The 115343-nt window shown below is 30.3% G+C and carries 74 protein-coding genes and 1 pseudogene; 45 read left to right on the top strand and 30 right to left on the bottom strand.

From position 1 onward, the window contains the following. Positions 1–28 precede the first annotated feature (28 nt). The 6 genes from DAD81_RS00380 (at position 29) to DAD81_RS00355 (ending at position 4539) form a co-directional block, all read left to right on the top strand. A complete protein-coding gene (locus tag DAD81_RS00380; RefSeq protein WP_111706244.1) occupies positions 29–598 on the top strand; it encodes a porin family protein in 570 nt (189 codons plus the stop codon). Between the two features lie 159 nt (positions 599–757). Further along, the gene (locus DAD81_RS00375) at positions 758–1102 is read left to right on the top strand and encodes a hypothetical protein (protein WP_111706243.1); all 345 of its coding nucleotides are present in this window, start codon (positions 758–760) and stop codon (positions 1100–1102) included. A 60-nt stretch (positions 1103–1162) separates the two neighbouring features. Then, complete coding sequence (locus DAD81_RS00370; protein ID WP_111706242.1) at positions 1163–1675, top strand: hypothetical protein; 513 nt, start codon at positions 1163–1165, stop codon at positions 1673–1675. A 180-nt stretch (positions 1676–1855) separates the two neighbouring features. Further along, complete coding sequence (locus DAD81_RS00365) at positions 1856–2482, top strand: hypothetical protein (RefSeq protein ID WP_111706241.1); 627 nt, start codon at positions 1856–1858, stop codon at positions 2480–2482. 157 nt (positions 2483–2639) lie between these two features. After that, the gene (locus DAD81_RS00360) at positions 2640–3827 is read left to right on the top strand and encodes a TIGR03862 family flavoprotein (protein WP_111706240.1); all 1188 of its coding nucleotides are present in this window, start codon (positions 2640–2642) and stop codon (positions 3825–3827) included. A gap of 79 nt (positions 3828–3906) precedes the next feature. Beyond that, a complete protein-coding gene (locus DAD81_RS00355; protein ID WP_111706239.1) occupies positions 3907–4539 on the top strand; it encodes a LysE family translocator in 633 nt (210 codons plus the stop codon). Positions 4540–4877: 338 nt separating this feature from the next. Here DAD81_RS00355 and DAD81_RS00350 read toward each other — a convergent pair whose 3' ends face one another. Continuing rightward, positions 4878–5873 (bottom strand): aldo/keto reductase, encoded by a 996-nt coding sequence (locus DAD81_RS00350; RefSeq protein ID WP_111706238.1) that lies wholly within the window; start codon positions 5871–5873, stop codon positions 4878–4880. A gap of 297 nt (positions 5874–6170) precedes the next feature. Further along, entirely contained in the window at positions 6171–6695 is a 525-nt protein-coding gene (locus DAD81_RS00345; RefSeq protein WP_157961043.1) for a hypothetical protein, read from the bottom strand. Positions 6696–7196: 501 nt separating this feature from the next. Between DAD81_RS00345 and DAD81_RS00340 the strand changes: the two genes are divergently transcribed. From DAD81_RS00340 to DAD81_RS00315, 5 genes are all read left to right on the top strand, one after another. Continuing rightward, positions 7197–8612, top strand: coding sequence for an alkaline phosphatase (locus tag DAD81_RS00340; RefSeq protein WP_111706236.1), 1416 nt, complete (start codon positions 7197–7199; stop codon positions 8610–8612). 358 nt (positions 8613–8970) lie between these two features. Continuing rightward, a complete protein-coding gene (gene eno / locus DAD81_RS00335; protein ID WP_111706235.1) occupies positions 8971–10263 on the top strand; it encodes a phosphopyruvate hydratase in 1293 nt (430 codons plus the stop codon). 222 nt (positions 10264–10485) lie between these two features. Further along, a complete protein-coding gene (ilvD, locus tag DAD81_RS00330) occupies positions 10486–12177 on the top strand; it encodes a dihydroxy-acid dehydratase (protein ID WP_111706234.1) in 1692 nt (563 codons plus the stop codon). Positions 12178–13218: 1041 nt separating this feature from the next. After that, positions 13219–14868: a SulP family inorganic anion transporter gene (locus tag DAD81_RS00320; RefSeq protein ID WP_111706232.1), complete on the top strand. Its 1650-nt coding sequence runs from the start codon at positions 13219–13221 to the stop codon at positions 14866–14868. 158 nt (positions 14869–15026) lie between these two features. Then, positions 15027–15443, top strand: a complete 417-nt coding sequence (locus DAD81_RS00315; RefSeq protein WP_111706231.1) for a hypothetical protein — start codon at positions 15027–15029, stop codon at positions 15441–15443. 435 nt (positions 15444–15878) lie between these two features. Here DAD81_RS00315 and DAD81_RS00310 read toward each other — a convergent pair whose 3' ends face one another. From DAD81_RS00310 to DAD81_RS00300, 3 genes are all read right to left on the bottom strand, one after another. Continuing rightward, positions 15879–16235, bottom strand: coding sequence for a hypothetical protein (locus DAD81_RS00310; RefSeq protein ID WP_111706230.1), 357 nt, complete (start codon positions 16233–16235; stop codon positions 15879–15881). A 602-nt stretch (positions 16236–16837) separates the two neighbouring features. Continuing rightward, the gene (locus DAD81_RS00305) at positions 16838–18574 is read right to left on the bottom strand and encodes an ABC transporter ATP-binding protein (protein ID WP_111706229.1); all 1737 of its coding nucleotides are present in this window, start codon (positions 18572–18574) and stop codon (positions 16838–16840) included. A gap of 206 nt (positions 18575–18780) precedes the next feature. Next, a complete protein-coding gene (locus DAD81_RS00300) occupies positions 18781–19860 on the bottom strand; it encodes a substrate-binding domain-containing protein (protein WP_111706228.1) in 1080 nt (359 codons plus the stop codon). Between the two features lie 219 nt (positions 19861–20079). On the opposite strand from DAD81_RS00300, the gene DAD81_RS00295 reads away from it, so the two are divergent. From DAD81_RS00295 to DAD81_RS00250, 10 genes are all read left to right on the top strand, one after another. Further along, on the top strand, positions 20080–21435 hold the full coding sequence (locus DAD81_RS00295; protein ID WP_111706227.1) for a 3-keto-disaccharide hydrolase: 1356 nt from the start codon (positions 20080–20082) through the stop codon (positions 21433–21435). Positions 21436–21445: 10 nt separating this feature from the next. Continuing rightward, a complete protein-coding gene (locus tag DAD81_RS00290; protein ID WP_111706226.1) occupies positions 21446–22774 on the top strand; it encodes a Gfo/Idh/MocA family protein in 1329 nt (442 codons plus the stop codon). Positions 22775–22791: 17 nt separating this feature from the next. Then, positions 22792–23979, top strand: coding sequence for a Gfo/Idh/MocA family protein (locus tag DAD81_RS00285; RefSeq protein ID WP_111706225.1), 1188 nt, complete (start codon positions 22792–22794; stop codon positions 23977–23979). 22 nt (positions 23980–24001) lie between these two features. After that, positions 24002–24814, top strand: coding sequence for an SDR family oxidoreductase (locus tag DAD81_RS00280; protein ID WP_111706224.1), 813 nt, complete (start codon positions 24002–24004; stop codon positions 24812–24814). 13 nt (positions 24815–24827) lie between these two features. After that, the gene (uxuA, locus tag DAD81_RS00275) at positions 24828–25994 is read left to right on the top strand and encodes a mannonate dehydratase (protein ID WP_111706223.1); all 1167 of its coding nucleotides are present in this window, start codon (positions 24828–24830) and stop codon (positions 25992–25994) included. Continuing rightward, positions 25991–27400 carry a glucuronate isomerase gene (gene uxaC, locus DAD81_RS00270; RefSeq protein ID WP_111706222.1) on the top strand — a complete coding sequence of 470 codons (1410 nt, stop codon included), beginning with the start codon at positions 25991–25993 and terminating at the stop codon, positions 27398–27400. The genes uxuA and uxaC overlap by 4 nt, the downstream gene beginning before the upstream one ends. A 77-nt stretch (positions 27401–27477) precedes the next feature. Beyond that, on the top strand, positions 27478–28449 hold the full coding sequence (locus DAD81_RS00265; protein WP_179950001.1) for a TRAP transporter substrate-binding protein: 972 nt from the start codon (positions 27478–27480) through the stop codon (positions 28447–28449). 2 nt (positions 28450–28451) lie between these two features. Next, positions 28452–28943, top strand: a complete 492-nt coding sequence (locus tag DAD81_RS00260) for a TRAP transporter small permease (RefSeq protein ID WP_111706221.1) — start codon at positions 28452–28454, stop codon at positions 28941–28943. A gap of 2 nt (positions 28944–28945) precedes the next feature. Further along, positions 28946–30250 carry a TRAP transporter large permease gene (locus tag DAD81_RS00255; RefSeq protein ID WP_179950000.1) on the top strand — a complete coding sequence of 435 codons (1305 nt, stop codon included), beginning with the start codon at positions 28946–28948 and terminating at the stop codon, positions 30248–30250. Positions 30251–30709: 459 nt separating this feature from the next. Continuing rightward, the gene (locus tag DAD81_RS00250; protein WP_111706220.1) at positions 30710–33454 is read left to right on the top strand and encodes an outer membrane beta-barrel protein; all 2745 of its coding nucleotides are present in this window, start codon (positions 30710–30712) and stop codon (positions 33452–33454) included. A 287-nt stretch (positions 33455–33741) separates the two neighbouring features. Here DAD81_RS00250 and DAD81_RS00245 read toward each other — a convergent pair whose 3' ends face one another. The 11 genes from DAD81_RS00245 to DAD81_RS00195 all read right to left on the bottom strand — a co-directional run bounded on the left by DAD81_RS00245 (position 33742) and on the right by DAD81_RS00195 (position 50258). After that, entirely contained in the window at positions 33742–34950 is a 1209-nt protein-coding gene (locus DAD81_RS00245; protein WP_111706219.1) for a glycoside hydrolase family 117 protein, read from the bottom strand. 6 nt (positions 34951–34956) lie between these two features. Further along, the gene (locus DAD81_RS00240; protein ID WP_111706218.1) at positions 34957–37467 is read right to left on the bottom strand and encodes a glycoside hydrolase family 2 protein; all 2511 of its coding nucleotides are present in this window, start codon (positions 37465–37467) and stop codon (positions 34957–34959) included. 4 nt (positions 37468–37471) lie between these two features. Beyond that, positions 37472–38485, bottom strand: coding sequence for an L-rhamnose/proton symporter RhaT (locus tag DAD81_RS00235; RefSeq protein WP_111706217.1), 1014 nt, complete (start codon positions 38483–38485; stop codon positions 37472–37474). A 35-nt stretch (positions 38486–38520) separates the two neighbouring features. Beyond that, the gene (locus DAD81_RS00230; RefSeq protein ID WP_111706216.1) at positions 38521–39567 is read right to left on the bottom strand and encodes an aldose epimerase family protein; all 1047 of its coding nucleotides are present in this window, start codon (positions 39565–39567) and stop codon (positions 38521–38523) included. A gap of 29 nt (positions 39568–39596) precedes the next feature. Further along, a complete protein-coding gene (locus tag DAD81_RS00225) occupies positions 39597–40691 on the bottom strand; it encodes a mandelate racemase/muconate lactonizing enzyme family protein (protein ID WP_111706215.1) in 1095 nt (364 codons plus the stop codon). A gap of 71 nt (positions 40692–40762) precedes the next feature. Then, a complete protein-coding gene (gene aldA / locus DAD81_RS00220; protein WP_111706214.1) occupies positions 40763–42217 on the bottom strand; it encodes an aldehyde dehydrogenase in 1455 nt (484 codons plus the stop codon). A 276-nt stretch (positions 42218–42493) separates the two neighbouring features. Continuing rightward, positions 42494–43258 (bottom strand): SDR family NAD(P)-dependent oxidoreductase, encoded by a 765-nt coding sequence (locus tag DAD81_RS00215; RefSeq protein ID WP_179950014.1) that lies wholly within the window; start codon positions 43256–43258, stop codon positions 42494–42496. 81 nt (positions 43259–43339) lie between these two features. Continuing rightward, positions 43340–44356, bottom strand: coding sequence for a zinc-dependent alcohol dehydrogenase (locus tag DAD81_RS00210; protein WP_111706212.1), 1017 nt, complete (start codon positions 44354–44356; stop codon positions 43340–43342). 272 nt (positions 44357–44628) lie between these two features. Then, entirely contained in the window at positions 44629–45420 is a 792-nt protein-coding gene (locus tag DAD81_RS00205) for an IclR family transcriptional regulator (RefSeq protein WP_111706211.1), read from the bottom strand. 160 nt (positions 45421–45580) lie between these two features. Next, positions 45581–48103, bottom strand: coding sequence for a sugar-binding domain-containing protein (locus tag DAD81_RS00200; RefSeq protein ID WP_245949157.1), 2523 nt, complete (start codon positions 48101–48103; stop codon positions 45581–45583). 211 nt (positions 48104–48314) lie between these two features. After that, a complete protein-coding gene (locus tag DAD81_RS00195) occupies positions 48315–50258 on the bottom strand; it encodes a beta-agarase (RefSeq protein WP_111706209.1) in 1944 nt (647 codons plus the stop codon). A 291-nt stretch (positions 50259–50549) separates the two neighbouring features. Between DAD81_RS00195 and DAD81_RS00190 the strand changes: the two genes are divergently transcribed. The 17 genes from DAD81_RS00190 (at position 50550) to DAD81_RS00110 (ending at position 81611) form a co-directional block, all read left to right on the top strand. Beyond that, positions 50550–52154 carry a tetratricopeptide repeat protein gene (locus DAD81_RS00190; RefSeq protein ID WP_111706208.1) on the top strand — a complete coding sequence of 535 codons (1605 nt, stop codon included), beginning with the start codon at positions 50550–50552 and terminating at the stop codon, positions 52152–52154. A 178-nt stretch (positions 52155–52332) separates the two neighbouring features. Continuing rightward, on the top strand, positions 52333–53004 hold the full coding sequence (locus DAD81_RS00185; RefSeq protein ID WP_218939661.1) for a bifunctional 4-hydroxy-2-oxoglutarate aldolase/2-dehydro-3-deoxy-phosphogluconate aldolase: 672 nt from the start codon (positions 52333–52335) through the stop codon (positions 53002–53004). Positions 53005–53027: 23 nt separating this feature from the next. Further along, complete coding sequence (locus DAD81_RS00180; RefSeq protein ID WP_111706207.1) at positions 53028–54116, top strand: sugar kinase; 1089 nt, start codon at positions 53028–53030, stop codon at positions 54114–54116. Between the two features lie 79 nt (positions 54117–54195). Beyond that, positions 54196–56289, top strand: coding sequence for a DUF5696 domain-containing protein (locus DAD81_RS00175; RefSeq protein ID WP_245949156.1), 2094 nt, complete (start codon positions 54196–54198; stop codon positions 56287–56289). A 195-nt stretch (positions 56290–56484) separates the two neighbouring features. Further along, positions 56485–59724: a glycoside hydrolase family 2 TIM barrel-domain containing protein gene (locus DAD81_RS00170; protein ID WP_111706205.1), complete on the top strand. Its 3240-nt coding sequence runs from the start codon at positions 56485–56487 to the stop codon at positions 59722–59724. Positions 59725–60038: 314 nt separating this feature from the next. Continuing rightward, on the top strand, positions 60039–61676 hold the full coding sequence (locus DAD81_RS00165; protein ID WP_111706204.1) for a tetratricopeptide repeat protein: 1638 nt from the start codon (positions 60039–60041) through the stop codon (positions 61674–61676). A 43-nt stretch (positions 61677–61719) separates the two neighbouring features. Then, on the top strand, positions 61720–62577 hold the full coding sequence (locus DAD81_RS00160; RefSeq protein WP_111706203.1) for an AraC family transcriptional regulator: 858 nt from the start codon (positions 61720–61722) through the stop codon (positions 62575–62577). Positions 62578–62712: 135 nt separating this feature from the next. Beyond that, positions 62713–64803, top strand: a complete 2091-nt coding sequence (locus DAD81_RS00155) for a glycoside hydrolase family 127 protein (RefSeq protein ID WP_111706202.1) — start codon at positions 62713–62715, stop codon at positions 64801–64803. A gap of 46 nt (positions 64804–64849) precedes the next feature. Continuing rightward, positions 64850–66415 (top strand): sugar porter family MFS transporter, encoded by a 1566-nt coding sequence (locus DAD81_RS00150; RefSeq protein ID WP_111706201.1) that lies wholly within the window; start codon positions 64850–64852, stop codon positions 66413–66415. Positions 66416–66425: 10 nt separating this feature from the next. Then, a complete protein-coding gene (locus DAD81_RS00145) occupies positions 66426–67919 on the top strand; it encodes a family 16 glycosylhydrolase (protein ID WP_111706200.1) in 1494 nt (497 codons plus the stop codon). 43 nt (positions 67920–67962) lie between these two features. Beyond that, positions 67963–69951 (top strand): glycoside hydrolase family 127 protein, encoded by a 1989-nt coding sequence (locus DAD81_RS00140; protein WP_111706199.1) that lies wholly within the window; start codon positions 67963–67965, stop codon positions 69949–69951. Positions 69952–70138: 187 nt separating this feature from the next. After that, entirely contained in the window at positions 70139–72151 is a 2013-nt protein-coding gene (locus DAD81_RS00135; protein WP_111706198.1) for a glycoside hydrolase family 127 protein, read from the top strand. 224 nt (positions 72152–72375) lie between these two features. Beyond that, positions 72376–74910 (top strand): glycoside hydrolase family 2 TIM barrel-domain containing protein, encoded by a 2535-nt coding sequence (locus DAD81_RS00130; RefSeq protein ID WP_111706197.1) that lies wholly within the window; start codon positions 72376–72378, stop codon positions 74908–74910. Positions 74911–75151: 241 nt separating this feature from the next. After that, positions 75152–76630: a sulfatase-like hydrolase/transferase gene (locus DAD81_RS00125; RefSeq protein ID WP_111706196.1), complete on the top strand. Its 1479-nt coding sequence runs from the start codon at positions 75152–75154 to the stop codon at positions 76628–76630. 177 nt (positions 76631–76807) lie between these two features. Beyond that, positions 76808–78814, top strand: coding sequence for an alpha-L-fucosidase (locus DAD81_RS00120; RefSeq protein ID WP_111706195.1), 2007 nt, complete (start codon positions 76808–76810; stop codon positions 78812–78814). 126 nt (positions 78815–78940) lie between these two features. Continuing rightward, positions 78941–80605, top strand: coding sequence for a sulfatase (locus tag DAD81_RS00115; protein ID WP_111706194.1), 1665 nt, complete (start codon positions 78941–78943; stop codon positions 80603–80605). A 4-nt stretch (positions 80606–80609) separates the two neighbouring features. Continuing rightward, positions 80610–81611 (top strand): family 16 glycosylhydrolase, encoded by a 1002-nt coding sequence (locus DAD81_RS00110; protein ID WP_111706193.1) that lies wholly within the window; start codon positions 80610–80612, stop codon positions 81609–81611. 8 nt (positions 81612–81619) lie between these two features. On the opposite strand, the gene DAD81_RS00105 is transcribed toward DAD81_RS00110, so the two are convergent. After that, positions 81620–83236 (bottom strand): helix-turn-helix transcriptional regulator, encoded by a 1617-nt coding sequence (locus tag DAD81_RS00105; protein WP_157961042.1) that lies wholly within the window; start codon positions 83234–83236, stop codon positions 81620–81622. Positions 83237–83399: 163 nt separating this feature from the next. Between DAD81_RS00105 and DAD81_RS00100 the strand changes: the two genes are divergently transcribed. Genes DAD81_RS00100 through DAD81_RS00090 form a run of 3 tightly spaced genes read left to right on the top strand, consistent with a single transcriptional unit; the run spans position 83400 to position 88533 of the window. Next, positions 83400–84992, top strand: a complete 1593-nt coding sequence (locus tag DAD81_RS00100) for a sulfatase (protein ID WP_111706191.1) — start codon at positions 83400–83402, stop codon at positions 84990–84992. 12 nt (positions 84993–85004) lie between these two features. Next, positions 85005–86579: a sulfatase gene (locus DAD81_RS00095; RefSeq protein WP_111706190.1), complete on the top strand. Its 1575-nt coding sequence runs from the start codon at positions 85005–85007 to the stop codon at positions 86577–86579. Between the two features lie 25 nt (positions 86580–86604). Then, positions 86605–88533, top strand: coding sequence for an FAD-dependent oxidoreductase (locus DAD81_RS00090; RefSeq protein ID WP_111706189.1), 1929 nt, complete (start codon positions 86605–86607; stop codon positions 88531–88533). Between the two features lie 384 nt (positions 88534–88917). On the opposite strand, the gene DAD81_RS00085 is transcribed toward DAD81_RS00090, so the two are convergent. The 8 genes from DAD81_RS00085 to DAD81_RS00050 all read right to left on the bottom strand — a co-directional run bounded on the left by DAD81_RS00085 (position 88918) and on the right by DAD81_RS00050 (position 102038). Continuing rightward, positions 88918–89820 carry a GDSL-type esterase/lipase family protein gene (locus DAD81_RS00085; protein ID WP_111706188.1) on the bottom strand — a complete coding sequence of 301 codons (903 nt, stop codon included), beginning with the start codon at positions 89818–89820 and terminating at the stop codon, positions 88918–88920. A gap of 13 nt (positions 89821–89833) precedes the next feature. Next, a complete protein-coding gene (locus DAD81_RS00080; protein ID WP_111706187.1) occupies positions 89834–91216 on the bottom strand; it encodes a sulfatase in 1383 nt (460 codons plus the stop codon). A gap of 124 nt (positions 91217–91340) precedes the next feature. Continuing rightward, the gene (locus DAD81_RS00075) at positions 91341–92354 is read right to left on the bottom strand and encodes an L-rhamnose/proton symporter RhaT (RefSeq protein ID WP_111706186.1); all 1014 of its coding nucleotides are present in this window, start codon (positions 92352–92354) and stop codon (positions 91341–91343) included. A 129-nt stretch (positions 92355–92483) separates the two neighbouring features. After that, a complete protein-coding gene (locus DAD81_RS00070) occupies positions 92484–93938 on the bottom strand; it encodes an NAD-dependent succinate-semialdehyde dehydrogenase (RefSeq protein WP_111706185.1) in 1455 nt (484 codons plus the stop codon). Positions 93939–93954: 16 nt separating this feature from the next. Further along, positions 93955–95112, bottom strand: coding sequence for a mandelate racemase/muconate lactonizing enzyme family protein (locus tag DAD81_RS00065; protein WP_111706184.1), 1158 nt, complete (start codon positions 95110–95112; stop codon positions 93955–93957). A 376-nt stretch (positions 95113–95488) separates the two neighbouring features. Continuing rightward, the gene (locus tag DAD81_RS00060; RefSeq protein ID WP_157961041.1) at positions 95489–97183 is read right to left on the bottom strand and encodes a hypothetical protein; all 1695 of its coding nucleotides are present in this window, start codon (positions 97181–97183) and stop codon (positions 95489–95491) included. Positions 97184–97196: 13 nt separating this feature from the next. Continuing rightward, positions 97197–98942, bottom strand: a complete 1746-nt coding sequence (locus DAD81_RS00055; RefSeq protein WP_111706182.1) for a RagB/SusD family nutrient uptake outer membrane protein — start codon at positions 98940–98942, stop codon at positions 97197–97199. 12 nt (positions 98943–98954) lie between these two features. Continuing rightward, a complete protein-coding gene (locus DAD81_RS00050; protein WP_111706181.1) occupies positions 98955–102038 on the bottom strand; it encodes a SusC/RagA family TonB-linked outer membrane protein in 3084 nt (1027 codons plus the stop codon). 762 nt (positions 102039–102800) lie between these two features. On the opposite strand from DAD81_RS00050, the gene DAD81_RS00045 reads away from it, so the two are divergent. The 4 genes from DAD81_RS00045 to DAD81_RS00030 all read left to right on the top strand — a co-directional run bounded on the left by DAD81_RS00045 (position 102801) and on the right by DAD81_RS00030 (position 106095). Beyond that, positions 102801–103124 (top strand): hypothetical protein, encoded by a 324-nt coding sequence (locus tag DAD81_RS00045; RefSeq protein WP_111706180.1) that lies wholly within the window; start codon positions 102801–102803, stop codon positions 103122–103124. A 1-nt stretch (position 103125) separates the two neighbouring features. Then, positions 103126–104151 carry a family 16 glycosylhydrolase gene (locus DAD81_RS00040; RefSeq protein WP_111706179.1) on the top strand — a complete coding sequence of 342 codons (1026 nt, stop codon included), beginning with the start codon at positions 103126–103128 and terminating at the stop codon, positions 104149–104151. A 13-nt stretch (positions 104152–104164) separates the two neighbouring features. Next, entirely contained in the window at positions 104165–104521 is a 357-nt protein-coding gene (locus tag DAD81_RS00035; RefSeq protein WP_111706178.1) for a hypothetical protein, read from the top strand. A 98-nt stretch (positions 104522–104619) separates the two neighbouring features. Next, a complete protein-coding gene (locus tag DAD81_RS00030; RefSeq protein WP_111706177.1) occupies positions 104620–106095 on the top strand; it encodes a sulfatase-like hydrolase/transferase in 1476 nt (491 codons plus the stop codon). Between the two features lie 101 nt (positions 106096–106196). On the opposite strand, the gene DAD81_RS00025 is transcribed toward DAD81_RS00030, so the two are convergent. The 5 genes and pseudogenes from DAD81_RS00025 to DAD81_RS00005 form a co-directional block, all read right to left on the bottom strand. After that, positions 106197–108866 carry a CHASE domain-containing protein gene (locus DAD81_RS00025; RefSeq protein WP_111706176.1) on the bottom strand — a complete coding sequence of 890 codons (2670 nt, stop codon included), beginning with the start codon at positions 108864–108866 and terminating at the stop codon, positions 106197–106199. A 330-nt stretch (positions 108867–109196) separates the two neighbouring features. Further along, positions 109197–111413, bottom strand: a complete 2217-nt coding sequence (locus DAD81_RS00020; RefSeq protein ID WP_111706175.1) for a heparinase II/III family protein — start codon at positions 111411–111413, stop codon at positions 109197–109199. A 217-nt stretch (positions 111414–111630) separates the two neighbouring features. Then, positions 111631–112512: an NAD(P)-dependent oxidoreductase gene (locus tag DAD81_RS00015; RefSeq protein ID WP_111706174.1), complete on the bottom strand. Its 882-nt coding sequence runs from the start codon at positions 112510–112512 to the stop codon at positions 111631–111633. Between the two features lie 188 nt (positions 112513–112700). After that, positions 112701–115013 (bottom strand): chondroitinase-B domain-containing protein, encoded by a 2313-nt coding sequence (locus DAD81_RS00010; RefSeq protein WP_111706745.1) that lies wholly within the window; start codon positions 115011–115013, stop codon positions 112701–112703. Between the two features lie 31 nt (positions 115014–115044). Next, positions 115045–115343 (bottom strand): annotated as a pseudogene (locus tag DAD81_RS00005) (bifunctional 4-hydroxy-2-oxoglutarate aldolase/2-dehydro-3-deoxy-phosphogluconate aldolase); the annotation flags it as partial.

The raw sequence follows: 115343 nt of genomic DNA, 5'->3' as shown, positions 1-115343 counted from the left end.
TTGCTCATATTAATTTAAACTCATATTTATGAAAAAAGTATTACTCATAGCTGTAATTACAATTTTAGGATTAACCAATGTTAATGCACAAGACATTAATTTTGGTATTAAAGGAGGGCTTAACTTTGCATCAATAAGCGGTGATAACACCGAAAATATTGATCCTGTAACTGCTTTTAATTTGGGAATTATGTCTGAAATTCAAATTTCTAACAAATTTTCTTTTCAACCCGAACTAATGTTTTCCGGTGTTGGGTATAGTATTGAAGATGATACGGTTGCCTTAAATTATTTAAATATCCCTTTAATGGCGAAATATTATTTAACAAAAGGATTTAGTGTTGAAGCCGGTCCACAAATTGGATATTTACTTTCTGCTAAAAATGAAAGCGTAGATATTAAAGACTCTTTCAATTCAGTAGATTTTGGTTTGAATGTAGGAATCGGTTATAAACTAGACAACGGACTTAATTTTGGAGCAAGATATAATTTTGGACTGTCTGATATTAATAAATCTGATGTTGAAAACATAAACGGTTTCACTGGTAATAACAAAAATAGTGCATTACAAATATCTATTGGTTATTTCTTTTTTTAAGAAACAATAACTTCCCTTTTTTGAATACCTAAATAAATTAAATTATTTAGGTATTTTTATTTACAGCTTGGTTTTTAACATATATAAAATCCAACAAAAAATTATTCATCTTGCATTTGCTACCTCGGGTATTAAAAAACAATTACATAATAAGAAATCATGAAAAATATTGCAATTTTAATAATATTAACAATTTTAATTTCATGTAAATCAGAACCAAAAAAGGAATTAAAAACAGAGACAATAATAACAGATAATTTTGAAATAATTAATCCCATTGAAAATTCTAAAGCTACATTAATTTTGTTTGGTGGTTTTGGTGAAAAACCAGCTGATATAAAAAGAGAATTTAAAATTTTAGATAGTGCTAAAAAAAATAAAATATGTTTGGTTCTTATGAATTATAGCGATAAGATATGGCTTCTGGATAACGAAAAAAAGGATCTCGCAAAACTTTTACAAAACACCTTAAAAAAATACAATTTAAACCGAGAAGAAATATAAATTGGAGGATTTTCAAGTGGAGCAATTGTAAGCTTACACCTCAGCAATTATATTAAAGGAATGAAACAATTTAATATTAATCCTAAAGGAGTATTTATAATTGATTCTCCCATTGATCTTTTAGAATTACATAGAGCTGCTAAAAAAAATATTGATAAAAATTTTTCAGAAGTTGCAGTTAAAGAAAGTAACTGGATTATTAATACGCTTAATAAAAAATTAGGAAATCCTAAAAAAGGAATTTCTAATTATGAAAAATATTCCGTTTATACATTAGAATCTAATTACACTAAAAACCTAAGTAAACTTAAAAATACAAAAATCAGATTATACACTGAACCAGATAAAAAATGGTGGAAAGAGAATAGAATGGCAGATTATGAACAAACAAATGCCTATCAAATTAAAAAACTTTCGGAATCTTTAAAAGCATTAAATTTTAAAAGTGTAGAATACATTCCAACTAAAAATAAAGGATATAGAGCTAATGGTAAAAGACACCCACATAGCTGGTCTATTATAGATAAAGATGATTTAATAAATTGGATTTTAAATAAAAATAAATGTATCTAAAACGCTAAAAAAATTATTTAAGTATAATATTGGGTGCGTTTATAAACCTGCTACTTCCCTTACTCTAAATCTTTTCAAATAACCTAAAGTAACAAACCTCTACTCTATTCGTCTTCATAAAACAGAAACATATTAGATTTAAAAATCTATATTTTCATAATTCTTCAACTTTTGTAACTTATGAATAGCATTAAGGAAAAAATATTACCTCAAATTTTTATTATTTATACCCGATATTTAATTGGAGGAGCCTTTGTTTTTGCTAGTCTAATAAAAATCAAAGGAAAGCGATTTACATCTCAAAGTGGTGAATTGAATCCTATAAATAGTGCTTGGCATTTTTTTGAAACAATGTACCAATCTGGATTATATTGGAAATTCATTGGAGTTTGCCAATTAATAGCTGGTTTTTTATTAATGACGCAAAGATTCTCTAAACTTGGAGCGTTAATTAATCTACCCATTATATTAAATATTTTCATAATTACTTTATCGTATTATTTTGCCTATACACCAGTAATTACTAGATTTATGCTTATAGCAAATCTATTACTCATTTTTTGGGAATGGAACGATTTTAAAATCATATTCAATTTAACTCCAAATATTGATAAAAGTGTTCGATTAGAAAAAGATTATTTATGGCAAATAATTGGATTAATTTTATTTCTTTTTACATTTACCTATAGATTATTTATTGATAACTATAATATTATATTTTGGATTATTACTTGTTTTTTAATTGGGCTCACTGGGTTAGTAATAGGATTATATAGAGAAAGAAAAAACAAGCTATCACAAGCTTAATCCTTTTTAAGATTTATTTTATTTTCATAAAATTGGTCTACTTTATAAACAAAAATTTCACCGTTTAACAAACTCCGTAACTTTTAAAAGAAAGTTACATTATATACTATAATAAAAATGTTTTTAACCTCACTTTAATAATAACTATTTTTGTGTTATGAAAAAACAAATTACCATTATAGGAGGTGGACCATCAGCTTTATTATTGGCCGCTTTTTTAGATGCTGAAAAATTTTCTATTACCATCTATGAAAAAAACAAAACCACGGGTCGTAAATTTTTAGTTGCTGGTAAAGGTGGTTTCAACTTAACACATTCAGAACCAATTAATCAACTTATTAAACGTTATTCACCTACTAACTTCTTAGACAAAGCGTTACTTAATTTTACCAATACTAATTTTAGAAATTGGCTCGATCAAATTGGAATTCCAACATACATAGGAAGCAGTAAAAGAGTATATCCAATAGAGGGAATTAAGCCAATAGCAGTACTGAATGCAATTCTCAATACACTCAAAGAAAAAGGAGTTAATTTTAAGTATGAACATACTTTTTCTGGTTGGAATAATGATAATAATCCTATTATTAATAACAAAATAACACCAACAGATTATACCGTATTTTCTTTAGGAGGAGGAAGCTGGAAAGTTACTGGATCTGATGGGAAATGGCTGGATACCTTTTCTAAAAAAGGAATTAAAACAAAACCATTTCAAGCATCAAACTGCGGCTATCAAATTAATTGGAAATTAAACTTTATTGAAAAACATGAGGGAACTCCTTTAAAAAACATTGCTATTTCTTGCAATACTAGTATTCAAAAGGGAGAAGCAGTTATTACAACGTTTGGATTGGAAGGAAATGCAATTTACGGACTAAGTCCACAAATTAGAGAACAGTTAAATACAAATTCAAAAGCAACTATTTTTATAGATTTTAAACCAACGTTAACCTTAGAAAATGTTCATTCTAAATTAAAAACATCTATCTATAAAAATACAACTCAAATATTAAAAAAAGAGCTTAAACTAAGTGCTCCTCAAATAGATTTACTAAAGATTTATCTTTCTAAAGAATCTTATTTAAACACAGAATCATTAGCTAAAAACATTAAAAACTTCCCTTTAGAAATACTAAATACGGCATCTATAGATGAAGCAATCTCTACTGTTGGAGGGATTGATTTAAATGGAATTTCTAAAAATTTTGAAATTAAAAATATATCCAATCAATTCTGTATTGGTGAAATGTTAGATTGGGATGCCCCAACTGGCGGATATTTATTACAAGCTTGCGCAAGTACAGGCGTATATTTAGCTAATTATTTAAATAAAAATGGCTAAAGCCCAATTAAAAGAGATTCCTAAAGTACTCGTTTTTTTTATTTAAATTTGAACTACCTCTAAAAACACACACCTTAAAATGAGCGGAATAGAAAATTATTTAGGTTTTATTATTGCTGGAATCATTATGAATCTAACACCTGGAGCAGATACTATTTACATAATCACACGCAGTATTGCTCAAGGAAAAAAAGCTGGAATCTATTCTGTACTAGGAATTGGAAGTGGAGCAATAATTCACATTACATTGGCTGGGTTTGGCCTTTCTGTACTTTTAGCGAAATCAATATTACTCTTCAACATTATAAAATTAATTGGAGCATTGTATCTGATTTATTTAGGTGTAAAGATGCTTTTAGATAATTCTAAATTGTTTACTGATGAAAAAATAGAATTTAATAAAACTGACTTATGGAAAATATACCGACAAGGATTTATAACAAATTTAATGAATCCAAAAGTTGCAATTTTCTTTCTGTCTTTATTACCTCAATTTATTAAACCTGAATATGTAAATAGTCCAATTCCTTTTTTAATTCTAGGCTTAACTTTTCTAACTACAGGAACAATTTGGTGTTTATTTTTGGCTTATTCAGCATCATTTATGACTAACACCTTAAGAGAAAATGACCGGATTGGAAAAATCTTAAAAAAAGTAAGCGGATTTGTTTTCATAAGTTTGGGATTACAACTATTATTAAAACGCAATTGATAAATTAGCACTTAAATACAAATTATACCCAACACTACACTAATGATAATAAGAAAATAACCTTTAAAGATTATTTTAAAAAATTACTTTCTCAGATTATTAAGACTCCTAAAAACACTTTTGTAGATAAAATTAATTTTGAATCCCAGAAAAAAATCTATAATTCTATTGAAAAATCAACTTTTAATAAAATTTGAAGATTTGGAATATCTACTTGCTTAAATAATAAACTAAAAAGGATGTATTAGTTTAATACATCCTTTTTGTTATTAGACCGAAAAACCTAGAGACATTAATCTTTAAATCTTCAATTGCTTATAGCCTTTTCAAATTATCGCTTATGAAATCAAAACTAATTGATTCAAATGACGATTGATTATATCAATTTCTTCCGCAGTTAAACTTGCATCCGTAGCTTTTGCATTCTGAATTGCTTGTTGTGCATTTCTTGCTCCAACTAAAGTAATGCTAATACCTGGTTGCTCAAGTGTCCATAAAATAACAAGCTGTCCTAATGTTAATCCTTTTGCATCAGCTATAGGTTTAATTTTTTGCAGAAATTCATTGGTACGTCTAAGATTCTCATCTTTAAAAAAATACATAGATGCACGTTGATCTCCTTCTCCAAATTTATATCCTGGTTTCATCTTCCCCGTTAATAAACCTCTTTCAAGTGGACTGTAAGCCAGAATCCCTTTTCCATTTTCAATGCAATAGGGAACAACTTTTTCTTCAATATCTCGCAATACCATACTGTATGGAACCTGGTTAGATACCAGATTAGTGTATTTCTCTGCCTCGGCTAACTGTTCTATATTATAATTACAAACACCTGCATAACGAATTTTCCCTTGCTTAATCAACAGGTTAACCGCCTCCATTGTTTCTTCAATTGGAGTAGTAATGTCTGGCCAGTGAAGTTGGTAAAGGTCAATATAATCAGTTCCTAATCTTTTTAAGCTATCTTCACACTCTTTAATAATACTTTCTTTACCTGCATATTTGTAAATATCAACGTCTTTTCCACTATTATCTTTACTTTTAAATACCAAGCTACCTTTTGCTAAGTCCCATCGCATACCAAACTTAGAGAGAATTTGTACTTTATCCCTTGGAATGTCTTTTATTGCTTCTCCAACAATTTTCTCACTAATTCCCATACCATATACTGGAGCAGTATCTATGGATGTAACTCCTAAATCATAAGAGGCTTTTATCGCTTCTACAGCAGTATTATGTTCTGTACCTCCCCATAACCAACCTCCAATGGCAAATGAACCAAATGTTACGGCAGATAGTTTAAGGTCCGTGTTTCCTAATTTTCTATATTTCATGAGTGTAAATATTTATTTATTATTAATATTTAATTTGCAGGTTCTGCCACAACGTTTAAAAATAAATAACGTAAAGACTGAGTTTTGCAAATTAAATAGGTAATCTTTCTTTATGATTGATACAATTTTAATTGTAATTAGTTTTATAATTTTTAAGTTAACCTATTATAGAAGTTTTAGGTTTCAAACTTGTTTGCAAGTAATTCTTTAAGATCCTAAAATGCAACTAGAAGCTTAATAGAAAACTTGTGTCTATTTATATAAATAAACATACAAAAGTAATTTATTTATATAAATTTAGTGACTATTTCTATTAAGTTCTACATATTTTTTTACTTTCGGAATCCTTAAATAATATTCTTCATCTAAATAAGCACATATTTGAGAAGAATTAATTTCTGTTAATCTTTCTAATAGTTCTATTTCCTCTTGTTTAGTTAATTTTTCTGAACAAATAAATTCAAAAAGGCCTTCAACCAATATTTTTTCAATATTTACATTTTTTTCAATTTCTATTTGTTCTATTATTTTTTCAATTCCAAGTTTCAAAATATTTAAGTCAAATTCTAAAATTTCAAATTCTACAAAATCACATAAAATTTTGGAAGCAAATTTTCTTGTCTTATCATTTGGTGATTGAATGTCTCTAATTAAACGGTTAAAAAAATCTATATCTGAAACCTTATCTCCAAAAGAAATATACTCTTCTGCAATTCTCTCTATACTACTTTCACTATCAAAACTAACAGTGTATTTTTCAACCATATTTTCAGAACACCATCCATTTAATTCTAGAATGATTCCTGTTTTTTTTGAATTCATTAATTGAAATTTGTGACCTATAAATGTTTTCTTCATTTTATTGTCAAATTACTGTTAGTGATTTAAAGTTATGATTTTATTGCTACAAATCAATAAGAATTTTGATTCAAGAAATCTAATTTACAAAAAGAATATTGTGTAATTACCGAACCTATTAATGAATTATACGTTTTATTAACTGTAATAATTAGTTTTAATAATCATATTAAATGATGTATAAAACTGATTTATACAAATCGTTTTCCAAAATAACAAAAGACATTCGTTTAATTTTCTTTATCATTCTTTCCTCTCCTATTCCTTATATTAATCTCTTTTCAAATTCATTAAATTCAGTACTTAAATAAAGTAAGACAACTTTAAAAATTAATGTTAATGAAAACTCACATCAAAATTCATAATAACAACATTAAGCCACTCCTTTTTAAGTAACCTAAAACACACAAAATAATTCTGATTTTGTTATATTTAGGGCTATTTTTTTACACAAAATTATAATTTATGAATAGAAGAAAATTTTTTAGAAACGGGTCACTTTTTGCCCTTGGCTCAACATTATTAAACCCCTTTGATTTAGGTGCAACAACTCTAGATCTTGATGTAATAAATAAAAATAAAATAGCAAAAAATATAATTATTCTAGTAAGTGACGGTATGAGTACTGGAACTTTAAACATGGCCGATTTATACCTTTCAAGAAAAACAGGAAAGGGAACTAATTGGCTTCAATTATATAAAGATAACAAAGCTAGCAGAGCCCTAATGGATATGGCTTCGGCAAGTTCTATTGTTACAGATTCTGCTGCTGCAAGTTCTTCTTGGGGAGGTGGTTTTAGAATAAAAAATGGAGGTTTAAATGTTGGAACTAAAGGCGAAGAATACCTTCCAATTTGGCAAAAATTTAAAATGGCTGGTAAAATGGCCGGATGTGTAACTACCGTTCCAATAACGCATGCTACACCTGCAGGTTTTTGTGTAAATAGTAAAAGTAGAAATGACCAAGAAGGTATTGCTGAAAAATATTTAAAGCTAAAATTTGATATTATGATGGGAGGAGGAAATAATTATTTTTCTCCTGAGTATAGAAAAGATAAGGTGGATATGTATCAAAAATTTGAAGCTGCAGGTTATCAAGTTGTTAAAACTAGAGATGAAATGTTGAAAACAACTAATAGAAAACCAATTTTAGGTGTTTTTAATAATGATGGATTACCTTATACTATTGATAGAAATAATAGTAAAGAGCTTACTCAAAAAATTCCAACTTTGGGGGAAATGACACAAAAGGCAATTGACCGAATGAAAAATAATGAAAAAGGTTTTGTGTTACAAGTAGAAGCAGGAAAAGTAGATTGGGCAGCTCACGGAAATGATATTGCTGGGTTAATATACGACCAAACAGCACATGATGAAGCTGTTAAAGTAGCAATGGATTTTGCCGAAAAAGATGAAAATACACTTGTAATAATTACCACAGATCATGGAAACTCTAACCCTGGTGTAATTTATGGTAAAAAAGCTGACAAACAATTTGATAGCATTCAAAACTATAAACACACCAACGATTGGATTTTAAATGGTTTTGGAAAGGAAACTTCAATTTCTCAAATTAAAGAAAGAATTGAATTCGCTAATAATTTTGCAGTAACAGACGAAGAAGCTAAATTACTTTTAGGCTATTATACTTCTATTAAAGCTGAAGATGGCTTATATAATTATAAACATTTACCATTTAATGAATTAGCCCAAATTCAAAAACAACACAATTCAGTTGGATGGATTAGTATGAATCACTCAGCCGATTATGTTGAATTAGCTATGTTTGGTCCTGGAAGTAATTTATTAAAACCATTTATTAAAAATACTGATTTACATTATTTAATGTTAGAAGCTGCTGAGGTTGAAAACAACTACTAACCCAACTTCAATTAATTAATTTAAGAATAACACAACATTTAAACATCTATTTTTCATGTAGATATTTATTTTTCTAATTTAAAATAGAAGGAACAGAATAAAATATTATTTGGATAGAAATTTATAATTTAAAACAATTTTAACAATCTAGTATATTATAATTTTCTAATTTTGAGTATCAATTAAAAACTGCAAAACTCTTAGTATAATTTCTATTTATACATACCTGTTTTACATATTTATTCAACAATAAAGAACATGATTTTTTATTTTAAAAAAATTATCTGCTAGGTAATAAAATGCCTTATGAAATTATTTTTAATAAAAATGATGAAATTAAATATAGAAAACATACATCATGAAAATCCAAAAAATTGAAGCAATCGAAATACTCGATTCAAGAGGAAACCCTACCGTAGAAGTAAACTTAAAATTAGAAGACGGAGCAAGTGCTAGAGCTATGGTTCCAAGTGGAGCATCAACCGGTGAGCGGGAAGCTACTGAGTTAAGGGATGGAGATATGAGCCGCTATGGTGGTAAAGGTGTTTTAAAGGCTGTTAATAATGTTAACACGGTTATTGCAAAAGCCATTGAAAACAAATGTTTTACAAACCAGCGAGAACTAGATTACTTTTTAATAGAACTAGACGGCACAAATAATAAAGCAAAATTAGGAGCAAACGCAATACTTGGTGTTTCTATGGCTTTTGCTCGAGCAAAGGCATTAAGTTCGCGTATTCCTTTATACCAATATTTAGGTGGTAGCAATGCTCACATAATGCCTGTTCCTTGTATGAACGTTATTAATGGAGGAAGACATGCCGACAATACAATAGATTTTCAAGAATTTATGATTGCACCTCATAATGCACCATCTTTTAAAGAATCTATTCGTATGGGAGAAGAAGTTTTTCATTCATTAAAAGCAGTATTAAAAGCTAAGGGTTTTAGTACTGGTGTTGGAGATGAAGGAGGATTTGCACCAGATTTAAAATCAAACGAACAAGCAGTTGAAATGATTTTAGAAGGAATAAATAAAGCCGGATATACACCAGGAAAAGATGTAAGTATTTGTATAGACCCTGCAACAAGTGAAATGTGGGAAAATGGTAAATACAAATTTTTTAAAAGTTCTCAAAAATTAGTTTCAAGTGATGATATGATTAAGCTTTGGGAAAGTTGGGTAAGCCAATATCCTATTGTTTTGTTAGAAGATGGTTTAGCTGAAAATGATTGGGAAGGTTGGAAAAATATGACAGATACTATTGGTAATAAAATTGAAGTTGTAGGTGATGATTTATTCTGTACAAATAAAGCGATACTAACTGAAGGAATTAATAAAGGCGTTGCAAATTCAATTTTAATTAAATTGAATCAAATAGGAACTGTAACTGAAACACTAGAAACTATAGAGCTTGCCAATAAAAATTCATACAATTGTTTTGTTTCTCATAGAAGTGGTGAAACGGTAGATAGTTTTATTGCAGATTTAACAGTTGGTGTTAATGCTGGACATTTAAAAACTGGTAGTGGTTGCCGTGGAGAACGTATAGAAAAATTCAATCAACTTATAAGAATTGAAAATGAATTAGGAAAAGCATCCAATTTTGCAGGTTTTAAAGCATTTAAAAATACGGGGTTATTACATTAGGTAAATATTAAACAATATACAGCAAAGAGTTATATTTATAACTGCTTTTGTTATTTTAACAAAGAATACTAAATTTAGGGGTTGATTTCCTTTTCAATAAGTCTTAAGACTAACGGCAACGAAAATCAACCCCTAAATTTTTGTTTGTCATACAATTAGCTATAAGTAAAAGATTAAAAAAAGTAAGAGATATTATAAATTATAAATAGAAATTCAAGTATTATGAGAAGTGATGAAGTGAAAAAAGGACATCAAAGAGCCCCACATAGGTCATTATTTAGAGCAACGGGATTAGTTGATGAAGATTTTGATAAACCGTTTATAGGAGTTGCAAACTCCTTTATTGAAATTATTCCTGGGCACTTTTTTTTAGACAGAGTATCAAGAGTCATAAAAGAAGAAATTAAAGCGAATGGTTGTGTTCCTTTTGAATTTAATACAATAGGTGTTGATGACGGTATTGCAATGGGCCATGATGGTATGTTGTTTTCATTACCTTCTAGAGAGATTATTGCAAACTCTATAGAAACAGTTATGAATGCTCATAAGTTAGATGCTATGATTGCCATTCCAAACTGTGACAAAATTGTTCCAGGTATGATAATGGGAGCTTTAAGAGTAGATGTGCCAACCATATTTGTAAGTGGAGGGCCTATGAAAAAAGGATATACTAAAGATGGTACTCCTATAGATCTTGCTACCGCATTTGAAGCTGTTGGAAAATACGAAGCTGGTGAAATGACTGATGAAGAGTTGAACGACATTGAGTGTAATGCTTGCCCTAGTGGAGGTAGTTGCTCAGGAATGTTTACTGCAAACTCAATGAATACGCTAATGGAAGCAATGGGAATAGCTCTTCCCGGAAATGGAACTATTGTAGCACTAACTAAAGAACGAGAAGAACTTTACAGAAAAGCAGCAAGAAGAATTTGTGAAATAGCAAAGAACAAAGCTTTAACTGAAAAATTTAAACTGAAAAACATATTGAATGAAAATGCTGTAAGAAATGCATTTGCAGTAGATATGGCTATGGGTGGTAGCTCAAACACTGTGCTACATATGTTAGCTATTGCCAAAGAAGCAGAAGTTAATTTTAATCTTGAAGATATTAATCACATCTCTAAAAAAGTATCTCACATTGCTAAAATATCACCTAGTTTATCAACGGTGCATATGGAAGATATTAACACTGCAGGTGGTGTAAATGCTGTAATGAAAGAAATGACCAAAAGAGGTGATAATATCTTAAATGACAACTTAACAATTACAGGAGAAACAGTATTCGAAAAAATAAAAGATGCTTTTATTAAAGATACTTCTATTATTCACACCATAGATAATCCATATTCTAAAGTAGGTGGATTAGCAATTTTATACGGAAACTTGGCAGAACAAGGAGCTGTTATTAAAACCGCTGGAATTATTGGCGCTAGAGCTTTAAAAGGAACGGCAGTATGCTTTAATGGTCAGCAGGAATGCATTGATGGAATTTTAGGAGGCAAAGTGAAAGCTGGTGACGTTGTTGTTATTAGATACGAAGGACCTAAAGGAGGACCTGGTATGCAAGAAATGTTAGCGCCAACTTCATTAATTATGGGAATGGGATTAGGTGATAAAGTTGCATTAATTACAGATGGTAGATTTAGCGGAGCAACTAGAGGAGCTAGTATTGGACACGTAAGTCCTGAAGCTGCTGAAGGTGGTATGATTGGATTGCTAAAAGATGGTGATGAAATACATATTGATGTAGATAAATATATTTTATCAGTAAATTTAACTGATGATGAAATTGAAAAAAGAAGAACTGAATTTACTCCATTAAAAAAAGAACTAAAATCTAGCTGGTTGAAACAATATAGAGCATTAGTAACTAATGCTAGTAGTGGTGCTATTTTAAAGACAGATTTATTCTAAAATAAAAAGTATGTTTAGGTCTAAATTACTATTGTAAAACATTTATTTAAAAAATTCAATTTGTAATTTCAACCTAAACATACTTCCATATTCTATATATATTAACGCAAATAAAAACTAAACTGCCTTTCATAGATTCTCTAATAAATGAAGAGAAATTCATTTTTTTATAACCATTTGAACACGTATTAAAAAAATAACCAAATGAAATTTGAACAATTAAAGAAGAAATACCAATAATATATTAATAACAAAGCAAAAAAATAAGCCTTTTTAGTTTTATCTCTATAGCTACAGTACCCGAAATGGCTGTAAAAAATCCTATAAAATTTCTCCTCTAATATTTACAACTACTCAGGATTATAATTCACTTTTTTTTTCTAAATTTGCCCCACTCCTAAAATATTTTAAAAGTATTAATTTTTATTAACTGTATATCCAACATTAAACGTGGGATAAACGCAGGCGATTTCACTATTTAAAAATTTAGAAGTAATTAAAAGACTAAAAAATTTAAAGATGACTAAACCATAAGAGAATATCTTTTATGCATTTATAGGAATAACTACTTTAATTAGTATGGGTTTTATACTATTTAATACAGATTTCAAAATTTTGATTTTTACCCAATTGATAGTTCTTTAGGGATTATCACTTTTCTTAAAAGGAATAAAAAATTCAGGATTTATTGAAAATGATTTTAAAAAACTTGGATTTATAATCATATCTAAAAGACCTTTAAAATCTTCTGAAAGAGAACTTGATTTTGAGACAAAAATTTTAATTAAAAATAAGTTTTTAAGAGTTTTTACCGTAAAAGACAAAAATAAGAGATTCCTAGAATAGAAAACACAAGTTATTGAAAAGAAAAATGGAACGATTGAAATAATGATTAGACACAAAAAAACTATTACCTACAGCACCTAAAATTTAGGCTCCTATTACACTTATAAATATTCAAAAAAATCGATTTATAACAACTAAAAAATCTTCGATTTTATAGTCGTATAAATTATATAAAAAACCTTTTAAACATAAATAATGAAAAAAGAATTCACCCCTAAATTATTCTCCCTAATAAAACAAGGGATCTCTAAAGAAACCTTCACAAAAGATGTGCTGTCTGGTTTAATTGTAGGGATTGTTGCGCTGCCTTTAGCTATTGCTTTTGCCATTGCTTCTGGAGTTTCTCCCGAAAAAGGGATTATCACTGCAATTATTGCAGGTATTATAATTTCAACTTTTGGTGGTAGTAGAGTACAAATTGGAGGCCCAACAGGTGCATTTATTGTAATTGTATATGGTGTTATTCAATTATACGGAATAGATGGATTAATTATAGCCACATTTATAGCTGGATTTTTAATGATTGGAATGGGACTTTTACGCCTTGGAAATTTACTTAAATTTATTCCCTATTCGTTAATTGTTGGTTTTACAAGTGGAATTGCATTAATTATATTGTCATCACAAATTAATGATCTTTTAGGACTTGACATAGATAAAGTTCCCGCTGATTTTATAGATAAATGGACAGTATATTTTGAGAATTTCAATCATATTAATTGGTATGCTATTTCAATTGCCGCTGCTACAATTCTTATAACTATTTATTTTCAAAAAATAGTAAAAAAAATCCCAGGATCTATTATTGCAATTTTAATAACCACAATTATTGTACAAATTCTTGATATTCCTGTTGATACTATTGAAAGTAACTTTGGCGAAATTCCTAACCATTTTAATTTACCTCATATACCAAAAGTTAACTTTGATACCATTCAAGCACTTATACAACCTGCATTTGCAATCGCTATTTTAGGAAGTATAGAATCTTTACTTTCTGCAGTTGTATCAGATTCAATGATTGGAGGGAAACACCGTTCAAATATGGAATTAATGGCTATGGGTGGCGCCAATATTGTATCAGCTTTATTTGGAGGAATCCCTGCTACAGGAGCTATTGCAAGAACAGCTACCAATGTAAAAAACGGAGGTAGAACTCCAATTGCAGGTATTGTACATGCGCTTATTTTATTAGCAATAATGCTTTTATTTGGACCTTACGCAAAATTAATACCTCTTTCTTGTCTTGCAGGAATATTGGTCGTTATTGCATATCATATGAGTGAATGGCGTCAATTTAAGTCTATACTAAAAGGTAATAGAATGGACATTATTATTTTATTAACTACATTCTTTTTAACAGTTATTTTTGATTTAGTTATTGCCATAGAAATTGGTATGGTTCTTTCAAGTTTTATGTTTATGAAAAGAATGAGTGAATCTGTTCATGTTAAAAATTTAACAGCTGAAACAAGGGATACAGAAAATTTATTTGACGAAGAATTAATAGAAATACCTAAAGATGTATTACTATATGAAATTAATGGCCCTCTATTTTTTGGAGCCGCTCGCCAATTCCAAGAAACCGTAACAAATACAAATTTAGAACCTAAGTATATTATTATAAGAATGCGTTATGTCCCTCTTATTGATGCTACCGGATATCAAAGTATGAAGGAAATTGTAAAAACATTTAAAGAAAGAGGTATAACAATAATTATATCTGGTGTAAATGACAATCTAAGAAAAGACTTTAAAAAGAATGGCATGTTTACAATATTAAAAGAAAAATATGTGGTGAAAAATATTAAAGAAGCCATAGAAAAAGCAACTATGAAAAAATAAATTTCAAATTTAATTTATGAAGCCTTAACTTTTATAGTTCTTATAAAAATAAATTTAATTTACAACATGGCTTCGAATATATAAACAAAATAATTCCCGTAAAACATTATGTTTCTATACTAGAAAACACTTAATTTTATACATCAAAAAAAACAGTATTGGAAAGCAGAACAGATTTTATTTTACGAGAAATTGAACAGTTAGGATTATTTTTAAAAAAATTAATTCAAGAAGTTAATGAAGTTGATTCAAATGAAGCTGAAGATACAATTAACAAAACAAGTGAAGTACTAAAAGCACAATTTCAAATATCTATTAGTGAAATTATTGAGTTAAACAAGAATGAATTGACTCATAAAATAAACAATCTGCATGAATCACATATTGAAAAATTTGCGGAATTAATAAATGAGATTGTTAAAAAGTTGAGTATTATTGGTAAAAGTGAATATAAATTCAACAAAAAAGAACTAGCTAGTAAAGCAATTTTCTTAATTGAATATTTAGATAGTAAATCAGATACTTTTTCAATTTCAAGAATGAATTTAAAAAAAAAATTACAACAAAATTTATAATTTATGCTTAAATTTGAAGTAATAAAAACGATTTAGAGCAACAAACAACCTACAAATTTTAAGTTGCACAAATTATTATAAAAGTCTATTGTAATTAATCGCTGATATTAGACAACAAATCCTCGATTCGAGTTTTAATCAGTTACCCCTGAATTGAATTGTTGGATTAAATAAATGAAAAATAAAATTTAATAAATAATATCATGGCAAAAAGTAAAGACTCAAGAAAAAACGTTAAAAAAGAGGCTGTAAAAACTCCAAAAGAGAAAAAAGCAGAAAAGAAACTTAAGAAATCTAATAAAAGTTAATTGTAACTCAAATGATTCTAAAGTAAAATTGAGATTTAAATAAAATTTCTAAAGATCACGTTTTAATTAAAAAAGCTGTAAGAATAAATCTTACAGCTTTTTAATTAAAATAATAGAAAAATTAATATTATTTCTTTAAGGCTTTTCTACCTTTTGATTTTGCATATGATTGCTCTTTTGTTAAAACTTCACTTTTAAGAACTTTCCCAAATTCTGAATATAATGCTTTAATTTTAGTTTGTTTTTCTGCCTTATCTTTAACTGTTTTTCTTACGTTGTTAATCTTTTTCTGATTTTCAATAAATGCTTCTTTATAAGCTTTTTCTTGTTTTGCATCTAATTTAGCTCCTCCTCCAGCTTCTAATTGTTGATTAACCTCAGCCATTTTTTTAACTGCCAATGCAGACATTTTATCTTGAGAAAACCCAGATAACGTAATTGTAAAAATAAATACTAATGATAAAAGTAATTTTAAATGTTTCATATTAAATTTTGGTTTAATGTTTTAACAAACTTCGCTATTAAATTATTAATGTACCAAAACATATGATTTTTATCTTACTACATATTACTTGTAAACTACTAATTATATAGGAAATTGTTACTATTTTCAATATTCACTTCCTGCTATTACAACACTTTTAAAATAAAATGATATTTTATTTAGTACAAAATTGAAAGAAAAACACAAATTTTAACAGTTTTATCTAAATTAATTTAAGAATAAAAACTTCACTTCAAAATAAACATTTTAATAATCAACTCTAAACTACCAGCTAATTAACTAACCTCAAACATTTTATATAATATTATTTGTTTTATTAATAAAGTTAATTAACTTTATAGCTTGTATAATTATTAACATAATATTTGATTTTTTATAAATGAGAACAACTGAAAAGGATGAATTTAACACATCCACATTTATCGAAAAATTTGCTTTGAAAAATTATAAAACGTATCTCGAACATTACGAATCCAGACAATTAAAACCAATGTCTTTCAATGATTTTATAAAAAATTACAATTCGTAATCGGCTAAATACACTAAGCTTTTCAGTTGAGAAGCTTTTTTAACATCTAATATTAAATTCTACTTTGATAAGTATATAAATCGAAGTAGCGGCCTTTTTTTGCTAATAACTCAGCATGTTTACCTTGCTCAACTATATTACCTTCTTCAATTACTAATATTTGATCTGCTTGCTGTATAGTACTTAACCTATGAGCAATCACAAACGTTGTTCTGTCTTGCATTAAACCATGTAAACTTTTCTGAATAAAAGTTTCACTTTCAGTATCTAAATTTGACGTAGCCTCATCTAAAATAATCACTTTTGGATTTGCTAAAATAGCTCTAGCAATAGAAATACGTTGTCGCTGCCCTCCTGATAACTTCACACCTCGTTCTCCAATTACTGTATTTAACCCCTCATCAAACCTATCTGTAAATTCATCCACATAAGCACCTTTAACAGCCTCTAACAATTCATCTTCATTTGCGTCTGGTCTTGCAAACAAAATATTTTCTTTAATGGTTCCTTCATATAAAAAATCATCTTGCAACACCACTCCTAACCTACTTCTAAAGCTATTTAAATTTACCGTAGATAAATCTACATTATCAATAAGAACTTTTCCTTTTGAAGGATTTAAAAATGTAGCAGCCAATCCTGCAATAGTTGATTTTCCGGACCCCGAAGAACCTACTAAAGCTGTAACACTGCCTTTTGGAGCTTTAAAAGAAATATTATGCAAAACTTCTTTTCCCTTTTCATAACTAAAAGAAACATTTTCAAAACTGATATCTCCAAAAATTTCATTTAGTTTAACCGTTCTTACTTCTGGATCATCTTCTTCCGTCATATTCATTAATTCCTCAGTTCTATCCAATCCTGCCATAGCTTCGGTTAATTGACTACCAATATTACTCATTTGTACAATTGGAGCAATCATAAAACCTAAGAACAAGGTAAAAGAAACAAATTCACCATACGTCATGGTGTTTTTCATAATAAAATAACCTCCAATCCCCATAATTCCTGCAGAAGCTAAACCCAATAAAAAAGTTGAAGAACTTGTCATTAAAGCAGTTGCTGTTAAACTCTTTTTCACATTTAAAAACAGTCTTTCAACTCCCTCTTCAAAAGTTTTATTTTCCTGATCCTCAGCATTAAAACCCTTAATTACTCTTACACCGTTTAAAGTTTCAGTCAATCGTCCAGTAACTTCAGCATTTATTTTCCCACGAGTTCTAAATATTGGTCTAATATATCCAAAAGCTTTCAATGCTATAATGGCAAAAATTAAAACTGGCACCAATACAAAAAAGGTCATTAATGCATTTATTTTAATAAGAATTACCAATGAAATAATCGCGGTAATTGTTCCGCCAACTAATTGCACTAAACCAGTACCTACTAAATTTCGGACTCCTTCAACATCCGTCATAACTCTTGAAACTAATGCTCCAGATTTATTATTATCAAAAAAACTAATTGGTAATGTGAGTAATTTTCGTTGCACCTTAGCCCTTAAAAGCGAAATTAAATGTTGCGCTTCTACACTTAACAACCTTGTTAACAGAAAAGAAGTAATAGCTTGAATTACAATGGCTAAAAAAACAACAACTAGCAATAAAGTTAATGCATCCATATCTTTGGAAGGGATAACTTCATCTATTAAATTTTTACTAGCATAAGGTAATACCAAACTAGACAAACTCTTTGCCATAATTAATATTAAACCAATAAAAATAATTTTCTTTCTTGGCCATATAAACTCTTTAAATGCCCACCAAAATGATACTTTAGATTTACTCATAACTTGTATAAAGACGAAAACTACATTAATTAATTACAAATGACAATTAAAATAATAATTATATAAACTCTCTTTTTGTGTGTAATCCCATTTTCAACTCAATTTAAACATTTAAATTCTTAATAATTAAACCAAAAAGTAATAATAAAGAAAACTCTTGTTTTTTTGAGTTACTATTTATCCAATGAAAATAAAACCTATATAATTTAAGCTTTTGCCAACGAACTAAATTCCTTTTTATTCCTTTGACTGAATTCTAAATTTTCTTTAGTTATTATTTCAATTGGTGAATAAATTTTCCGAGAAGGAATTTCATTCTGAATCAATAAATCAGTTAATATTTTAATAGATTGATAACCTTGATTAAAAGATTTTTGAGAAATTAAAAAAGTAACTTCATCATTTTTTAAACATTCAATATTTTGAGGCGTTGTATCAAACCCTATCAGCTTTAAATTCTTTAATTTATCTGAATCAATACAACTACAAATAGTAGCAATTCTACTGGAAGGAATCCAAACACCACGTATTGTAGAGTCTTTTTCTAACAGTTCATTTAATGTTTTGCTAATCACTTGAAGGTTTTTCATATCCTCAAACTTCACTTCCTTCTTTTTAAATTGTATTTTATTGTCTTTATAATAATCTTGAAAGCCCTTTATTCTATTTTCAATAACAAGATTATTATATTTTTTAGACCCTATATGAGGAATTAAGATAGTGTCATTCTCCTTACAACATAACGACATAAGTTTCCCTACTAAATATCCAGATTTATAAGAATCCTGACCTATAAAAGCACTGTTATTATAACCTTCCACATCAATATTTAAAAATATATATGGAATATCTTTTTTATCTAATTCACTTACAATTTTTGCTGTTTCGGTTGTGAAAAAAGGTGAAAATATTACAGCATCTGGATTTGTATTTATTAAGTTCTCAAATTGATTCAAATAAGAATCACTATCCATTTGATCAAATAAAAAACTTTTAACAGTTATCCCAAAACTTGCAACCTCATCAATTGCCTTTTGAATGCCCATTAATGGTGAATTCCAAAATAAATTATCAACATCTGAATCTGGAATTAACACTGCTATATGCTGGTTCTTTTTTAAAGCCAGTGAGCGAGCAATCATATTTAATTTAAAATTATTCTCTTTTAAAATTTGTTCTATACGCTTTTTTGTTTTTATAGAAACACCTGATCTATTATGAATTACGCGATCTACCGTTCCCACTGAAACGTTTGCTAAAACCGCTATATCTTTTATTGTAACCATAAATTCTCAACTAAACAACAAGCTTTTTCAAATAAAAAAAAACGCTAATTTCTCTACAAATATTAGAAAAATAAATATAAAATAACACTAAAAAACAAAACATTTTGTTAAATTTGTGTCCGCACACGTTATTTTTAAAAGTAATTTAACTCAAAAATATTGTTTTAATCTAAACAAAAACGTGTGCGGACACGTTAATCTTTAACCAACCGAATAATTATGAAATTTATTAAAATTACAGCATTATTAATTTTCACATTAATAATCTCTTGTGCTCCAAAACAAGAAAAATCACCTTGGAAAAATCTAATAAAAGGCAACACCTTAAAAGGATGGAATATTAAAGGAGGAAAAGCCTTGTATGAAGTTAAAGAAGGTGTAATCATTGGAACTACAGTTTCTAATACTCCAAATACATTTTTAACTTCAAATAAAATGTATGGCGATTTTATTCTAGAGGTAGATTTTTTAGTAAATCAACATATGAATTCTGGAATTCAAATTAGAAGTAACAGCTTACCTGACTATAAAAAAGGAAGAGTTCATGGTTATCAAGTTGAAATTGACCCTTCAGAAAGAGCTTGGAGTGGTGGAATTTTTGATGAATCACGTAGAGGCTGGTTAAATGATTTAGAAGATAATATTCCTGCAAAAAAAGCTTTCAAACAAAATGAATGGAACACCTATAGAATTGAAGCAATTGGAGATACTATTAAAACTTGGGTAAATGGAATTCCTGCTGCTCATTTAGTTGATAATATGACTCAATCTGGATTTATTGGTTTACAGGTTCATGCTATTGGTAATGGAAAACCAGGTTCTCAAATAAAATGGAAAAACGTTAAAATCATTGATCAGGATGTAAGAAAATACGCAACCAAATCACCTGTTCCTGTTGTTGCAAAAAGAAATGTTTTAACAGCTAAAGAAAAAGCTGAAGGATGGAAAATGCTTTGGGATGGAAAAACAACTAAAGGTTGGAGAGGTGCTAAATTAACTGAATTCCCTAAAAAAGGTTGGTTACTAAAAAATGGAATTTTAACGGTATTACCTTCAGGTGGAGCAGAATCTGCTGCTGGTGGTGATATTGTAACTACAGAATTATACGGAGATTTTGAATTTAAAGTAGACTTTAAAATAACTGCAGGTGCTAACAGTGGAATTAAATATTATGTAGATACAGAAATTAATAAAGGTCCTGGATCCTCAATAGGGTTAGAATACCAAATATTAGATGATGCTTTACATCCTGATGCAAAGCTTGGAAATCACAAAGGTAGTAGAACTCTTTGTTCATTATACGATTTAATTCAAGCTGACGTTAACAAACCCGTTAATCCAATTGGTGAGTGGAATACAGCATATATCATCTCTAAAAACAACCACGTTGAGCACTGGTTAAATGGTGTAAAAGTTTTAGAATATGAAAGAAAAAGTAAAGACTTTTTAAAACTTGTTTCTGAAAGTAAATATAAAAAATGGCCAGGTTTTGGAATGTTAGATAAAGGCCAATTATTATTACAAGATCACGGAGACAGAGTTTCATTTAGAAATATTAAAGTAAAAACATTATAAAATACTAATTATGACAACAAGAAGAGATTTTATTAAAAAAACAGCTAAAGGAAGTGCTGGTTTAGCCGTTGGAAGTTTACTAATGCCAAACTTAGGTTTTGGAAATATATTAGGAGCCAATGAACGATTAAATGTTGCAATAATTGGTGTTAGAAGTAGAGCCAAATCGTTAATGCAAGCCATCGCTAAATATTCTGATGCTAAAATTATTATTACCTGTGATGTAGATGATAACATTATAGATGAAAATAATGTTTGGATGGTAAAAACTATAGGTTATAAAGCAAAAGTTGAAAAAGATTTTAGAAAAGTTTTAGACAATAAAGATGTAGATGCTGTATTTATCGCAACTCCTGAACATTGGCATGCTCCTATGGCAATTGCTGCTCTTCAAGCGGGTAAACATGTCTATGTTGAAAAACCATGTAGCCATAACCTTTTTGAAAACGAATTGTTAGTTAAAGCTCAAAAGAAATACAATAAAGTAGTTCAAATGGGAAACCAACAACGTTCTGCAATTACTAGTCAGTTAGCAGTTAAAGAAATTAAAGAAGGAATTATAGGTGAAGCTTTTAAAGGTGAAGCATATTATTCTAATAACAGAAAATCTATTGGTATTGGTAAAAAAATAGCTGTACCAAGTACTTTAGATTGGGAATTATGGCAAGGTCCAGCTCCTAGAGAAGCGTATAGAGATAATGTTCACCCTTACAACTGGCACTGGTTTAAAACTTGGGGAACTGGGGAAGTTCACAATAATGGAACACACGAAATTGATGTTTGTCGCTGGGCTTTAGGTTTAGATATTCCTAAAAAAGTAAGTTCTTTTGGAGGAAAATATGCGTATAAAGATGATTGGGAATTTACAGACAACCAAGAAGTTGTTTATGAATATGATGATGATAAATTAATTAAATGGACAGGGCATAGCCGTGGTAAAATAATGCCTAATCAACCAGGTAGAGGCGCTACAATTTATGGAAGTAAAGGTTCTATAATGCTTAGTAGAAACAGCTATCAATTATATGGTTTAGACGGAAAATTAATTAAAAAAGTTGATGAAAAAGAAAAAAGCGCCACATTAAACACAGCTGGTGCTGGAAGTTTAGATGTTAAACATATAGCTAATTTTTTCAACGCAATTCGTATTGGAGAAAAACAAAACTCCCCTATTGCTGATGCTAGTATTAGTACAATGATGTGCCATTTAGCAAATGTTTCTCAAGAAGTTAAAAGAACTATTAATATTGATACTAATACAGGTCATATTTTTAATGATGATGAAGCAATGACACATTGGAAAAGAGAATACGAAACTGGTTGGGAACCTAAATTATAATTTTTTAATTTAAGAAAATGGATAGAAGAGATTTTATAGTTAAAGGAGGAGCTGTTTCGGCAGCGTTACTCGCTTCAACTTCAGTAATTGGAAATATTACAGCAAGTTCAAAAACTAAAAGAGTTGGAGTTATTGGTACTGGAGGAAGAGGTTGCGGATTAATTTCTGTTACCAACGAAATTGAAGGTATGGAAGTTGTTGCTTGTTGTGACACACTACCTTTTAGACTGGATGAAGGATTGGCTAAATGTGCTAAAAAAGCAAAAGGATATGCCGATTACAATGATTTATTAAAAGATAAAAATGTTGATGCCGTAATTATTACAGCTCCTTTTGGTTTGCACCATGAAATTGCAATAGCAGCTATTGATGCAGGAAAACATGTGTACTGTGAAAAAACAACAGTTAAAGGATACGACGCTGTAAAAGACTTGGCTAAAAAAGTAAATAATTCAGACGTTATTTTTCAAACTGGACATCAATACCATAGTTCACGTATGTACACACATCTTGTAGATTTAATACGAGATGGTAAAGTTGGAAAAATAGCAGCCTTTGAATGTCAATGGAATCGTTTTTCAGATTGGAGAAAACCAGTTCCTGACCCTAAATTAGAAAGAGACATTAATTGGAGATTATACAAAAAACTTTCAGGAGGGTTACCTGCTGAATTATGTTCTCATCAAATTGATTTTGTAAACTGGGTGTTAGATGCAACTCCAGACAAAGTTATGGGAATGGGTGGAATTGATTATTGGAAAGATGGTCGTGAAACTTTTGATAACGTACATTTAATGTACAGCTACCCTGAAGGTGTTAAAGCAAAATTCACCTGTATAAATAGCAATAAACGAGATGGTTACCAAATAAAAGTAATTGGAGATAAAGGAACTCTTATCATTAACCAAAAGAAAGCAATATTTTATCCTTCTGTAGTTAAAAAGAGTTTAATCAAAAAAGAAATTGATGGATATTCTGGAGCTACAGTTCAAGGAAAAATGGGTTATGGAGAACCAATTAAAATAGAGCATTTAGAACCTACCAAACAAGCTTTAATTGATTTTAGAGAAAGTTTAATTACTAATAAAAAACCTATTTCTAATGTAATTACTGGTGGAAAAACAGCTATTTGCGTACAAATGGGATTAGATGCAATGTATAATGATGAAATTGTACACTGGAAACCTTCGTATAATATTTCATAATTAAATAAGAAATAAAAACTTAATGAATAAATTTAATATTAAAGATAAAGTTATAATTATAACTGGCGGAACTGGTGTGCTTGGTGGTGCTATTGCTAAAAGCTTGGCAAAATCTGGAGCAAGTATAATTATACTAGGAAGAAGCCAAAAAACAATAGATACTAAAGTTACTGAAATAACTAAAAACGGAGGAAAAGCCGTTGGTTTTGAAGCAAATATTTTAGATGAAGTTTCTTTAAAAAATACCCGTGACACTATTTTAAAACAATATCCAAAAATTGATGTTTTAATAAACGTAGCTGGTGGTAATATGCCTGGCGCTACAATTGGTCCAGATCAAACAATCTTCGATTTAAAAATGGAAGATTTTAAAACGGTAACTGATTTAAATTTAAACGGTACAGTAATTCCTTCAATTGTTTTTGGTGAAGTAATGTCTAAACAAAAAGAAGGTGTAATTATTAATTATTCATCAATGGCAGTTGACCGTGTTATTACACGTGTTGCAGGTTATTCAGCTTCAAAAGCAGCAATGGAAAATTTCACAAAGTGGATGTCTGTTGAAATGGCTACAAAATTTGGAGATAAAATTCGAGTAAATGCAGTGGCTCCAGGTTTCTTTATAGGAAATCAAAATAGAGCATTACTTACAAATGAAGATGGTTCATATACCTATAGAGGAAATACAATTATAAATGGAACTCCAATGAAACGATTTGGTGAAGCTGAAGAATTAGATGGAATTGTTCATTTTTTATGTAGTGATGCTTCAAAATTTATTACAGGAGTTGTAATCCCTGTAGATGGTGGATTTAGTGCTTATAGTGGAGTTTAAAAAAATATAAAAAATGCAAGAGACTTTTAGATGGTTTGGTATAAATGACCAAGTAAAATTATCAGATATAAAACAAGCTGGTGCAACTGGTGTAGTTACCGCTTTGCATCATATTTCAAATGGTGAGGTTTGGGAAGTTGAAGAAATTAAAAAAGTGAAAGACACTATTGAAAATGCAGGTTTAGAATGGTCTTTTATTGAAAGTATTCCAATTCATGAAGATATAAAACTTCGCAAAGGTGATTACTTACAACGTATTGAAAACTACAAAAAAAGCATTCAAAACATTGCAAAATGTGGAGTGAAAAATGTTTGTTATAATTTCATGCCTGTGCTAGATTGGACAAGAACTCAACTTTTCTGGGAATTAAAAGATGGTAGCACTGCTTTAAGATTTGACAAAGTTGAAATGGCTGCTTTTGAAAAATACATTATGAAAAGAGTTGGTGTTGAAAAAGACTATGCTCCTGAAATTTTAGAATTAGCAAAAGATAAATTTTTTAAAATGACTTCTGAAGAGAAACAATCTTTAGAAGATAGTATTTTAAAAGGCTTACCTGGTACAGTAGATGATTTAACAATTCCTGTATTTAAAGAAATGATTGCTCAATACGAGCATATATCACATAAAGACTTAAAAGCTAACTTATCGTATTTTTTAAATGAAGTAATTCCGGTTGCTGAAGAAAACGGAGTGAAAATGGCAATTCATCCAGATGATCCACCTTTTGATATAATGGGTTTACCACGAATTATAAAATCTGAAGCTGATTTAGAAGATTTAGTAAATTTTATTGATAGTCCTTCAAACGGAATAACATTTTGTACAGGTTCATTAGGAGCAAATCCAAATAATGACTTACCTAAAATGATTGAAAAATTTGCAGATAAAATTCATTTTCTTCACTTAAGAAATGTAAAACGTGAAAGTGACGGTAGCTTTTTTGAAGCTAACCATTTAGAAGGTTCCTCTGATATGTTTGAAATTGTAAAATCTATTTTAAAAATTGAAAAAGAACGAGGGATTTCAATTCCTATGCGTCCAGATCACGGACACCAAATGTTAGATGATTTAAAATCAAAAAGCAATTACGCAGGTTACTCCGCAATTGGTAGGTTAAGAGGTTTGGCTGAATTAAGAGGTTTAAAACTGGGAATATCTAAAAGTATGAGTTTATGAATTTTACCAAAACAAAAACTTTTATAGATGCTAATTTTTTGTTAGAAACGGATACAGCTATTAAGTTGTATCATAATTTCGCTTCAAAAATGCCAATTATTGATTATCATAATCATTTATCGGCAAAACAAATTTCCGAGAACAAACCAATTGAAAATATTACTGACGCTTGGTTAAATGGAGATCATTATAAATGGCGTGGAATGCGTGCCAATGGCATTGATGAAAAATATGTAACAGGTAATTCAACAGAGAAAGAAAAGTTTGAAAAATGGGCAGAAACTGTTCCTTATACAGTTGGAAACCCTTTATTTCATTGGACTCATTTAGAGTTGAAACGTTATTTTGAAATCAATCAATTATTACAACCTTCAACAGCTAATGAAATTTACAGTACTGCAAATGAAATTTTAGCAGAAAAAACTCCGGCTAATTTACTGGAAGATATGAACGTGGAAATTGTTTGTACCACTGATGATCCAGCAGATAATTTAGAATACCATCAAAAAATTGCAATAGGTAATTTCAAAATTAAAGTTTTACCAACTTTTAGATCAGATGGACTATTTTTAATAGATTCTGAAAACTTTAAAAGTTATATTGAAAAATTAGGGAAAAGTGCTAATATATCAATTTCAAATTTTGAAGAACTTTTAAAAACTATTGATAGTAGAATTGAATTTTTTCATAACAACGGTTGTCGATTATCTGATTATGGAGTAGAAGGACCACTTTTTGTTGATGATTTTAATGAAAATGAAGTTTCAACTATTTTTAATAAATTTTTGAATGATGAAGTTTTATCAATTTCAGAAATTGGTAAATACAAATCTTATATCCTTCATTATTTAGGAAGAAAATATCACCATAAAGGTTGGATACAACAATACCATTTAGGAGCAATAAGAAATAATAATAAAAGACTTCAAAATTTATTTGGAGCCGATGCTGGTTGTGATTCTATAGGAGATTTTTCTATGGCAAAATCACTTTCTAAATTTTTAAATCAATTAGATACTGAAGAAAAACTAGCCAAAACAATTACTTATAACTTAAACCCAGCTTATAATGAAGTTTTTGCTACTATGATGGGAAATTTCAATACAGGTGAAATTGCAGGAAAAATGCAATATGGAGCAGCTTGGTGGTTTTTAGATCAAAAAGATGGTATTGAAAAACAATTAAATACACTTTCTAATTTAGGTTTACTAAGTAGATCTATAGGAATGCTTACAGATAGCAGAAGCTTCTTATCATTTCCACGCCACGAATATTTTAGAAGAATATTATGTAATACTTTAGGCAATCAAATTGAAAAAGGAGAATTACCAAGTGATATTAACTTCTTTGGAGAAATGGTAGAAAATATTTGCCATAATAATGCAAAAAAATATTTCAACTTTTAATTATAAATTGCAGTAAATACAATCGATTGTATTTTATTTTTATATATTTACGTTTTCCCATTATAAAATAAATTTTAATGAAATATTTACCAATATTATTAGTTCTTTGTTTAGGATTATTGTCTTGTAAAAAAGAAAATAATACAAAGGTTCTTTATTTAGGGCATACTTTACCCCAAACACATCCTGTGCATAAAGGAATTTTAGAATTTCAAAAGGCATTAGAATTAAAATCTAAAGGAACTTTAAAAGTGAAAATATTTCCTGATGGGCAATTAGGTTCTGAAAGAGAAGTGTTGGAGTTATTACAAATTGGTAGTGTTGCAGCCACTAAAGTGAGCGCAGCTACCTTGTCTAATTTTGTGCCTGAATATCATATTTTAGGAATACCATATTTGTTTAGAGATAAAAAACATCAATTTGATGTGTTAGAAGGCCCAATAGGAAAATCAATTTTAGAGAAAGGATCTAAATTTTGGTTACGTGGACTTTGTTATTACGATGCCGGAAGTAGAAGTTTTTATACTAGTAACAAGGCAATTAGAACACCAGACGATTTAAAAGGCCTCAAAATTAGGGTAATGAATAATCAAATGGCTATTAATATGGTAAACTCTATGGGAGGGTCTGCAACACCATTAGCATATGGAGAATTATATACTGCTATTCAGCAAGGAGTTGTTGATGGTGCTGAAAATAATCCACCATCATTTGTATCATCAAACCATTATGAAATTAGTAAATATTATACTTTAGATCAGCATTCTTCTGTACCTGATGTACTTTTAATTGGAACTAAAACGTGGGATAAACTATCCGAAGAGGAAAAAATATGGGTTCAGGAAGCTGCAGATGAATCTGCAAAAGCCGAGAAAGTATTTTGGAATGAATCTGTTGAGGAATCTATGAAAATTGCAAAAGATTGGGGAGTAGAAGTAATTATACCAGAAAAATCATTGTTTGCTGAAAAATCAAAATCTGTAGTTGAAGATTTTGTAAAGGAATATCCTGAAATGGAAACGATTGTAAATCAAATTAAAAATCAATAATTATGAGTAGGTCTGTTTTTATTTTTAATAAAGTAACTAAGTTTCTTGAATGGTTTTTGATTACCATTTTTGCACTGTTGGTGTTGGATGTTTTGTTTCAAGTGTTTTCAAGATACATTTTAGGAACCTCTTTCACTTGGACTGAAGAGTTTGCTCGATTTGCATTGATTTGGATGACCATTTTAGGAGCTTCATATTTAAATGCAAAAAGAGAGCATTTATCTATGGACTTTATATATGATAAATTTTCAGAAAAAAATCAAAGAAAAACTTCAATGCTAATTGAGGTGTTAATTTTTCTTTTTGCCTTAATTGTAATGGTTATAGGTGGTTTAAATTTGGTGTATACAACGTTACATTTAGAGCAACTTTCGGGAACATTAAGAATTCCTCTAGGTTATGTATATGCAATTTTGCCGTTTAGTGGATTTCTAATTATGTGCTTTTCTATTTATCACATTACAAATATTTATACAAACAAAATCAGTAAATAATTATGAGTATAGAAGTTATTAGTATTATCGTTTTGTTTGTAAGTTTCTTTTCGCTGTTGTTATTAAAAGTTCCAGTTGCATACAGTATTGGAATTGCAACAACATTAAGTTTAATATTGAATATTGATAAGATGCCTGGTTTAACTACCATTGCTCAAAGAATGACTACAGGGATTGATAGTTTTGCCTTATTGGCAATTCCGTTTTTTGTATTGGCCGGAGAAATTATGAAGCAAGGAGGTATTGCCAATAGGTTGATAAATTTTGCAAAATCTTTGGTTGCAAGTTTACCCGGAGGTTTGGCTTATGTAAATGTATTAGCCTCAATGCTTTTTGGTGCTATTTCTGGTTCAGCAGTTGCTGCAGCTTCTGCAATTGGGTCAATCATGACAGATAGAATGGAAGAAGAAGGATATCCTAGAACACTAAGCGCTTCAGTAAATATTACATCGTCAACAACAGGGCTCTTAATTCCACCAAGTAACATATTAATTGTATATGCCTTGGCAAGTGGAGGAACTGCCTCGGTGGCGGCTTTATTTATTGCGGGTTATTTACCTGGAATATTATTGGGTTTAGCCATTATGGGATATGTAGCATTTATAGCTATTAGTAAAGGTTATGCTAGAGGAGAACGCGCTACACTATTTGAAATTTGGACCTATTTTAGAAAAGCATTTTTTAGTTTATTATTACTAGTAATTGTTGTTGGAGGAATAGTAGCCGGTGTTTTTACTGCAACAGAAGCTTCCGTAATAGCGGTATTATATGCTGCAGTTTTAGCTTTAATTTATGGCGATATGAAAATGAAGGATTTGCCATCAATACTTTTAATAAGTGGTAAAACAACAGCTGTTGTAATGTTTTTAATATGTACATCTATGGCAATGTCTTGGTTGTTTTCTTTTGAAGGAATTCCTGAAATGATTAGTACATTTTTGTTAGAGTCATTAAAAAATAAGTTTGCCATTTTTTTAGCTATAAATATTATTTTATTAGTTGTTGGAACATTTATGGATATGACTCCAGCTGTTTTAATATTTACACCTATTTTCCTTCCAGTAGTAACATCCTTAGGAATGCACCCTGTCCATTTTGGAATTGTAATTGTATTGAATCTATGTATTGGTATTTGCACACCACCTGTGGGAACTTTATTATTTGTAGGAAGTGGAGTGGCTAAAGTTTCAGTAACAAAAGTTATAAGACCCTTATTACCATTTTTATTAATAATGGTTATTGTTTTAATGTTTATAAGCTTTATACCAGAAATATCAATGTTTTTACCAACGTTATTTGGTTTATAAAAAGTATTAAAAATAGCTAATTTTGTTTATTCAATTTATTTGCTTTTAGATTTACTGAAATTTAATTACCCTTAAATAAATTACAACTATAGCAAACGTATCTGCAGAAGCGAGCAGGAGTTTCATATAAAACTGAATACAAATAAAAAGTTTACTTATAGAATATAACTTTAAAATAAACGCAATTGCAAGAAAATAAGTATTGCATAAAAATACAATGATTAAATATTAATGCCTTATTTTTAGCAATAACATTAGCACCGTTTTTAGTAACATATTTACCTCAATTAAGTTTGTGGCTTCTTGGTTTGTTTAATTTGTAAATTTTAACCAAAAAACATATATATAAAGACTATACAACGCTATATAAAGTACTGATTATGGTTATATTTACTGACTTTTATTAAATAAAATACGCTTAATTGTGTTTTAGAATAACTTTAAATTTATCCTAATTAAATGATTAAATTCACTGAATCGAAACGTCAACCAATTTATATATTTTTTCTTTTTTGTCTTTTTTATCAAGTTACATTTGCTCAGAGTGCAGTTATAAAAGGAATTGTTTTAGATGAATATAAACTTCCATTAGAATTTACTTCTGTTGCTTTGTTACAACCTCAAGATTCAACTATGGTAACTTTTACTGTTACAGATGAGATGGGAAAATTTGAGATTTCAGATAGCCCACAAGGTGAATTCTTATTACAGTTTTATATGAGTGGATTTACTCCTCATTATGAAAAAATAAACTTCAAAAATCAATTAATAGATTTAAATAACATTACTCTAAAATTTAATATAGAACAATTAAATGAAGTAACAATTACTGCCGTGGTACCTGTTCAAATTAAAAAGGATACTGTTTCGTATAACGCTAATTCTTTTAAAATTCATCACGATGATAATATTGAAGATTTATTAAAAAAACTTCCGGGAGTAGAATTAAATAGTGACGGAAGTATTGTTTCACAAGGAAATGAAATCACCAAAATATTTGTTGATGGAAAAGAATTTTTTAGTGGCGACCCCTCTATTGTCCTTAAAAACTTATCTGCAGATGCCATTAGTAAAATAGAAGTAATTGACAAAAAAAGTGATCAAGCTGAATTGACTGGTGTTGAAGATGACGAAAAAAGTTATGTTATTAATTTAACCTTAAAAAAAGGCAAAAAGAAGAGTGGTTTTGGAAAAGCTTCTGCCGGAGTTGGTTTAGATGAAAAATATTTTTCAAACTTAAATTACAATAAATTTTCACCAAAATTACAAGTATCTATTATTGGTAAATACAATAATATTAATGTAACAGGGTCTAATATTAAAGATTTTCTATCCTCAAGTGGTGGCCTGGATGATGATTCAGATGATAATGAAGATCCTTCATCATTTGAAAAAAGTAAAAAGAATTTAAGTGGAAATTTAACAACTGGTGCAGGTGGATTTCATATTGGTTATGAGTTTAAACCTAAAGAGGTTTTTAACGCTGATTACTTTTATAATTATCTAGATAACACCGGAACATCCTTTTCAAAGAGAACGTCTTTCTCAAGAGCTAAAAATTTTCAATCAGAATCTGATGATGAAAATGATAAAACCACTAACAACCAACATTTAAATTTTAATTACGAGAATAAAAGCAGCAAAAAGAGTAGACTTTCTGTAAAAGGAAATTATACTTCAGATAAAACGGATAGTAATTTAGATAGAAAAACCTCCTATTTTGATGATGAAAAAGTGCTAAAAACATCTAATGACATTAAATATTTAAGCAATAGAGATAGAGATAATGGAAGCGTTAGAATGAACTACTATCAATTACTAAGTGAAAACAAAAGAAACTTTTCAACAGGGTTTTCATTCAGTTCATCAAATTCCTCTAGCTTTAGAGATCAGTACAATTTAAACACAAATAATTCAAATAATAATACTACAGAAACTAAAATTTATAAAAATGAATTATTAAAAAATAATACTGTAAATTTTAATTTCTTATTTACAGAACCCCTTGGAAATAACCATTTTTTAAAAATTCAAACTTTAGCCATGGTTAAAGACGGAACGGAAAAAGCTGAACAATTTCGAAATAAAAACGGAGTTGAAGAAAACCCTTTTAAATATGTTATAGATAACAAAGAAGAACGATTCTCATCTAGTTTAATTTATTCTTTTAGCGCTAAAGGATTAAATTTAAATGTAGGCTCAGAACTTCAAAATTTATACCGTGATTTTGGTCAAAAAGGCGCTGAAGAATTTAATAGATATCAGGCCTATTTCAATCCTTCACTCTCATTTAGATACAAACCTAAAAGAGGTCAGAATTATTCTTTAAGATATAGAAGAAGCATTAGATCACCTAGAAATTACAACAGTTCACCTGTTATTAATGATCTAAACCCATATTATATTAGAAAAGGTAATCCTTACTTAAATACTGAAAAAGTTGATGATCTTAATTTTAACCTTTCTTCCCATAATTTTAAATCTGCCCTTAGTATTTATTCAAAAATAAACTTCCAAAGAATAAATGATGCAATTATACCTAGTTTAGAAATCTCAGATGATTATGTACAGGTTAGAAGCTTTTTAAATGAAGGAAAACAGCAAAGAGCAAATGCAGAATTTAATGCAAATAAAAGAGTAAAATCTTTAGGTTTAAGATATAATTTCAAGGCCAAAGGAACTTATAATATGGGGAAATCTATTATTGAAAAAGAATTGAATGATGTAAAATCTAAAGAATTTTTAGTTGGTTTATCTATAGAGAATAACAATAAAAAAGCCATTGATATTTCAACTGGTTTTGAATTTAGCTCTAACAATACTGATTTTTCTGTTGTTGATAATTTAAATAGAGATTATGTTGAACAACATTATTTCTCTAAACTTGATTACGATTTTTCTAAGAAGCTTAATTTTAACACTCAATTTGATTATTATTTATATACAGATAGTAATTTTAATTCGAACCAAAAAATACCATTTTGGAATGCCAGTGTTTCATATGCTGTTACTAAAGGAAACAACGGAATTCTTAAATTAATTTTAATAGATATTCTTGATAAAAACGTTGATATTGTAAGAAGAAGTACAATCAATTACTTTGAAGAAACAACTAATGAAACATTAGGTAGATATTTTATTGTTAGTTTTACAATGCGTTTAAATTCTAACTCAAAGAAAAAAAATAAACGTTTTAAGGCTTAATAAAACAACAGCATTAAAATAATTATAGTTACTGGTAATCTGATTAACTTAAAGAAAAGAAGAATATAACATATAGTAAAGGAGAGAGATTTCCCCTTTTGTTACCAGTTCATTTAGAATTACAGATTACATGTGTTTTTTTATTCAAAGCGAATTTAGTAAAGTTAAAATTTAAAGATATAAAACGTTGTTAATTATTGGTGGAAACCACGAACAATTACAGTGAAATAAAAAAAGCCAGTATCATATGATACTGGCTTTTTTTCATTAATAGATAAAAGTATTAATTATTCTCCATCCTCACCTTTAGCAGTGTGATTTTTCACATTCCAAGTAGTGAATCTTCTAATATATTGCCAATCCCAAGATTTATATTCGTGAGTTAAACCCCATCTTAAAATCTCTGTTGGATTCTTTTCATTATCTGCAGTTCTATTTAAACCAATTGCATGTGGTGCACCTTTTACAGCTCCCATAATTTCAAAATTAATTCCGTCTGGAGACCATTGAACTGTGTTTCTTTCTGGACCATCAGTTGTAATTAAAGATGCAATTCCTCCGTTGTAAGGCCAAACACAAATCTCGTGACCACTATTACTAATAGGATTAAATGGAGACTTTACGTATGGTCCTTTTGGATTGTCTGCAATGGCAACACCATGTCTAATTTGACGACCACCAAAAGTAACTTGTTCACCCATTTGTTCTCCTTTATAGTATAAATAGAATTTTCCTTTAAAAGGAATAATACAAGGATCGTGAACTTTATGGCTATCAAAATCACCTTTTTTCTCAACAAGAAATCTGTTTTGTTCTTCACCTTTCCAAACACCATTATTAGCAGGGCTTAAGATTGGCTCTTTACTTTTTGTCCAAGGTCCGTTTGGTGAATTAGACCAAGCTAAACCAACCTGATTTTTTACACGAACATTATATGGATCTTTCACTGTTTGGTAACATAAATAATAAACACCTTCGTTTACCATAATTTCAACAGTAAAAACAGAACGATCATCATAAGCTCCTTTTTCACCTCTTTCTACAGCTACACCTTCTTCTTTCCAAGTAATACCATCTTTAGAAGTTGCATACCAGATATCACATCTATCCCAAGGAAAAACTTTATCTTCGGCTATATTACCACCAAAACCTTGAGATAAACCAGTACTTCTACTATACCACATATAATACTTACCATCATGCATAATCATAGCACTAGGATCTCTACGTACAACTCCTTCTTCGTATGCTAAATCACCTTTCAAGTCTTCAACTTTATACTCAAAATACCAATCATTTCCTAAATCCATTGGCCATTTTAAGGCTCTTTTTGAAGCAGCACTTAAATGTTCTTTATTTGTAATTCCTAAATAATCTTGTTGCTCGTCTGTTACCACAATTTTTTCTTCCATTGTTTTCTCTTTATTTGTATCACAATTACACGAAATTAAGCTAATTCCAAAAATTGCAATCAATAGATATAATCGTTTTTTCATTTTATTTTATTTAAATCCTCTTGTTTTAATTGTATCTCTTTTACTTTCAAGTGGCTTAGTGCTTTCACCTGTATATTGCTCAAAAAATCGGTAATAGTTACCGTATGAATATACTTCGTTTCTAGCTCTAATTTGTTCACCCATTTTCTTGAATTTTTCTGCAGCCTCTTTTTTATTTCCAATTAAAAACATATACTCGTTTGAAGATAAAATAGCTCCATTTTCATCAGTGAGTTCCATATTTACATAGAAATTTTTCTCTACGTTTTTAAGAACATTTGCTTCTAATTCAAAAAATTGTTTAGAACTATTTTCTTCAATTTTATTAACTTCAAAAGAAGATTTTTTCAACACTTTATTATTATCATCTAAAATTGAATATGATACTTTACAATTTTTATATTTTTTATAAAAATCATTTACAATCCAAAATTGCCCTTTAAAAGTCTCAGAATTTAACCATCTACGTTTTGCAAAGTTTAAATTAACCAAAACTGGTTGATATGCCGTTTTCACATATTCAAAAGAACGTTTTGGCTGTAAATAATTATCAATCATCCCCCATTTCATATCTGGCCAATAGGTAATAAAATGACATAATGCAACTCCACTAGTTCTTGGTTTATTTCTTCTGAAATGTTCTATTGATAATTGAAAAATGATCCCTTGAGCGTCCTGTGTAGCGTTTACAAATTCTTGCAACGATCCCTTTTTCTCATCTCCAAAAGCATCAAAATTTTGAATTCTTAATCTATCTAAATCCGCCCAATGGTGTCCCCAACTTGGTCCTGGTGGCCACAATTCATTTTCAGGAATAAATTTCTTCAAACTTTCAACATTAGGCACAGATGTAATAGCTAATTCTGGCACAATTGGATAATCTAAAGATTTATACCAATCTTCCATTGGCTTTTTACCCATTCCATAAAAATACGCTAAAGCGTGTACTGCTTCTTTTGGTTTATAACCAGCTTCTTGAGAAACGTGACATGTTAATGGAGAATCTGGCACATAAGGTAAATCTACCATACCTTGATATCTTTTACCCAACGTTTTTAAAAAGTTGTTTGCATATTGAGCATCACTTGCTCTCAACAACATTTCTTCACCACCTTCCATCATAATTATAGACGGATTGTTTCTTCTGTTTTTAATTACATTCTCACCTTCTTGATAAATACGTTCTAATAACTCTGGATCTCTAGGAATATTTCCAGTTCCTAAAGGAATAATATCTTGCCAAACCGAAATTCCTTGCTCGTTACATAACTTATAAAAAAGTGGAATTTCAGGTGGATGCCATCCAAAAATACGAATGTTATTCATATTAGCCTCTTTCGCCAATGCAATTAACTTTCTATATTTTTCTTCTGAAGTTCTTCCAACAAAAATATCTGGTGGACCTCCCCAACATGCAGAACGGATAAATATTTTCTTTCCATTAATCATTGTTGTTCTAGGAAAAGAAACTTCATCCTTTGTAAAACCTGGATTCCAAGCCATTTCAACTTTACGCAAACCGTATGTAATCTCTTTAAAATCTTGATTTATTTTACCATCATCCAAAGAAACTTTAGCTTCATATAAGTTTGGTTTTCCTAAATCCCAAGGCCACCAAAGTTGAGGATTATCAACTTCAATCTCTTTCTTTACAACTTGTTTTCCTGGTTGTAATAATTTTTTAAAGCTTACAGTTTGTTGTTTGCCGTTAAAATTCTTCCCTTTAAAGGAAATTGTAATATTCTTTTCTTTAGCTACTTTTTCAGTATTTTCAACTTCAATTTCAAATGTTACTGAAGCCTTTTTTTCACTCACAACATTTGGTTTAGCATAAACATCTAATATTCTAGATTTACCCGTAAAAACCAAATCTATTGAACCTGTAATACCAAAAGGAATTAAATCTCTCCAATAATCACCAAACCAAGGTGTTTTTAAACCTGCTACTTTAGCATTCACTTGTGGTGGTGGAGCTAATCTTATCACTAACATATTAGTTGCTTTTAACCAATGTTTATTAGTTTGAATAGCATCATTTACATCAAATGAAAAAGAAGAAAAAGAACCTTTATGGCTTCCTATAAAATGACCATTTAACCAAATATCACATTCGTGATCTACAGATTCAAAATCCAATCGAGCTACTTTATCGCTCAAATCTTGATTTACTTTAAATTGAACTGAATACCACCATTCATATTGCATAACCCATTGGGCTTTTACACTATTTCTTCCGAAGTAAGGGTCTTCAATAGCTCCTACCTTCCATAAATCTGTATAAACATCTCCAGGTACTTTTGCTGGGTTCCAAACCAAGGTTTCAATATCACCCGGAGGTAATTCATTCAAGCCATGTTTAATACCTTCTCCTGGAAGCATCATCTTCATTTTCCACTTATAACCATCTAAGCTAGTTATTAACTGGCTGTTATTATTATGGTTACTTATTGTACTTGGCTGCGAAATTCCATATAATGAAATTAAGAAAAAACCTAAAATTAAAATTATTTTTCTCATATTTTTAAGCTATTCCGTTTCCTACTGCGATTATTACAATTCCAAAAATCATACAAGCTAAACTTAGATATAAATAATTCTTAGCTTTACTTGATGCGTCTACCCATTCTTTAGTAATAATTCCACTTACTATTGCAGTAGCAACACAAGATGTATTAAAAATAGCATACCCAACAGTATTTCCTATTTCACCTAATTTAAATGCTGCAAAAGCAAATAAAGCAGATGCTGCATAATGGAATACCGCCATAATTAATATTAACCAAAAGTTTTTAGCAAAATTGGGAGTTTTAAAATCTCCCCAAGCTTTTTTAGTTGTTAATTGATATGCAAAATAAGCTGCCATTACAATACCTCCACTTATAAAAATTGGAAACATAACACCTACAGCTGTAATCCATTCAGCATTTCCTGCAGCCTGACAAGCTTCGTGAATATATGGTCTTCCAACGGCATTTGCATAACTAAAACCAGTAGCTAATAAACCCCCAACTACTGCTATAGAAATCCCAGTAACCATTGAACCTTTTTCCTTTTTATTTTTTCCTGCTGCAATCTCATCTAACTCTCTAGTGAAACCTGCTTGCCCATTAAATAAAACACCTAATAAAACAACAAAAATACCTCCTAAGATTGTAAAAAATACGTTGCCTTCAGGTAATCCTTCTACAACAAATGGTAAAACAGAACCTACTAATATTACAGTTCCTATAAAAAGAGAAAAACCAAGTGATAAACCAATATGATTTATTGCTTTACCCCACATCATTACTCCTATTCCCCAAAGAACACTTGCTCCTGCCATTTTAACTAAAATATCAGTTGGCACAGCAGCAAATACACCACTAAAATCTTTTATAAGAAATGTAGATGCTATAATTGGTACTAAAAACATTGTTAACATAAAGAAAAGCCCCCATGTATTTTCAAATTTAAAATCTTTTGTGAATTTTTCAGGCAATGCATAAAGCCCTAGCATTAGTCCGGCACCAATTGCTATAATAATTCCTTCAATCATAATTATAAAGTTTTAAGTATTTGGTTAAATTTTAATTACCATCCGAATTTAAAGATGGTTGTACTTTTAAATTTTTCTCCTGCTTTTGTAATAGTTTTAGGAGAGTTTGCAATATTTGGTCCATTTTGGTAGCGATGTGTTTCACAACAAAAACCTTTATATTTTCCATATTGCTGCCCACTTTCTCTCTTAATAGCATCAGAAGTGTATTTACCCGTATATAATAACATACAAGGCTCAGTACTAGATACAGTTAAAGATCTACCTGATTTTACAGATTTAATTTTTGCAACTTCCTGTAATTTAAAATCGGCATTATCAAACACATAAAAATTTTCAAAACCATCTCCCATTGCTTCTTGCACATCACCAATTCTTTTCCCTTGGGTTAAATCATCTGCTTTACCTATTACATTTAATATTTCACCTGTTCCTGCTCCAGTTTCATCCATTGCTTGTCTTTTTGAAGTATTTACTTGAGCAATGTGATTTTCAACAGTTTCAGAAAAAGCATCTAGGTTAAAATACGAATGATTGGTAATAGCCAATGGAGTATCTTGATCTGGAGTTGCACTATAATCAATTCTTAACTCGTTGTTTTCAGTTAAACTAAACAGTACTGTAACTTCAACATTTCCAGGAAAACCTTCTTCCAAATCTTTACTTGTTAAAGACATTTTTATTGAAGAATAACCTTCACATTCAACTATTTCTGCGTTCCAAATTCTTTTATCAAAACCAACTTTACCACCGTGCAAATTATTATCTCCAGCGTTTTTAGCTAATTGATACTCTTTACCATTCAACGTAAATTTTGCATCTTTTATTTGAGAACAATAACGCCCAACGGTACTTCCAAAATAAGGTGAATTTTCAACATAGTCTTTGCCAAAATACCCTTCAAGAGTATCAAAACCACAAACTATATTTTCTAATTCTCCTTTTGAATTTGGAACAATTAATGAAGTAATAGTAGCACCGTAATTAGTAACTTTCACTTCTACTCCATTATTATTTTTTAATGTATATATATTAATTTTTTCGCCCTTTAAAGCTCCAAAATCTGATTTATTTATATTCATAAGATTGTATATTTGGTTAACTTCTTATTTTATTTCTCTTCGTAAGGACTTAATTTTTCCCAGTCAAATATTACACCTACCCCTGGATAATCTGGTGCAACTGCTCTATAATTTTCAACTACTAATGGTCTAGTAGTATATTCATCAATTGGGAAACTATGTACTTCTAACCAACCTGAATTAGGTTGAGAAGAAACTAAACTTACATGTAATTCTTGCATTCCGTGTGAACAAGCTGGAATATTGTGTTTTGCAGCTAGTTTTGCAGCAGCTAACCATCCTGTAACACCTCCACAATTTGAAGCATCTGGTTGAACAAAAGATAATTTTGCTTGATCCAATGCATATTCAAACTCATGAATTGTATGTAGGTTTTCTCCCATTGCTAAAGGAAATCCTGTTTTCTCAGCAATTTCTCCAAAACCTTTATAGTTATCCGGAATAATTGGCTCTTCAAACCAAGTAATATCGTATTGCTTAAAGCCTTCAATTGCTTTAATTGCTTTTTCAACAGTCATAGAATAATTAGCATCTACCATAAAGGTAACATCTGGCCCAATATATTCTCTCACTGCTTTGATTCGATCTAAATCTTCTTGTAAATTTTCACGACCAATTTTAATTTTAACAGCTTTAAAACCTTTTTCAAGGTATCCTTTCATATTGTTTAACAACTTTTCAATTGGAAACATTAAATCAATACCTCCACAATATGCTTTACAAGTATTGTTTGCTCCTCCGGCAACTTTCCATAAAGGTAAACCTTGTTTTTTACAGCGAATATCCCATAAAGCAATATCTACTGCAGAAATAGCAAATGAAGCAATTCCTCCACGACCTACATAATGTACGTGCCATTCTAAAAAATCATAGATTCCTTCAATATCAGTTCCGTCTTTACCAATTAATACATTTGTAAAATCGTGTTCTACCATTGCTTTAATTGCAAAACCTCCTTTTCCTCCAGTATAAGTATAACCAGTACCTTCACTTCCGTCTTCTAAAGTTATGGTAACAGTTACCAACTCAAAATGGTAATGATCTCCATGCTTTGCATCAGACATTACCTCTGGTAAAGGAACCGTAAATAAACGGGTTTGTATTTTTGAAATTTTTGTAGTCATAATAATTTATTTAAAAACAAGAATGTTGAGCTACAATTTAAAATGTAACCCAACACCTCTACCAAAATTAATTAAGCTTTATGTTTTATATAGAAAGTTTTCTTTTCCATATATTGTTCAAAACCATACTTTCCATCTTCACCACCTGAACCAGATAATTTATATCCATTATGAAATCCTTGGTGTTGTTCACCGTGCCCTCTATTTACATAAATTTCACCGTATTCCAACTCATCATTACATTTCATAATAGTATTCATATTGTTAGTAAATACCATTGCAGCTAAACCATACTCACAGTCATTTGCAAAACCAATTACTTCATCAAAAGAACTAAATTTTAATACTGGTAAAATAGGCCCGAATGATTCTTCATGAACAATTGTCATATCTTGAGTTACATTTGTAAGAACAGTTGGTTCAAACCAATATCCTTTTTCAAATTCAGGTCCTTCTGGTCTTTTACCTCCAGTTGCAACAGTAGCTCCTTCTTCAACACTTACTTTTACTAAGTGCTCCATATGTTCTAATTCGGTTTTATTCACTTTTGGTCCCATATCAGTTTCATCTAACATTGGGTTACCAACTTTAATTGCTTTTGTTTTAGCAATGAATTTTTCCATAAACACATCATACACATCTTCGTGTACATACATACGTTCATTACATGTACAAACCTGACCACAATTATCAAAACGAGAATGCAATGCTGAATCTACAGCTGCATCAATATCTGCATCTTCAAATACAATAAAAGGTGCTTTCCCTCCTAATTCTAATTGAACATGTGTTAAGTTATTTGCCGCGTTACGCGCAATTTGTTGCCCAACTGGAGTAGAACCAGTCATAGTTACCATTTTAGTAATTGGACTTTCAACCAATGCATTACCCATTGCTCTTCCTGGTCCTGTTAAAATATTAATTACACCTGCAGGAATTCCTACTTTGTTTGCTAAGTTCCCTAACTCTAAAGTTGCCAAAGGAGTTTCAGAAGTTGGTTTAATTACAATTGTATTTCCGGCTATTAAAGCTGGTCCTAATTTACGACCTGCTAATGCTAGTGGGAAATTCCAAGCAGTAATTGCCACCACAACACCACGAGGTATTTTTTGAATCCAAATTTGTTCATTTGGATTGTCAGAAGGAATAATATCTCCTTCAATTCTACGAGCACCTTCACAAGCATATTCAATAAAAGAAGCTGTAACTGCAACTTCTCCTTTTGCTACTTTTAATAATTTTCCTTGCTCTTTAACTAATAATTCAGCTAAAAAATCTGAATTAGCTTTAATTTCATTAGCTAACTTATATAATAAATCTGCTCTAGAACGAGCTGGTAATTTTCTCCACTCTTTTTGAGCTTTTTCAGCAGCTTGTAATGCCTCTAATGCTTCTTCTGAAGTACCATTTTGCACACGTGCTACTACTTCTTCTGTTGAAGGACTTATAATATCAATAGTTTCTCCTGAAGTTGAAGTTCTCCATTCTCCATTAATAAATAACTGATAATCTTTAATTTCTGACATGTTATTAATTTTAATTTAGTGGTTTCTTTTTTCTATAATAATCCAATATTATGGCAGTTTTCCTTTTATATAATCTATTTAATATTCAAAAATGAAGTTTCTAAAAGTCAACTTTCATTTAAAATATCTTTTAACAAGAAGTTAAAATCATCTAAATAAACCGTTGCCTAGAAGTATACTTCTTTTATAGGTAAGATTATTTGGAATATTTATTGAGAAAAAAGTTAGAAGGAGATTTCACCTTCTAACTTTTAAATTTAGTTTTTAAACTAGGTATTATCTACCCATCCATCCACCATCAACAAGCACTACTGCTCCGTGCATATAAGCTGCAGCTTCTGATGCTAAAAATACGGTTGGTCCTGCAAAATCTACTGCGTCACCCCAACGTCCTGCTGGAATACGTGATAAAATAGATTCTGATCTTACTGGATCGTTTCTTAATGCTTCTGTGTTATCTGTTGAAATATAACCTGGTGCAATTGCATTTACATTTACTCCTTTTCCTGCCCATTCGTTAGCAAAAGCCATAGTCATTTGACCAATAGCTCCTTTACTTGCTGCGTAACCTGGCACTGTAATTCCTCCTTGGAAAGTTAATAATGAAGCTGTGAAAATTACTTTTCCAGAACCTCTTGCAATCATATCTCTACCAAACTCTCTAGTTAAAATAAACTGAGCGTTTTGATTTACTTCAATTACTTTATCCCACATTTCATCTGGATGTTCAGCAGCTGGAGCTCTTAAAATAGTTCCTGCATTGTTTACCAAAATATCAACTTGTGGATGATCTTTTTTTACTTCAGCAATAAACGCATACAATGCTTTTCTATCTGAAAAATCACATTTGTAAGCGCTAAAGTTTTTACCTACTGCTTTTACAGCTTTTTCAACTTCACTTCCTTCTTTTTCTAAAGAAGCTGACACACCAATAATGTTAGCTCCTGCTTCTGCTAAACCAACAGCCATTGCTAATCCAATACCTCTTTTACAACCTGTTACTAATGCTGTTTTTCCTTCTAAACTGAATTTATCTAAAATACTCATTTTTATACTTTTTATTAATTGAAGTGATTCTTTGCATTAGCTAGGAATCACTTCTATTTATTTTTTATTAAATTATTAAAGGCTACAATCCATTAACACTTTCATTCCATCAGGTTTTTTATCGATGTTTTCAAATACTTGTTGAATATTTGTTAATGGCTGTACATCTGTAATCATTTGTTCAAATGGTAATTCGTTTGCTGTGATTAATTTGATTGATTTTTCATAATCTTGTTTTTCATAAACACGAGCTCCAATTAAACTTAATTCTTTCCAAAAGAATTTAAATAAATCAACTGGTTTTTTCTCACCATGAATAGCTACCATTAATATTCTTCCACGAATACCTGCAACTTCACACATAATATCTAAAGTAGGTTGTACTCCTGCAACTTCAAAAACCACATCTGCTCTACGGTTTTCTGTTTTACTTTTTACATATTCTACTAAATCAACATCCATTGGGTTTACTGCATCAAATCCTAACTCTTTTGCTTTTGCAACACGTTTAGGATTTACTTCAGAAACAATTACTTGAGCTCCTACTTCTTTAGCAACCATAGCTACTAATAGACCTATTGGACCACCACCTAAAACTACAGCTGTTTCTCCTTTTACAAGTCCACTTCTACGCACATCATGCGTTGCTACTGATAAAGGCTCAATTAATGCTGCTAATTTTAAATCTGTTTCTGCTTTTAATTTATGTAAAATAAAATCAGGTACATTCCAGTATTGTTGCATAGCACCTTCACTATCAATACCAACAAACTTCAACTCTTCACAAATATGATTAAATCCTTTATCTGAAGGCTTTACTAAACGATCATCTAATGGACGAACCACTACTTTGTCTCCAACAGCATATTCAGAAACACCTTCTCCAACGGCATCAATTATACCAGACATTTCATGACCAATTGTTTCTGGCATTTTAACACGCTTATCCATCATACCATGGTAAATGTGTACATCCGTACCACAAACTCCAACATATGCTACTTTAATTCTAACCTCTCCTTTTGCTGGAGCTTCAATTTCTTTTTCTAGTACTGTGAAGGTTTTATTCCCTTCGTATTGTGTTGCTTTCATTTTATGTTATTTGTTTCAAATAGTAAACTTGTTTCTTATTTGAAACAAATATACGATTTATTTTATTAAAAAAACTAACTCTCATTTAATATTTTAAGTCAAAATATAAAGGCTAACTTTAAGACTATTAGACCTCTACAAATTTCAAAATTCAAAAAACCCTTCTCCAAATTCACATTGCATAATTTTGATAAAAATTCAAAAAAAACAGTTTTTTATTTTGAATTTTTGAACCATTTTAAGCAAAATGGTTCAATATCAATAATTTTAAACTAGTTATCTATATAACCTAATTTATGTGAAATCTCCATTGCATATTTTGCTACCGCTTTTCCTTTTGCATCAAATTCTTCATGAGGTAACCTTCCATGTGGCGCAGTTATCCAAACAGATGCTACCGGATAACCATATTCATTAAAAACTGGAGCACCAATACAATGAATCCCCTGAATATCTTCTCCATTATCTACTGCATAACCTAATTCGCGAACGTTATTCAATTCCTCAATAAAAGCCTTTTTACTAACAATTGTATTTTCCGTAAACTTGGTTAAATTTTTACCTTTTAAAATTTGATTTGATTCTTCTTTTGGTAGAAAGGCCAAAATTGATTTACCACCAACCGAACTATGCAACCAAAACTGCGTTCCTAATTCAACAGATAATTTTACAGGATAAGATGAAGAAACTTGCTCTAAAATAGTTCCTTTATCCCCTAAAATTACACCCAACATTACAGACTCTTTTAATTCATCTCTCATTGCCCGCATTACATCAATAGACATTTCTACTAAACTTTGTTCATTCATTGATGAAATTCCAAGTGTTAGCATCTTTCTAGACAAAGTGATTTTTTTTGTTGTCTCATTCTTTTGTAAATAATTTTTAAATATTAATGTATTTACAATTCTAAAAGCACTTGATTTTGAAATAGATAAAGTTTGAATAATTTCAGACAAGGTCAACCCCCTTTTTTTTGTTGCCAATAATTCTATGATTAGCAATCCTCTTTCTAAATTAGGAACACTATAAGACGGCTTTAAATCTGCATTCTCTTTTTTCATGTGTCTAATTTTTTATTTTAATGAGTGACACTTGCTGTTTGATATTAGCTACTCCCTTATTTATCATAATTAGATGTGCTCGTTTCATAATATTCATTTCAAAATTTGTGAAAGTAAAGCTATCAAAAAATATTAAACCTTATAATAACTATTTCAATCATTAAATAACTTTAACAATTACACTTTGCGCTTTCATTCCATCAACTTTCGCAATCACCTCAACTTCAGACATTTTATCCTTTGCTTGAATAATTAACAATGTTTTACCTTGATGCGTAGTATTCACATTAGTTTTAAATTTCTGAATACTATTTTTCCATCCGTTATCTACTCCTAATAATTTAGCTTCACCTACAATTTCAAATGTAATCTCTTTATCATCGGTTAAAACTGGGTTTCCTTTTTCATCAACTAACTGCGCAATAATATGCGCAACATCGTAATTATTTGCTTCTATTTCTTTTTCTTCTAAAGTTAATATAATAGCTGTAGATTTTCTTGCTGTAATTATTTCTGAAGAAAATTCTTTGCCATCTTTTTTACCTTTTGCCACTAATTTACCTTCAGCAAAAGGAACACCCCATTTATAAATATGATCATCAAAGTCTGCTAATTTTTTCAATCCTAATGATTTGTCATTTAAGAACAATTCAATTTCCTCACAATTAGAATACAGTTCAACCGAAATTATTTCTCCGTCATTATAATTCCAATGCTCATTAATAGCATACCATTCCCATAATTGTTTTTTCCATTTTTCAGGATCCTTTGGTGTAATTTCTCCTTTTGAATCTATTTTATTCAGAGATTTTTCAATGTTTTGAGTTGCGAAAAATATATGAGGTTCTGGATTCCACAACGTTTTCATCATATGGTAAGATCCTTTTGCAAAACCAGCAGTATTTAATAACCCTGAAGGTTGCACTCTTGTTGGCCAAGGCGCTCTAATTTCACCCATATAATCAAAACCAGTCCAAATAAACATTCCCGAAACAAATGGTCTTTCCATAACCGCCTTCCACTCATGATATTGCCCTAAACTTTCATTTGCAATTATTGGCTGATTTGGATAATTTTTATGTCCGTAATCGTATAAAATTCTTCTATAACTAAATCCAATAACATCTAACGCATCAGCATAACCAGACTCATAGCTTACAGAAGGTAAAATACAATTTGCCGTAATTGATCTTGAGATATCTAAATCTCTTGTCCACTTTGATAATTTTTTCGCAGTCGCTCCAATATCAAACTTTCCTCTTGGCAAGGTCTCTAATTGATGTTTAATTTCTTTTATTGAATAAGGAGATTCGGACCAAAAATAATTCCCACTCCAACTCATATTATTAAAAAATCCTGTTGCCGCTGCATTTCTAGGATAGGTCCATTCAATTTCATTTCCAATACTCCATTGAAAAACAGATGGGTGATTTCTATGACTTAATACTACAGCTTCTAAATCTTTTTTTGCCCATTCTTGAAAATGCTCTCCATAACCTCTTGTAATATAATCGGTACTTTTAGATTCGTTTTGATTGTAACGTTTATCTTTTGGATTGTCCCATTCGTCAAAAAATTCATCTTGCACTAAGAACCCCATTTCATCACATAAATCTAACAATTCATTTGATGCTGGATTGTGAGAAATACGCAAGGCATTACAACCTCCATCTTTTAAAATCTGCAACCTTCTTTTTAAAACACCTTTTGGAATTGCAGTACCAACCATTCCGCCATCATGATGAATACAAACACCCTTAATCTTCATATTCTCATTATTTAAAAAGAACCCTTCATTTGCATCAAATCGAACGCTTCTTATTCCAAAATTAGTTGTGTATTTATCAATTTCTTTTCCATCTTTTAAAATAGTAGTTACCGCTTTAAACATTTCAGGTTTATCAACACTCCATAAAGTTGGGTTTATAACATCAATCTGCTGACTCACTTCTTTTAACGAATTACCTTCTAGTTTTAAATCAGTATTCACTGAAGAAATTTCTTTATCTGTAGAAGTAATTATAGCAGTTCTTACAACAATATTTTCTTCTGAAGAAAAATCATTTTTAACTGAAACAGCTATATTAACCGTTGCTTTTGATTTTGAAACTTGAGGCGTAGTAACAAATGTTCCCCAAATTGGAATATGTAATTTATTTGTACTAATTAATTTTACATTTCTATAAATACCAGCACCTGTATACCATCTGCTGTCTGCAAATCTTGAATGATCTATCTTAACAACTATTTCATTATTTTTTCCATCCTTGTTAAGGTACTTTGATAAATTGAAATAAAATGGTGAATATCCGTAAGGGTGAAATCCTAATTTAGTACCGTTTATATAAACTTCAGAATTATTATAAACGCCATCAAATAACACATAAACAACTTTGTTTTCGTTAAAAGGAACATCAAATGTTTTTTTGTAGTAGCCGTAACCTTTGCTCGGTAAATAACCAGTTCCCAATGCATCATCTCCTAAGTTTTTATCAAACTCATTTTCAACAGCCCAATCATGCGGAAGATTTAACAATTTAAACTCAGACTGATTAATATCCTTAATATTAACATCATTTTGAGATAAGGCAAATTCCCAGTTTAAATTAAAATTTGAATTTCTTTCACCATTATTTGTAGGTTTGTTAGAACAACTCACCAAGAACACTACTAAAAATAGCATTGATATTTTTTTAAACTGCAACATTAATTTCCTGTTTATCTTTTGTTAATTTCAAACAAAAATCGATTATTTATTTTTTTTTGACTATCACTATAATTTAAAAAAACAGCACTATTGGACTATTAATTTAGATTGAATTTTATTTTTATTGCTTTTAGTAACATTTACAATGTTTACCCCTTTTGAAAACTGAGTCAAATTGAAGTTACCACTAATTCCTTGGTATATCCGATGCATCAACCTCACGAATATTACTGCTAAATTCAAACACTTGCATTGTAACACTACTAATGTGACCTCCATCATCTGAAAACTCAACATCAACCGTATTATTTTTTAAAAGCACATTATAAGGAACAGGAATTTCCAACACACCAAAAAATCGCTCTCTTTGCGCTTGATCATACCCTCTCCAATTATCAGGAACCTCAATTACAGTGTTATTCACTTTAACTTTTGGGTGCAAATTTTTCCCGTGCTCTCTTCCTACTCCAATTCTAAGAACCGCTTCACCATATTTCGATTTTGAAACATTTATTATATTAAATGATTGTGCTTTATTCGCAATTATCGGTTTTAAATAATCTGTAGCATAATATTTAGTTTCTATTGAACTTTCATCAATTATAATATCATCTTTAAAGGTATATTCTAATATTAATGTAGACTCAGCACCAACTTCAACCTCTGAAATTGAAGAGTTAAAAGTCTCTTCTTCCAAAACAGGCACATCTCCGTTCAACGTTAAATGTTTTTTTAAAATACTTTTTATAGCAATGTTCTTAGAATCAAAAATATTTAAATTAATAGTTTCTGCTTGAAAGTTTAAATTATTCACAATCAAATACCCTTTATCACCATCAACATAAGCATCAACCTGAATATCTAAATTATCAGTAGTTGTATCTATTCTTGTTCCCTTTACATTTTTCCATAATTGAAAAAATTTAACCATATCTGTATACACCCATTTCCCAGTATAACTTGTTGGCTCATTTTCTTTCCTCATTAATCTACTTGCATACGGTATATTTAATTTACTTTTAAAACCCCATTCAGCTTTACAAGCTAAAAAATTAATAGCGGAAGCAATAGAATTAGGTCTCTCTAAAAAAGACATTAACAATGAACTTGATGCTTTTATATGCAGCCAATCTCTATAAGGACTCCAAGGTTTATTGTTATAATCATGAGTTTGAGCTCCATATTCTGAAATAACAAAAGGCTTTACTTTATTAAATGAAAGTTTACTGTATTGCTCCATCATATCAAAAGTTGCCTCAACATTACTTCCAGATCTTAATTCCTTCTCACCTCCCCTAATAGACCCAAAATCATACAAATGAATAGACCAAAAATCCATTTTTTCACCTGCAATATCCATAAACAGTTTCCATCTATTATTCCAACGTTGAAAATCACCTACTTCAAAATCTGGAAACGCCGTTGTATAACCACCTATTTTTAAATTAGGAGCTTGCGCTCTTATACCATTAGCTACTTCTACATGAAAATCTGCAATTTCTTTTATAGAGCCTGTATAATTTAATTTACCTCCTAAACTTTCGTAGGACGGTTCGTTAATCACTTCTATATATGAAGGTGTTTTCTGCCCTTCTCCACCATAAAATTCATTTACATAGCGCCCCATATATTCACCTGTAGCGGTTCCATTTGCTAATTTCCAACCTTTACTTGTAGCTTTTTGGCCTTCACCTGTCCAAAAAGGATGTAATTGCCCGGCTATTGTAGCATTTTTTCTAGCTTCGTATTGATGCAGATTTGTTTTCTTTCTAAAATTATTTCTATTAGTTAGACCTTTAGATTTTATTTCACTTGGACTTGCAAAACCAGGTCGAGTGCTATCTTCAGTCACATTATTTAAATTCCACGAAATCCCACCAGTATCTCTTCCTAAATACACATCATAACCATTTAAAAAATCATTACGTAAATCTGATGATAAATTGTCTCCATCCCATTCTTTCTCTGTTTGATTGGCATGGATAACAATAAACTTAGACCTATCAAATGTTGAAATCCCTTCAACGGAATGCTTAACATTTAAATTTGCGTTAACATTCACCTGCCCAAAACAAGTTACAGATAAAAGAAAAAGTACTAAATATTTTAAAACTGATTGAATAAATTTCATGATGGCTCTCTGCTTTTTATAAGAGTTACAAATCTGATGAATTAATATCCAATAACAAAAGAAAATAACTAGACCAAAACTCAACACAGCTAAATTTTTAATAGTTTTTTTCTTGACATTAAAAATTTTAAAACTAAAAATACTACAGCCTAAAACCCTAATATAATTGATATTTAGGATGTTTCATAAAACATTTCAACCATACACAAACTGAACAGTTTAAATTTTAACACCAATTTAAACTAACAAATTTTATTTATATTTGACATCAAATAAACATTAACCACTACAATGCGATTTTCTTTTTTTATTCAATTTTTTATCATTTGCATTAGTCTAAATTCTTTTTCTCAAGAACCTAACAAAGATGATTTAATTTTAAAACAGGCACTTTCATTAAAATTTAACAACCCAGATAGCGCTGCTTATCATTTAAATGAAGGTTATAAACTAAGCATTAAGAAAAATGACACACTTGCAGCAATAAATTTCTTATTAGAATTATCTGAAATTCATTCTCATAACGTTAACTATGGTGATGCCTATGATGGTTATTGGAAAGCGTTATTACTCACAGAACAATCAAACGACTCTATTTCAAAAGCAAAAGTTTATCAAGGGTTAGGCTGGTTATACAGCTTTTATAAAAGAGATGATGAGGCTTTAAAATATTTTAACCTTTCAATAAATATCAGAAAAAACCTTCTGAAGAACTCGTATTACAGACCTTATTTACAAAGTGATTATTTTTCAATCATGAACTTATACCGAGTAAATAAAAAATATGATATGGCTAAAATTTATTTGGATAGCTGCTATCAAATAAAAGATTCTCGTTCGCTTAAAAATAAAAGTTACTACCTTGAAGCTGAACGCGCAATTTTAATGGGAGTTGAAGGAAATTACAAAGACGCTCTTAAATTATTAAACGAGGCTAAAAATCATTTTATAAAAAATGACCCCTCTTATTTAGTAATTATAAATGCATTAATTGGCGAAGTATATAATTTAACTGGAGATAGAGATAAAAGCATCCATTTTTATAAAGAGTCTTTAAATATTTCAAACAAATTTAATAGACATTTAAACTACAAAATTATTACGTATGAAGCTTTATCTGATTTATATTTCAAAAAAAATAATTTAAACGAGGCTTTCAAGTATTTAAAACTTGCAAAATTAAGAAATGACGAAATTTTTGGAAGCCAAAGTGAAAACAACAAACATTTATTAGAAATAAAAGACAAATTTCGCTTAGAAAAGGACAAGCAGGCGCTTTTAATAAATCAACAAAAAATACAAAATTTAGAAAATGAAGAAAAAGTTTTTTTTCTAAAAACAACCATCTTATCTGTAACCATTATATTTCTACTTTTATTTGGCTTTATATGGGTTAAACACATAAGAAATAAACATAAAAATGAAAAAAATATTTTAACAGAAAAACAAAAACTTAGAAATCAAAAACAGCAGGAAATTTTAGAACTCAAAAACAAAGAACTAACCGAATCTGCTTTAAGACTAATTGAAAAAGAAGAATTTATTCAAAGTTTAAAGAAAAAACTTGAAGGTCAGAAAGGAGCAATGGACACTTCCGTTATTAAACGAATGTTAAAAACAATTCAAGACACACCAAATAACAACTGGAAAGAATTTGAAGCTCGTTTTACAAACATCAATCAAAGTTTTTACAACGATTTAAAAAATAAATTCCCTCAATTAAGTCAAACAGATCAAAAAATATGCGCTTTGGTAAAATTAAATTTATCCAGTAAAGATATGGCAAGTTTACTTGGAATCTCAATAGAAAGCGTACACACTTCAAGATACAGATTGAGAAAAAAACTAAAACTCTCTAGAAAGGACAATCTAGAAGAATATATTAACACCTTTTAAATACCGCCTTCTTATTTACCTTAAACCTAAGAAAAGAATTTTAAACTTAGTTTTTAGGGTAATTTTATGCGATTAAAAGGTAAATTATACGAATCTTAGATCGGTTATATGTGCTTTTTTTGTAATGAATAATTATCTTAACTTTTCAACTGAAAAATAATTTAAAACTAAAAAACATATGTATCCAATTGAACAAAAGGCTATGTCTCCTGAAATCATCAACAAAGTTGATAAAGCCGGTATAATAGCTATGCTTATTATTGACGATGTAAAACATGCAGTTCCTGTAGCAAAAGCTCTTTTAAAAGGAGGTATAGATACAATTGAACTTACCCTTAGAACTCCAGCAGCTTTAGATGCTGCAAAAGCCATTAAAAAAGAATTACCACAAGTTTGTTTAGGATTTGGAACTGTTTTAACTATTGATCAAGTAAAAGCGGTATCTGATGTAGGTGCAGATTTTGCAGTATCTCCTGGTTGTAACCCTAAAATTATTGCAGAAGCTATTAAATTAGGCTTATCTTTTTCACCTGGTGTTATGACTCCAACAGATATTGAAATGGCAGTTGAACAAGGGTGTAGAGTTATAAAATATTTCCCTGCAGAATCTTCAGGAGGAATGAATCATTTAGTGAATATGGGTGCTCCATACCAATATTTAGGCCTTAAATACATTCCATTAGGTGGAGTAAATATGGCAAATGCAAAAAGTTATTTAGAATCTAATTTAATTTCAGCAATTGGAGGCTCTTGGATTGCAAAACGTGATTTAATCCTTGCCGAAAACTGGGATCAAATAACAAAAAATGCAAAAGAAATAACAGATTTAGTTAAAGAAATTAGAGGATAACAAAGAAATTAAAAAATATATACATGAAAACAATTGTAACTTTTGGAGAAATAATGGGACGTTTAGCGGCCCCTGGAAATTTACGTTTACGCCAAGCGCGTCAATTAGAAGTGACTTATGCTGGTGCTGAAGCCAGTGTTGCTGCATCTATTTGTAATTTTGGAGGAAAAGCTCGTTACGTAACTGCATTACCAAAACATGCGTTAGCTGAAGCTACAATGGATGCTGTTCGTTCAGTTGGTATTGACACGCAATATGTTTTAAGAACAGACAATGGTCGTTTAGGAACTTATTTTTTAGAAACTGGAGCAAACCAACGCCCAAGCAATGTTATTTACGATAGAGAAGATTCTGCTATTGCTATTACTCCTGCAAGTGCTTATAATTGGACTGAAATTTTTAAAGGTGCTGGTTGGCTACATTTAAGCGGAATTACACCTGCATTATCTAAAAATGCCGCTGAAGCTACTTTAGTTGCGGCTCAAAAAGCACAAGCAGCTGGAGCAAAAGTTTCAATTGATTTAAACTTTAGAGGAAAACTTTGGAAATGGGATACATCTAAATCCGCTCGTGAATTAGCACAAGAAACAATGCGTAAAATTTTACCGTTTATTGATGTTGTTATTGGAAACGAAGAAGATTGTTATGATGTTTTAGGAATTAGAGCTGGGGATACTGATGTACATTCGGGTAAATTAGATACTTCTAGATATCCAGATGTTGCGCGCCAAGTTGTTGCACAATTTCCAAACGTTAGTAAAGCAGCAATTACTTTACGCGAAAGCTTATCTGCTTCACATAACAACTGGGGAGCAATGCTTTACGAAGCGGCTACAGATACACCTTCATTTGCACCATTAGATGCTGAAGGAAACTACGAATCATACAAAATTAAAAATATTGTAGACCGTGTTGGTGGAGGAGATTCTTTTGCCGGAGGTTTAATTTTCGCATTAAACACTCCAGAATTAAGTGATTCTGCAACTGCCGTAAAATATGGTGTTGCTGCATCTTGCTTAAAACACTCTATAAAAGGTGATTTTAATTATTCAACACGTGCTGAAGTGGAGGCTCTTATGGGCGGTTCTGGATCTGGTAGAGTTGTAAGATAGAAAAACAAAAAGGAGTACTAAAATTTTTCTAATTAGTTACTTCTTCATTTAGAAAATAATTAATTATTGAATTTTTAATATGATAAGTACAAAAAGAATACTAAAAATCACAAGTTTTACACTTGTGATTTTTTGTTTGATGCTCATTCAAAGTTGCACATCAAATAAAACAAAGACTGAACAAAACTCAAGTTCAGAATCAGCTATTTTAGAGAATTCTACTATAAAAGTTGTAGTTGATGGAAAAAGCGGATCTTTTCAAGTTACAGAAAAGGAATCTGGACAAATTTGGAAAGCTGACCCTTGGGAAAATGCTGCAGGATTACTTACAATTATTGATTCAAAAGGAAAAAAGCAAACTATTAATATTTCAAATAGTAAATCAATTGAAGTTTCAAAGAAAGATGATTCAACAGTTAATATTAACTTTAGTAATCCAGTTTTTAAAAATAACACTGTTGCTGAAGGAGTATCAATTAAAACTGAAATCCGTTTAACAGATATCAATTCAAAAATAGATATTGAAATAATTTCATATGAAGGTGGAGATTATAAATTAGTTGAATTAAGATATCCTGCAAGAGCATTCAGCCTAGAAACCGATGTTGATAAAGGAGCTGCTGTTATCCCTCAAAAACAAGGTTTAATTTGTCCTTCATATATTTTCCCAATGAATGGAGGTTCTTTCTGTATGTGGGATGACGCTACATATGTACATAAATCTACTGGTAAATTACCTCTTTTCACAAATGGAAGTGGATTATCAATGCCTTGGTGGGGAACTTACAATGAGAAATCTGCTGTAATGGGGATTTTAGACAAATCAACTGATGCCAATATGTTTTTCAACATAAATAACAACGGTCAATACTTATATAACGCTGAAGGAAAAATGTCTCCTAATAAGCGTATCGAATTTTTAGATCCAGTTTGGCCACTAAATAATTCAAAAGAAAAAAAGCGGATAAGCTATCATTTCATTAAAGGTGGCAACTATGTAGATATGGCTAAAACTTACAGAAAAGAAGCTATTGAAAGAGGTTATTTTGTTTCATTAAAAGATAAAGCAAAAAACAATCCTAATGTATCTAAATTACAAGGAGCATTATACATGGGTTTATATGGTGGTTATCCTCATTATGTAAACATGCCAAATATGGCCTTTACATTTAAAGATTTACAAAACATTCTTAAAATTACTCATGATGAGTTAAAGGTTGATAATGCATTTATCCATGCTTGGGGTACATTCTCTAATTTCGCACCAAATTGCTGGCCTATTAGTAAAGAATTAGGAGGTGTTAAAGAATTACGAAAAGCTGTTGACTTAACAAAAAAATACGGATATTTATATTCATCATATCACGCCTACTCACCAATTTTAGAAAATGATCCAGACTTTAATATTAACCTTTTTGAAAAAGATAATAAAGAAAAACTGGTGAATGCTGGAAGTAGATGGGCACGTGTAGATCCAGCATTACAAGTTGGATTGATTAAAAAAAGTTTACATAAAGAAATTGAAGCATTAGGATTAGAAGCAGATATAACGGATATTTCATTTGCTAGATATGATAAAAAATACGATAAAGGAATTAGAGCTCTTGCTGAATATATTGACTCTAAAAATTTGGTTAACGGAACAGAACATGGTCAACAACAATGGATTCCATATTTTGATATGTTTGAAGGAATGACTTATGGTCATTCTACTCCAATGGCCCAAATTTCTCATAGAGCTCCACTATTCAACCTTGTTTATCATGATGCTATTGCCGTATATGGTAAAATTCAAGATCCGGACAATCAAATGTCATCTAATGGAGATTTTAGAGTTAAATCTTTAAGAAACATGCTTTTTGGATTAGGTACAACAATTTTCTTTTCTCCTTATGAATTTGAAGGAATGAAAGACATGATTAAAATGGCAAATGAAACTGTAAGTCCGGTTCATAGAGAAACATTCTTTGAAGAACTAGTAAGTCATGAATATTTATCACTCGATTTTAAACTTCAAAAAACAACCTTTGCTTCTAATACAGAAGTAATCGTTAATTTAGGACCTGTAAAACAAACTACACTAGATGGAATTACAATTCCAGGCTATGGATATCAAGTTAAATTTAAAAACGGAACTATTAAAAAAGGTAAGTTTAAAATAAGTGTAAACTAATTATAGTTGAAGTAAAATTATATTAAAGCCATGGATTCTTTTTTTTAACTAGATATAAACTGAACATTATTGTTTGGTACAAAAAAACGTACTAATTTGGTAAATTATAAATTAAAATGTAAAAAAAATCAATTTCTGTTGTATAGCTTTATTATATAAAATAAGACATTGTTTCATCTAATTAAATATAAAAAAATGAAAATAAAATTTCTGATTCTTAGTTTTGTAGCTCTTCTTAGCTTTCAAAACACTTTTTCTCAAAACGATTGGGAAAACGAGTTAATGTTTGAACAAAATAAAATGCGCTCTCGTGTACCAAGTTATTCGTTCAAAAACCATCAAGATGCCTTAACCGGAAATAGAGATGTTTCAAGAATAAAATCATTAAACGGAACTTGGAAATTTAACTATGTTGGAAAGTCTAGCGATAGACCTCAAGATTTTATTGCAAAAGACTTTAATGGAGATTCAAAAGATTGGAAAGATATTCCAGTTCCTTCAAATTGGGAAATAGAAGGACACGGACAACCTATTTATTCAAATATTATTTATCCGTTTACTCCTGATATTTTTAAAGGAGGCACAAGAAATTTTAACTATATGGGGCCTCACCCACCTCAATTTCCTTATATAGAAAAATATAGAGACAACCCGGTTGGTAGTTATTATAGAGATTTCACAATTCCTGAAGATTGGGATAATCAATCTGTAATTCTTCATTTTGGCGGAGTTTCATCGGCTTTTTATGTTTGGGTGAATGGTAAAAAAGTTGGGTATAGCCAAGGAAGTAGATTGGCTGCTGAATTTGATATAACTGAATTTATTTCCGAAGGGAAAAACCGTGTAGCTGTGCAAGCTTTTAGATGGAGTGATGGTAGTTATTTAGAAGATCAAGATATGTGGCGTTTAAGTGGAATTCACAGAGAGGTTATGTTACTTGCTCAACCAAAAATTGCTTTAAACGACTTTTTTGCAAGAACTAAATTTGATTCAGATTTAAAAGATGCTAAACTTGAAATTAGACCAATTATTTGGATGAAAGGTGATGCTGAAAAATTAAAAGGATGGGAATTAAATGCAGAGTTATACAATGCAAACAATGAGAAAGTATTAGAAAAACCAATGACAGCTTCCATAGAAGCTATTCATTTTGAAAGATGGCCACAACGTGATATTACAAAGTTTGCTTTTTTAGAAGCAAACATAAAAAATCCAAACAAATGGTCTTCAGAAAATCCATATTTATACACATTGGTAATTGATGTAACTGATCCAAATGGAAAGGTTGTAGAATCAAGAAGTCAAAAAATTGGATTCAGACAAGTTTCTTTTAGTGATAAAAATGAGTTATTAGTAAATGGAAAACCTGTAAAAATTATGGGTGTAAATCGCCACGATCATAGCCCAACAGGTGGTAAAGCTCTAACAAGAAAAGAAATGGAAACTGATGTTAAATTATTGAAACAATTCAATTTTAATGCAGTTAGAACGTCTCACTACCCAAACGACCCATATTTTTATGAATTATGCAATAAATATGGTGTTTACGTAATGGACGAAGCAAATATTGAAACACATCATTTAGGAAGTTATGCGCCTCAACAACCAAGCTTGGCAATCCCTATTTTAAGTAGAATTATGCGAATGGTTGACCGAGACAAAAATAACCCAAGTATTATTTCGTGGTCAATGGGTAATGAAGCCGGTTCTGGGCCAGCCTTTGCTGCAGCTGCAGGTTGGATTAGAGATTATGACCCATCGCGTTTTGTACATTATGAAGGAGCGCAAGGTGACCCTACAGATCCAGATTATAAAGAAGGTGCAGAAGGCCAAGCATTATTTAGAGGTCCTGTACACGCGAACCCTGATGATCCAGATTATGTTGATGTTTTAAGTAGAATGTATCCGGAAATTTACCAACTTAAAAACATGTCTGAAAACAAACATATAAACAGACCAATTGTTATGTGTGAATATGCACATGCAATGGGTAATTCTATTGGTGGTTTAGGTGAATACTGGGATTTAATTAACTCTAAACCAAACCTTATTGGTGGTTTTATTTGGGATATGATAGATCAAGGTTTAGAAACAACAAACAATAAAGATGAAAAATATTATGCTTATGGTGGAGATTTTGGAGATATTCCAAACGATAAAAACTTTTGTATAAATGGTGTTTTCTCACCAAACAGAACGCCAAATCCACACGCTTGGGAATGTAAATACATATTTCAACCATTTAATTTTAAAGACGTAGCTATTGCGACCGGAAAAATTTCAGCAATAAACCATTTAAATTTTACCAATTTAAACAACTACGAAGTACATTGGTCTCTTTCTGAAAACGGAAAACAATTACAATCTGGTATTTTAGAAGATGTAGATGTAAAAGCCGCAACTTCTGAAACCTTAAATATTCCATTTAAAAAAGTAAGATTTAAAGATGACGCAGAATATTGGATAAAAATTAGTGTACAAGAAAAAGCAGATCGTTTTTGGGCTAATAAAGGTTATGAGATTGCTAAAGATCAAATATTACTAAAAGCTAGAAAATTTTCAAATGAATATTCTTCAAAATCAAAATCTACACTTTCTTCAACAGAAATAAATAATGAGATAATTGTTAAAGGAAAACGTTTTTCAGCAAAAGTTTCTAAAACAAATGGAGAATTAACTTCTTTTATTTCAAACGGTAAAGAACAAATAATCTCACCTTTAAAACCAAACTTTTTTCGTCCTCCTATTGATAATGATTTAAGAGGCGCAAGCAGTAAAATGTTTAGAGATTCAAGAAAATTCTGGGAGTTTTTGAATGATAAATTAAAAACAACTTCAGTAAAAAGCACTTCAAACAAAAATAATGAAGCTATTGTTACAGTTAAAAAAGAATTAAACAATGACGTTAAACTGGAAATTAATTATAAATTTTTAAGTGATGGGCGGGTTGTTGTAAAAATGGATATGGATGCGAAAGAATCATTACCTGGCCTAATTAGATTTGGTATGACAATGGGAGTTCCTAACAGTTACAAAAACACAAAATTTTACGGAAAAGGTCCTTGGGAAAATTATATTGATAGAAAACGAGGAACTGAAGTTGATGAATTTTCGTTTAAAACAGACGATTTATTTTACAACTACGTATTTCCTCAAGAAAATGGAAATAGAAGTGATGTTAGATGGTTAAAATTATCATCATCAAACAAAGCAGGATTATCAATTAAAGGATCACCAGAATTTGGATTCTCTATTTGGCCATATTCAGCAGAAAATATTTCGAAAGCTAAACATCCATTCGATTTAGAAAAACAAGGTTTTTACACATTAAATTTAGATTTAATTCAAATGAGTGTAAATGGAACTTTATCTGAAACGCTTCCTAAATATATAATCCATTCAGGTAATTACAGTTTTGAATTTGTATTAGAATAAATCTTTTAAAATAACAACTCTAATAAAAAAGAGGCTGTCTAAAAAGGCTTAAAACTAGTCATTATGAAACAAATTGATAATGATTAAAATTTCGCTTTTCAGACAGCCTTTTTTTATAAATTAAACTCTCACCTTAAGTGAAAAATGAATATTTTCAGTTCTATATTACCATATTTATTAAAACTAAAACAAAAAAAACTAAATAAAAACTAAACATTTATATATTTAACACTTAAAACTACACTTGATTAAGTATTCTGCCATATATTAGTTTAGGCATAAAAATCAATACTTTACGAGCTTTTATTTTTAAGATGAATAAAAATATAAATAAACACTGGCACAAAATTACCTTAACAATTACTTTTCTAATTGTTTTGCTACATTGGTCTGTTGTTTTTTCATTTCAAAACACAAACATATTCCAACAAGAAGATTTCATATTAAAAGATCAAGAAAATATTATCTCAGATTCTATTAACTCTTTAGAATTGTCTTTTAACAATTTTATTAATGAAGGAGACACAATACAGGCAATTAGAATTTTAAATAAATTAGCACGTGTTTATAGTCACCAAGGAAACCACAAAAAATCTTATGATAAATTATGGGCGGCTCTAATTTTAGCTGACATAACCAATGAAAAGAATACTAAATCCTTAATTTATAGGGAAATTGGGCGGCATTATAGCTATTATCACAGAAAAGAAAAAGCCTTATATTTTTTAAACCTATCTTTAGATATAAAAAAGAAATTAGTTAAAAATGGTAAAATTGATGCAAATAAATTAGTTGATAATTATTTGGCCTTTACAGCTACTTATAGAGAATTAAATAATTTTGAATTAGGAGAGAAATACTTAGATAGCTGTAAGCTTTATTTTAACCCTAGAATTGAAAAAAATAAAGAAAATTTTTTAAAATTTGAAGAAGCCGTACTTCTTAGTCATAAAGGTAAAGATGATGCTGCAATTGAATTATTTAACAAACTTATCCCTAAATTTATTGAAAGCCAATATAGCTATCAAGTATTAATTTATAAGTATTTAGGAGATAGTTACCAGAATAAAGGAAATTTTATTAAAAGTAAGTTTTGTTATAATAAAGCAATAGAAATTTCAAAACTAAAAAATGCTCATAAAGATTTTGTTCCTTTAATTTATCAAGCACTTTCAAATCTCTACTTTTCAAAAGAGAAATATTTACAAGCGTACAGTGCTTTAAAAAAAGCCAAAGACTTAGATGCTATTTTTTTTGATAGTAGAAGTGTTAATAATGCTCCCTTATTAGAAATTCAAGATGAATTTAGGAAAGAAAAAGAAGGTCAAGCCAAGTTTTTACAAGAACAAAAATTAAAACAATTTGAACATGAAGAAAAAGTAGCGTTTTTAGAAAAACTATTACTTTGGGGAATTGTTATTTTTTTAATTTTATTTGGAATAATTTCTTTTAGAAGTTTAAGAACCAAACATAGAGTAGAAAAAAAACTATTGAGGAAAGAAAGAGAGTTAGAAAAACAGAAAGACAAAGAAGTTATTGAATTAAAAAACAAAGAATTGGCAACCTCTGTATTAAAATTAATTGAAAAGGATGTTCTCTTAGAACAAATTAAAGACAAACTTTCAAAAAATAATGTTTCAGAAATACATGACATTTCTAAAAAAATCATCAACTCTATATCAAACAGAAAAAATGAAAACTGGAATGAATTTCAAGCAAGATTTGTTTCTATAAATAAAAGTTTTTACAAAAAATTAGAATCCGACTTCCCTAATTTAACTATGAACGATCAAAAATTGTGCGCCTTAATTAAATTAAATTTTTCAAGTAAAGATATAGCACAACTATTAAATATGTCTATTGAAAGTGTTCATACAACAAGAAGTAGATTAAGAAAAAAATTAAACATTACAAGAGAGGTAAACTTAAAACAGTTTATTTCTAATATATAAAAAAGTTAACCAGCTTAAGTTATAACAATTAAATGTGTGAATTATGAAATTAGTATTAAAAAACACAGACCATTCTGCTAACACCAGAATAAATATTCTAAAAAAGGAAGTACCTTGTTTAGATGCCGCATGGCACTACCATTCTCAATATGAACTTTTATACATTTCTAAAAGTACTGGAATCCGTTTTGTAGGAGACAGTGTTTCTCAGTTTTCACCAGGAGATTTAGTACTTGTTGGGCCTTATTTACCTCATTTATGGAGAAATGATGCTAATTACTACACTGGAGACGATTCTGTTAGTGTAAAAACCATTGTAACTAAATTCAATAAAAATTTTATTGGTGAAGGTACCTTTGACAATCCAGAATTTTCAGAGATTAATAAAATGCTTGAAGAGTCAAAATACGGAATCTGCTTTGGAAATGATACTAGCAAAAGTCTACACGATGAAATTATGGAACTTTCAAATTTAAACCCAGCATTACAAAGCATTAAATTATTAGACATTCTTAACAGGCTTTCAACTACTGATGACAAAACAGTATTATCTTCATCTGACATGCGCCAATACACTTCAGAAAATTCGGATAGAATAGATGTTGTTTTAAAATACATTTCTGATAATTACGCTAGTTATATTGGACTAAATGATGTTGCTGAAATTGCTTGTATGACAACAAATTCTTTTTGTAGATTTTTTAAAAAAATGACAAACAAATCATTTACCCAATTTTTAAATGAAGTCCGTATTAGAAATGCTACTCGGTTATTAATTCAAGGTAGTTTACCCGTTTCTGAAGTTTGTTATATTGTTGGCTACAACTCTATTACCAATTTTAATAAACAATTTAAACAAATTATGAATTGTACACCAAAAGGTTATAGACAAACTATCTAATTATTCAGCTTTTAATTGGTTGTTTTTAAGACTAAAATAACTTAAAGATAAAATACGGTTAAGTGAGGGTAAATTTCACCAATATTCTTTAAAAAAAATAGAGTTATTTTGTTAAATAATAACAATTTACAACTAATGAAAATAATAAACATATTAATAATTAGTATCCTTTTTATAAATATTTCGTGTAAAAAAACCGAAGATACTTCCTCTCAAAAATTACCGGCCATAACTTCAAAAAAAATAGTTGCTAATTTTGATAAAAATAGTGGTATTATTAATAACACAAATAGTCCTTATGTTCAATTAAAAAGCATAAACATTGGAGATTGTACTTGGACAGATGGTTTTTGGGCTGAAAAATTTAAAATAGCTTCAGAAAATATGGTTCCATATATGGGTGAAGTTTTGTGTGGTGATACTGGCCATGCTTTAAATAACTTTAAAATTGCAGCTGGGTTAAAAGAAGGAGAACATAATGGAATGCGCTGGCATGATGGTGATTTCTACAAGTTTATGGAAGCTAAAACATATGTATATGCCCAAACAAAAGACAAAAAATTACTTGACGAATTAGATGAATATATTCAAATTTTAGCCAAGGCTCAAAGAGAAGATGGCTACCTACAAACTCAAATTCAATTAAATCCTAAAGTTGGTCGCTACGAAAATCGTAAATACCATGAAATGTATAATACAGGTCATTTACTAACGAGCGCTTGTATTCATTTTAGAATAACGGGACAAACCAATTTTTTGAATCTTGCCATAAAACATGCCGATTTATTGTACAATAATTTTATACCTGAAGATGAAGAAATGGGACGTTTTGGATTTAACCAAACACAAATTATGGGATTGGTTGAATTGTACCGCACTACTAAAGATAAAAAATATCTTGAATTAGCTGAAAAATTTATAAATAATAGAGGAAAATATAAAGTTGCTGAATCTGCTTCTACTAAAGGATATCCTATTGGGGATATGGTTCAAGAAAGAATTCCTCTAAGAAAAGAAACCGAAGCTGTTGGCCATGCTGTTCTTGCATTGTACTATTATGCAGGTGCTGCTGACGTCGCTGCAGAAACTGGTGAAAAAGAATTAATTGATGCATTAGATAGACTTTGGAAAAATGTAACACAGAAAAAAATGTATGTTACAGGCGCTCTAGGACAAACACATTATGGAGCATCTTCTAGAAGAGACAAAATTGAAGAAGGTTTTATTGATGAATATATGATGCCAAATATGACCGCATATAATGAAACTTGCGCTAATATTTGTAATTCAATGTTCAGTTATAGAATGTTAGGATTACATGGAAAATCTAAATATGCTGATATTATGGAATTGGTAGTTTATAATAGCGGACTTTCTGGAATAAGTTTAGAAGGTAAAGATTATTATTACGCCAACCCTTTAAGAGTAATAGATGGCACACGAGATTACTCTAAAATGAATACCGAATTCCCTGTACGTCAACCATACTTAAACTGTTTTTGTTGCCCTCCAAACTTAGTACGTACAATTGCAAAACTTTCAGGATGGGCATATAGCAAATCAAAAAACGGTATTTCAGTAAACCTTTATGGAGGAAATAAATTAACAACTACCCTACTTGATGGTTCTGATATTCAATTATCTCAAGTTACAGAATATCCTTGGAAAGGATCTGTTAAAATTACTATTGAAAAATGTAAAAATGAAGCATTTGACATACTCCTTCGTATACCTAGCTGGGCTGTAAATTCAAAAGTATTAGTAAATGGAAAAGAATCAGACACAACTATAAAAGAAGGAACTTTTGCAACAATAAACCGCTCATGGAAAAAAGGAGATATTATTTCTTTAGAAATGCCAATGGAAATAAAATTTATTGAAGGACATACTCGTATTGAAGAAGTTCGTAATCAGGTTGCTGTAAAACGCGGACCAATAGTTTATTGTATAGAAACTCCAGATTTACCAAAGGATACTAAAATAGTTGATGTTTATCTTAATTCAAACTCAAAACTAAAAGCAACCTTTAAATCAGGATTTTTAGGCGGTGTTTCAACAATTGAAACAGACATTTTATTGCGTAAAAACAGCAACGAAGAACATATGTATAAAACAATTAAAAAACCTATTTTTGATACTTATGAAACACAATTCATCCCTTACTATTCCTGGAGTAATAGAGGACATTCAGAGATGTCAGTTTTCGTTCCAATTATATGGAATTAATTTGCTAAGTTTAACAAAAAAATAACCTAATTTAAATTATTATTTGATGAGTTCACACAAAAAAAATGCATTTACTTTTGCTACAATTGTAGCTATGGGAGGTTTTGTTTTCGGTCTTGATGCAGCCTTAATTTCAGGAACAGTAAAATTTATTTCTGAAGAGTTTTCATTAAATTCAATACAATTAGGTATTGTAGTTGGAGCGCCAAGTATTGGAGTTTTACTGGCCTTATTTTTTGCAGGAAGTGCGTGTAATGCATTAGGAAGACGAAAAACTTTACAAATTATTGCTGCTTTTTATTTAGTATCAGCTGTTTCATCTGCACTTGCACCTAGTTACATTACCTTGGTTGCTGCTCGTTTTTTAGGAGGATTAGCATTTAGTTCTATCTCTGTTGCTTCTATGTATATTGGTGAAATAGCCCCTCCAAAATGGAGAGGAAAACTGGTTTCAATGACTCAAATTAATATTGTACTAGGTTTATCCGCAGCATATTTTATCAACTATTTAATAATACAATATACAAATTCAGATGCTGCTTGGGTAGATAGTATAGGTTTAAAAGAAAACACTTGGAGATGGATGTTAGGTTCTGAAATTTTACCAGCATTTTTATGGTTAATATTATTATTCTTTATTCCACGTAGCCCATCTTGGTTAGTATACAATGGTAAACCCGAAGAAGCCGAAAGAACACTTTCAAAATTAATTCCTAAAAATGAGATTCCACACCAACTTGCAGACATGAAAAAAAGTCTTGACAGTGGAGAAGCTAACAGATCAATACAATCTCAATTAAAAGAAGTTTTTAGTAAAAAAATGCGTGTAACATTTATAATAGCTATAACCATTGCGATTGCACAACAATCAACTGGTATTAATGCCATTTTATTTTATGCTCCAACTGTTTTTGAACAATTAGGAGGTGGTACTGACGCTGCTTTTATGCAATCTATTTATATTGGTTTAACCAGTGTAGTTTTTACCATTTTAGGTTTATTATTAGTTGATAAATTAGGAAGAAGACCACTTATAATTTGGGGTATGGTTTGGATTATTTTAAGTCTTGGAATTTGTTTTTACGGATTTAAATCTGCTAGTTATACAATTTCTTCATCTTCCATTTCAGAATTAACAACTATTCCAAATGCTGAAAGATTAAATTCAATAGCAAATAAAAGTTATGGAAGCGATATAGAATTTAAAGAAGCTCTTACTGAAACTTTAGGTGAAGTAGACGCCCGTAATTACTCAAGTGTTTTAATAGAAAAAGCAGCTGATATTAATGCCATTTTAATTTTAATTGGTATTCTTAGTTTTATTGCTGCATTTCATTTTTCAGTTGGTCCGGTTATGTGGGTTCTATTTTCTGAAATATTTCCAATTTCAATTAGAGGTATTGCAATTCCTTTTTTCACCTTAATTACAAGTTTAGTAAGTTCATTGGTCCAAATATTTTTCCCAAAACAACTAGAAACTATTGGAATAAGCAACACGTTGCTTTTTTACGCTATAACTGTAGCAATTGGTTTAGTTATTCTTTACAAATATTTAATAGAAACAAAAGGAATGACTATTGAAGAAATTCAATTAAAACTGCAAAAAAAATAAACCATTAATTATGAAGCACATTAGATTTTACGCACTCTCATTAGCTTTATTTACATTGATAAATATAAGTTGCGAGCAAAAAAAACCTACTAATTCTGCTGTTAAAAAAACAATTCCTGCATCAAGGTTTTACCCTTTTTCTGATCTTGAAAACAAAGATGGTTGGGTTTTAAATGAAGAAATATCTGATGAATTTGAAGGAACTTCAATTGATACAACAAAATGGTTTGTTGAAGGTTTAAATAATCAATATTATATATGGAAAGGAAGAGCTCCTTCTCAATTTGTTCCTCACAATGTTCGTGTAGAAGATAGTAAACTAAAATTAAGAACAGCTTGGGAGCCTGACTATAATTTCTTCAAAGAAACATATACCGATGGAAATATGGGAACTTCTAAATATGGTGAGTATAAAGGAAAACCTATGCCAGTAACAACTGCTGGAGTTATTTCTAAAAAACGATTTTTAAACGGTTACATGGAAGTAAAATCTAAAGTTGGAAACGCTGCAATAACAGGTGCTTTTTGGGCTATTGGTTATGAACAAGAACTAGATGTTTATGAATTAATGGGAAATCCCAAAAAAGAAGGAAACATTAAAGAAAATTCTTATTTAGCAACGGCGCACGATTGGAGTCCACCGGCTGTTAGACCTACAAATGTTTTTCAACATACAGAAGATTTAACATACAGAACAGCAGATGAATTTCACGTGTATGGAGCTGAATGGGGCGAAGATTTTTTGAAATTATTTATTGATGGAAAAATGATACATCAATTTTCACAAAATGATGTTGGGTTGGATTGGGTGTTAAACAACCCTATGGAAATTTGGTTAGATTCTGAAATATTCTTTTGGTTAGGGCTTCCTCATAAAGAAGAACTTCCAGTAGATTTTGAAATTGAATATATAAGAGTTTGGCAAAAGCCTTCGGATAATTTATTGGCAAAAGACCGTGCTTTTTATGGTTTTGAAGGCCCTATTTTATTTGAAGAAAACCCAAGACCCTTAACTATGGTTCCTGAAGATTCTACCCCAAACAACTATCAAAAGTTTTGGTTGATAGATGAAGCTTCTTCAAAATATTTTTCAATTGTAGAAGGACAATACGCAAGTGGTGTAGAAAGTCTTCAATTTGCTGGATATGGAAAAAACGAAAAATTTGAAGTTGAAAAGGCTACTATTTCAACACCTGAAGGCGCTATAAATATTGGAACTGGCGACTATACTTTTTCAATGAAAATTTGGTTAGATCAAGGTAGAATTGCAGATAAAATTCATGTTTCTTTTCAAAACCCTAAATTGGAGATAGAATTTAAAGATTTATCAAAATTAGATCGCCGCCAATGGGTAACTGTTGAAACAAACATTTCAAGAATTGCAACCTCTGCCAAAAACGATCAACTTATAATTGAAATTAGAAAAGAAGATTTACCAAAGGATAAAGCTCCTAAGTTGTTTATAGACGACATTGCTATAAAAAAAGTAAAGAGTAAAGAGTAAAGAGTAAAGAGTAAAGAGTAAGATCACACTATACATAAAAATTATGAACAAAAGTTCAAACTTACATAACAAGGCAATAACAAACAATTCCGAAAGTCCGTTTGTGAAATTAAAAAGCATCAATTTTGGGGATTGTAAATGGAATTCCGGATTTTGGTCTGAAAAAGTAAAAACTGCAGAAGATAAAATGCTTCCTTATATGGGAGATTTATTATGTGGAGATATAGGTCACGGGCTAAACAATTTTAAAATTGCTGCAGGAGAGAAAGAAGGTGAACATAAAGGTTTTTATTGGCATGATGGTGATTTCTATAAATTTATGGAAGCCAAAATGTATGTTTACGGCCTTACTAAAAACGAATCTTTATTAAAAGAGTTAGATGAATACATTGCCGTAATTGGAAGAGCCCAAGAAGATGATGGTTATATTCATACGCATATTCAAATTACAAAAGGTGTAGACAGATTTGAAAATAGAAAATATCATGAAATGTACAATTTCGGACATTTATTTATCGCAGGCTCTGTTCATTATCGTATCACAGGACAACGAAATTTCTTAGATATTGCAATTAAACAAGCAGATTTATTGTACACCTACTTTATGCCAGATACCAAACACTATCAACGCTTTGGTTTTAATCAAACTCAAATTATGGGATTGGTAGAATTGTACAGAACTACACGAGATAAAAAGTATTTAAATTTAGCTGAAAAATTCATTAACAGGAGAGGAACTTTTGAAATAAAACATGACGATACAACAATAGGCTACCCTATTGGTGATATGGTGCAAGAACGCACTCCATTACGTGAATCTACAGAAGCTGTTGGTCATGCCGTTTTAGCATTATATTATTATGCAGGTGCAGCAGATGTATATGCAGAAACTGGAGAAAAAGCCTTAATTGATGCACTAGACAAATTATGGGAAAATGTAACAGGTAAAAAAATGTATGTTACTGGAGCAGTTGGCCAAGCACATTATGGTGCTTCAACTAGTCTAGACATGATTGAAGAAGGTTTTATTGATGCGTATATGATGCCAAATATGACAGCTTATAATGAAACCTGCGCCAACCTTTGTAACGCCATGTTTAGTAGCAGAATGATGAGTATTTATGCAGAATCTAGATTTGCAGATATTATAGAACTAGTATTGTATAACAGTGGTTTATCTGGTATTAGTTTGGAAGGGAAAGATTATTTTTATTCCAACCCTTTAAGAATGGTAAATGACACCCGAAATTATGACGCTCATGACGATGTTACAGAAAGCCCGGTAAGACAGCCATATTTAGAATGTTTTTGTTGCCCACCAAACTTAGTAAGAACAATTTGTAAAAGCTCAGGATGGGCCTATAATTTATCCGAAAATGGAGTTGCCGTTGTTTTATTTGGAGCAAATAATTTAGATACAACTATGTTAGATGGTTCTAAATTAAAATTATCTCAAGATACTGATTACCCTTGGAAAGGTTTGGTGAAGATTACCATTGATGAATGTAAAAATTCAGCTTTTGAAATTAAAGTAAGAATCCCAAAATGGGCTGTTGGAAGTACTTTAAAAGTAAATGGAGAAATTGCTGAAACTGAAGTGAATCCTGGAAATTTCGCAACTATAAATAGAGTTTGGAAAGCAGGAGATATTATTACCTTAAATATGCCAATGGAAGTAACATTAATTGAAGGTCATAATAGAATTGAAGAAGTAAGAAATCAAATAGCTGTAAAAAGAGGTCCCATTGTATATTGTATAGAAACTCCAGATTTACCAAAAAATACTTCAATTTTAGATGTCTATTTTAAAGGAAATTCACCTCTTGAAGCCCTTCACATAAACGATTTTTTAGAAGGTGTAACTGTAATTAATACTGAACTTTTAATTAGAGAAGGTAAAACTGATGAAATGTATCCAACAGTTACAAAACCTAAATTTAAATCCTATAAAACACGGCTTATTCCATATTTTGCTTGGAGTAACAGAGGTCAGGCCGAAATGACTGTCTTTATGCCAGTTCTTTGGGAATAAACATACTTAAATTTACAATTTCAAAAAAACCGAAGGTAAAGCTTCGGTTTATTGTTTTTTATTCAACTTTTAGATAAAATAAGGTAATTAAAAGGTAAATTTTGCTAATTAATTACCCTATTATAAATACTATCTTTGGTGTAATTCAATATAAAACAGAACTTAAACTCAATTCAAAATATAATTAATGAAAAATTTCTCTCTATTATTTTTAAACATATTCATTGTTTGCGCATCTTTTGCTCAAACAAATGGAATTATTAACAATGCTGATAGTCCTCATGTAAAATTCAAAAGTATAAATATGGGTGACTGCCAATGGACTGATGGTTTTTGGGCAGATAAATTTAAAGTAGCTGAAAAAACAATGGTTCCATATATGGGTGAATTGTTAACTGGAGATGTTGGACATGCACTAAATAACTTCAAAATAGCTGCTGGTTTAAAAGAAGGCGAACATAATGGAATGAAATGGCATGATGGCGATTTCTACAAATGGATGGAAGCTTCAATGTACATTTATGCTCAGAACAAAGATCAAAAAATCTTAGATGAAATGGATGAGTATATTGCAATTATCGCTAAAGCTCAAGCGCCGGATGGTTATCTGCAAACCCAAGTTCAAACAACAGAATTAGAGCGTTATGGAAACAGACAATACCACGAAATGTACAATAGCGGTCATTTATACACAAGTGCGTGTATTCATAATCGTTTAACAGGTAAAACTAACTTTTTAGATATTGCTATAAAACATGCAAACAATCTATATGATACGTTTATGCCACAACCAGATCATTTAAAAAGATTTGGATTTAATCAAACTCAAATAATGGGACTGGTTGAATTGTACAGAACTACAAAAGATAAAAAATATTTAGAATTAGCTGAACTTTTCATCAATATGAGAGGTAAATCAAAAGTAGTACCTGATGCCACTGCTAGTTTCAAATTTATTGGCGATATGGTTCAAGAACGAACTCCTCTAAGAAAAGCAAAAACAGCTGAAGGTCATGCAGTATTAGCATTGTATTTTTACGCAGGTGCTGCCGATGTAGCTGCTGAAACAGGTGAACAGGAATTAATTGATGCTTTAGACAGACTTTGGAACAATGTAGTTGATAAAAAAATGTATATAACTGGTGCTTGTGGACAAACACACCACGGTTCATCTTCTCATGTTGATATGATTCACGAAGGTTTTATTAATGAATATATGATGCCAAATTTAAGTGCTTATAATGAAACTTGTGCCAACGTTTGTAACTCAATGTTTAGTTACAGAATGTTAGGTTTACATGGGGAAGCAAAATATGCCGACATTATGGAATTGGTTTTATTTAACAGTGCTCTTTCTGGAATTAGCATTGAAGGAAAAGATTACTTTTATGCAAATCCATTACGTGTAAGTCATAACGGTTACGACCCAGGAAATGACACTGAATTTGACGTTCGTCAACCTTATATCCCTTGTTTTTGTTGTCCTCCTAACTTAGTCCGTACAATTGCAAAAGTATCTGGATGGGCCTATAGTTTGTCTAAAAATGGTGTGGCTGTAAATTTATATGGAGGAAATAAATTAACAACTAAGCTTTTAGACGGGTCAAAAGTTCAACTGAAACAAGAAACTCAATACCCTTGGGAAGGAAGTGTAAATATTACTATAGAAAAATGTAAAAAAGATGCTTTTGATATTTTACTAAGAATTCCTGATTGGGCGGTTGGTTCAAAAATTATGGTTAATGGTAAAACAACCGAAGTTGAAGTAAAAGCAGGATCATATATTACAATTAACCGTAAATGGAGAAAAGGTGATGTATTGAATTTAGAAATGCCTATGGATGTGAAATTATTAGAAGGGCATCCGCTAATTGAAGAAGTTAGAAATCAAGCTGCAATAAAAAGAGGACCTGTAGTTTATTGTGTTGAATCTCCTGATTTACCAAAAGGAACTGATATTTTAGATATTTACTTACCATTAAAATCTAAATTAACAGCTACTTACAAACCTGAATTTTTAGGTGGAATTTCAACAATAAATGGAGATGTTAAAATTCGTAAAGATAAAAAGAACGGAATGTATAGAGAAATGTCTGATCTTAAATGGGATACTTATAAAGCTCAATTTGTACCTTATTTTGCTTGGGCAAATAGAGGCCAAGCTGAAATGAGTGTTTGGATTCCAATATTAATGGAATAATCAACAATTATCAACCTATTAAAAAGCACTTCTTATGGAGTGCTTTTTATGTTTAGAATATATGGATCATCCAAATATTGCAAGCTTTTGAACATATATTATACAAAAATTAAGCTTGTCTAGTTTTAATCGATATAAAAAAACCTATAGAAAGCAAATAACTCTTAAATTTGAATTTTTAAAATTGATAAACAAGATATAATTTAAACCAAAACTATTTCATAATGAAAAAACTATTGTCCTTTTTTTTAATCACAATTAGTTTAATTTCTTGTCAACAAGAAGCAGAAAAACAAGTTGCATTCCAAAGGGAATCTGATTTTAACTTTAATTGGAAATTTCAACTTCAAAAAGATACAATTTTACCAACAACATTGCCATTAGCAGACAATAATTGGAGAGATATAAGATTACCGCATGATTGGAGTGTTGAAGCTTCTTTTGATGAAAACTTAGAAGGATGTACTGGATATCTACCAGGAGGAGTTGGAGTGTATCAAAAACATTTTAAATCGCCTTCAAAAAGTTCAGAAAAAAGCACTTTTATTCTATTTGATGGAGTTTACAATAATGCTACTTTTTGGTTAAACGGGCAATTATTAGGCGAAAATCCATATGGTTACTCTCCTGTTCAATTCAATATAACAGATATTTTAAATTCTGATAAAGAAAATATTTTAACTGTACACGTAGATCATTCTCGTTATGCAGATAGCAGATGGTATACTGGAAGTGGAATTTATAGAAATGTAAAAATTATAACTCTTAATAAACTTCACATTCCTATTTGGGGAACTTATTTAACAACTCCAAAGATATCTGAAAACGAAGCTTCAATTAAACTTCAAACTAAAGTTGAAAATGAATTATCATCAGAAAACAACTTTTCATTATCAACCAAGATTATAGATAATGAAGGAAATGAGGTTGCTCAAAAAAGTGATGATTTAAATTTAGCAGGAGAAGATACTAATGAATTTACACAAACTTTTAAAGTTACTAACCCTAAACTTTGGGATACCGAAAATCCAAATATGTACAAAGCTGTTACTTCAATAATGCAAAATGGAAAAATTATTGATGAATACACTACTCCGTTTGGAATTAGAAGTTTACGCTTTGATGCAAAAAAAGGTTTCTTTTTAAATGGAAAGAATACAATAGTAAAAGGAATTTGCATTCATCATGATGGTGGATTAGTTGGTGCTGCTGTACCAAAAGGTGTTTGGGAAAGAAGATTTAAATTACTAAAAGAGGCTGGTGTAAATGCAATTAGAACTGCTCACAACCCATACTCAAAAGAATTTTTAGATCTATGTGATGAAATGGGAATCCTAGTACAAAATGAATTTTTTGACGAATGGGATTACGCAAAAGATAAAAGACAAAATTACCACGACAGACACGACGATTATATTACACGTGGCTATGTAGAACATTTTCAAAAGTGGGCAAAAAGCGATTTAACTCGTACAATGTTACGTGATAGAAATCACCCAAGTGTTTTTCAATGGAGTATTGGAAACGAAATTGAATGGACGTATTTACATTACAGATATGACACTGGTTTTTGGAAAGATCCAAATAAACCACAAGCATCAGGAAAATATTGGGGAAGTGGTCCAATTTTAACTCCAGAACAAATTAAAGCAAATTATGACGCTGCCGAAAAAGGAGAACATATTTTAACAGAAACGGCACATAAATTAGCTAAATGGACCAGAGAATTAGATCCATCAAGAGTTGTAACTACTAATATGGTTGTTCCTCAAACTAGTATGGTTAGTGGATATGCAGATGCAGTTGACATTTCTGGGTTTAGTTATAGAAATAAAGACATTGCTTGGGCAAACAAGCACTTTCCAGACAAACACATTACAATTAATGAAAACCCTGGTACTTGGGACGATTTAAAACAAGTAAAAGAAAACCCAGGTGTTTTTAGCCAATTTATGTGGACAGGTATTGCATATATGGGTGAACGCGATGGAGATTGGCCAGCTAAAAGTGGTTGGGGAGATCTTTTAAATCTTGCTGGATTTAAGCTACAAGGTTGGAACTATTTTAAAAGTGTTTGGGTTGATGAACCTCATATTTCAATAGGAACTTTACCAATTGCCGAATCTGGTTTTAAAGCTAAAGGAATTTCTGGACAACAATTACCAGAAAATAGCAATGCCTATAAATGGAGAGATTCTAATATGCATTGGAATTATAAAACTGGAGAAAAAGTTGTTGTTGAAGTTTGTTCAAATGCCCCAGAAGTTGAATTATTTTTAAATAAACGTCCTTTAGGTAAACGTAAAATGACTGAAAGTCCAGATAGATTATTCCGTTGGACAATTCCTTATGAAGCAGGAACTATAACTGCTAAAGCAGTATATGAAGGTAAAGAAATATCTACTGAACTTAAAACAGCTTCAAAACCTGTTAACTTAATTGTAAAAAGTGATAAAACCTCATTAAAAGCAGATGGCTATGATGTAGCACATATTTTAGTTCAATTAGTTGATGAAAATGGTATACCAACAAAAACGGAAAACGCTAAAATTGAATTTGAAATAGATGGTGATGCTAAAATTTTAGGAGTAGATAATGGTGCTCCAGAGAATTTAAACGACTTTCAATCTAATAGTGTTCCTACAGATCAAGGAAGGTGTTTAATGATTTTGCAATCTACTAAAAAAGCAGGAAAAGTTACTGTTATTGCAAAAGCTGAAGGTTTTAAAGAACAAGAAATTACTATTAATATAGAATAATACTAAAACCAAGATAATCATTTGATTTTCAACGCCCTTAACAAATATTCTGTTAAGGGTGTTGTACTTTTTAGTAATCCATTATATGTTTAAATTTTTATAAAATAGATAACCTTGTAATAATTAAAGATAAAATTAAGCTAGTTAAAACTCGTTGCTTCTAGTACTTTTATAAATGTTAATACAAATAGCTTTTCTTCATTTAGATAAGAATTAGAAAACATCACTAAAGATTAAAAACATGTATACATTACACAAAATCAAATCAATATTTTACATAACAATTCTTTTTTTAACCCTTTCTTGTACGGCACAAACTGAGCAACCAAACATTTTACTTATTTTATGTGATGACCTTGGTTATGCAGATGTTGGTTTTAATGGATCAAAAGATATCATTACACCAAACATGGACAAATTGGCTAAAAATGGGATCATTTTTACTTCGGCCTATAACGCGCATTCTTTTTGTGGTCCTAGTAGAGCAGGTTTAATAACTGGTCGCTATCCTCATGAATTTGGAACTCCTTTTAATTTACACAGTAATTCTAGTGAAAAAAATGAAGATAATATGGGCGTTCCATTAAAGGAAACTTATATATCTAATGTATTACAAAACGCAGGGTATTATACTAGCGCCCTTGGAAAATGGCACCTAGGAGCAGCACCTAAATTTCATCCTAATCAAAGAGGATTTGACAATTTTTATGGATTTCTTGGCGGTGGGCATAACTATTTCCCTAACCAATACAGAAAAACCTACCTTCAACAATTACAGGCTGGTAAAAAAGAGATTAGAGACTATATTCTTCCTCTAGAACATAATAATAAGGAAGTTAAAGAAACTGAATATATTACAGATGCGTTATCAAGAGAGGCTGTAAATGATATTAAAATTGCAGCTGCAAAAAAGCAACCTTTCTTTATGTATTTAGCATACAATGCTCCGCATGTTCCTTTGGAAGCTAAGGAAGAAGATAAAAAAATATTCAGTAGTATAAAGGATAAAGATAGAAAAACATATGCTGCTATGGTGTATGCGGTAGATAGAGGTGTTGGTAAAATTGTCAATGCACTAAAAGAAACAAAACAACTCGAAAACACCTTAATTGTATTTTTTAGTGACAATGGAGGTAATTTTGACCACGGCGCAAGTAATTATCCTTTAAAAGGAACTAAAGGGGATGCCTGGGAAGGTGGCTATAGAACACCAATGTTTTTTCATTGGCCAAACAAAATAAAATCAGGACAACAATTTGATCACCCTGTTTCTACACTGGACCTATACCCTACCTTTGCGAACATAGCAAAAGCGAAAATACCTGAAGGCAAAAAACTGTCAGGTAAAAATATTATTCCATATTTAGATAAAGATAATCCTCCTCATAAAGATGATCTGATTTTTTGTATGCGATATCGTCATGGATATGCAGATGTAGGAGCAAGACAAGGCGATTGGAAAATTACACGAATGGGTAATGAACCTTGGAGGCTTGTTAATATTACTAACGATATTGGAGAAAAGAAGAACTTAAGTGGAAAATACCCTGAAAAGTTAAATAAGATGGTTTCGGAAATGAAAAAAAAGACTGAAAATTTTATTGAACCTTTATGGTATTATTCAGCTAAAGATGAGGAATTATGGAACGATGGTAGAATGCCTCAATTTAATGAAACTTTTGAAGTTTCAAAATTAATTTCGAAGCCTACCAAAAATTAAAATCGACTAATTCTTAATATTAATACCAATAAATAAAATCTTTCATATCCTTAGTTGCTGTTCTTTCATATGCCAAAAGGCTTTAATTAAATGGTACCGCTATTTTAAATGGACATGATTAAATGTTTATAAAAATATTTTAGATCAGCCCAATAATAAGAATTTCATTCGTTAATTATGAAGAAAATATGTTACGCTTTATTAATCATCTGTATCACTTCTATTTTTCAAAACAATATAGTTGCTCAAGAAAACACTTTCACCGATACCAGAGATGGGCAAATATATAAAACCATTAAAGTAGGTGAACATACTTGGCTAGCAGAAAATTTTAATTATGAAATAAAAGGAAGTTCAACATATAAAGGGGAATTTGAAAATGGCGAAAAATATGGCCGTTTATATTCCTTTAATACAGCTTTAAAAGCTGCTCCAAAAGGTTGGCATTTGGCTACAGATGCTGAATGGAATACCTTATTAAAATCTGTTGGAGGAAGTGAAACTGCAGGTAAATTTCTTAAAAGTAAAACCGGTTGGAAAAACAATGGAAACGGCATTGATAAAATTGGCTTTGGAGCCTTACCTGGAGGTGATCGTTTTATTGATAATACTTATAGACATATTGAAGAACAAGGTAGTTGGTGGTCTGTTGGAAATGGTGTAAAACCTATTGCAAACAGACGATTAATGGATTTTGAAAACGATTATATTTATAATCACGAACGTGGATTAGGGTATAAAAGAAGTGCACGTTATGTAAAAAACTATTTTACAGATAAACCAAAATTTATTGGAACTTTAGAGTCTTTAAAACAATATGAATGTCCAAAATGGTTTCAGGATGCGAAATTTGGAATTTATGTGCATTGGGGTGTTTATTCAGTTATGGAAAGAGATGCCTGGTATGCAAGGTATATGTATTGGGAAGGAACTGATGATTATAAATATCATCTTAAAAATTATGGTCACCCTTCAGAATTTGGATATAAAGATTTCATTCCAATGTGGAAAGGTGAAAACTTCAATCCAGATGAATTAGTTGCTCTTTTTAAAGAATCAGGAGCTAAATATGTTACTCCTTGCGCAGTTCATCATGATAATTTTGATTTATGGAATTCAAAATACCACAAATGGAATTCAGTAAATATGGGGCCTGAAAAAGACATAATTGGACTTTGGAAAGAAGCCATAACAAAAGTAGGTTTGCGTTTTGGTGTAACCACACATCTGGCACGAAGTTATTTTTGGATGAATTCATCAAACGGATCGGATACACAAGGACCAATGAAGGGTGTTCCTTATGACGCTTTAAAAGGAGAAGGAATGGGACTTTACCCAACTAATGACGGACAAACAACAATGTTAAATCCTCCAGAAACAGCTTCAAGAGAATGGCGAACTTCCTGGTTTAAACGCCTGAAACAATTAATTGATGATTATGAACCCGATCATTTGTATTTTGATGGTGCGATTCCTTTTAATGGAGATGACAGCTACCAAACCGGTTTAAATTTATTAGCACATTATTATAATACAAGGCCCGAAGGTGTATTGTTTCATAAGAACAGACCGTCCGGATTATTTAATCTTGAAATTGCATCTGAAGATAGAGAACGTTCTAAATCAAATACAATTGAAGAAAAACCTTGGCAGACTGACGATTCTATTGGACCTTGGGGATACAAAAAAGGAGCAACATATATGACACCTGGAATGGTAGTTGATAAAATAATTGACATTGTGAGTAAAAATGGAAACATGTTACTTAATGTACCTATTAGAGCTGATGGAACTTTGGATGACGAAACAATTTCTATCTTAAAAAACGTTGGAAAATGGTTTAAAATAAATAGAGAGGCCATTTATGCTACACGCCCTTGGATTGTTGCTGGTGAAGGTTCAAGTGTAATTGGAAGACATGACAAAAAATCTCCCTATACAAGTCAAGATATTAGATTTGTAAAAAAAGGATCTACTGTTTATGCTTTTGTAATGGATTGGCCAAAAAATGATAAAACTGTTACTATTAAAAGTTTAAATGTGAAAAATGGAATTATCAAAAACATTGAATTAATTGGTTACAAAAAAGCAATGAAATGGATACAAAACAATGAAGAATTACAAATAATTTTTCCAAAAAACAAAATAGGACATTACGCCCACACCCTAAAAATAACATTCTAATTTTACGCCTATTTGTTATAAATTGAAAAACAGATAAACAGGTAATATTTAAAGGTAAAATATAGCAAGTTAAAAAAGATAAGTATTTATAATTTTCCAATATCAAATATTTATTAAATTGATATAATGAAAAATCTTATAAATCTTTTACCAGTACTCCTCTTAATAATTGTTTTCAGTTGTAAACCAGCGGATAATAATAAACCAACTAAAACTAAAAAACCTAACATTTTATTTCTAGCAATAGATGATTTAAGGCCAGAATTAGGTTGTTATGGTTCAGAATTAGCTTTATCACCGAATATTGATAAGTTGGCAAGTCAAGGCCTACAATTTGATAACGCTTATTGTCAGCAAGCCATCTGTAGCCCTTCAAGAGCTAGTATTATGACAGGTGCTCGACCTGAATCAATCAATGTTATAGAAAATTTCACTTATTTTAGAGATGTAAATCCAGATATAATAACACTTTCCCAACATTTCAAAAACAATGGTTATGAGGCTACTCATACAGGAAAAATTTACCATAAACCTGGTTTTGCAGATGGAGAATTATCTTGGAGTAGAAAACCTGCCTATGATAAAATGACCATTAAAAAAAGTAAAGGTCATGGAGGCTATGCTTTACCTGAAAACAGGAAATTATCTAAAAAAAGTACTGCTGAAATGATTGCCAAGTATGGTAAAGATGCACCAAGAAACGGTCTAGGAAAAGGACCTGCTTATGAAAGTGCAGATGTTCCAGATACTTTTTATGAAGACGGTTACAATGCAGAATTAGCAATTGCAACTTTAAAAGATATGCTTGAAAAAAATCCAGACAAGCCATTCTTTTTAGGTATGGGAATGAAAAAACCTCACCTAAATTTTGTTGCACCAAAAAAATATTGGGATTTATACAATCGTGAAGATATTAAGTTAACCTCTCAAACTGAGGCTCCAAAAAACGGAGCAGCTATGGGATTACATCCTTCATTTGAATTACGTGCTAGATACGGCATTCCCAAAAAAGGAACTATTCCAGATTCATTAGCAATTACTTTAAAGCATGGTTATTTAGCTTGTGTAAGCTATGTTGATGCACAAATTGGTAAAATGATTAATGCTCTTGAAGAAGCTGGTGTACGTGATAATACTATTATTATTCTATGGACAGATCACGGATGGCATCTAGGTGAAATGGGAATTTGGGGTAAAGCAACTAATTATGAAATTTCTGCTCGTGTACCACTAATAATTTGGACACCTGATATGCCAAAAGGAAGTAGAGGTAAAAAAACCAATGCTTTAGTAGAATTAGTAGATATGTACCCTACTCTATGTGATTTAGCAGGTATTGAATTTCCAAAGCATATAGAAGGGCAAAGTTTTAAACCTTTATTAGAAAAGCCTAATAGAGAATGGAAAAAAGCAGCATTTACACAGTTTCCAACACCTGCTTTAAGAGAATGGGCAGCAAACCCACTTTCTAAAGGAATGCGTGAAACTTATTTTGGACCATTAATTGAAGAAGTTGAAGGTAAAATTATCAAACAACAAGGTGAAAAATGGGATAGAGAATTATTTGAAAATTACTTAATGGGTTACACTATGAGAACTGAACAATATAGATTTATGGTTTGGAGAGATTATAGAGATCCAAAAGCTGAGCCAGTATTTTTTGAATTATATGATCATAAAAACGACCCAAACGAAACTGTAAACATTGCTGACGAAAATCCAGAATTAGTTAAAGAGCTTCTAGTTCAATTTAACAAAGGATGGAAAGGTAATTTAGCTCAAGTAAAATAACAATATGAATAAAAACACATTTTTTATATTTTTATTAACCTTAGCATTCGTATACTCTTGTAATTCAAATGATGAAGATCCAATACCTGATCCTGACCCAATTGTAACGCCAGATCCAACACCTGATCCAAACCCGGAACCTAATGCAAATTATCCGTTTTCAGATCAAACAAACTCAGAAAATTGGGAGTTATTAGAAACTATAAGCGATGAATTTGATGGCAATACATTGGATGAAAACAAATGGTTAATTCAAGGTAGAAATGGTGTTTTTCAATCTAATTTTAAAGGAAGAGCTCCATCACAATTTTCAACAGAAAATGTACGATTAGAAGATGGAATGCTGAAATTAGAAACACGTTGGGAACCTGATTATAATTTTAATCCAACTCAGGGTAAAAATGGTGACCCTTATGAAAATATAACAACAGCAGCCATAATTACAAAAAGTGAATTTGTTTACGGTTATTTAGAAATTAAATCAAAAGCTGCAGATGCAGAAGTTACTAGTTCATTTTGGGCAACAGGAAACAACACAGAATTTGATTTTTTTGAAATGTTTGGAAATCACAAACAAACTTCTAAAAAAGAGAAAGAAAAAGAACTTTGGTGGTCCATCCACGATTGGTCTTCAACCGGTGGAGGAAAACCTACATACACTGAACATCAAGACTTAGGATTTAGAGTTGCTGATGATTTTCATGTCTACGGATTTGACTGGAGTGCTAATGGTGTGAAAATTTATATTGATGGTGAGTTATTAAGAGATGTTTCTAAAGAAACAATAAACACTTATAATGATACTAACAATGGCGGTGGAAACGGAGCAAATGAAAACTATGTAGTTACTAAACCAATTAAATTATGGTTAGACCAAGAAACGTTTCCTTGGCACGGAATACCAGATAGTTTAGAAGATTTAGAAGCCAATAGTCCTATTGATAAAAATACTGATGGAATTGTTGATTTTGAAGTTGAATACGTTCGTGTTTGGCAAAAAAAATAAAAATATTTTTATATTGAATTTATAAATGAAGTTAGATTTACATTACGATCTAGCTTCATTTTTTGTCTTAATCTATGCCGAGCAACGTGGATACTCCCAACTGATATTCCAAGTAAGTAAGCCATCTCTTTTCCTGTGAAATTTAATTTTATAAGTGCACAAATTTTTAAATCTGCAGCACTTAAATTAGTTACCTTCTCTTTTAATCTTATATAAAAATCTTCATTTAAAGAGGTGAATCTATAATTAAATTCATCCCATAAATTCCCTGAATTAAGTTCTATAGATTTCAACAATGTTTTAGTTGATTTACTCGAATCTTTTTCCTCAATATGCTCTTTCAGCTTTTTAATAATTTGATCTCTTTCAATTAGCTTCAACATATTAGCCGTTAGCTCTTTGTTTTTATGATCCAAAACCTCCCTTGAATTCTGCTGCTTTTTTTGATATTTAATGTGCTTAATTCTATTCCAAATTATTAATCCAGCAAATATTAAAGTGGACAATGTGATAAAAAATAAAATTCTAAACCTTAATACTTCTTGCTTTTTCTCTGCTAGCATTAAACTATTTGTAGCCAACTCATTATTCTTTTTAACTAACTGATTTTTATAAAAATTATTTACTACTATAAAACCACGATTCTTATCTGTTCTTGTATTTAAATACGTATCGTTAATTTCTTTCGCTTTAGCCAAATTTTCATACGCCAATTTATCATCTCCCATTTTACTGAGCAAATTTGCATATTTCTCATAAATATAAGCCTTATAGAAAGTAAGTTCTCCACTAACATCTTTAATATTTAACGATTTTTCGTAATACATTCTTGCTGTTTTTAAATCCTTTTCAGATCTATAAACATTGCCTAACACAGCATAAACAATTATTAAAAAACTTTTTTTATTTGCAGTTTCTTCATTTTTAACTTTAATATTTTCAAGTTCTAAAGCCGTTTCTTTTAATAAGCTTATAGCCATTTTTGTATTTCCATTATATCGCTGATAAAATGATTCTTTCTCCTTTAAGAAAATTCTAGAATCATTTTTCAATACTTTATTTTTAGTAATTGTGTTACAACTATCTATATAAGATTTTAAATTTTCCAAATCCATGATCCGCTGGTAATACAAAACCATATTATAATAAGACCTATAAAGTTGTTCTATTGAAATAGATTTACTCTTATATAATTCTTTATATAACGAATGTGACTTCCCAAAAGCCTCACCTAAATCATTATCTTGCTTAAATAAGTAATTTAAAACACCAAATTCCTCATAACTTTTTGCAATTAATAACGGATCTCCAAATTCTTCGGAAAGAAATAATGCATCTCCCGTTTTATTAAATGATTTACTAAAATCTTGTTGCTTTCTATAATAGGCACTTAATGAAATTAAACTTTTAATAATATTAGTAGTATCTCTTTTTAATTCAGCCGTTTTATAAAGCTCGTTTAATTTAAACTCAACAGAATCAATTGAAATTTCACCATCTATTAATCCTTCATAACTATATGATTTAAAATTTTGAGCTTGTAAGCACTCAACAAATAACATGTTAATCAGTAAAACCAACAATACCGAATATTTCAAATCACTCAACATATTTAACAATCTCATTATTAAATTTTTAATCAACAAACATAAAAATACAATTATTTCAACGGTTAAGTATTATAATAACAGAAAATATACAAATGTTAAGTTTTTGTAAGCACTAAAAAAACTCTAAATCCTGATTTTTAGGTAAATTAGATGAATCATATTACACAAGATTTCAATAATGAAAAAACTCTTATTTATAATTCTATTAAGTATAATTGGCACAGTTGAAGCTCAAAAAAAACCAAATATTTTATTTATTGCCATAGATGATTTACGGCCTGAATTAGGTTGTTATGGATCTGAAATAGCAGTCACTCCAAATATGGATAAATTAGCTAGTGAAGGTTTATTATTTAACAGAGCATATTGTCAGCAGGCAATTTGTGGTCCATCACGTGCAAGTTTAATGACCGGAATTAGACCTTCAACTAGTGGTGTAATTCATAATTACATTCGTTTTAGAGACCAGAATCCTAATGTAAAAACAATTGCCCAACATTTTGTTTCAAATGGTTACCAATCTATTTATTATGGGAAAATATTTCATCACGGAGATGAAGATGAAATTTCTTGGTCAAGACCTCAACTTAAAAGTGATAAAAAACCAGTTGGTTTTGCACTACCTGAAAACAATAAAATTAAAACAGAAACTCGAAAAAAAATGTTTGCAAAATATGGTAAAGTTGCAAAATATGGTTTAGCAATGGGACCAGCCTATGAATGTGCAGACGTTCCAGACAATACTTATAGTGATGGAATGAATACAGATTTGGCTATTCAAACAATAAAAGATTTGGTAAAGGAAGATGGCAAACCATTCTTTTTAGGATTGGGTTTTCACAAACCACATTTAAATTGGGTTGCTCCAAAAAAATATTGGGATTTATATAATGAAAAAGATATTAAATTAACAACTCAAACAAACGCTCCAGATTTAGGTGCTGAAATGGGAATTCACCCTTCATTTGAATTAAGAGTTAGAAGTGGAATTCCAAAAAGTGGAAAATTCAATAAAGAACTTTCAACAACTTTAAAACATGCATATTTAGCTTGTGTAAGTTATGTAGATGCACAAATTGGTAAAGTTTTAAATACCATTGAAGAAGCTGGAATTAAAGATAACACCATTATTATTCTTTGGGGAGATCATGGTTGGCATTTAGGTGAAATGGGTATTTGGGGAAAGGCAACAAATTATGAAATTGCTACACGAGTACCTATGATGATTTACACTCCTGATATGCTAGAAAAAAACAGAGGAAAAATTACAAATGCTTTAGTTGAATTGGTAGATATTTATCCAACATTAGCCGACCTATCTGGTTTAGATATTCCAACAAACTTGGAAGGAAAAAGTTTTAAACCGCTACTTAACAAACCATCTAAAAAATGGAAGAAAGCCGTATTTAGCCAGTTTCCTTCACCTGCTTTAAGAGAATGGGGAGCTTTCCCAATTAGACCTGCAATGCGCGAAACTTATTTTGGACCTCTATTAAAAGAGGTTGAAGGTAAAATTAAGCTTCAGCAAAAAGAAAAATGGGATAGAGATTTGTTTGAAAATTATTTAATGGGTTATGCAATGCGGACTAAAACTTACAGACTTATTTTATGGAAAGACCGCAGAGACTTTAAGAAAAAACCTCTTTACATTGAATTGTACAACCATAAAAAAGACCCCACAGAAACTAAAAATATTGCAAATGTAAGCCCAAAAATTACTAATAAATTAGTAACTCTTTTTAATAAAGAATGGAAAAAAGCACACAAATAAAATAAAGTTAAAATGATAAAAAACCACCTAATAAAACTATTAATTGTTACCGTTGTAGTATGTTTTATTTCATCAAATAATACAATAGCACAAAGTAAAAAACAACCGAATGTTTTACTTATAATGCTTGATGATTTAAATGATTATGTCGGCTTTTTAGGCGGACATCCACAAGCTAAAACTCCAAATATGGATGCTTTAGCTTTAGAAAGTGTTATTTTCACCAATGCACACACCAACGCTCCTATTTGCGCACCATCAAGAGCAAGTATGTTAACCGGTGTTTACCCTCATAAATCAAAAAATTTCTGGTTTTCAAAATGGTCCCAAAATGATGTTTTAAAAAACAGCAAAACACTAATGCAATATATGAGTGACAATGGTTATCAAACCTTTGGAACTGGAAAATTAATGCATGATAGAATTAAAAGCGAATGGGACGAATATGGTATTGAAAATGATTTTGGCCCTTATGCTTTTGACGGTAAAAAAGCCGCAAGACACCCTTCTGTTCCAAAAGAATATTACCAAAATAAAAATGATGGTTTATATAGTTCTTTAGCCGACATACCAAATGTACCTGCTTCAAAAAACACAAAAGGATATAAAGGCTGGTACAATGTTAAGAATAGAAAACCTTTTAATTATGTAAATGATGAAAATCGTGATTTATTGAACGATGAAATAAGTGCAAATTGGGCAGTTAATAAGATTTCAGAGATAGAAAATAACAACTCTAAACCTTTCTTTTTAGCAGTTGGTTTTGTACGTCCACACACACCTTTGGTTGCTCCTCAAAAATATTTTGATTTGTATCCTTTGGAAACTTTACAGTTGCCAAAAATTAAGAAAAATGACATTGAAGATACTTTTTATAGATCAACTTTCAGATGGACACCTCCTTGGGCAAAACATTATGAAGAATTAAAAGCTTCATATACAAATTTTGATGATGGTTTACGTACATATCTTCAAGCATATTTAGCTTGTGTAAGTTTTGCAGACGAACAAGTAGGCAAAGTAATGACCGCTTTGAAAAACAGCAAGTTAAATGACAATACCATTGTTATTTTAGTAAGTGACCATGGTTATAATCATGGAGAGAAAGATTTTATTTATAAGAATAATTTATGGGAAGAAACCACCCGTATTCCAATGCTTGTTCACTCTCCTGAATTCAAAAATAATGCAGGAAAAAAAGTAAATCATCCAGTTTCATTAATAGATGTTTATCCTACAATTGTAGACTTATGTAATATTAAGGCGAGTAATTTAAAAAATAATAATGGAGCCTTATTAAGTGGTTTTAGTATGAAACCTTTTTTAGCAAATCCTAAAAATGGAAAATGGAAAGGACCAAAAGTTGCTTTAACCGTAGTACGAGGGAATCCTAAAAGTAATGAACCAAATCAACAAAGTTATTCAGTTCGTTCAAAAAATTATAGATACATACGCTATGTTAATGGAAAAGAAGAATTATACAACCACACAAATGACAAATATGAATGGACAAATTTAGCTTACAAACCTCAATTCAAAAAGCGCAAAAAGAAACTAGAAAAACAACTAGATAAATTATTAAAGTAAACCTATTCCAAAATAAAGCATTAATATGAAACGGAGAGATTTTTTTAAAAAAGGAACGAAAGGAGCAATTGCAGCAAGTTTAATTCCAGTTACTGGAGGTATTTTTGCTCAAAGAACTGATGATATAAAAAAAATTATTGTTGATCAATGGGAAGCCCAAGGAGCTGGGAAAAAAGAAATTCCAAACAGAAAAAAAACAGTTTCTTATGATGTGGCTGTTTTAGGAGCTGGATTAGCAGGAATTTGTGCTGCGGTTTCTGCTGCAAGAAATGGAGCTAAAACGGTGTTGGTTCAAGACCGTTCAGTTTTGGGTGGTAATAGTTCCAGTGAAGTTCGTGTGCATGTAAATGGTGTTGGGCATTTAAAGCCTAATAACCTTCCAGAAAGAGAAACTGGTGTAATTGAAGAATTGTTATTGTTAAACAGATTTCAAAATCAGCAACAATCCTTCCCTGTTTGGGACCACGTTTTATACGACTATGTGTATAAAGTTGAAAATCTTGATTTAATGCTAAACACACAAGCCATTGAAGCAAATATGGTTGGTGATAAAATTATTTCGGCACGCTGTTGGCAAGCTACAACTGAAACAGAATTTACAGTAAACGCAGCCCAATTTATTGATTGTTCTGGAGATGGAATGTTAGCGGCTTCTGCAGGCGCTATTTTTAGAACCGGAAGAGAAGCTTCTTCAGAATTTAATGAGCAATACGCACCAAAAGTAGCAGATGGTTGGCAAATGGGTGCAACCATTCTATTTTCAACAAAAGATATGGGTAAACCAATGCCTTTTACAGCACCTTCTTACACACTAAAATACGATGGAGACAATGCCTACAAACGTAAAGTTGTACCTTATGTAGGTGGAATTTGGTGGTGTGAAGTTGGCAGCCAAAACGATATAATTGCCGAATATGAAACCAACAGACATAAATTAATGGGTTATATGTATGGCGTTTGGGATTATATTAAAAACTCTGGTAAGTTTCCAGATTCGGAGAATTTAGCGCTGGATTGGGTTGGAGCCATTCCTGGTCGAAGAGAATCTAGACGTTTTATGGGAGATTACATCCTGTCAGAAAAAGATTTAACAGAGCATAAACATTTTAACGATGGTGTTGCTTATGGTGGATGGTCTATTGATGAACACGGCGAAGGTGGAATTGAAAACTTAAAAGTTCCAGGAAGTTATTTCCATTATCACTTTAAAAAGGTTTATGAAATTCCATATAGAAGTTTATACTCAAAAAACATTTCAAACTTACAGTTTTCTGGTAGAAACATAAGTCAAACTCATATTGCACTATCATCATCTAGAGTTATGGCTACTTGCGCTTTAATGGGGCAAGCAACCGGAACTGCGGCTAGTTTATGTGTTCAAAAAAATATTAACCCAAGAGAATTAGGTAAAAACTACATTAAAGATCTTCAAGAGCAATTATTAAGAGACGACGCTTACATACCTTTTAGACCTGCAAATGATAAAAATGATTTAGCAAAACAAGCTAGTTTAATTTTTGGTTCCTCAACTAAATCTGGAGATACTAAAAACTTAATAAATGGTATTTCTAGAGATATTGATGGAAATATTAATCATTGGCAAGCCGATGGTTTAAATGCCGAATTACAATTAGAATGGAAAAAACCTATTTTGCTTTCAAAGGTTGAAGTAAAGTGTGACACAAACCTACACAAAACCATTTTTATGCATAAACTAAGTCCTGAAAATGAAAAACACACGAGTATTATTCCGAAGGAATTACTAAAATCGATGGAAGTTCAGGCTAGAGTTAAAGGAGAATGGGTAAATATTGGTGAACTTAACAATAACCAAACTAGATTAATTAAATTCAATTTTGAGCAAATAAAAACTACAGCAATAAGATTAAAATTGAAAGAAACTTACGGAGCTGAAAACATTAAATTATTTGAAGTTCGTTGCTACGAATCTTAAAAGAATTAAGTTGTTTTAAAACTATTGAAACTCCTCATTATGAACTTGATTCACAATATCATATTACTTAAAATCAATAATTATGAGACGCTAAACTTGAAAACTTACAAATTTCTTTTTATAAAATAAGAAGAGAATAAGCAAACAAGTTCAAGTAGACGAAAATTTAAATTTTTTAGAAAGCCTATTTTTTTGATAAAACCAATTTAGTTATAAAAACTCCATTATTCTTAAAGGAAATGGAATTTAATAATCTTGCATTAAGTAACATATGGATTTCTTTGCTTTCGCTCAGAATAACAATCTTTCATTGTGAACATAGCACAGCAGACTGAGCGACCCCAACAAATTAAGGGATTGTAGAAAATTTTCAGTTCCTTCTGGTTATTCAGGTCTATAAATTAAAAGACTCTTTATTTTCTCTCTAACTATTGGGTCCCAAAGATCATATCCTGATTTATTTAAATGCATACCATCATCTAGGAAAATCTCTGAAAGCAAACTACCATTAGGCTTTAACATAGGAGGAGTAATATCAACAAAATGTACATTCTTCTCACCTTTACAATATTCAGTAAGGTCTTCATTTGAGACATTCTTATTCTTGCGGATATCTTCCCCTATAAAATCATCAATTAAAGTTGGTTTCATAGGAAGAATTATAACCTGAGTTTTAGGAAAATCTATTTTAACTTTATTAACTAATACTTTAAAAGCATTGACAGCAACAGCAGGCGATTTTCCAATTTCAACATCAATATCACAATAAATAACTAAAATTTTTGGTGCATATTTTTTTACAATATCATTATAATAATAAGTAATTTCAGAAAGACTTATACCGCCAATTCCACGATTAATTACTGGTAAATTAGGAAATGATTTTGAAGTTTCCCAACCAGCAATACTAGAACTACCTATAAAAAGCACAGGATTATTTGCAAGCGTATTCCGATTATCAAAACGTTGAAAATTCTCTAATGTTTTTTTATACCTGTTTAAATCTCTTGAATTATTTCTCTTAAATTTATCCTTATTTTTATAATAAAGAGAAATTTCCTTCTTGAATTTGGTTGGATTCTGGTTATATTCTAACTTGTTTTTTTTCCAATATAATTTTGACTGTTGATTAAATTCTTTCGCAATCTGGGGGTTTTCATTTTCTCCCTTTAAACAGTCTTTAAGAAAACTTATATATTGCAAACGACTATAAACCCCTCCCTTTCCTTGAGCTTTTATAAAAAAGGTGAAACATAAAAAAACTGAAACAAAAATGATTTTTTTCAAAATTTAATATAAATTAATTTCTATATCTATCCATTCGGTCAATATCTACTTTTTCAAACTTCTTTTGCAATAACCAAGCTGGTCTTTCTAACGTTAGTTCCCAAAGATATAATTTTTTAAACATTTGCTTCACTCTATCAGGATAATACACCGCTAAATTATGTTTTTCAGAAACATCATCTTCAATATTATATAGTTCAGCAGGCCTATCAGAATAACGGATTAATTTCCAATCACCGTCTCTAAATGCAGCTCTTACACCTAACCTCCAAAATAACTCTTTATGAGGACGCTCCTTTTTTATACCTTGTACAAAAGGGATTATATTTACACCATCAATATTTTTTAAATCTGAAGCTTTACCTCCACCAACTTCATAAAAAGTAGGCAATAAATCTAAGGTGCTAATTGGATAATTATACTTTGTATTTTCTTTTATTCTCCCTGGCCATTTCATTAAAAACGGAACACGAATTCCACCTTCTAAATGATTAGATTTTGTTCCACTTAAAGGTAAATTTATAGATGCATTTTTATCTGTTGGGCCTCCATTATCGTTACTAAAAACAACCAAAGTATCATCTTCCAATCCAAGACGTTTCAATTCTTCCAAAACCTTTCCACAGGCTCTATCTAATCCTAAAGTCATAGCTGCAACTTCTTGTCGTTTACCGGTTAACTCAGGAAACTTTGCCAAATCTTCCTTTGTTGCATCCATTGGAGTATGAACCGCATTGAATGAAAGAAATATAAAAAATGGTTTTTTCTTATTTCGTTTCATAAAATCAATAGCTTCTTCCGCTAGCCTATCAGTTAAATAACCATCATGTTCTTTAAAATTCCCAAAACCTCTTTCAAGTTTATTCAGTTCTTCCTCTGGTGTATTTAAATATGCAAAATAGCTACGAGCTCCTCCTCTAAATCCATAAAACTCATCAAAACCTCTTTTTGTAGGGTGAAATTTATCTGCACCTCCAAGATGCCATTTACCATAAAATGCGGTTTGATATCCTAAATTTTTCATGTAATTACCCATAGTAGTTTCGCTTAATGGGATTCCCATATTAGGACCATCATATGCTGAAACCTTACTCATATAACCAGGTACATTATTTTCTTCAAATCCAAAATGTTGCTGATAACGGCCAGTCATAAGACCAGCTCTTGAAGGTCCACAAACTGAAGCCGAAACATAACCCTGCGTAAATTTCACACTTTCTGAAGCTAGTTTATCAAGGTTTGGTGTTATCATTACTTTGCTACCTTGAAAACCGAAATCTGCATAACCAGCATCATCGGAAAATAATAAAATAATATTGGGTTGTTTTTGCGCATTTATTAATTGAATTACACCTACAACAAATGCGAATACTACTAGTTTTTTTATGTTTTCCATGATTATATGTATTTTTAAAATAACTAATCCACAATACAATATTGTGGATTAGCCTATTGTATAAACTAAAGTTAACCAGCTTATTGATATATACAATTAAAATTTATTTATTTTTATAATTCTATTAAGAATAGCCCATTACTACAACCGCTACAATAATTACAAATACACCTAGTAACATTGTATAAAAAGGTTTTTTTGCGCCTTCCCATTCTTTATTCATATAAGACCAAATATTCCCTACAATTAAAGAAAGTCCAAGCATAATTGGCCAGGCTATTACATCACCAAGACTTCCCATAAGGGTTGCTCCTTGACCGTAAATCCCTAAAGCGCCAAACCAAAGAACAGCGGCTCCAATTGACCAAGCGTAAGCTTTACCAGCATTTGGTGTTGAAAATGAACTCCAAGTATTGTTTTTAAATAATAAGAATAAGGCATAACCAGCATTAATTGCAAATCCACCCCAAAGTACAACAACCCAAATAGCTAAACTACTGTTACGAGCAATTGCTCCAGCGTTTTGAGCTAAATCTCCTATAGCACTTCCTTCAGCAAATCCAATTGCTAAAAACGCAGATAAAAACCCACTTAAAATTGCGATAATTAATCCTAGTTTTAAATTTACTTTTTCTCCACCAGCTTCAGTAATACTTTGAATTTTATCTTTTTGAACACCTGCATAAGCTGTAATTGCTACTCCAATAACCATTATTGCAACACCTCCTAAAATATATGGTAATGCAGGTAACATTTTTTGATATTCAACATCATCTGCAGTAAATAAAGGAATTAAACCTCCTGCTGCTGCACAAACCCCCATTACAATTCCATAGGTTAATGAAATACCAATGTAAGGAACACTTTTACCAAACATAATTCCTCCAACTCCCCATAACGCTCCAAATGCCATAGCCATTAACATATCTTCTGTTGGGGCACTAGTAACTACAGTAAATAAATCTGGAGTTACAAAATAAGCCCATGCTGTTGGAATTAATATCATTGCAAAAATTGAATGAACTAACCACCAGGCTTCCCATTTTAAGGGACTCATAAACTTCATTCCTAGACCAAAAGATCCTTGAAAAATACTTGCAAAAATTACTAGTAAAAAAGGGAAAAACATTGATTCCATATAATATTATAAATTAGTTGTTTAATTAACTTGTTATTTCATTAAAACTATTCATTCTAAACCTAGAAATACATTGAATACTTATATTTTTAAATGTTCAAATATATCTTTCAGCAAATTGACAATACTTTAAATAGCAGTTGAGATTCTTTTTTTCACTAAGTAATCATCTAATGCTAAATGAGAACAATCGTGTCCAATACCACTATTTTTAATTCCACCGTGAGGTAAATAAATAGCATATTTTACACCGTTTATTTGAATTTCACCAAATTCTAAATCTTCGGTAAAACGTTCAATTCTTTTATGATTATTAGTAAAAATATAAGATGCCAAACCATACTCTGTATTGTTTGCCATTTCTAATGCTTCATCATCCGTATCAAAACTCATGATACCTGCAACAGGTCCAAAAGTTTCTTTTTTAAATAAATCCATATCTTTAGTAATTCCAGAAACAACGGTAGGTTCTATCCAATTTCCTTTTTCTGGAAAACCTTCAGGGATTTTCCCTCCATATTCTAAAGTTGCTCCTTTGCTTACGGCATCTTCAACTAAATCAAACATTCTATCTCTATCGCTTCTTGAAACAACAGGGCCCATAAATACATCTGGATTTTCTTTAATCCCAAAACCTAATTTCAATTCTGAAGTTCTTTTAACAAAAGCTTTCACGAATTTATCATAGATATTTTTGTGTACCATAACCCTATTAGCCGCAACACAAATTTGACCTGAATTCCAAAAATTTAAAACAACAGCCAACTCTAATGCTTTTTCAAAATCAGCATCTTCAAAAATAATAAAAGGAGCATTTCCTCCCAATTCCATTCCTAATTTTTTAATTGAAGTTGTACTATCTGCAATTACTCTTTTTCCTGTTGCTGTAGAACCAATCATTGTTAAAACAGCCGGAATTTTACTTGTTGTCATAGTATGTGCAACTGTAGAACTTGGGCCTGATAAAATATTAACTACTCCTGCAGGAAAATCTATATCGTGTAAAATTTCTCCAATCATATAAGTTGACAGTGGAGATAATGCAGATGGTTTAATAATTATTGAACAACCAGAAGCTAATGCAGGGCCAAGTTTAAACCCAACGTTTAACAATGGAAAATTCCAAGCTAAATATGCTACTGCAACTCCTGCAGGTTTGGAAATCATTTTATGAGTATGTGTGCCCTCATAATCAGGAATTTGCTCTTCACGTAAATTTTTCATTGCGTTAGGATACCAATCCAAAGCATTTATTACAGCTTCAATATCTTCATAGGCACCTTCATAGTTTTTACCCATTTCATGAACCATTGCAGTTCTTAAATCGTGTTCTTTTTCTAAAACAGCAGTACGCAATTTGGTCATCCATTCAGTTCTTTCAGCTAAAGATAATTTAGACCAATATTTAAATCCTTTTTCTGCAGCAATCAATGCTTTTTCGGCATCCTCTTTCCCTGCTTTAGCTACTTGAGCAATTGATTCTCCCGTTGCTGGACAAATTACATCTTCTCTTTCTCCACTTACAGAGTCTATTAATTCACCTCCTATATATAATTTTTTATATCCGAAATTTTGAGTTTTCATTTTTAATTTTTTATAGTTAAACTAATGAACTTTCAATAACATTTTTAGAAATAGCATATTCATTTAAAATATTTTCATCAACATCTATTCCTAAACCTGGTCTGGTTGGTACTTCAATCATACCATTTTTCATTTCAATTTTTGGAAAAGTTAATTTTTCTCTTAACCCATTTTCAGTTTGATCATATTCCATTAAAAATTCTGGAGTGTACATTCTTCCTGGAATTGATTCTAAATTAGAAATAAAATGTAATGCCACATGAATTCCTATTGAAGTTCCCCAAGTATGCGGAATAATATCCACTCCATTGGCACTTGCAATTGCTGAAATTCTTTTAGCTTCAGTTAAACCTCCACTTGCACAAATATCTGGCTGAATAATATCTACAGATTTATTTTTGATTAATTGTTGAAATCCAAATCTAAAATATTCACATTCACCTCCTGAAATAGGAATTGTTGTTTTACTTCTTAATTCTCTAGATTGCTCATAAAATTCTGGTGAAATTGGTTCTTCAAACCAACCGATATCATATTTTTCAATCTTTCTAGCTAAATCTACAGCTTCTCTTAAAGTATATGCGTGATTAGAATCTACCATTAATCCAATATCTGGACCAATAGCTTCACGTATACTTTTTACAATCTCAACATCCTTTTTTATACCTAATCCGACTTTCATCTTCATAGACTTAAACCCTTGTTTTACATACAACTTAGCTTCTTCAACCAAGCCTTCTTCCGGATTTTCATAATTTGTAAAGTACAAACCAGTTGCATAAGGTCTTACTTCAGATCTTAATGCTCCACCTAACAAAGTTGAAACTGGTAATCCTAAAATTTTACCTTTTAAATCCCATATAGCAATATCAATAGCACTTATGGATGCTGCAAGAACACCTCTTCTTGCAAAATCCAATGTTTTTCGGTACATATGGTTCCAAATAACCTCATTCTCTAAAGGGTTTAATCCTACAACGTGAGGCGCTAATAATTTAACTCCAGCTTCTAAAACAGTAGCTGGGCCATAACCTTCTCCCCATCCATATTGTCCGTTTGACGCGGTTACTTTTACAACACAAATACATCTTTCGGAATATTCCCATTGCGAAAAGAAGAAACTTTTTGATAAAGTATCTTTTAAGATAAAGGTTTCTATTTTTTCAATTGTCATAATTTATTCTTTTTGTTAGTTGAGTCTAAATCATTTGTAAACAAAACATTATTTACTGATGATAAAATTACTAGATACACTACATTAATTAATCTTAATATTTATCTTAAACAAATCAAATATTACCTCAGAATTGATAATATTACCAATTATTAATGATAAAAATGAGTTGATATAAATAAGCAACTATATAGTATTCTATACTTTTTTTATCAACTCCACTCAAATATAAAATTAATACAACAAATAGATCCTACTTCTATTTTGAAATTGAAACTACAATTACAAATAACACAAGATGAATTGTTGTAATATTAAAAAGAAGCTGTTTAAAAAGTAATTAAACAGCTTCTTCTAAAATTATTATTATAATATATTATTGTCTTGCTTCTAATTCTACAAAAGAAAAATCATCTAAATACATTGTTTGTCTTCCAGAACTAGCGTTTGGATTTGCTCCTGTATTAATAACTATAGAAACTTTCTTTTTTACATCTAAAGCATCAGTCGTAATAACGTGCTCCATTTTTACCCATTCACCTCTTGGTAATCCATCAAAGCTCCATAATTCTGAAGCTAATGGAATAACTTCTCCACCCCAAGTCCAGAAACCACCCATGGTGTTTCCTTCTTCTAAATAAACCATGAAAGATACTTTATAAGTTCCTGCTGGAATTTTATCAATTGTACCCAATCCATAAGTATGAATTTGATAAGTTTTATCAATTCCATCAACTGAAAATCTCATACTAGCATCGCCTGTATTTGCTTTTTCAATAGTTCTTGCCCAGAAAGGATCTGCATCAGTACCATTTGCACCTACCCAAAATGAACTTCCAGGACCAGCATAAGCTTTTTTAATGTTAGCATCTGCTACTTCAAAACCAGACCAACTATTTGGAGCTAAAATATTACCTGCAGAATACATTACCACTTGTTTATTAGCAAAGTCTAATAAATCTCTTGTATCTGTTGATTTAATACTTCCACCACTGTAAGAAACTGTTATAACATCAGAATTATAAATTGGTGCTGCTAATTTCAATTCTAAATAAGTAGCATCATCATTTCTAACTCCTGCTGTTTGTACAGCAATGTTTTGATCAAATCCAGTAGTTTCATTTTTAACATTTACAGTGAAATTACCTTCTTCACCAGTAAATGGTTGTAGTTCACCTGAAACTTGAAATGATATTTTTTCATCAATACTTTCTTTAATAATTCCACTTATCTCAAAGGGTTGAGATGATGGAATTACCCTTACATTTAATGGTATAATTTTTATTGTATTTGCGCTTGGTAAATTACCCGAACGTACAGATTTAATTTCCCCTGCTGGATATGTTCCTAATTTGAAAAATTTTATATCTGCAGACTCCAACCCTGAAGTTACAGGAGCTCCATCAGCCACAGACCAAGACCTTCCGCTAGGTCTATCTTCAGTTGTTAAATCTACATACGTTAAAAATGACCCTGCTTCAACCTCAACAGTTGGCCAAGATGCTGCATCATCAATCGATGGTAAATCATCTTTGGTTATATTTATAATTTCTGTATCTCCCTGCATTATTTTAAAAGAAGGCATTAATTTTCCATATACATCAAAAGTAAATATAGTGTCAATTACCCAAAGATCACCTTCTTGAAAAGCTTCTAGAGGACTTTCTTCTGAATTATAACTTACTTTTTCTGTAAATTTATTTACCAATCTAACTTTATTAAATCCACTATTTCTAAATAAAACATGTGCTTTACCTTTATCAATTATTAAACCGGCAGCTTCATCAGTAAATAACTCTAAAGAATCATTCTTATTAAAACCTTCTTTTAAAAATGAGTTTCCTTCTTCAATAATCCATTCATGACTCACTGCTCCTTGAGATAAATCTAAAAATGAAATAAATGTATTTGAAGATATACTATATTTATCTTGAGAGTAAGGGTCAACACTCATATACCAAGACACATCTGATAATTGATCAGGTGCCGAATAATCTGCGTATTCATCATCGTCACAGCCTACTAAAAAAAGTAAACCGAAAAGTATTGATACTATTCCTATATTTTTCATTCTGTATCTTTTTTTAGTTAATATTTGTATTTGCATTAATCTCTGTTAATGGGATTGGAAAAGTACTATGTAAGGCTTCATTATAATTTGAATAAGGAATATCGTATTCAAAATCAATAACCTGAGGCACCCCAGTTGTAGGTAATTCTTTTACTACAGAAGAGTTCCATTTACTCGCTGCTTTTCCTTCTGAATTTGTGTAAAAATACGTAGTTGCATAATATGTTTGTTCAGATAATTTTTTAAAATTCTCTTTAATTATCCCCCATCTTTTTAAATCTAAAAAACGTATTGCATGACCTTCTAAAGACATTTCTAGAGGTTTTTCAACATACATTAAATGTTCCATTAATTCATCTAAAGAATAAGTATTTTCGTCATATGAATGTGATACATCTGATCCAGATTCACCAATTAACTCTAATCCCCATCTTTTTCTTATTTCATTCATAAGTAGCATAGCTCCTTCTCCATCACCTGTTTTAATTAAACATTCAGCTTGCATTAACATTACTTCAGCCAATCTATTTAAAGTTACATTTTTACCAGATTGTGTTGTTCCGTATGGTAAATCATTTTCATTTTCTACAATATCATGATTTGAGAATTTCTTATGCCAGCCAATACCCCAGTTATTTGCCCCAAATTTTGAATATTCAGAAACTGATTTTGTTAAATAATATGGCGTTTGACCATCTTCAATTACAGCCATCATAGCTGAACATCTTAATGGTACATTTCTAAGCAATCTAACACCATCTTCATTTACATAATAATTTCTATCATCTAAAATATCCATTGGCTCTGTTTTATATTTATATGCCAACCAAGTTGGTGCATTAGCTCCTACAGTTCCTGTTGTTAACTGATTTAACCTGTTAGTAACAGTTTCACCATTCCAAAGGTTTGCTTCTGGTTTTAACGTATTATTATAACTTATTTCAAGAATAGATTCTTGATTAAACTCACCTGCAGTTGTAAATAATTTAGCCATATCATATTCCAATGCATAATCACCACTGTTTAATACATCTGTAAAATATTCCATTGCTTTTGAATAATTTAACTCCATTAAATACGTAGTACCTAAAACAGTTGCTGCTGCACCTGAAGTAACCCTATTTACATCATATGCATTTGGGTATTCACCTTTAGCATATAAATTTGCATAGGCATATTCTAAATCTTCTCTAAGGAATGCTAATACCTCAGAAGCTGGAGACAATCCTTTATTAAAATCTTCATTTGTAACTGGTGCATAATCACGAATAATTATACTACCATTATTAAATGTTGAATATAAATACCAGTGAAATAAACCTCTTAAAAAACGAGCTTGCGCCATTTGGGAAGTCCACTCAACATCATCTACTGTTCCTTTTATAGTATTTAACCCTTCAATAACCTGATTTGCTCTAAAAATACCTAAATAGTTAGTTTCCCATTTACTAGCAATTGCAGGAGTACTATTAGAATACGTTTGGTTATAAAATTCGCTAATTGTTCCTGGAACAGGACGTGCATACGCTGGCCATGCCATATCAGATCTTTGAGCCTCTTCAATTATACTTACCAAAGCTGGCACATTTAAAGTATGATATGCTGAATTTAATCCTTTTTCAGTTTCAGATAAATTTCTCCAATAATTATCTTTAGCTATTTCATTTGGATTTTTTTCATCCAAATACTCATCACCGCAAGAGCTTAAGAAACTCACTGCAAAAATTAATAGTATATATTTAAATATTATATGTTTCATAATTATGTTTTATTAAAAGTTAAAGTTTAACCCAAGCAAGTATTGAGATGAAGCAGGCCCTACACCTTTATCAAGTCCTCTTGCTGTAATACCACCACCTACTTCTGGATTGTACCCAGAATAGTCTGTTATTGTAAAAGGATTTTGTGCACTTACATAAAATCTAAGCTTTGAAAACCCTAATTTTTCCAATGCTTTTTTTGATAAACTATAACCTACAGTTACAGATTTTAATCGAACATAAGAACCATCTTCCAACCATAAATCACTATAACCTATAAAGTTAGGGTGTTTTTTTAGATCTCCTCTATAAGCAGGAATTGTTGTTTCTGTATTTTGAGGTGACCATTGGTAAATTAAATCTTTATGTCTTCCATAAGCATATGCTGTTGCTTTTGCTCCGTTCATAATTTCTTGACCAAAAGCACCATACCAGTTCATTGCAAAATCAAAACCTTTGTAATTTGCATTAAAGTTATATCCAATTTCAAAATCAGGTAATCCGCTACCACTATAAACTCTATCGTTATTATCAATTTTATCATCACCATTGGTATTGTTAAATATAACATCACCCATTCTTGCACTAGGCACTAATTTTTGATAATCAAGTAGTTTTGCTTCCGTATCAATAATTCCATTGGTAGTTAACAAATAAAATGCTCCTGCTTCATGACCTAAAGCCAATGCGGTAACTTGAGACTGATCTTTTGCTCCACTTATTAAACCATAATCATTTGTAAATAAGAAATCACTTTGTCCGTTAATATTTGTGATTTCATTTTTGTTAGTTGAAAAAGTACCATTCATTCTGTAATTTACCTTTCCTGCTTTTCCTCTATAACCAACAGAAATTTCAGCTCCTTTATTAGTCATATTCCCTATATTTAAAACAACTTGAGCATTAGAACCCCCACCTGCAGAAGGTGATAAAATTACTGGGAATAACATATCTTCCTTATCCGTAGTATAGTATTCTGCAGATATGGTTAATTTATTTTTAAACAACCCTAAATCAACACCAATATTAGTTTGAGTTGTAGTTTCCCATTTTAATAATTCATTGGCAAAACTAGTTTGTGTTGCTCCACCACCAAGTATTTCTTCCCCATTAGCATTTGTAAGAACATAATCAACATTTTGTTCTATCCCTGCTGAAAACTGGTAAGATTGTATTCTTTGATTTCCTACTGAACCCTGAGAAGCTCTTACTTTAAAATTATTCACTGTACTTTTTAAAGAACTCCAAAAGTTTTCATCTGAAACATTCCATGCAACAGCTACAGATGGAAAAACCCCCCATTTATTACCTGGTGCAAATTTTGATGATCCGTCTCTACGAATACTTGAACTTAATAAGTATTTTCCTTTATAATCATATTGAAGTCTTCCAATTGTACCAATTAACTTATCAGTATAACCAGTACTTGAACCCACATCCATTTCAAGTGTCCCTGCGTTTAAAACTTGAATATCTGGGTCAATAACTCCAGCTCTTTCTGCATAGTAACCTTCATACTCATATTGTTCTGAAGTTATATATGCCGCTGCTGTTATTTTATGATCTCCAATTTCTTTTTGGTACGTTGCACCAACATCTAAACTATAAGAAGTTCTATCATCAGAAGTCATTCTTATAGAGCTATCTGAAGGATTACTTGTAGTACCGTTTTGAAGATTTGTTATTAATTGATAAGGAACAAACCTTTTACGCGTAGAATTCATTGTTGTAATACCTCCATTTGCCGAAAGTCTTAAACCTTCTATCAATTCGTAATCTATTTTAACAGAAGTATTTGTTCTTACTGTTTTAGAATTATCAGTAGTTTTTAAACTATTTAAAACCCAACCTAATCTGTTAGAGTCATCACCTCCTAATGTTTCTAAATCACCAGAATCGTCTAAATCAATTGTATTTTGAGTTGGAAAATATTTTATAGACTGAACAATTAAACTATTTTGAGGAATATCTCTTTTTTCAATTGTAATACCTGTACTTGTCTGTATTCTTAACTTATTCTTTTTGTAAACAGTATTAGCACGTGTACTAAAACGCTGAAAACCAGAATTAACCATTAAACCTTCTTGATCAAAAAGCCCCATAGATACATTGTAAGTAATATCTTTTGTTCCTCCAGAAATGTTAGTGTTGTAATTTTGAGTAGGAACATCATTTCTAAATACAATGTCATTCAAATCTGTTTCATTCTGAAAACTATATTTTGAATTTGCCATTCTTAAAACAACATCATCATCATAAGCACCAACCACATTACGTTGTGTAACAATATTAAAATAAGATTGCTCTAAAGAATTCATTAAAGGGTTTGCAGCATTTCTGTGCTGAATTGCAAAACTAGCATTTGTTCTAATTTGTAAAGATCCTTCTTTACCTTGTTTAGTTGTAATTAAAATTACACCAGTTGCACCACGAGAACCATAAATAGCCGTTGAAGCAGCATCCTTTAAAATATCAATAGTTTGAATATCACTTGGCGCGATTCTAGGGTCGCTTTCTTGAATAATTCCATCAACCACATACAAAGGTGTGTTATCTCCCAAGGTTGTAATACCTCTAATTAAAATTTCTGAAGCACCTCCTGGATCTGATGAACTAATAACATTTACACCAGCTGCTTGCCCTTGTAAAACATCTCCCAAATCTGCTGAAATAATCTTTTCTAAATCCTCAGCTTTCACCTGTGTAACGGCACCTGTTAACTCTTTCTTTTTAACAGTTCCATATCCAATCACTACAACTTCTTCTAAGGCTGAAATATCAGATGTTAAAATAACATTTAATGTTTCAGATTTTATTTTTAATGATTGACTTATCATACCAAGAAAGCTAAATTGAAGAACTTCCCCAATTTTAGCATTAATTGTGTACTCCCCATCAAAATTAGTTGTTGTTCCATTTGAAGTGCCTTGTACCAAAACAGTAACACCCGGCATTGGACCACTGCTATCAGAAACAACACCTTTTACAGTAATTTTTTGCGCTTGTATATTAAAACTACACAGTAATGCAAATAAGGTAAATAGCAAATAATTTGCTTTTACTCTTCTAAATAATAATGATTTTTTAATTTTCATCCGATTAACTTTAGTTTATTTTTTTTAATCTTTTTTAAAATTGAGTTAAGTATTCATTTTTTAAACTCTTAAGTTTTTTAAGAATCCACCTTTTTGTTAACACAGCTCAATTAAACTCTTAAAATCCTATATAACTGAATGTTAATACGTTTTTAAAAATATATTCCTTATTGTTTACATTAGAAATAAATTACTAATTTTCAGTTACAGATAATTCTTATATGCAAATAGAGCATATATTTTCGTTAAAATATTTATAAAATTTACCCCTAATTAATCCGATTTTACCTCCCTATTTTTTAGATTTTTTAAGATTTACGTATGTTTTTCCAAACTTTTTATTAATGAAAGTCCTTTAAAAAATTCTACTTAAATGTTAATTCTTAAATATGTTTTCTAGTTAATTTTTCAATACTTGAAGACTTTGAATTATTGGAAAGGTTAGCTAATTTATAAGGGTTATTTAAGGTACCCAGTAAACATTTTTATCTATACAATCAGAAACATCTTTCTACATAAGTTTAATGTACTTTATAATTGTTTTATCACTTAAAAACCGTATAAATAAATAATTCATTAACAAGCAATTAAAACTCATTTTCCAATTATTTATTTTTTTTCAATCCAAAATAAATGATTATTTCAATAGTAAGATAAAATACAACTATAAGGAGGTAATTTTCAACAATATGATTTATAAAAAACCAACTTCTTTTGTAAAACAATTGTTTAATAAGAATTTTAACTTTAACAAAATATATTATGAATTATAAATTTAGTCATATAGGAATACCAACAACTGAGGATAAAAATTGGGATGGTTTTTGCGAACCTGGAAAATTCCATTATACTGATTTTGCTAAAGATGAATACAGCGTTGAGTATGTAAAATTTGATAATGATAGCGATGTCTCTGAAATGGTAAAAACTATGCCTCATGTATCTTATTTTGTAGATAGCATAGAAGATGCAATAGAAGGGCGAAATGTTTTGGGAGCAATCTTCTCTCCTGCCATTGGGGTGCGTGTTGTTTATATTGAGCATAATGGATCTCCAGTTGAATTTTTAGAAATTAAAGAATCATAATATGTTTAAAATAAAAAATAGCGCTGTTTTAATTTTTGGGTCTTCTCTACTATTTACATTGTTAGCATGCAATGCTCAAAAAAGCAAAGCTATTGAACAAAACACTAGTAATTCTAATGAGATTCTACCATTTTCTGATAAGAATAATACTGGAAATTGGGTTTTAAACAAAGAGGTTAGTGATGAATTTGATGCAACGTCTATTGATGAAGACAAATGGTATATTGTAGGTAAATTTGAAAATGGAAAACCTGTTTATAAAGATCCTGATCATCCCAACAAAAAAGTATGGAAAGGACGAGCTCCTTCTCAATTTTCAGGTCGTAATTACAGATTGGAAAATGGAAAACTTATTTTAGAAACACGTTGGGAACCAGAATTCCCATTTAGTGATGATAATAAGCAAACTTGGGGGCCTGATAAAAAAGTAGAAAAATTTAAAAACCTTACAACCGCTTGTTTTGTTGGCCGTAGAGAATTTAAATATGGCTATATGGAAATAAAAAGTAAAGCTGCAGATGCCGAAATCACAAGTGCATTTTGGGCTACTGGAAGCCAAACTGAACTAGATATTTTTGAGCAATTTGGAGATCATAGAATGCCTATTAAAGAAAAAAATGGTAAAGACCGTGAACTTTGGTGGTCTATTCATGATTGGAGCAAAGAAGGAAAAGGAGAAACTGTTTATACGGAACATTTAGATTATGGTTTTAGAGTTGCCGATGATTTTCATGTGTATGGAATTGAATGGAATGAAAACGGCATGAAACTTTATGTAGATGGAAAATTATTTACACAGGCAACAAAAGAACAGGTAAATGCTTTTGCTAAAAATAAAAATTTACCAAATGGTTGGGTAATGGATGGACCAATACATATTTGGTTAGATCAAGAAACATTTCCTTGGCATGGAGTTCCAGACAGTTTGGATGATTTAGAATTAAACAGCCCAGAAGGTAAAAAGAAAGATGGAGTTGTAGACTTTGAAATTGAATACATGAGAGTTTGGCAAAAACAAAAAAATTAAAACAAATTAAATTATGAAACGAATTATTTTAACATTAGTATTATTAGTTACAGTAACTGTAACATTTGGTCAAAATAAATGGCAACAAAAACAAATTAACCATTTTGTAAATGCAACTAAAACTGAATTTAATTTAGATGATGCTCAAACAAAAGACTTAACTAGTTTTAGAACAGCTATGGTTTTAGATTACTTTTCATTACAAAAAAAAGCCAAAGCAAATGAGATTACTAAAGACGAAAAAAAAGCACAATCTAAAGAAATTAGTACTACATTTCATAACAAATTAATAAAACTTACAGGAAAACCTTATAAAGAACTTGTTCCTTTTATGAATAAAATGCGAGAAGAATTAAAAAACCTCAAATAACCAAACTTTAAAAAAGAAGGTCTAAATTAGATCTTCTTTTTTTCACTAAAACCTTTAAACATATTCTATTTATAGTATTTCCCTTTTTATAAAAAATCATGAAATCATTTAACATTTTTAAATTAGCAGTTTACTTCTTTTTATTTGTTTTTATTGGATGTAATTCCGTAAAACCTAACGCTACAAAAACAACTGTAAAATCAACTCCAGAAAAACCTAATATTATAATAATTTTAGCTGATGATTTGGGATATTCAGATGTTGGCTTTAATGGCTCAAAAGATATTATAACACCAAATTTAGATGCCTTAGCCCAAAAGGGAACTATTTTCACTTCAGCCTATGTATCTCACCCTTTTTGTGGCCCAAGCAGAACTAGTTTAATGACGGGAAGATATGCTCACAAAATTGGGGCTCAATTTAATCTTCCTCCAAATAGTGAAACAATTGGCGAAGGTATTTCTTTAAATGAAACTTTTATTAGTAAGGTTTTGCATAATGCAGGCTATCAAACAGGAGTTATGGGTAAATGGCACTTAGGAGCTGTTGAAAAATACCACCCAAACAATAGAGGTTTTGATGATTTTTACGGTTTTTTAGGTGGTGGACATAGCTATTTCCCTAAAGAATACAGAGCTAAATATGAAGCTCAAAAGAAAAATGGCAAACAAGTTATATTTGAATATTTTCTTCCTCTAGAACATAACGGTAAAGAAGTTATAGAAACAGAATACATCACTGACGCTTTAACTAGAGAAGGGTCACGATTTATTACTGAGGCTGCCAAAAAGAAAGATCCATTCTTTTTGTATTTATCTTACAATGCTCCACATACACCCCTTGAAGCTAAAGAAGATGACATGAAACATTTTCAAAGTATAAAAGACGAAAAAAGACGCACCTACGCAGGTATGGTATATGCTATGGATAGAGGTGTTGGTAAAATAGTTGAAACTTTAAAAGCTACTGGAAAATACAACAATACACTAATTGTTTTTTTAAGCGATAATGGTGGTAAAACTTCAGCTGGTGCTACCAATTCACCACTTAAAGAAGGGAAAGGGAGCACTTATGAAGGCGGATTTAGAGTTCCTATGTTCTTTCATTGGCCTAATATAGTTCCATCTGGAAAAACGTTTAATCATCCAATTATGGCAATTGATTTTTATCCAACTTTTGCAAGATTGGCTGGTGCTAAAATTCCAGAAGGTAAAATACTTGATGGTAAAAATATTTGGGATGATTTTTTAGCTGGTAAAAACGCTCATATTAATGATGATATTTTTGTAATGCGCCATAGAAATGGATTTACTGATGTTGCAGTTAGAAAAAACCAATGGAAAGCTTTAAAAATTTACCAACAAAAATGGAAACTTTTTAATATTGAACAAGATATTAGTGAAACATCAGATTTAAGTAAACAACACCCCGATATTTTAAAGAACCTTGTTAATGATGCTGAAAACTGGAGTAAAACAAATATACAGCCAAGATGGTGGCACGATAAAAAAACAGGTGTAGAATGGAAAAAAGATAACATGCCTAAGTTTAACCAAACATTTAAACTCAATTAACATTTATTACTTAAACTCAACTAAAAAACCTCCTTTAAAATGGAGGTTTTTTTCATTACAAATTTAATTGGTGAAATTATGATGAATAGTTTTAAATATAACTATTCATTAATTGCCAAGTTTAAATATTCTTTTATCAACATTTCAAATTGATCAAAATTTATTGGCTTTGATAAAAAGTCGTTAAATCCCATTAAAATTGCTTTTTCTTTATCTTCTATTGTTGAATAAGCAGTTTGAGCAATTATTGGTAAATTTGGAAGAAACTTCCTGATTTTTTCTACAGCTTCATATCCAGAAAGAACCGGCATCTTTAAATCCATTAATACTAATTCAATATTTTCATTTGCTTTACAATACTCAACAGCTTCTTGCCCATTTTTTGCATGAAGTATTTCGCAATCTAACTTTAAAACGTCTTTTATTAAAGTTTCTAAATATAAATAATTTACCTCTTCATCTTCTGCAATTAAAATAGTTTGATTGTTTTGATCCCCTTTTTCTATTGTAGATAATTCAGCATTTTTAAAAACAACTTTATAAGGAATTGTGACTAAAAATTTTGCTCCCTTCCCTTTTCTAGACTCAACTCTTATTTTACCGCCTAAAAGTTCAACATTTTCTTTTACAATTGACAATCCAAGTCCTAACCCACCAACTTTTTTTGATAAACCTTTTTCTGCCTGTGCAAATCGTTCAAAAATTAATTCATGCTTTTCTTTTTCTACTCCTACTCCAGTATCTTCAATATAAATTTCTAATTCTCCATTATTTAATCGATAACCAAAATTAATTGATCCCTTACTTGTAAATTTTAGAGCATTTTCCAATAAATTACTAATAACTTTAAAAAGTTTAGTTTTATCTGTTAAAATAATACTTTGTCTATCAGACAATTCATTTTTAAGATATAAAGGAGTTTTATTTTCTTTTGCTTTTATATCAAAAATTGAAAATAACTCCAACATTAAATCATTTAGATTAACCTCACATTCTATTACTTTAATTTGCTTAGTTCCAAGTCTAGAAATTTCAATTATATCATCAATAATTTGAAGTAATTGCTCTCCACTGTTTTGTATTATTTTAATAAAATTCTTTCTTTTCTCTAGAGTTAAACCTGAATCATTTAAAAAATTTGAAAATCCTAATATGCCATTCATCGGAGTTCTAATCTCATGAGACATATTATTAAGAAACTCCGTTTTTAAATGGTTACTTTCTTCTGCATTTTCCTTGGCAATACGTAATTCTTGCTCTACTTTTTTCCGTTCTGTAATATCAATTTCAATTCCATCCCAGAAAACAACCCCATCAATCATTCTTGGTTGAGAAACATAACTGGCCCATCTAAAACTTCCGTCAGGATTAATTACTCTTACTTCGGCTTTAAAAACAGACATTTTCTGCAATGATTCTTTTTCTTTCTCAATTAAAAATTCAATATCATCCCTATGTACTTTATCATATAATAAATTTGCATTTTCCTTAGCCTCTTCTACTGTGCAACCATAAAATTTAAAAACAGCATCGTTTACATAGGTAAACCTTCTTTTATCAGTATCAATGCATTCTACTTGATAAATCATTCCATTTACTAAGTTATTAGCTATTAGTTTTAGCCTTTTTTCACTTTCCTCTGCTTTTTCTTTAGCGCTATTTAACTCTTTATAACTTTCTTTTAAAAGCTCATTTGTTGTTATTAACTCTTTATTTTTATCTAAAACATCAATTGTTAGTTCTTTAGCCATTTTTTTTGCAATAGAAATTGTATTAAACAACGAAAACATTAAAAGGCTAAATAATAAACTAAATACAAGCCCACTTACAAGAACAATAAATGCAACCGTATCTATAAAAGACACTTTAGATTGATTAAATTGTAAAGTCCATACCTTACCATTCATTTCAATTGGCAATAACAAAGTATTTAAATCTAAAAGAGAATTGTTTTTATTTAAATTTGTTTTACTATTAAATAATTGAGAGCTCTTTGAAACAATCTCACCATCATATATTTGCAAATTAATTTTATTTTGATTCTTTAAATTAAAATCACCAACAACCCCATCCATAAAATCATTAATTCTTAAAGAAATAGCTGCCCAACCATTTATTGCGATTTTTCTTTCTTTAACAGTGTTTATTGCCAAACCCTTTCTATAAATTGGAGAATACATAACAACACCCGCCTGAGTTGTATTTGTTCCTTCTTGAACAAGCGTTACTTTTTCAGTTAAAATTACCTTATTAATATCTCTAGAATCTTCTAACGCTTTTCGCATAAATGGATTTGAAGATACGTTAAAACCTACTGCCTTTAAATTCCTATCTATTAACGGCTCTATATATACTATTGGAGTATATATTTCATTTTCTTCATAAGGAAAAACAACATAGTCATTATTCAGCTCTTCCCTAAAACGTTTTGTATGTTTAGCTAACTCTTTTTTTGAAACAAGAACTGCATATGCAATTCCTTGAAAGCCTTTTAAACTTTCAGAAATTCTACTTTTTTCAACAAAATATTTCCAATCTTTTCTACTAATGGAATCAGAAGACATAAAAAATGCTGAACTAGCTCTTGAAAACTGAATATAAGAACTAAGTCTGTTTTCAATTTTATCTTTAACATCATTAGCGCTTATTTCAAATTCATGTATAGTTTGCTTATCATTCTCTTTTTTAACATAATAAACTATAATAGTAGTTAAAACAACTCCTATTAAAAATATTCCTATAGATTTTAAATACAAATTTTCTTTATACATAGCAATTAAATTCGTTTTTTTTATTCAAACATAAACAACTTAATCTAATTCTAAAACTATTTACATTATATTTAATACTAAAACCTTTTTTGTTAAATAGCTAATCAAAACACTGACAATTAAAATTTTATGAATTTTTTATTAAATCAATATATTATAAATAACAATTCAAAATAGAATTAAAAAAACGCACCCCCTTTAAAAGAAAATGCGTATTCTGTTTATATCCATACTCGTAGTTGACTAATTATAAAAATAACCAGCCTTTATTTCATGTTCAATTTAGCAATTGAACTCATTTAATAAATAAGTAATTTCCTCCATTTTGAATCATATTTCTAACGAATCTCCAGAGTTTAGTTTCTTTTCTCCTTTCCAAGATTTAGAGCTAACATTAATTACTTTATCACTAATGTTTTGCAATAAAGTTTTCTCCCCTTGAAAAATGATTACATCTGATTTTTCATTTAACTGAATTGAAATTTTATCATTCTCAATTTCAGAAGTTTCAAACAAAATAAATATATTTTTATTAGAAACAATGGCACTAGCATCTGATTTAAATGTTTCCCAATCATTTAATTCCCAAGCCCCTATATTGGAAACTTCAATTGTTTCATCAATTTTATTATTATAACCTTTGTACGGAAAAACAACAGTTATAAAACTAAAATTTTTATCAGATTTTTTAGAAGCAACAGACCATTGTTTTCCTCTTGAACCATTACTTGTAACTGTATCTATTTTTTTTAATTGAAGAATATCACATCCTGAAGCATCATCGAAAGATGCTCTTAATAAATTTGGGGAATTTTCATAAGAATAATGACCTTGCCAAACTTGTTTGTAAGTATGTGCTTTTTCAGATTTAAAATTATCTTTTACAATCCAAAAATCGTTTTTTATATTAATTACCTGACGAGAATATTTTACTCCAATGTTTTCAAATCCATCGTGACTTCCAACAAAAGCATCTAAATTAGGATTTGTTTTCCAAGAAATAACTTTTGGATTTGGTAATTCTTTAAACTTTCCAAAACCACTTCCTCCTTGATTTGAAGTATATTTTTTACCTTGTAGTTCGTCATCAACCAATGCAACATTTTTTACCATTGAATTTTTAAAGAAACCATAATCTTTTAAAGAATATCGCACTTGGTAATTTGGTAATATTACTTTACCATTTGCCATAGCCTGAATCCCTAACATATCTCCGTGTTGATGATCTGGTTTATCCGCATCTAATCCTGCAGAAATTACCATCATATTATCTGAGTTTCCCCATCCATTACGCATAATATAATACCCTGTAGTAGGAAAAGAAAGTGACTCAATAATTGGCTGTTCTTTTTTAATTGAATTTAATGATTTAAGCTGTTTTTCATTCAAAAACCAATACATTTTAGATTCCACGTGGTTGTTGGCAAAATACCCCATAGTTGGTTCCTCAAATAATAAATAACCTAATGTTAAAGCTCCTGAAATATCATTTTTTTCAGCCCAAGGATTATCTGTATCATCTTGTAATACTGGCGCAGATTTATCTGGATATGCAATTTTTGTTAAAGTTGTAAAAAGTGATTTTAACTGTTCTTCCCAAAATTCACCAACTTCAATATTACTTGTTTTTGCTAATTGATATACATAATAATAATTACCAATATCACTCATATGATAATGTATGGAACGCTCAAATTGAAATCCATCATCATTAATTTCTTTTGATAAATGCTCTTCAAGTAATTTCATGGAGTGTTTATACCAAATATCTGTTCCTTCAAAATCTCTTAACAAAATTGAAATCATTGCCAACGCCGATAAACCTCTTGTTTGATGATTCCCTGCATTAAAAACTTGATTTCTTTCAAACAAATAAGCTGCATGTTGCAACAACGTAGCAATAGTTTTTAATTGATCCGTATTAGAATAGGTAGCTTCACCTAAAAACATATTATGAATTTGCAACCAATTTAATACTCTATAACCCGATCTAAAAGCTTCGTAAACACCATTACCATCTTCAATTTTTTCATATGCTCCTTTATGCAAGGCATTATTTAAAGATTGTAATTGATTGGTGAAATATGAAATGTATTTTGGATTTTTATTTTGATAATAGTAATAATAAGCAATATCTACCATCTTATGCTGACGCGCCAAATGCCTAAGTGCATAAGCATTTACTGGCTCCCCATTTAAATAGTTAAAAGGTAAAATCCACTTGGTATCTGCGTTGTATTTTGAAATGTGATCTAAAGCTCTTTCGGTATGACTGGCTTCATTATTAGAATAAACATTTTTGTATTCATTAAAACGTTCATCAAAATTTTTCCAATTGAAAAAATAACGTTCAGAAAATTTTTCACGCAAGTAATTTGCTAAATCAGCTTCAGAAATTGAGCCTTTTTGGCTTAGTTGTGTTTTAACTTCATCAGTTAAGTAATTTGAAAGTTTTGAGTTTTCAATAATCTTATTTACAGGTATATTTTGAGAATAACCAATAAAACGGATTAACAATAAACTAACTATTAAAACTTTACACTTCATATTTGTAATTTTTATTAATCCAATATTTCGTCAATTCGAGTGAATTTCAATCCTTTTAAGTTTAAAATAGTACCGAGAATAGCTCTTTTATTGAAAAACAAAAGTTCTCGATACCATATTTTATCAAAAATCACTTGAACTAACATTTTGTAAGTCAAAATGTACAACTGATTTCTACTATCAATATTTTATTAATTTCTATGAATTAATACCTCAACTATTTCTTCAAATTCAAGAAATAATCTAAAATTTCTGGAACATTTCCACTACCCATATCAGCAGCAACTGCAGCCTGAAGATTAGAAGAAGTAGCTTCTGCAATCAGAGAAGTAGTTCCAAGATCATTCATCATTTGCACAAAATATCCTAAATCTTTATTAGCATTGGCAATAGAGAAACCTAAATCACTTACGTTATCTACAGCATAATGCTTACAGAATTTCATAAACGGAGAATTCGAAGGGCCAGAAGACATTATATCAAATAATTGCTGACTATCTACACCTGCTAATTTCGCTGCAGCGAAAGCCTGTGACATCGCAACAACAGTAGTCATCCCCATAAAGTTATTGATTAACTTAGTCGTATGACCAGCTCCTGCAGCTCCTAAATAGAATACGTTTTCACCTTGTTCGTCAAGAACTGGTTTAACCTTCTCGAAAGTTTCTTTATCTCCAGCTGCCATAATATTAAGCAGTCCGTCTTTTGCATGAGCAGGTGTACGCCCCAGTGGAGCATCAATCATTCCCGCACCTTTTTTAGCAAGGTCTTTACCTATTTTTATAGTTGAAGCAGGAATAGAAGTTCCGAAATCAATCAAAACAGCACCTTCTTTAATACCTGCTAAGATACCTTCTTCACCATAAACAATCTTTTCAACAACAGCAGAAGTAGTAAGACAGAACATTACAATATCGCTCTTTTCAGCTAATTCTTTTGGAGAAGAAGCTTCAGTAGCATTACCACGAGCGATAACTTTTGCAACTTCGTCCTTATTAAGATCCATTACTGTTAGCTCGAAACCTCTCTTTTGAAGATTTTCAACCATATTACCTCCCATAAGGCCAAGTCCTATAAATCCGATAGTGGGTTTTTTCATATTTAAAATATTTAAAATTATAATTATTAATACAAGGATAAGCACCTGTTAGCATTCACAAAATTATTTAACTACAATCACCCAAACCTGGGACGTTGAATTAATTAATATTTATCTAAAAACACCTTCTTTTTTTGGCACCATTACCTTTTTAATTGAACAATAAAAAAAGTATTAATTTCTATGAATTAATACATTAATTTCATTTTTAAGTTTTCTTCTACTAAAATTTTACCTGAATTTTCAATCTTATTATTTGAGTGTGAATTATTTTTAGCTCCCCACAATAAAGCAACAAGCTTCACTTTATTATTTTTAAATGTGTTATTATCTATAGCAACATTTACAATTCCTCTTGTATTTAGTAAAATACCATTGGCTTCTTTTGCTCCACATTTTTCAAATGTACTGTTACTTACCAGTAAATTACCACCAATAGTAGATTCATCATAACCACCTCTATAATAATCTACCACATTACTTTCTACGTTATTAAATTGGCAATTATCAATGGTTAAAAATTCTGTATTGTAATCTCCTCTGTCATTAGTTTCTTCTGAAAGTTCAATGCCGTTTTCACAATCTGAAATTGAACTATTAGTAAACGTAATTTCTTCAGCAAAAGTTTGTTTATAAGCTTTTAACACATAGTTAAAATTACTGATCTCACATCCAGAAACAGCTAATCCAAAATGATTAGACATATTTTCTTTTAAACTCGCAAAAGCTTGTTGTGTTCCGTTTCCTGAAAGTGCAACATTCTTTAGAGTTAAAATACCGTAAGGATTCAATTCAAATAAAGGTGTATTATCCTCTCCTAAGAAAATAATCTCAGCTTTTTCTCCTTCTTTTGATTGTATGGTAATTGTTTTATTAATAATTATAGATTTTGAAATACTGTATTCTCCAGAATTTAATTCAATAATATCTCCTGGGTTTGAAGCTGCTATTTTAGTTGCTAATTCTCCTTCTGAAGCTGAAACATTAATAATTTCAGGATCATTAGAAGCTATTTCATTTGAATACCAACTAGCTCCATATTTTTTCTTATCTAAAATTAAAGGGTCTTTAGTTGGTCTTTCAATAGAAGCTCCAATACTCTTTGAATTGGCTCTAGAATTACCAAAAAGATCTTTTGTAATAGTTTCAAATCCAAAACCGCTATAAGGTTTTATATCACTTGAAATATCTTTAGGAATAAATATATTTTCTGATATTTTTGTTAATTCAAAAGTACTTGGTTCAATACGGTTTTCATCTTTAAAACTTACTCCTTGATTGTTTATAATATTACTTTCAAACTTTACACCATCTGCTTTATCGTGCTCAATAATTGGACTTGGATCTCCAACTTTATTATAAATTATATTATTAGCAACAACTGTTCTTAATGGTCTTGCTGATCGAATTTCAGACAACGGAAGCACATCTTTCTGAGCTATATTTGTTCCTACTCCAAATTGCCAAGGCGATTTACAATTTACATACGTATTATAAGCAACAACAACATCAGTTACTTGGTTGTATCTATTTAATGGAGATTTAGGAATTCCATTCATAATAGCTAAAGGGCTTCTAAAATTTTCACCAATTAAATTATAAAAATAATTGTTTATTATCCAGTGGCCAGTGTTTACTATTCTTATTCCCCCGTAATTTGCATTTTCACCATCACCAATAAAATAATTACCATCTATTGTAACGTAATTTCCGTGTCTAGTAACTACAGAACCTTCGCTCTTATAAAATACATTGTTACGAATTTCATTAAAATTCGTTTTGCTTGAAATCACTTCAACCTCACCATTACAAGCTTCAAATAAATTATTTGCTATAGTTGTATTACTTGGAGACATAGACGTAAAACTACTTCCTAATTGAATAGTTTCTCCTCGTGCACCACCTTTTCTAGGTCTTGGTCCAAAGTGATTATTAACTATTTGATGATAATTTCTAATACTTTGATTCCCTTTTAAATCAACTCTAACCGTTGGCCCTCCATTTGTTTTACCTGCAATATAGCAATGATCTAATTGGTTGTGCTTTCCATAAAACTGAACCCATAAATCATCATTATCTCGTTGTAATTGGTTAAAATCTAAAATAACACAATCAGTAACTCTACAATTATTAGCTACTTTTTCTTCATCAGTTCTAAAAGCAATTACATTTTTAGTTGGTGAATGACCATTTCTAAAATACAATCCACTTACCACTAAATATTGACCTTCAAACTCTAAATTTGAAACACCTTCAATAAAAACTTTACCAGCTGTTTCTGCTTTTATAGTAATTGGTTGTTGCTCGGTTCCTTGTCCTACAAACTTAATTTCTACATCTTTCCAAACACCATTGGCTAGCACAATTTCATCTCCCGGCCTAGCTTCCTTAATTGCTGAATTTAATTCTTTAATATTTTCAACTCTAATCATATTTATCGCTACCTCGTTACAAGAGATTAATAATAAAACAGCTATAGCTATTAGTAGATTTTTATACATTGCCATGGTATTTATAAATTTTTCAGATTAATTATTTTCTAACTTCTTTAACTAATGCGATTGCATTTTTCACATCCTGTTCTAATTTAGAATAATCTTTATTCGCTATAATTTCTTTTGAAATAAGTTGAGAACCCATACCAACACAGGTAACACCTGCGTTAAACCAACCTGATAAATTTTCTCTTGTTGGAGAAACACCTCCAGTAGGCATTACACTTGTCCAAGGTTGAGGTCCTTTAATTCCTTTTACAAATTGAGGTCCGTAAATATCGCCAGGGAATAATTTAACTATTTCACAACCTAATTCTTCAGCTCTTGCAATTTCAG

The organism is Lutibacter citreus (genome assembly GCF_003260195.1).
Lineage (GTDB): Bacteria > Bacteroidota > Bacteroidia > Flavobacteriales > Flavobacteriaceae > Lutibacter > Lutibacter citreus.
The sequence above is the reverse complement of the archived record's forward strand: the minus strand, read 5'-3'. Positions and strand labels throughout refer to the sequence as shown.

Excerpts from the sequence above, each read along its gene's own strand:
- DAD81_RS00380 (WP_111706244.1), top strand. The coding sequence starts at position 29 with ATGAAAAAAGTATTACTCATAGCTGTAATTACAATTTTAGGATTAACC.
- DAD81_RS00375 (WP_111706243.1), top strand. The coding sequence starts at position 758 with ATGAAAAATATTGCAATTTTAATAATATTAACAATTTTAATTTCATGT.
- DAD81_RS00370 (WP_111706242.1), top strand. The coding sequence starts at position 1,163 with ATGAAACAATTTAATATTAATCCTAAAGGAGTATTTATAATTGATTCT.
- DAD81_RS00365 (WP_111706241.1), top strand. The coding sequence starts at position 1,856 with ATGAATAGCATTAAGGAAAAAATATTACCTCAAATTTTTATTATTTAT.
- DAD81_RS00360 (WP_111706240.1), top strand. The coding sequence starts at position 2,640 with ATGAAAAAACAAATTACCATTATAGGAGGTGGACCATCAGCTTTATTA.
- DAD81_RS00355 (WP_111706239.1), top strand. The coding sequence starts at position 3,907 with ATGAGCGGAATAGAAAATTATTTAGGTTTTATTATTGCTGGAATCATT.
- DAD81_RS00350 (WP_111706238.1), bottom strand. The coding sequence starts at position 5,873 with ATGAAATATAGAAAATTAGGAAACACGGACCTTAAACTATCTGCCGTA.
- DAD81_RS00345 (WP_157961043.1), bottom strand. The coding sequence starts at position 6,695 with ATGAATTCAAAAAAAACAGGAATCATTCTAGAATTAAATGGATGGTGT.
- DAD81_RS00340 (WP_111706236.1), top strand. The coding sequence starts at position 7,197 with ATGAATAGAAGAAAATTTTTTAGAAACGGGTCACTTTTTGCCCTTGGC.
- eno (WP_111706235.1), top strand. The coding sequence starts at position 8,971 with ATGAAAATCCAAAAAATTGAAGCAATCGAAATACTCGATTCAAGAGGA.
- ilvD (WP_111706234.1), top strand. The coding sequence starts at position 10,486 with ATGAGAAGTGATGAAGTGAAAAAAGGACATCAAAGAGCCCCACATAGG.
- DAD81_RS00320 (WP_111706232.1), top strand. The coding sequence starts at position 13,219 with ATGAAAAAAGAATTCACCCCTAAATTATTCTCCCTAATAAAACAAGGG.
- DAD81_RS00310 (WP_111706230.1), bottom strand. The coding sequence starts at position 16,235 with ATGAAACATTTAAAATTACTTTTATCATTAGTATTTATTTTTACAATT.
- DAD81_RS00305 (WP_111706229.1), bottom strand. The coding sequence starts at position 18,574 with ATGAGTAAATCTAAAGTATCATTTTGGTGGGCATTTAAAGAGTTTATA.
- DAD81_RS00300 (WP_111706228.1), bottom strand. The coding sequence starts at position 19,860 with ATGGTTACAATAAAAGATATAGCGGTTTTAGCAAACGTTTCAGTGGGA.
- DAD81_RS00295 (WP_111706227.1), top strand. The coding sequence starts at position 20,080 with ATGAAATTTATTAAAATTACAGCATTATTAATTTTCACATTAATAATC.
- DAD81_RS00290 (WP_111706226.1), top strand. The coding sequence starts at position 21,446 with ATGACAACAAGAAGAGATTTTATTAAAAAAACAGCTAAAGGAAGTGCT.
- DAD81_RS00285 (WP_111706225.1), top strand. The coding sequence starts at position 22,792 with ATGGATAGAAGAGATTTTATAGTTAAAGGAGGAGCTGTTTCGGCAGCG.
- DAD81_RS00280 (WP_111706224.1), top strand. The coding sequence starts at position 24,002 with ATGAATAAATTTAATATTAAAGATAAAGTTATAATTATAACTGGCGGA.
- uxuA (WP_111706223.1), top strand. The coding sequence starts at position 24,828 with ATGCAAGAGACTTTTAGATGGTTTGGTATAAATGACCAAGTAAAATTA.
- uxaC (WP_111706222.1), top strand. The coding sequence starts at position 25,991 with ATGAATTTTACCAAAACAAAAACTTTTATAGATGCTAATTTTTTGTTA.
- DAD81_RS00265 (WP_179950001.1), top strand. The coding sequence starts at position 27,478 with ATGAAATATTTACCAATATTATTAGTTCTTTGTTTAGGATTATTGTCT.
- DAD81_RS00260 (WP_111706221.1), top strand. The coding sequence starts at position 28,452 with ATGAGTAGGTCTGTTTTTATTTTTAATAAAGTAACTAAGTTTCTTGAA.
- DAD81_RS00255 (WP_179950000.1), top strand. The coding sequence starts at position 28,946 with ATGAGTATAGAAGTTATTAGTATTATCGTTTTGTTTGTAAGTTTCTTT.
- DAD81_RS00250 (WP_111706220.1), top strand. The coding sequence starts at position 30,710 with ATGATTAAATTCACTGAATCGAAACGTCAACCAATTTATATATTTTTT.
- DAD81_RS00245 (WP_111706219.1), bottom strand. The coding sequence starts at position 34,950 with ATGAAAAAACGATTATATCTATTGATTGCAATTTTTGGAATTAGCTTA.
- DAD81_RS00240 (WP_111706218.1), bottom strand. The coding sequence starts at position 37,467 with ATGAGAAAAATAATTTTAATTTTAGGTTTTTTCTTAATTTCATTATAT.
- DAD81_RS00235 (WP_111706217.1), bottom strand. The coding sequence starts at position 38,485 with ATGATTGAAGGAATTATTATAGCAATTGGTGCCGGACTAATGCTAGGG.
- DAD81_RS00230 (WP_111706216.1), bottom strand. The coding sequence starts at position 39,567 with ATGAATATAAATAAATCAGATTTTGGAGCTTTAAAGGGCGAAAAAATT.
- DAD81_RS00225 (WP_111706215.1), bottom strand. The coding sequence starts at position 40,691 with ATGACTACAAAAATTTCAAAAATACAAACCCGTTTATTTACGGTTCCT.
- aldA (WP_111706214.1), bottom strand. The coding sequence starts at position 42,217 with ATGTCAGAAATTAAAGATTATCAGTTATTTATTAATGGAGAATGGAGA.
- DAD81_RS00210 (WP_111706212.1), bottom strand. The coding sequence starts at position 44,356 with ATGAAAGCAACACAATACGAAGGGAATAAAACCTTCACAGTACTAGAA.
- DAD81_RS00205 (WP_111706211.1), bottom strand. The coding sequence starts at position 45,420 with ATGAAAAAAGAGAATGCAGATTTAAAGCCGTCTTATAGTGTTCCTAAT.
- DAD81_RS00200 (WP_245949157.1), bottom strand. The coding sequence starts at position 48,103 with ATGCTATTTTTAGTAGTGTTCTTGGTGAGTTGTTCTAACAAACCTACA.
- DAD81_RS00195 (WP_111706209.1), bottom strand. The coding sequence starts at position 50,258 with ATGAAATTTATTCAATCAGTTTTAAAATATTTAGTACTTTTTCTTTTA.
- DAD81_RS00190 (WP_111706208.1), top strand. The coding sequence starts at position 50,550 with ATGCGATTTTCTTTTTTTATTCAATTTTTTATCATTTGCATTAGTCTA.
- DAD81_RS00185 (WP_218939661.1), top strand. The coding sequence starts at position 52,333 with ATGTATCCAATTGAACAAAAGGCTATGTCTCCTGAAATCATCAACAAA.
- DAD81_RS00180 (WP_111706207.1), top strand. The coding sequence starts at position 53,028 with ATGAAAACAATTGTAACTTTTGGAGAAATAATGGGACGTTTAGCGGCC.
- DAD81_RS00175 (WP_245949156.1), top strand. The coding sequence starts at position 54,196 with ATGATAAGTACAAAAAGAATACTAAAAATCACAAGTTTTACACTTGTG.
- DAD81_RS00170 (WP_111706205.1), top strand. The coding sequence starts at position 56,485 with ATGAAAATAAAATTTCTGATTCTTAGTTTTGTAGCTCTTCTTAGCTTT.
- DAD81_RS00165 (WP_111706204.1), top strand. The coding sequence starts at position 60,039 with ATGAATAAAAATATAAATAAACACTGGCACAAAATTACCTTAACAATT.
- DAD81_RS00160 (WP_111706203.1), top strand. The coding sequence starts at position 61,720 with ATGAAATTAGTATTAAAAAACACAGACCATTCTGCTAACACCAGAATA.
- DAD81_RS00155 (WP_111706202.1), top strand. The coding sequence starts at position 62,713 with ATGAAAATAATAAACATATTAATAATTAGTATCCTTTTTATAAATATT.
- DAD81_RS00150 (WP_111706201.1), top strand. The coding sequence starts at position 64,850 with ATGAGTTCACACAAAAAAAATGCATTTACTTTTGCTACAATTGTAGCT.
- DAD81_RS00145 (WP_111706200.1), top strand. The coding sequence starts at position 66,426 with ATGAAGCACATTAGATTTTACGCACTCTCATTAGCTTTATTTACATTG.
- DAD81_RS00140 (WP_111706199.1), top strand. The coding sequence starts at position 67,963 with ATGAACAAAAGTTCAAACTTACATAACAAGGCAATAACAAACAATTCC.
- DAD81_RS00135 (WP_111706198.1), top strand. The coding sequence starts at position 70,139 with ATGAAAAATTTCTCTCTATTATTTTTAAACATATTCATTGTTTGCGCA.
- DAD81_RS00130 (WP_111706197.1), top strand. The coding sequence starts at position 72,376 with ATGAAAAAACTATTGTCCTTTTTTTTAATCACAATTAGTTTAATTTCT.
- DAD81_RS00125 (WP_111706196.1), top strand. The coding sequence starts at position 75,152 with ATGTATACATTACACAAAATCAAATCAATATTTTACATAACAATTCTT.
- DAD81_RS00120 (WP_111706195.1), top strand. The coding sequence starts at position 76,808 with ATGAAGAAAATATGTTACGCTTTATTAATCATCTGTATCACTTCTATT.
- DAD81_RS00115 (WP_111706194.1), top strand. The coding sequence starts at position 78,941 with ATGAAAAATCTTATAAATCTTTTACCAGTACTCCTCTTAATAATTGTT.
- DAD81_RS00110 (WP_111706193.1), top strand. The coding sequence starts at position 80,610 with ATGAATAAAAACACATTTTTTATATTTTTATTAACCTTAGCATTCGTA.
- DAD81_RS00105 (WP_157961042.1), bottom strand. The coding sequence starts at position 83,236 with ATGAGATTGTTAAATATGTTGAGTGATTTGAAATATTCGGTATTGTTG.
- DAD81_RS00100 (WP_111706191.1), top strand. The coding sequence starts at position 83,400 with ATGAAAAAACTCTTATTTATAATTCTATTAAGTATAATTGGCACAGTT.
- DAD81_RS00095 (WP_111706190.1), top strand. The coding sequence starts at position 85,005 with ATGATAAAAAACCACCTAATAAAACTATTAATTGTTACCGTTGTAGTA.
- DAD81_RS00090 (WP_111706189.1), top strand. The coding sequence starts at position 86,605 with ATGAAACGGAGAGATTTTTTTAAAAAAGGAACGAAAGGAGCAATTGCA.
- DAD81_RS00080 (WP_111706187.1), bottom strand. The coding sequence starts at position 91,216 with ATGGAAAACATAAAAAAACTAGTAGTATTCGCATTTGTTGTAGGTGTA.
- DAD81_RS00075 (WP_111706186.1), bottom strand. The coding sequence starts at position 92,354 with ATGGAATCAATGTTTTTCCCTTTTTTACTAGTAATTTTTGCAAGTATT.
- DAD81_RS00070 (WP_111706185.1), bottom strand. The coding sequence starts at position 93,938 with ATGAAAACTCAAAATTTCGGATATAAAAAATTATATATAGGAGGTGAA.
- DAD81_RS00065 (WP_111706184.1), bottom strand. The coding sequence starts at position 95,112 with ATGACAATTGAAAAAATAGAAACCTTTATCTTAAAAGATACTTTATCA.
- DAD81_RS00060 (WP_157961041.1), bottom strand. The coding sequence starts at position 97,183 with ATGAAAAATATAGGAATAGTATCAATACTTTTCGGTTTACTTTTTTTA.
- DAD81_RS00055 (WP_111706182.1), bottom strand. The coding sequence starts at position 98,942 with ATGAAACATATAATATTTAAATATATACTATTAATTTTTGCAGTGAGT.
- DAD81_RS00050 (WP_111706181.1), bottom strand. The coding sequence starts at position 102,038 with ATGAAAATTAAAAAATCATTATTATTTAGAAGAGTAAAAGCAAATTAT.
- DAD81_RS00045 (WP_111706180.1), top strand. The coding sequence starts at position 102,801 with ATGAATTATAAATTTAGTCATATAGGAATACCAACAACTGAGGATAAA.
- DAD81_RS00040 (WP_111706179.1), top strand. The coding sequence starts at position 103,126 with ATGTTTAAAATAAAAAATAGCGCTGTTTTAATTTTTGGGTCTTCTCTA.
- DAD81_RS00035 (WP_111706178.1), top strand. The coding sequence starts at position 104,165 with ATGAAACGAATTATTTTAACATTAGTATTATTAGTTACAGTAACTGTA.
- DAD81_RS00030 (WP_111706177.1), top strand. The coding sequence starts at position 104,620 with ATGAAATCATTTAACATTTTTAAATTAGCAGTTTACTTCTTTTTATTT.
- DAD81_RS00025 (WP_111706176.1), bottom strand. The coding sequence starts at position 108,866 with ATGTATAAAGAAAATTTGTATTTAAAATCTATAGGAATATTTTTAATA.
- DAD81_RS00020 (WP_111706175.1), bottom strand. The coding sequence starts at position 111,413 with ATGAAGTGTAAAGTTTTAATAGTTAGTTTATTGTTAATCCGTTTTATT.
- DAD81_RS00015 (WP_111706174.1), bottom strand. The coding sequence starts at position 112,512 with ATGAAAAAACCCACTATCGGATTTATAGGACTTGGCCTTATGGGAGGT.
- DAD81_RS00010 (WP_111706745.1), bottom strand. The coding sequence starts at position 115,013 with ATGTATAAAAATCTACTAATAGCTATAGCTGTTTTATTATTAATCTCT.